111 protein-coding genes, 1 tRNA gene and 4 pseudogenes (1 of these 116 cut by a window edge) are annotated in these 112979 nt (G+C 69.3%); 63 read left to right on the top strand and 53 right to left on the bottom strand.

Annotated elements, in window-relative coordinates; genetic code table 11:
* From FOH10_RS13400 to FOH10_RS13385, 4 genes are all read left to right on the top strand, one after another.
* On the top strand, window positions 1-690 hold the 3' portion of the coding sequence (locus FOH10_RS13400; RefSeq protein WP_244961956.1) for a winged helix DNA-binding domain-containing protein. 432 nt of this gene lie to the left of the window's left edge; the window shows 690 of its 1122 coding nt (coding positions 433-1122); its start codon lies beyond the left edge, outside the window; its stop codon occupies window positions 688-690.
* A gap of 67 nt (window positions 691-757) precedes the next feature.
* Window positions 758-1903 carry a serine hydrolase domain-containing protein gene (locus FOH10_RS13395; protein WP_143980936.1) on the top strand — a complete coding sequence of 382 codons (1146 nt, stop codon included), beginning with the start codon at window positions 758-760 and terminating at the stop codon, window positions 1901-1903.
* 36 nt (window positions 1904-1939) lie between these two features.
* Window positions 1940-2284 (top strand): hypothetical protein, encoded by a 345-nt coding sequence (locus tag FOH10_RS13390; RefSeq protein ID WP_143980935.1) that lies wholly within the window; start codon window positions 1940-1942, stop codon window positions 2282-2284.
* Between the two features lie 124 nt (window positions 2285-2408).
* Window positions 2409-3629 carry an FAD-dependent oxidoreductase gene (locus FOH10_RS13385; protein WP_143980934.1) on the top strand — a complete coding sequence of 407 codons (1221 nt, stop codon included), beginning with the start codon at window positions 2409-2411 and terminating at the stop codon, window positions 3627-3629.
* 195 nt (window positions 3630-3824) lie between these two features.
* Here FOH10_RS13385 and FOH10_RS13380 read toward each other — a convergent pair whose 3' ends face one another.
* On the bottom strand, window positions 3825-4586 hold the full coding sequence (locus FOH10_RS13380) for a tyrosine-type recombinase/integrase (RefSeq protein ID WP_244961954.1): 762 nt from the start codon (window positions 4584-4586) through the stop codon (window positions 3825-3827).
* Between the two features lie 194 nt (window positions 4587-4780).
* On the opposite strand from FOH10_RS13380, the gene FOH10_RS13375 reads away from it, so the two are divergent.
* Window positions 4781-5425 (top strand): class I SAM-dependent methyltransferase, encoded by a 645-nt coding sequence (locus tag FOH10_RS13375; RefSeq protein WP_143980933.1) that lies wholly within the window; start codon window positions 4781-4783, stop codon window positions 5423-5425.
* A gap of 666 nt (window positions 5426-6091) precedes the next feature.
* A pseudogene (locus tag FOH10_RS13370) lies at window positions 6092-7178 on the top strand (S-(hydroxymethyl)mycothiol dehydrogenase).
* 127 nt (window positions 7179-7305) lie between these two features.
* Here FOH10_RS13370 and FOH10_RS35625 read toward each other — a convergent pair.
* Both FOH10_RS35625 and FOH10_RS13365 read right to left on the bottom strand, forming a co-directional pair.
* Window positions 7306-7476 carry a hypothetical protein gene (locus tag FOH10_RS35625; protein ID WP_244961953.1) on the bottom strand — a complete coding sequence of 57 codons (171 nt, stop codon included), beginning with the start codon at window positions 7474-7476 and terminating at the stop codon, window positions 7306-7308.
* A 10-nt stretch (window positions 7477-7486) separates the two neighbouring features.
* On the bottom strand, window positions 7487-8245 hold the full coding sequence (locus tag FOH10_RS13365) for a patatin-like phospholipase family protein (protein ID WP_244961952.1): 759 nt from the start codon (window positions 8243-8245) through the stop codon (window positions 7487-7489).
* Window positions 8246-8317: 72 nt separating this feature from the next.
* Here FOH10_RS13365 and FOH10_RS13360 point away from each other — a divergent pair, with 72 nt between their 5' ends.
* The 4 genes from FOH10_RS13360 (at window position 8318) to FOH10_RS13345 (ending at window position 11609) form a co-directional block, all read left to right on the top strand.
* On the top strand, window positions 8318-8728 hold the full coding sequence (locus tag FOH10_RS13360; protein WP_143980932.1) for an NUDIX hydrolase: 411 nt from the start codon (window positions 8318-8320) through the stop codon (window positions 8726-8728).
* A gap of 129 nt (window positions 8729-8857) precedes the next feature.
* Window positions 8858-9979 carry an NAD(P)H-dependent flavin oxidoreductase gene (locus tag FOH10_RS13355; protein ID WP_143980931.1) on the top strand — a complete coding sequence of 374 codons (1122 nt, stop codon included), beginning with the start codon at window positions 8858-8860 and terminating at the stop codon, window positions 9977-9979.
* 129 nt (window positions 9980-10108) lie between these two features.
* Window positions 10109-10600 carry a hypothetical protein gene (locus FOH10_RS13350; RefSeq protein ID WP_143980930.1) on the top strand — a complete coding sequence of 164 codons (492 nt, stop codon included), beginning with the start codon at window positions 10109-10111 and terminating at the stop codon, window positions 10598-10600.
* 151 nt (window positions 10601-10751) lie between these two features.
* On the top strand, window positions 10752-11609 hold the full coding sequence (locus tag FOH10_RS13345) for a GmrSD restriction endonuclease domain-containing protein (protein ID WP_143980929.1): 858 nt from the start codon (window positions 10752-10754) through the stop codon (window positions 11607-11609).
* 6 nt (window positions 11610-11615) lie between these two features.
* Here FOH10_RS13345 and FOH10_RS13340 read toward each other — a convergent pair whose 3' ends face one another.
* On the bottom strand, window positions 11616-12071 hold the full coding sequence (locus FOH10_RS13340; RefSeq protein ID WP_143980928.1) for an SRPBCC domain-containing protein: 456 nt from the start codon (window positions 12069-12071) through the stop codon (window positions 11616-11618).
* Window positions 12072-12163: 92 nt separating this feature from the next.
* Between FOH10_RS13340 and FOH10_RS13335 the strand changes: the two genes are divergently transcribed.
* The 3 genes from FOH10_RS13335 to FOH10_RS13325 all read left to right on the top strand — a co-directional run bounded on the left by FOH10_RS13335 (window position 12164) and on the right by FOH10_RS13325 (window position 14578).
* A complete protein-coding gene (locus FOH10_RS13335) occupies window positions 12164-13165 on the top strand; it encodes a GlxA family transcriptional regulator (RefSeq protein WP_221937965.1) in 1002 nt (333 codons plus the stop codon).
* The gene (locus FOH10_RS13330) at window positions 13162-13953 is read left to right on the top strand and encodes a DJ-1/PfpI family protein (RefSeq protein WP_221937964.1); all 792 of its coding nucleotides are present in this window, start codon (window positions 13162-13164) and stop codon (window positions 13951-13953) included. Before FOH10_RS13335 ends, FOH10_RS13330 begins: the two co-directional genes overlap by 4 nt.
* A gap of 70 nt (window positions 13954-14023) precedes the next feature.
* The gene (locus FOH10_RS13325; RefSeq protein WP_221937963.1) at window positions 14024-14578 is read left to right on the top strand and encodes an NUDIX hydrolase; all 555 of its coding nucleotides are present in this window, start codon (window positions 14024-14026) and stop codon (window positions 14576-14578) included.
* Between the two features lie 94 nt (window positions 14579-14672).
* Here the strand turns inward: FOH10_RS13325 and FOH10_RS13320 are convergent, their stop codons facing one another.
* Both FOH10_RS13320 and FOH10_RS13315 read right to left on the bottom strand, forming a co-directional pair.
* Window positions 14673-15155, bottom strand: a complete 483-nt coding sequence (locus FOH10_RS13320; protein ID WP_039814295.1) for a VOC family protein — start codon at window positions 15153-15155, stop codon at window positions 14673-14675.
* A gap of 50 nt (window positions 15156-15205) precedes the next feature.
* On the bottom strand, window positions 15206-15787 hold the full coding sequence (locus FOH10_RS13315; protein ID WP_143980927.1) for a TetR/AcrR family transcriptional regulator: 582 nt from the start codon (window positions 15785-15787) through the stop codon (window positions 15206-15208).
* A 39-nt stretch (window positions 15788-15826) separates the two neighbouring features.
* Here FOH10_RS13315 and FOH10_RS13310 point away from each other — a divergent pair, with 39 nt between their 5' ends.
* Complete coding sequence (locus FOH10_RS13310) at window positions 15827-17077, top strand: KasA/KasB family beta-ketoacyl-ACP synthase (RefSeq protein WP_143980926.1); 1251 nt, start codon at window positions 15827-15829, stop codon at window positions 17075-17077.
* A 1-nt stretch (window position 17078) separates the two neighbouring features.
* On the opposite strand, the gene FOH10_RS13305 is transcribed toward FOH10_RS13310, so the two are convergent.
* A complete protein-coding gene (locus tag FOH10_RS13305; RefSeq protein ID WP_051037282.1) occupies window positions 17079-17510 on the bottom strand; it encodes a hypothetical protein in 432 nt (143 codons plus the stop codon).
* Window positions 17507-17788 (bottom strand): hypothetical protein, encoded by a 282-nt coding sequence (locus tag FOH10_RS13300; protein WP_051037283.1) that lies wholly within the window; start codon window positions 17786-17788, stop codon window positions 17507-17509. Before FOH10_RS13300 ends, FOH10_RS13305 begins: the two co-directional genes overlap by 4 nt.
* Window positions 17789-17938: 150 nt before the next feature.
* On the opposite strand from FOH10_RS13300, the gene mtnA reads away from it, so the two are divergent.
* From mtnA to mtnC, 3 genes are read left to right on the top strand one after another with little or no spacing between them, the layout of a single operon-like run.
* Window positions 17939-19915: an S-methyl-5-thioribose-1-phosphate isomerase gene (gene mtnA / locus FOH10_RS35620; protein ID WP_244961951.1), complete on the top strand. Its 1977-nt coding sequence runs from the start codon at window positions 17939-17941 to the stop codon at window positions 19913-19915.
* The gene (locus tag FOH10_RS13285; protein ID WP_143980925.1) at window positions 19912-20484 is read left to right on the top strand and encodes a 1,2-dihydroxy-3-keto-5-methylthiopentene dioxygenase; all 573 of its coding nucleotides are present in this window, start codon (window positions 19912-19914) and stop codon (window positions 20482-20484) included. Before mtnA ends, FOH10_RS13285 begins: the two co-directional genes overlap by 4 nt.
* The gene (gene mtnC, locus FOH10_RS13280; RefSeq protein WP_143980924.1) at window positions 20481-21164 is read left to right on the top strand and encodes an acireductone synthase; all 684 of its coding nucleotides are present in this window, start codon (window positions 20481-20483) and stop codon (window positions 21162-21164) included. The genes FOH10_RS13285 and mtnC overlap by 4 nt, the downstream gene beginning before the upstream one ends.
* Window positions 21165-21235: 71 nt before the next feature.
* Here the strand turns inward: mtnC and FOH10_RS13275 are convergent, their stop codons facing one another.
* From FOH10_RS13275 to FOH10_RS13260, 4 genes are read right to left on the bottom strand one after another with little or no spacing between them, the layout of a single operon-like run.
* Window positions 21236-21835 carry a GTP-binding protein gene (locus FOH10_RS13275; RefSeq protein WP_029927695.1) on the bottom strand — a complete coding sequence of 200 codons (600 nt, stop codon included), beginning with the start codon at window positions 21833-21835 and terminating at the stop codon, window positions 21236-21238.
* The gene (locus FOH10_RS13270) at window positions 21816-22190 is read right to left on the bottom strand and encodes a DUF742 domain-containing protein (RefSeq protein ID WP_029927698.1); all 375 of its coding nucleotides are present in this window, start codon (window positions 22188-22190) and stop codon (window positions 21816-21818) included. The genes FOH10_RS13275 and FOH10_RS13270 overlap by 20 nt, the downstream gene beginning before the upstream one ends.
* On the bottom strand, window positions 22190-22618 hold the full coding sequence (locus FOH10_RS13265; protein ID WP_228807646.1) for a roadblock/LC7 domain-containing protein: 429 nt from the start codon (window positions 22616-22618) through the stop codon (window positions 22190-22192). Before FOH10_RS13265 ends, FOH10_RS13270 begins: the two co-directional genes overlap by 1 nt.
* Complete coding sequence (locus tag FOH10_RS13260; RefSeq protein WP_143980923.1) at window positions 22593-25115, bottom strand: sensor histidine kinase; 2523 nt, start codon at window positions 25113-25115, stop codon at window positions 22593-22595. The genes FOH10_RS13265 and FOH10_RS13260 overlap by 26 nt, the downstream gene beginning before the upstream one ends.
* Before the next feature lie 250 nt (window positions 25116-25365).
* Here FOH10_RS13260 and FOH10_RS13255 point away from each other — a divergent pair, with 250 nt between their 5' ends.
* Both FOH10_RS13255 and FOH10_RS13250 read left to right on the top strand, forming a co-directional pair.
* Entirely contained in the window at window positions 25366-26919 is a 1554-nt protein-coding gene (locus tag FOH10_RS13255) for a succinic semialdehyde dehydrogenase (RefSeq protein ID WP_143980922.1), read from the top strand.
* Window positions 26920-26966: 47 nt separating this feature from the next.
* Window positions 26967-27773 carry a class I SAM-dependent methyltransferase gene (locus FOH10_RS13250; RefSeq protein ID WP_143980921.1) on the top strand — a complete coding sequence of 269 codons (807 nt, stop codon included), beginning with the start codon at window positions 26967-26969 and terminating at the stop codon, window positions 27771-27773.
* Between the two features lie 42 nt (window positions 27774-27815).
* Here FOH10_RS13250 and FOH10_RS13245 read toward each other — a convergent pair whose 3' ends face one another.
* The gene (locus FOH10_RS13245) at window positions 27816-28223 is read right to left on the bottom strand and encodes a DUF779 domain-containing protein (RefSeq protein WP_043599955.1); all 408 of its coding nucleotides are present in this window, start codon (window positions 28221-28223) and stop codon (window positions 27816-27818) included.
* A 188-nt stretch (window positions 28224-28411) separates the two neighbouring features.
* A complete protein-coding gene (locus FOH10_RS13240; protein WP_143980920.1) occupies window positions 28412-29629 on the bottom strand; it encodes a helix-turn-helix domain-containing protein in 1218 nt (405 codons plus the stop codon).
* Window positions 29630-29795: 166 nt separating this feature from the next.
* Here FOH10_RS13240 and FOH10_RS13235 point away from each other — a divergent pair, with 166 nt between their 5' ends.
* Window positions 29796-30671: an LLM class F420-dependent oxidoreductase gene (locus FOH10_RS13235; RefSeq protein ID WP_143980919.1), complete on the top strand. Its 876-nt coding sequence runs from the start codon at window positions 29796-29798 to the stop codon at window positions 30669-30671.
* A gap of 32 nt (window positions 30672-30703) precedes the next feature.
* Entirely contained in the window at window positions 30704-31102 is a 399-nt protein-coding gene (locus FOH10_RS13230; protein ID WP_244961949.1) for a DUF4440 domain-containing protein, read from the top strand.
* Window positions 31103-31205: 103 nt separating this feature from the next.
* On the opposite strand, the gene FOH10_RS13225 is transcribed toward FOH10_RS13230, so the two are convergent.
* Together FOH10_RS13225 and FOH10_RS13220 are read right to left on the bottom strand one after the other, a co-directional pair.
* Window positions 31206-31874: a response regulator transcription factor gene (locus FOH10_RS13225; protein ID WP_143980918.1), complete on the bottom strand. Its 669-nt coding sequence runs from the start codon at window positions 31872-31874 to the stop codon at window positions 31206-31208.
* On the bottom strand, window positions 31871-33061 hold the full coding sequence (locus tag FOH10_RS13220; protein WP_143980917.1) for a sensor histidine kinase: 1191 nt from the start codon (window positions 33059-33061) through the stop codon (window positions 31871-31873). Before FOH10_RS13220 ends, FOH10_RS13225 begins: the two co-directional genes overlap by 4 nt.
* 126 nt (window positions 33062-33187) lie before the next feature.
* Between FOH10_RS13220 and FOH10_RS13215 the strand changes: the two genes are divergently transcribed.
* From FOH10_RS13215 to FOH10_RS13205, 3 genes are all read left to right on the top strand, one after another.
* The gene (locus FOH10_RS13215; RefSeq protein WP_143980916.1) at window positions 33188-34687 is read left to right on the top strand and encodes a multicopper oxidase family protein; all 1500 of its coding nucleotides are present in this window, start codon (window positions 33188-33190) and stop codon (window positions 34685-34687) included.
* Between the two features lie 129 nt (window positions 34688-34816).
* Entirely contained in the window at window positions 34817-35383 is a 567-nt protein-coding gene (locus tag FOH10_RS13210) for a hypothetical protein (protein WP_186000822.1), read from the top strand.
* 7 nt (window positions 35384-35390) lie between these two features.
* Window positions 35391-35993: a hypothetical protein gene (locus FOH10_RS13205; protein WP_143980915.1), complete on the top strand. Its 603-nt coding sequence runs from the start codon at window positions 35391-35393 to the stop codon at window positions 35991-35993.
* Here FOH10_RS13205 and FOH10_RS13200 read toward each other — a convergent pair.
* The gene (locus tag FOH10_RS13200) at window positions 35990-36424 is read right to left on the bottom strand and encodes a nuclear transport factor 2 family protein (protein ID WP_143980914.1); all 435 of its coding nucleotides are present in this window, start codon (window positions 36422-36424) and stop codon (window positions 35990-35992) included. The two genes, FOH10_RS13205 and FOH10_RS13200, sit on opposite strands and share 4 nt — an antisense overlap.
* Between FOH10_RS13200 and FOH10_RS13195 the strand changes: the two genes are divergently transcribed.
* A complete protein-coding gene (locus FOH10_RS13195) occupies window positions 36414-36614 on the top strand; it encodes a hypothetical protein (RefSeq protein WP_143980913.1) in 201 nt (66 codons plus the stop codon). The two genes, FOH10_RS13200 and FOH10_RS13195, sit on opposite strands and share 11 nt — an antisense overlap.
* 17 nt (window positions 36615-36631) lie before the next feature.
* Here FOH10_RS13195 and FOH10_RS13190 read toward each other — a convergent pair whose 3' ends face one another.
* Genes FOH10_RS13190 through FOH10_RS13180 form a run of 3 tightly spaced genes read right to left on the bottom strand, consistent with a single transcriptional unit; the run spans window position 36632 to window position 39542 of the window.
* Window positions 36632-36997, bottom strand: coding sequence for a hypothetical protein (locus FOH10_RS13190; RefSeq protein ID WP_143980912.1), 366 nt, complete (start codon window positions 36995-36997; stop codon window positions 36632-36634).
* The gene (locus FOH10_RS13185; RefSeq protein ID WP_143980911.1) at window positions 36994-37908 is read right to left on the bottom strand and encodes a GNAT family N-acetyltransferase; all 915 of its coding nucleotides are present in this window, start codon (window positions 37906-37908) and stop codon (window positions 36994-36996) included. The genes FOH10_RS13190 and FOH10_RS13185 overlap by 4 nt, the downstream gene beginning before the upstream one ends.
* A complete protein-coding gene (locus tag FOH10_RS13180) occupies window positions 37905-39542 on the bottom strand; it encodes an AMP-binding protein (protein WP_143980910.1) in 1638 nt (545 codons plus the stop codon). The genes FOH10_RS13185 and FOH10_RS13180 overlap by 4 nt, the downstream gene beginning before the upstream one ends.
* A gap of 117 nt (window positions 39543-39659) precedes the next feature.
* On the opposite strand from FOH10_RS13180, the gene FOH10_RS13175 reads away from it, so the two are divergent.
* The 4 genes from FOH10_RS13175 (at window position 39660) to FOH10_RS13160 (ending at window position 43253) form a co-directional block, all read left to right on the top strand.
* Window positions 39660-40811, top strand: a complete 1152-nt coding sequence (locus FOH10_RS13175) for a hypothetical protein (protein WP_143980909.1) — start codon at window positions 39660-39662, stop codon at window positions 40809-40811.
* 176 nt (window positions 40812-40987) lie between these two features.
* Window positions 40988-42655, top strand: a complete 1668-nt coding sequence (locus FOH10_RS13170) for a BCCT family transporter (protein WP_308212877.1) — start codon at window positions 40988-40990, stop codon at window positions 42653-42655.
* Between the two features lie 77 nt (window positions 42656-42732).
* Complete coding sequence (locus tag FOH10_RS13165) at window positions 42733-42942, top strand: hypothetical protein (RefSeq protein ID WP_029927731.1); 210 nt, start codon at window positions 42733-42735, stop codon at window positions 42940-42942.
* A complete protein-coding gene (locus tag FOH10_RS13160; protein ID WP_143980908.1) occupies window positions 42939-43253 on the top strand; it encodes a hypothetical protein in 315 nt (104 codons plus the stop codon). The genes FOH10_RS13165 and FOH10_RS13160 overlap by 4 nt, the downstream gene beginning before the upstream one ends.
* A gap of 202 nt (window positions 43254-43455) precedes the next feature.
* On the opposite strand, the gene FOH10_RS13155 is transcribed toward FOH10_RS13160, so the two are convergent.
* The 4 genes and pseudogenes from FOH10_RS13155 to mihF form a co-directional block, all read right to left on the bottom strand.
* Complete coding sequence (locus FOH10_RS13155; RefSeq protein WP_143980907.1) at window positions 43456-44667, bottom strand: SNIPE associated domain-containing protein; 1212 nt, start codon at window positions 44665-44667, stop codon at window positions 43456-43458.
* Entirely contained in the window at window positions 44664-45929 is a 1266-nt protein-coding gene (locus FOH10_RS35615; RefSeq protein ID WP_244961946.1) for a hypothetical protein, read from the bottom strand. The genes FOH10_RS13155 and FOH10_RS35615 overlap by 4 nt, the downstream gene beginning before the upstream one ends.
* A gap of 200 nt (window positions 45930-46129) precedes the next feature.
* Window positions 46130-46214: transfer RNA gene (locus tag FOH10_RS13145), tRNA-Leu, on the bottom strand.
* 194 nt (window positions 46215-46408) lie between these two features.
* Window positions 46409-46722: pseudogene (mihF, locus tag FOH10_RS13140) on the bottom strand (integration host factor, actinobacterial type).
* Between the two features lie 378 nt (window positions 46723-47100).
* Here mihF and FOH10_RS13135 point away from each other — a divergent pair.
* On the top strand, window positions 47101-47946 hold the full coding sequence (locus FOH10_RS13135) for a tetratricopeptide repeat protein (protein WP_143980905.1): 846 nt from the start codon (window positions 47101-47103) through the stop codon (window positions 47944-47946).
* A gap of 171 nt (window positions 47947-48117) precedes the next feature.
* Complete coding sequence (locus FOH10_RS13130) at window positions 48118-48432, top strand: hypothetical protein (protein WP_029927746.1); 315 nt, start codon at window positions 48118-48120, stop codon at window positions 48430-48432.
* Between the two features lie 44 nt (window positions 48433-48476).
* Here FOH10_RS13130 and FOH10_RS13125 read toward each other — a convergent pair whose 3' ends face one another.
* Complete coding sequence (locus FOH10_RS13125; RefSeq protein ID WP_221937962.1) at window positions 48477-48977, bottom strand: nitroreductase/quinone reductase family protein; 501 nt, start codon at window positions 48975-48977, stop codon at window positions 48477-48479.
* Between the two features lie 152 nt (window positions 48978-49129).
* Between FOH10_RS13125 and FOH10_RS13120 the strand changes: the two genes are divergently transcribed.
* Together FOH10_RS13120 and FOH10_RS13115 are read left to right on the top strand one after the other, a co-directional pair.
* Entirely contained in the window at window positions 49130-49351 is a 222-nt protein-coding gene (locus FOH10_RS13120) for a hypothetical protein (RefSeq protein WP_039814321.1), read from the top strand.
* On the top strand, window positions 49351-50574 hold the full coding sequence (locus tag FOH10_RS13115; RefSeq protein ID WP_143980904.1) for a hypothetical protein: 1224 nt from the start codon (window positions 49351-49353) through the stop codon (window positions 50572-50574). The genes FOH10_RS13120 and FOH10_RS13115 overlap by 1 nt, the downstream gene beginning before the upstream one ends.
* Before the next feature lie 185 nt (window positions 50575-50759).
* On the opposite strand, the gene FOH10_RS13110 is transcribed toward FOH10_RS13115, so the two are convergent.
* Window positions 50760-51629, bottom strand: a complete 870-nt coding sequence (locus FOH10_RS13110) for an NAD(P)-dependent oxidoreductase (protein WP_143980903.1) — start codon at window positions 51627-51629, stop codon at window positions 50760-50762.
* Window positions 51630-51768: 139 nt separating this feature from the next.
* On the opposite strand from FOH10_RS13110, the gene FOH10_RS13105 reads away from it, so the two are divergent.
* From FOH10_RS13105 to FOH10_RS13090, 4 genes are all read left to right on the top strand, one after another.
* Window positions 51769-52128 carry a winged helix-turn-helix transcriptional regulator gene (locus FOH10_RS13105; protein ID WP_143980902.1) on the top strand — a complete coding sequence of 120 codons (360 nt, stop codon included), beginning with the start codon at window positions 51769-51771 and terminating at the stop codon, window positions 52126-52128.
* A gap of 230 nt (window positions 52129-52358) precedes the next feature.
* On the top strand, window positions 52359-53573 hold the full coding sequence (locus tag FOH10_RS13100) for a hypothetical protein (protein WP_143980901.1): 1215 nt from the start codon (window positions 52359-52361) through the stop codon (window positions 53571-53573).
* Window positions 53574-53642: 69 nt separating this feature from the next.
* Window positions 53643-54992: a M20/M25/M40 family metallo-hydrolase gene (locus FOH10_RS13095; RefSeq protein ID WP_143980900.1), complete on the top strand. Its 1350-nt coding sequence runs from the start codon at window positions 53643-53645 to the stop codon at window positions 54990-54992.
* A gap of 19 nt (window positions 54993-55011) precedes the next feature.
* Complete coding sequence (locus FOH10_RS13090) at window positions 55012-55548, top strand: YbhB/YbcL family Raf kinase inhibitor-like protein (protein WP_039814323.1); 537 nt, start codon at window positions 55012-55014, stop codon at window positions 55546-55548.
* Window positions 55549-55617: 69 nt separating this feature from the next.
* On the opposite strand, the gene FOH10_RS13085 is transcribed toward FOH10_RS13090, so the two are convergent.
* The 4 genes from FOH10_RS13085 to ribA form a co-directional block, all read right to left on the bottom strand.
* Window positions 55618-57450 (bottom strand): AMP-dependent synthetase/ligase, encoded by a 1833-nt coding sequence (locus tag FOH10_RS13085; RefSeq protein WP_143980899.1) that lies wholly within the window; start codon window positions 57448-57450, stop codon window positions 55618-55620.
* A 141-nt stretch (window positions 57451-57591) separates the two neighbouring features.
* On the bottom strand, window positions 57592-58521 hold the full coding sequence (locus tag FOH10_RS13080; protein ID WP_244962075.1) for a GTP cyclohydrolase II: 930 nt from the start codon (window positions 58519-58521) through the stop codon (window positions 57592-57594).
* A gap of 143 nt (window positions 58522-58664) precedes the next feature.
* Window positions 58665-60188 (bottom strand): carbohydrate kinase family protein, encoded by a 1524-nt coding sequence (locus tag FOH10_RS13075; RefSeq protein WP_143980897.1) that lies wholly within the window; start codon window positions 60186-60188, stop codon window positions 58665-58667.
* A gap of 76 nt (window positions 60189-60264) precedes the next feature.
* Window positions 60265-60921, bottom strand: coding sequence for a GTP cyclohydrolase II RibA (ribA, locus tag FOH10_RS13070; protein ID WP_244961945.1), 657 nt, complete (start codon window positions 60919-60921; stop codon window positions 60265-60267).
* Window positions 60922-61362: 441 nt separating this feature from the next.
* Between ribA and FOH10_RS13065 the strand changes: the two genes are divergently transcribed.
* Window positions 61363-61656: a hypothetical protein gene (locus tag FOH10_RS13065; RefSeq protein ID WP_143980896.1), complete on the top strand. Its 294-nt coding sequence runs from the start codon at window positions 61363-61365 to the stop codon at window positions 61654-61656.
* 380 nt (window positions 61657-62036) lie between these two features.
* Window positions 62037-62444: a hypothetical protein gene (locus tag FOH10_RS13060; RefSeq protein ID WP_186000821.1), complete on the top strand. Its 408-nt coding sequence runs from the start codon at window positions 62037-62039 to the stop codon at window positions 62442-62444.
* Window positions 62445-62604: 160 nt separating this feature from the next.
* Here FOH10_RS13060 and FOH10_RS13055 read toward each other — a convergent pair whose 3' ends face one another.
* The 3 genes from FOH10_RS13055 to FOH10_RS13045 are packed head-to-tail and all read right to left on the bottom strand — an operon-like array spanning window position 62605 to window position 64978.
* Window positions 62605-63687 carry a quinone-dependent dihydroorotate dehydrogenase gene (locus FOH10_RS13055; protein ID WP_143984061.1) on the bottom strand — a complete coding sequence of 361 codons (1083 nt, stop codon included), beginning with the start codon at window positions 63685-63687 and terminating at the stop codon, window positions 62605-62607.
* Window positions 63688-63701: 14 nt separating this feature from the next.
* Window positions 63702-63962, bottom strand: a complete 261-nt coding sequence (locus tag FOH10_RS13050; protein ID WP_029927778.1) for a DUF5703 family protein — start codon at window positions 63960-63962, stop codon at window positions 63702-63704.
* Window positions 63962-64978, bottom strand: coding sequence for a YncE family protein (locus tag FOH10_RS13045; protein ID WP_143980895.1), 1017 nt, complete (start codon window positions 64976-64978; stop codon window positions 63962-63964). Before FOH10_RS13045 ends, FOH10_RS13050 begins: the two co-directional genes overlap by 1 nt.
* Before the next feature lie 160 nt (window positions 64979-65138).
* Between FOH10_RS13045 and FOH10_RS13040 the strand changes: the two genes are divergently transcribed.
* The 4 genes from FOH10_RS13040 to FOH10_RS13025 all read left to right on the top strand — a co-directional run bounded on the left by FOH10_RS13040 (window position 65139) and on the right by FOH10_RS13025 (window position 68556).
* Complete coding sequence (locus FOH10_RS13040) at window positions 65139-65492, top strand: hypothetical protein (protein WP_244961943.1); 354 nt, start codon at window positions 65139-65141, stop codon at window positions 65490-65492.
* Window positions 65493-65566: 74 nt separating this feature from the next.
* Window positions 65567-66103 carry a WKL family lipoprotein gene (locus FOH10_RS13035; protein ID WP_143980894.1) on the top strand — a complete coding sequence of 179 codons (537 nt, stop codon included), beginning with the start codon at window positions 65567-65569 and terminating at the stop codon, window positions 66101-66103.
* A 3-nt stretch (window positions 66104-66106) separates the two neighbouring features.
* Window positions 66107-68209: an MMPL family transporter gene (locus FOH10_RS13030; protein ID WP_143980893.1), complete on the top strand. Its 2103-nt coding sequence runs from the start codon at window positions 66107-66109 to the stop codon at window positions 68207-68209.
* 2 nt (window positions 68210-68211) lie between these two features.
* Entirely contained in the window at window positions 68212-68556 is a 345-nt protein-coding gene (locus tag FOH10_RS13025; RefSeq protein ID WP_143980892.1) for a DUF2568 domain-containing protein, read from the top strand.
* A gap of 37 nt (window positions 68557-68593) precedes the next feature.
* On the opposite strand, the gene FOH10_RS13020 is transcribed toward FOH10_RS13025, so the two are convergent.
* The 4 genes from FOH10_RS13020 to FOH10_RS13005 form a co-directional block, all read right to left on the bottom strand.
* Window positions 68594-69439 (bottom strand): heme ABC transporter ATP-binding protein, encoded by an 846-nt coding sequence (locus FOH10_RS13020; protein WP_143980891.1) that lies wholly within the window; start codon window positions 69437-69439, stop codon window positions 68594-68596.
* Between the two features lie 235 nt (window positions 69440-69674).
* Window positions 69675-70763 (bottom strand): FecCD family ABC transporter permease, encoded by a 1089-nt coding sequence (locus tag FOH10_RS13015; RefSeq protein WP_143984060.1) that lies wholly within the window; start codon window positions 70761-70763, stop codon window positions 69675-69677.
* A gap of 53 nt (window positions 70764-70816) precedes the next feature.
* Complete coding sequence (locus tag FOH10_RS13010; protein ID WP_143980890.1) at window positions 70817-71848, bottom strand: heme/hemin ABC transporter substrate-binding protein; 1032 nt, start codon at window positions 71846-71848, stop codon at window positions 70817-70819.
* Window positions 71849-71868: 20 nt separating this feature from the next.
* Complete coding sequence (locus tag FOH10_RS13005; protein ID WP_143980889.1) at window positions 71869-72828, bottom strand: aldo/keto reductase; 960 nt, start codon at window positions 72826-72828, stop codon at window positions 71869-71871.
* A 249-nt stretch (window positions 72829-73077) separates the two neighbouring features.
* On the opposite strand from FOH10_RS13005, the gene FOH10_RS13000 reads away from it, so the two are divergent.
* The 5 genes from FOH10_RS13000 to mshC all read left to right on the top strand — a co-directional run bounded on the left by FOH10_RS13000 (window position 73078) and on the right by mshC (window position 77586).
* Window positions 73078-74004, top strand: coding sequence for an undecaprenyl-diphosphate phosphatase (locus FOH10_RS13000; protein ID WP_029927801.1), 927 nt, complete (start codon window positions 73078-73080; stop codon window positions 74002-74004).
* Window positions 74005-74043: 39 nt separating this feature from the next.
* Window positions 74044-74787 (top strand): histidine phosphatase family protein, encoded by a 744-nt coding sequence (locus FOH10_RS12995; protein ID WP_143980888.1) that lies wholly within the window; start codon window positions 74044-74046, stop codon window positions 74785-74787.
* A 35-nt stretch (window positions 74788-74822) separates the two neighbouring features.
* On the top strand, window positions 74823-75407 hold the full coding sequence (locus tag FOH10_RS12990) for a DUF3090 domain-containing protein (protein ID WP_029927805.1): 585 nt from the start codon (window positions 74823-74825) through the stop codon (window positions 75405-75407).
* Between the two features lie 4 nt (window positions 75408-75411).
* On the top strand, window positions 75412-76185 hold the full coding sequence (locus FOH10_RS12985) for an SCO1664 family protein (protein ID WP_143980887.1): 774 nt from the start codon (window positions 75412-75414) through the stop codon (window positions 76183-76185).
* Window positions 76186-76347: 162 nt separating this feature from the next.
* Entirely contained in the window at window positions 76348-77586 is a 1239-nt protein-coding gene (mshC, locus tag FOH10_RS12980) for a cysteine--1-D-myo-inosityl 2-amino-2-deoxy-alpha-D-glucopyranoside ligase (RefSeq protein ID WP_143980886.1), read from the top strand.
* 18 nt (window positions 77587-77604) lie between these two features.
* Here the strand turns inward: mshC and FOH10_RS12975 are convergent, their stop codons facing one another.
* Window positions 77605-78183, bottom strand: coding sequence for an NADPH-dependent F420 reductase (locus FOH10_RS12975; protein WP_143980885.1), 579 nt, complete (start codon window positions 78181-78183; stop codon window positions 77605-77607).
* A 193-nt stretch (window positions 78184-78376) separates the two neighbouring features.
* Between FOH10_RS12975 and FOH10_RS12970 the strand changes: the two genes are divergently transcribed.
* Together FOH10_RS12970 and FOH10_RS12965 are read left to right on the top strand one after the other, a co-directional pair.
* Complete coding sequence (locus FOH10_RS12970; RefSeq protein WP_244961941.1) at window positions 78377-81340, top strand: crotonase/enoyl-CoA hydratase family protein; 2964 nt, start codon at window positions 78377-78379, stop codon at window positions 81338-81340.
* A 195-nt stretch (window positions 81341-81535) separates the two neighbouring features.
* Window positions 81536-82432, top strand: a complete 897-nt coding sequence (locus FOH10_RS12965; RefSeq protein ID WP_143980884.1) for an alpha/beta fold hydrolase — start codon at window positions 81536-81538, stop codon at window positions 82430-82432.
* Between the two features lie 95 nt (window positions 82433-82527).
* Here the strand turns inward: FOH10_RS12965 and fadD11 are convergent, their stop codons facing one another.
* From fadD11 to FOH10_RS35605, 3 genes and pseudogenes are all read right to left on the bottom strand, one after another.
* Window positions 82528-84345: a fatty acid--CoA ligase FadD11 gene (fadD11, locus tag FOH10_RS12960; RefSeq protein ID WP_143980883.1), complete on the bottom strand. Its 1818-nt coding sequence runs from the start codon at window positions 84343-84345 to the stop codon at window positions 82528-82530.
* 250 nt (window positions 84346-84595) lie between these two features.
* A pseudogene (locus FOH10_RS35610) lies at window positions 84596-85081 on the bottom strand (RNA-guided endonuclease InsQ/TnpB family protein); the annotation flags it as partial.
* Window positions 84996-85754 (bottom strand): RNA-guided endonuclease InsQ/TnpB family protein, encoded by a 759-nt coding sequence (locus FOH10_RS35605; RefSeq protein WP_244962074.1) that lies wholly within the window; start codon window positions 85752-85754, stop codon window positions 84996-84998. The gene FOH10_RS35605 and the pseudogene FOH10_RS35610, both read right to left, overlap by 86 nt.
* A gap of 247 nt (window positions 85755-86001) precedes the next feature.
* Between FOH10_RS35605 and FOH10_RS12950 the strand changes: the two are divergent.
* Window positions 86002-86130 (top strand): annotated as a pseudogene (locus FOH10_RS12950) (TAXI family TRAP transporter solute-binding subunit); the annotation flags it as partial.
* Window positions 86131-86396: 266 nt separating this feature from the next.
* Here FOH10_RS12950 and FOH10_RS12945 read toward each other — a convergent pair.
* Entirely contained in the window at window positions 86397-87926 is a 1530-nt protein-coding gene (locus FOH10_RS12945; RefSeq protein WP_143980882.1) for a catalase, read from the bottom strand.
* Between the two features lie 194 nt (window positions 87927-88120).
* Here FOH10_RS12945 and FOH10_RS12940 point away from each other — a divergent pair, with 194 nt between their 5' ends.
* The 3 genes from FOH10_RS12940 to FOH10_RS12930 all read left to right on the top strand — a co-directional run bounded on the left by FOH10_RS12940 (window position 88121) and on the right by FOH10_RS12930 (window position 89992).
* Window positions 88121-88960 carry a glucose 1-dehydrogenase gene (locus FOH10_RS12940; RefSeq protein ID WP_143980881.1) on the top strand — a complete coding sequence of 280 codons (840 nt, stop codon included), beginning with the start codon at window positions 88121-88123 and terminating at the stop codon, window positions 88958-88960.
* Between the two features lie 78 nt (window positions 88961-89038).
* Window positions 89039-89335, top strand: a complete 297-nt coding sequence (locus FOH10_RS12935) for a plasmid stabilization protein (RefSeq protein ID WP_143980880.1) — start codon at window positions 89039-89041, stop codon at window positions 89333-89335.
* Between the two features lie 45 nt (window positions 89336-89380).
* Entirely contained in the window at window positions 89381-89992 is a 612-nt protein-coding gene (locus FOH10_RS12930) for a flavodoxin family protein (RefSeq protein WP_143980879.1), read from the top strand.
* A 271-nt stretch (window positions 89993-90263) separates the two neighbouring features.
* On the opposite strand, the gene FOH10_RS12925 is transcribed toward FOH10_RS12930, so the two are convergent.
* From FOH10_RS12925 to FOH10_RS12915, 3 genes are all read right to left on the bottom strand, one after another.
* Window positions 90264-90923, bottom strand: a complete 660-nt coding sequence (locus tag FOH10_RS12925) for a GntR family transcriptional regulator (protein ID WP_143980878.1) — start codon at window positions 90921-90923, stop codon at window positions 90264-90266.
* Window positions 90910-91656 carry a maleate cis-trans isomerase family protein gene (locus FOH10_RS12920; RefSeq protein WP_306357577.1) on the bottom strand — a complete coding sequence of 249 codons (747 nt, stop codon included), beginning with the start codon at window positions 91654-91656 and terminating at the stop codon, window positions 90910-90912. Before FOH10_RS12920 ends, FOH10_RS12925 begins: the two co-directional genes overlap by 14 nt.
* A gap of 145 nt (window positions 91657-91801) precedes the next feature.
* On the bottom strand, window positions 91802-92542 hold the full coding sequence (locus tag FOH10_RS12915; RefSeq protein ID WP_029927837.1) for a maleate cis-trans isomerase family protein: 741 nt from the start codon (window positions 92540-92542) through the stop codon (window positions 91802-91804).
* A gap of 133 nt (window positions 92543-92675) precedes the next feature.
* Between FOH10_RS12915 and FOH10_RS12910 the strand changes: the two genes are divergently transcribed.
* Window positions 92676-93641, top strand: coding sequence for a D-2-hydroxyacid dehydrogenase (locus FOH10_RS12910; protein WP_039818489.1), 966 nt, complete (start codon window positions 92676-92678; stop codon window positions 93639-93641).
* Window positions 93642-93652: 11 nt separating this feature from the next.
* Entirely contained in the window at window positions 93653-95047 is a 1395-nt protein-coding gene (locus FOH10_RS12905; protein WP_143980877.1) for an amidase, read from the top strand.
* Between the two features lie 175 nt (window positions 95048-95222).
* Here FOH10_RS12905 and FOH10_RS12900 read toward each other — a convergent pair whose 3' ends face one another.
* Window positions 95223-96821 carry an MFS transporter gene (locus FOH10_RS12900; RefSeq protein WP_143980876.1) on the bottom strand — a complete coding sequence of 533 codons (1599 nt, stop codon included), beginning with the start codon at window positions 96819-96821 and terminating at the stop codon, window positions 95223-95225.
* Between the two features lie 106 nt (window positions 96822-96927).
* Window positions 96928-97932, bottom strand: a complete 1005-nt coding sequence (locus tag FOH10_RS12895; protein ID WP_143980875.1) for an NAD(P)/FAD-dependent oxidoreductase — start codon at window positions 97930-97932, stop codon at window positions 96928-96930.
* Window positions 97933-98022: 90 nt separating this feature from the next.
* Here FOH10_RS12895 and FOH10_RS12890 point away from each other — a divergent pair, with 90 nt between their 5' ends.
* Window positions 98023-98631, top strand: coding sequence for an XRE family transcriptional regulator (locus FOH10_RS12890; RefSeq protein WP_221937961.1), 609 nt, complete (start codon window positions 98023-98025; stop codon window positions 98629-98631).
* Window positions 98632-98793: 162 nt separating this feature from the next.
* Here FOH10_RS12890 and FOH10_RS12885 read toward each other — a convergent pair whose 3' ends face one another.
* Complete coding sequence (locus tag FOH10_RS12885) at window positions 98794-99291, bottom strand: DUF3830 family protein (protein ID WP_039818484.1); 498 nt, start codon at window positions 99289-99291, stop codon at window positions 98794-98796.
* A 42-nt stretch (window positions 99292-99333) separates the two neighbouring features.
* Window positions 99334-100575, bottom strand: a complete 1242-nt coding sequence (locus tag FOH10_RS12880) for an aspartate aminotransferase family protein (RefSeq protein WP_143980874.1) — start codon at window positions 100573-100575, stop codon at window positions 99334-99336.
* A 200-nt stretch (window positions 100576-100775) separates the two neighbouring features.
* Here FOH10_RS12880 and FOH10_RS12875 point away from each other — a divergent pair, with 200 nt between their 5' ends.
* Together FOH10_RS12875 and FOH10_RS12870 are read left to right on the top strand one after the other, a co-directional pair.
* Window positions 100776-102248 carry an NAD-dependent succinate-semialdehyde dehydrogenase gene (locus tag FOH10_RS12875; protein ID WP_143980873.1) on the top strand — a complete coding sequence of 491 codons (1473 nt, stop codon included), beginning with the start codon at window positions 100776-100778 and terminating at the stop codon, window positions 102246-102248.
* Window positions 102249-102319: 71 nt separating this feature from the next.
* A complete protein-coding gene (locus FOH10_RS12870) occupies window positions 102320-103378 on the top strand; it encodes a tartrate dehydrogenase (RefSeq protein ID WP_221938029.1) in 1059 nt (352 codons plus the stop codon).
* 772 nt (window positions 103379-104150) lie between these two features.
* On the opposite strand, the gene FOH10_RS12865 is transcribed toward FOH10_RS12870, so the two are convergent.
* A complete protein-coding gene (locus FOH10_RS12865) occupies window positions 104151-104504 on the bottom strand; it encodes a hypothetical protein (protein ID WP_143980871.1) in 354 nt (117 codons plus the stop codon).
* 301 nt (window positions 104505-104805) lie between these two features.
* Window positions 104806-104982: a hypothetical protein gene (locus tag FOH10_RS34795; RefSeq protein WP_186000820.1), complete on the bottom strand. Its 177-nt coding sequence runs from the start codon at window positions 104980-104982 to the stop codon at window positions 104806-104808.
* 225 nt (window positions 104983-105207) lie between these two features.
* Here FOH10_RS34795 and katG point away from each other — a divergent pair, with 225 nt between their 5' ends.
* Window positions 105208-107436: a catalase/peroxidase HPI gene (gene katG, locus FOH10_RS12860; protein ID WP_143980870.1), complete on the top strand. Its 2229-nt coding sequence runs from the start codon at window positions 105208-105210 to the stop codon at window positions 107434-107436.
* Between the two features lie 116 nt (window positions 107437-107552).
* Here katG and FOH10_RS12855 read toward each other — a convergent pair whose 3' ends face one another.
* Complete coding sequence (locus tag FOH10_RS12855; protein ID WP_143980869.1) at window positions 107553-108089, bottom strand: hypothetical protein; 537 nt, start codon at window positions 108087-108089, stop codon at window positions 107553-107555.
* Window positions 108090-108174: 85 nt separating this feature from the next.
* Between FOH10_RS12855 and FOH10_RS12850 the strand changes: the two genes are divergently transcribed.
* A complete protein-coding gene (locus tag FOH10_RS12850) occupies window positions 108175-108969 on the top strand; it encodes a HugZ family pyridoxamine 5'-phosphate oxidase (RefSeq protein ID WP_143980868.1) in 795 nt (264 codons plus the stop codon).
* A 16-nt stretch (window positions 108970-108985) separates the two neighbouring features.
* Here the strand turns inward: FOH10_RS12850 and FOH10_RS12845 are convergent, their stop codons facing one another.
* A complete protein-coding gene (locus FOH10_RS12845) occupies window positions 108986-110008 on the bottom strand; it encodes a sodium:calcium antiporter (protein ID WP_221937960.1) in 1023 nt (340 codons plus the stop codon).
* Window positions 110009-110169: 161 nt separating this feature from the next.
* On the opposite strand from FOH10_RS12845, the gene FOH10_RS12840 reads away from it, so the two are divergent.
* Together FOH10_RS12840 and FOH10_RS12835 are read left to right on the top strand one after the other, a co-directional pair.
* Window positions 110170-112059, top strand: coding sequence for a serine/threonine-protein kinase (locus tag FOH10_RS12840; protein WP_244961938.1), 1890 nt, complete (start codon window positions 110170-110172; stop codon window positions 112057-112059).
* 175 nt (window positions 112060-112234) lie between these two features.
* Entirely contained in the window at window positions 112235-112945 is a 711-nt protein-coding gene (locus FOH10_RS12835; RefSeq protein ID WP_029927866.1) for a metal-dependent hydrolase, read from the top strand.
* Window positions 112946-112979 lie beyond the last annotated feature (34 nt).

The raw sequence follows: 112979 nt of genomic DNA, 5'->3' as shown, positions 1-112979 counted from the left end.
GCGGCGCTCACCGCGCAGCGGCGGTTCCAGTCCATGGCGGCGGAACTGCGCTCGGGATGGGGTGCGCTGCTCAAACCGCTGGCCTGGCAGGGCGCGCTGTGCCACGGCCCCGCACAGGGCAATGCGGTCACCTTCACCCATCCGGCGAGCCTGATTCCGGATTGGCCCGGCATTCCCGAACCCGATGCCGCCGCCCCGGAGGTCGTCGCGGCGTATCTCGGCGCGTACGGCCCGAGCACGCCGGAGGCGTTCGATGCCTGGCTGTCCCGTGGCAGTATTCGCAAAGGCATTCTGCGGCAGTGGTTCTCCGACCTCGGCGACCGCCTCACCACGGTCGACGTACAGGGACGAGAAGCCTTCATCCTCACCGAGCACGCCGACGAACTGGCGGCGACCGCGCCTGCCGCATCCGTTCGCCTGCTCGGCGCGTTCGACCAGTACGTCCTCGGCCCCGGCACCAAGGACACCGAACTGCTGTCCGGGGATCATCGGGCGAAGGTGAGCCGCACCGCCGGTTGGATCGCCCCGCTCGTGCTCGTGAACGGCCGCATCGCCGGAACGTGGGAGATCGACGCGGACGACCTCGTGGTCGCCATGTTCGACGATGCGCCGCTGCCCGAACTGAAGGCCGAGTTGCCGCACATCGCTCGGGCCACCGGTCAGCCGCTGACCGGTATTCGTTCCGCGTGAAAGATCGGGGAATTCTCAGGTTTCATACCGGATGCGCTGCGGCGGTACGGCTTTCTACCGTCGGTGCATGAGAATCGTGCCGATCGCCGCTGTCGCGCTGGCGCTGCTGCCCGTGGCCGCCTGCTCCGCATTGGATTCCGCCGCGGGGCCCACCGTGGCCGGGCCGCCGACGACCGTGTCGCCCGCGCGGGTGGAACAGGTGCGCGCCGATATCGACGCGTTGGTGCGGTCGGGGATCGCCGGGGTGATCGCGACACTGACCGAGAACGGGCAGACGGTGACCCTGACCGCCGGTGTCGCCGACCGGGAGACGGGGGAGCCGATACCGCTCGCGCCGCCGCAGCAGGTGCGGGTGGGCAGTATCGCCAAGACCTTCGTGGCGGCGCTGGTCCTGCAATTGGCGGCCGAGGGGCAGGTGGGCCTCGACGAGCCGGTCGACACGTATCTGCCCGGACTCCTGGTGGGCGACGGTGTGGACGGCAAGGCCATCACGGTTCGCCAGCTGCTCCAACATCGCAGTGGGCTACCGGAATTCAGCTCCGAACCGGAGATCGACGAGTACCGGGCGGGCCTGGAGGGGCGCACGTTCACCCCCGCCGAGGAGGTGGCCATCGCGCTGCGGAATCCGGCGCAGTTCGCCCCCGGCGAGCGATACGAGTACACCAATACGAACTATCTCGTGGCCGGAATGCTCGTCGAGAAGCTCACTGGCCGGCCCTACGCCGAGGAACTGGAGCGGCGCATCACCATCCCCGCGCAGCTGCCCGACACCTATCTCCCCGCCACCGGCGAGCTGGACATCCGGGGCCCGCATCCACATGGATACGCCCCCGTCGGCGGCGTGCGCACCGATGTCACCCGCATCGAGCCGTCCGTGCCGTGGGCGGCCGGAGCCCTGGTCTCCACCGGCAACGACCTCAATCGCTTCTACACCGCCCTGCTGGCCGGAAAGATCGTCGCCGAGGCCCAACTCCGCGAGATGCTCGACGGCCTACCCCGCGCCGCCGACGATCCCTTCCACTACGGACTCGGCATCGGTGTCGCCGAACTACCCTGCGGCACACAGTACTTCGGACACACCGGCGGCATCTACGGTTTCATCACGGTCTCCGGCGCGACGCCGGAGGGCCGCGCCGTCACCATCACCATGACCGAGGTCGTCGAAGAGCGGGCCGACCACCTGAGCCTGCTGTCGCACGCCCTGTGCCCCTGACGCGAACGAGCGTCACACGACACACCGCGACCCACCATGACTGACCCGATCCACGAGATGAGCCCCGCCGAGGTGGCGGCGATCAAAGACCGACTCGAGCTCACCGGCGAGACCGTGACCGAGAAGGAGCTGGGGATCACCATCGGCCCCGACGCCGAACCGGTATTCGTTCCCCGTTCGATCAAAATGCCTTACGACCTGGACCGAGCGTGCAAGGCCCGCGCCACGGCACTGGGGATGTCGCAGTCGGCGTATATCCGCTCGCTGATCGAGAACGACATCGCCACCGCCGGAATCGGCAAACAGCGGCCCGCCTGGGTACGCGAACTGCTCGCAGTGATCGCCCACCACGAGAACGACGACAGCCGCAAGGCATCCTGACCGGTATCAGCAGTACGCCGGGAAGTCGTCCGGCGTCGTGGTGAAGGAGGCGCGGATCGCTTGAACCCCATCGGCGATTGCACTACTACTTATCGTAGTAGAAATCGTAGAGGGGTTGGCGGCTATGGGATACGCGCAATGTTGTGTAGTGGGCGGCGGGCCGGCGGGGATGATGGCGGGGCTGCTGTTGGCGCGGGCCGGGGTGCGGGTGACCGTCGTCGAGAAGCACGGTGACTTTCTGCGGGACTTCCGGGGTGACACCGTACATCCGTCGACGTTGCGTCTGCTCGACGAACTGGGGTTGGGAGAGAAGTTCGCCGCACTGCCGCAGCGCAAGCTGGAGCGGATGCGCATGCACATCGGCGACCGCACCGTGGTGGCCGCCGACTTCACCCGGATTCCGGGGCCGCATCGGCACATCGCCATGGTGCCGCAGTGGGACTTCCTCAATCTGCTTGCCGAATCTGCGTGTGCGGAGCCGTCTTTCACCATTCGCATGGCGACCGAGGTGATCGGAACACTGCACGAAGGCGACCGGATCACCGGCGTCCGGCTGCGCGAGCCCGACGGCTCCACAACGGAACTGCGCGCCGATCTCGTCCTCGCCTGCGACGGGCGCGATTCGGTGGTGCGGGACGCGGCGGGACTGCGGCAGGACACCTTCGAGGTGCCCATGGACGTCTGGTGGCTGCGCATTCCGGCGGGCGCGGGGGACCGGCACGACGGTCAGGTCTTCGCCCGCTTCGAGGCGGGGCGGGCAGCGGTGACCATGGATCGCGGCGATTACTACCAGACCTCCTATCTGATTCCGAAAGGCGCGGACGCGCGGCTGCGCGCCCGGGGCATCGAGTGGCTGCGCGGCGAACTGGTCGAACTGTTCGGCTGGGGCGACGCGACGGTGGCCGCCATCGAATCCTGGGACGACGTGAAACTGCTGCGCGTCACCATGGGTCGGCTGCCCCGGTGGTACACCGACGGCCTACTGTGTCTCGGCGATGCCGCGCACACCATGTCCCCGGTCGGCGGTGTCGGCGTGAACCTCGCGATCCAGGACGCGGTGGCCGCCGCTCGCATCCTCGCCGCCCCGCTGCGCTCCGGCACGCTCACCACCACGGATCTGGCCAAGGTGCAGAAGCGACGGTGGCTGCCGACCGCCGCCGTCCAGCGGCAACAGTTGGGTGAGCACGACATGCTGCTGCGCCCTTGCCTGGACGGGACGCTCGACGGCCTGCCCGCACCCCTGCGCCTGTTGGACCGACTGCCCGCACTGGCCGGGCTCACCGCGTATTTCGGCGGAATCGGCCTGCGGCCCGAACGCGCGCCGGAATTCGCGCGGCTGGGCTGAACCGCGCGACGAGGGCCGGATGCACTGATCACCGAAAGAGTGCATCGCGGCCGCCGGTGGCGTCGCGGCCGCGGGCCTGGACGGGGAACTGTGAACCGCGGCCGAAGGGCGTTCTCGTGGGAGCGGATCGCTGAGCCAAAGGAGGGGCTCCGGTAGTAATCGCCGAAAAATCAACGGATATGACGTAGCTGCTGGTCAGCGTCGGCGTTCGGCTCCCGGGCCCAAGATCGAGGTCAGCTCGCGCATCGCCTGTGGGGACGGTTTGAAGTATCGGCGCAGGTTCTCGGCTTTGCGGTGGCGGGACTTGGCCATCAGTTCCAGCAGGCTGGCCCCGGATTCCCCGAGGTGGGTCAGGCCGGAGTGGAGCAGTTCGTGCAGGTCCCAGCCGGTCCGGGGTCCATCGACGGCGGTGGCGGCGTCGAGCAGGTCGCGGGCCTGGTCGTAGGACAGCCGGGCCAGGCCGGTGTTGGGACAGACGTCGCGGTCGGCGACGTTCTTGCCGGGCCCCGGCCGGCGGTGGGTCACGAAAACAGGGCCGCGGGTGCGGTCGCGGATGAGCCGGGGCAGCAGGCGGGCGGTGCCCGCGTCCCAGTACACGTTCTCGAGGACGTGTTCGTGGTGGGCGGCGCCGCGGCGGCGGGTACGGGGTTTGGCGCCCTTGGACTTCACCGCCGCGCACCGCCCTGCGAGATCGAGGTCTTCGATGTTGAGCTGGAGCAGTTCCTCGGCACGGGCACAGGTTTCGTACAGCATCCGCCACAGCGTCTTCTCCCGCAGGTGGATCTCGCGGCGGGCGATGAGCCGGTCGATCGCGGTACGCGAGCGGACGGGGGTGTCGGAGTCCGGCGGTGTGGACCGCGCGGCCGAGGCCGGGACGCTCGGTGCGGTCCAGCCCTGCTCGGCGCACCAGGACAGCCATCTGGCGACTGCGGCGCGGCGCGCGTTCCAGGTGTTCACCGCGGCGGTGCGCCCCAGGCGGGGCGGTGCGCAGCCGGGTCACTCTCGCGGCCATCGGATTCCCCTCTTCAGTTGAGCGGTCACAGCCAGACGCGTACCGCCGTTCAAGGTGCCTCCACCCGGCCGGGTGGAGGCACCTTCGTCGTTCCCGGGTAGCGCCGAGTCCGCCGCGATCATGGAATATCGTGCCGGTCATGACCACGGATGATTGGTTGGCCGACACCCGAACCTCTTATGACACGGTTGCGGTCAGCTATGCCGACCAAGTGCGCGGCGCCCTCGCCGGACACCAGTACCTTCGCGCGGCTCTGGCATTGTTCGCCGACAGCGTGCGGACCGCTGGCGGCGGACCGGTCGCGGACGTCGGCTGCGGCCCCGGTGAAGTCACCGCCCACCTGCATGAGCTCGGTGTCGACGCCTTCGGTATCGACCTCTCCCCGGCGATGATCGACGTGGCCCGGCGCGACCACCCCGGCCTGCGGTTCGAGGTGGGCTCGATGACGGAACTGAACCTGCCCGACGCTTCGGTGGCCGGCCTGCTCGCCTGGCAGTCTTTGATCCACATCCCAGACGACGAGGTGCCGACTGTATTCGGGCGCTTCCACCAAGCATTGCGTCCCGGCGGACCGCTGCAACTCCTGTTTCACGTCGGCGACGAGTCGCTGTTGAAGACAGAGGGCTACGGCGGTTACCCGATGAAGGTCCATGTCCACCACCGTCAGCCGAACCAGGTGGCATCCTGGCTGCACGATGCCGGATTCGTGGTCGAGGCCCAGATGCTGCTCGACCCGGATGCGAAAGCTCAGCAAGCGATTCTCTTCGCACGCAGTAAGTCCTAGCTTCTGCATATGTCGGGCTGGCCATTCGGAACCGCGAGGTCCCCGACGTACACCGCCCGGCGGGAAGCGTGGACCTGGAGTACGCAGACACGTATTTCGGGCTCGCTGTGGGCGACGCCGGGATTCCATGCCGGCTCCTGGGTCGACTGCACTTCTGGACCGGCCGGGCACGGCGGACGCCAGTGGGCGGGCATCACCGCCGACACGCTGCGGATCGGAGTCGAGGGCGCCCGTACTCCTTCGGCTACGTCGCCGGACCGCACCACTCACGGGCCTGGGACCACGACTGGACCCAGGACGGATGAAGAACCGGAACAGCTGCTCCCGGCCGATCTCCGGGAACTCCCGCAGACGCGCCAACTCCTCATCCGCGAACACCCGCGTCGCCACGAAACCGACCTCCCAGCAACCAACCACGTTGGGAGCCAAGCCAACCAGTAGTCCGCCTCCACCGCAGGCCGAACCCGGCCCTCACCAGCAATCAGCCGCGGCTACGCCATATCCGTTGATTTTTCGGCGGTTACTACCGGAACCCCAAGGATGGCGCTTGTCGCGGCCGAGGGTTGTCAGTGGTCGTGTTTATGCTGGCAGGGCACATTCCGGCGGGTCCACCGCACCGCGAGATATTCGGTGCCGTGGCCTGGATGCGGGAAGGTAGGTACGTCCGTGGCGCAACTGGTGCAGGGTGTGATCGCGCGGTCGGCACAGGCGCCGGTCGAGGTGATCCGGATCGAGATCCCGGAACCGGGGCCGCACGAGGCCGTGGTGGCGGTGCAAGCGTGTGGGGTGTGTGAAACCGACCTGAACCATCGGGACGGCAGGGTCGGTGACGACTTCCCGTACCTGCTCGGTCACGAAGCAGCCGGTGTGGTGGAGCAGGTCGGCGACGGTGTGGAGGACCTGCGCCCGGGCGACTTCGTCATTCTGAATTGGCGAGCGGTGTGCGGCGAATGTCGCGCCTGCCGCAAGGCCAAGCCGTGGAACTGCCTGACCACGCACACCGCCGCACAGCCGATGACGCTCCCGGACGGCACCCCGCTCACCCCGGTCCTCGGCGTCGGGGGCCTCGCCGAGAAAACCCTCGTGCACGCCGGACAGTGCACGAAGATCGCCCCGGACGTCGACCCGGCGGCGGCCGCGCTGCTCGGCTGCGGCATCGCCACCGGCATCGGCGCTGCCTTGCACACCGGCGCGGCCGAACGCGGAGACGCCGTCGCGGTGTTCGGCTGCGACGGCATCGGTATCGCCGCCATCGCCGGAGCCCGGCTGGCCGGAGCCGACCCCCATCATCGCCGTCGACTCTGCCCCACGACATCTGGAGTGGGCGAAGAACTTCGGGGCGACACACACCATCGGTGCGGATGTCACCGACGCGGTCTCGCAGGTCCTCACACTGACCGGAGGTCTGGGCGCGGACGTCGTCATCGACACAACCGCACGACTCGAGACCTGGAAGCAGGCGTTCCGAACGCGCGGACCGGCCGGAACACTGGTCATGCTCGGCTTGCCTGAACCGGACGCACAGCTGGATATCCCACTGCGCGAACTACGCGTCCGCAGCGGCTCGATCAAGTCCGCCTGGTACGGCGATACCCTCCCGTCGCGGGACTTCCCGGCCCTGATCGCTTCCTACCGGCAGGGCCTGCTCGATCTGGACGCCTTTGTCACCGAAACCATTTCCTTGAGCGACGTCGAACAGGCACTGTCGAAGCTGCGCCGTCGCGACGTGCTGCGCTCGGTCGTCCGCCTTTAGCCGCCCCGGTAAACCGAGCCACCGGCGCGTGCCGCGCCCGAGTTCGCGCGCGCCCCATGGATCAACGGATCACGCGGCACCGGCGATGATCTCCATCAGAATGGTCTCGCCGGTGCCGTTCGTGCCATTACGCACCCGGTGCCAGCAAGGTGGGCAGATGCGGAGTCAGGGCTTCGATGGTCGCCGTGCGGCCTACTTCCAGTGCGCGGCGGATGATGGTGGCGTCGCGTCCGATGCGGCCGATGGACGGCGCTCCTGTCGGTGGGCGGATCTGGAGCACTGCCGGGTTGGTGGCCATCTCGACTTCTTCACGCCGCTGGAGTTCGCCGCGGGTCATCCAGGAGTCGACGGTGCCGGGGGCGTGGCGGGACAGGAAGCGGGCGACCAGGTGGGTTTCCAGGCGGGAGGGGATGGTGGGGGGGTTCGTCGGCGCGGCGGGTGCGCAGTACCAGTGCATGGGTCGCGCCCTGGGCGAAAGCCGTTCGCACCGGGACGGATTCGGAGAGTCCGGCGTCCACGTAGTGGCGCTCGCCGACCCGGACGGATCGGCCCGCCAGGATCGGCAGGCAGGTGGTGGCCCGCAGGGCGCGTTGCAGCGAGGGCGCGTCGGTGAGGTACGGGTGCAGGTCCACGGCCGTGCCGTCGGCGGTGTCGGTGGCGATCGGATGGAAGGTGATCGGGTTGGCCAGGATTGCCGGGAAATCCATGGGGACGATGCGCTCGTACACCGAGTGCACCAGGAAACGGGTGTCCACCACGCGCCCGCCGCGCAGGGCGCGGGCGGGCGAGATGACGCGGTTGATCACCGTGGGATGCCAGGCGCGCCAGGCGTCGGCCGCGCGCCCGCACAGCAGCCACGCGCCGTTGAGCGCACCGGCCGATGCGCCGTAGACCGCGTCGAAGCAGTCGGTCAGACCCAGTTCCTCGAGTGCGGTCACCATGCCGTGCGAATACGCGCCGCGCGTGGCACCGCCCTCGATCACCAGGGCCAGCCGAGCGTCGTCGGTGCGCGCTCCGGGGCGGCTGCCGTCGCGGTGCCGCTGGGCGATGAGAGCTGCGACGGTCACCGAGACACCCTCCAGATTTGAGACACTACCTAGCATGTGTACCACATCGTCGTGCGCAGTAGGCTGCGGCGAATGCGAACCGAACCCGCACGGAAACTCATCGACACGGTGGCCTGGGTGCGTATCGAGCGGGGCCGCATCCTCTGCGCTCGTCCGCGCGGGAAGGACGTCTTCTATATTCCCGGCGGTAAACGCGAGGGCGCGGAGACCGACCTTCAGACGCTGCTGCGTGAGATCCAGGAGGAGCTGACGGTCGCACTGCTGCCGGACACCGTCGACCATGTCGGCACCTATGAGGCGGTACTGCCGGAGGCGGTGGTCCGGATGGCCTGCTATACCGCCGAATACACCGGGACGGTCGCCGCGAGCAGTGAGATCGACGAGATCGCATGGTTCACCTACGCGCAGCGCGAGGAGGTGCCTCCGGTGGATCAATTGCTCTTCGACGACCTGGTGCGGTCCGGCCTGCTCGCCGCCCGCTGACCGCACAATAGAACAGGTTGCCCACGCCCGCCCGTCGGCCTTGGTGGCGACCCTGGTCAGAATCTAGAACATGTTCTACTGTGATGGGGACTACGTACCCGGACAGTGACCAGAGGAGTCCAGCACCCCATGCGTACCGAGATCTGCGACCGGTTGGGCATCGACGTCCCGATCTTCGCCTTCACCCACTGCCGCGACGTGGCCGCCGCGGTCAGCAATGCCGGCGGACTCGGCGTGCTCGGCGCGGTCGGATTCACCGCCGAACAGCTCGAGGTCGAACTCGCCTGGCTGGACGAGCACGTCACCGGCGTCTACGGCGTCGACCTGGTGATCCCGTCCAAGTACGAGGGCAAGGGCGTCGAGGGCCTGAGCCCCGAGGAGCTGGAAGCCAAACTCGCCGAACTGGTTCCGCAGGGCCACCGCGATTTCGCCGAGAAGATCCTCGACGACCACCAGGTGCCGCATCTGCCCGACGGCGAGAAGCACAACCAGCTGCTCGGCTGGACCGCCACCACGGTCGCCCCGCAGATCGAGGTGATCCTGAAGCACCCCAAGGCCAAACTGGTCGCCAACGCGCTGGGCACCCCGCCCGACGACGTGATCAAGCAGATCCAGGACTCCGGTCGCCTCATCGGCGCGCTGTGCGGTTCGGTCAAGCACGCGCTCAACCACAAGCGGGCCGGACTGGACTTCGTGGTCATGCAGGGCACCGAGGGCGGCGGCCACTGCGGCGAGGTGTCCTCGGTGGTGCTGTGGCCGCAGGTGATCGACGCCATCGGCGAGATGCCCGCACTGGCCGCCGGTGGTATCGCCGACGGCCGTCAGATCGCCGCGGCGCTGGCCATGGGCGCGGCGGGCGCGTGGACCGGTTCGCTGTGGCTGACGGTCGAGGAGGCGAATGTGCCGCCCGCCCAGATGCAGACCTACATCGACGCCAGCAGCCACGACACCGTGCGCTCGCGGGCGTGGACCGGGAAGCCGTGCCGCATGCTGCGCAACGACTGGACCGACGCGTGGGAGAACCCGGAGAATCCGGACCCGCTGCCCATGCCGCTGCAGATGATGGTGGCGCTCGACGGCGTCAAGCGCGGCCACCGCTACCCGGAGGCCGCCAAGGACGTCAACTTCAATCCGGTGGGCCAGGTGGTCGGCATGATGAACAAGGTCGAGCGCTCCGCCGATGTGGTGCAGCGGCTCATCGCCGAGTACCTCGAGGCGTGTGAACGGCTGAACAAGCTCAACAACGCCTGATACGTATCCCAGCGCGCCTCGGACACAGCGAGGTTCGCCGCACCGAGTAGTTCCGCCACGGGTGGCACCCGTGCGGAAGGTGTGGCCAGCCCCCTGCCGTCCGAGGCGTTCGCTCGTTACGTTCGATCCGTGTCCACCGTTCACCGCGCCCTGCGGGCCGCGAGCTACGCCGTCGCAGCGCTGCCGATCGCCTTCGCATCCGTCGACCGTCGGGTTCGTCTGGTGCGCTGGGCGTTCGGGTCGACGATCGAGATTCGACCGTCCGGTCCGCGGGCGCGGACGCATACCGTGCTGGCCGCGGTGATCGGACTGCTCGCCTGCTTCGTCGCGCTCCCGGCCACCGTCACGACGGTGCGCGGCTTCGCGTATCCGCTCGTGACGAGCGGTCCGTACGGGGATGCCTGGGGTGGGCCCACTCTCGCGGGCGCGTGGGCGGTTCACGCCGCGGTGGGTATCGCGCTGCTGCCCGTGTGGGTGGCGCTGCTCGCCGGAATCGGCACCGTGCAACGGCATCTGGCCGTGCGCCTGCTCGGCCGCGGTGGACCGTGGTGGCCGATTCCGGTGGCGGTGCTGGTGGGCGCGGTCGAGGCGGTCTATCTCCTCGCACTCGCGCAGGGGTGAAACGCCCGATTGCGGGTGTCGCCGGTTTGCTCTCGATCTCGTTGCGCCCCAAGATGTAGACAGCCCGTGTGTCGCCACAGTGTGAGAACCATCTCCGAACCGACCGTGCGGCTTGAAGTTTCGTCAGGTGGATTGCGACGGTGGTCGGAACATGTTGAAGAAGAAGTCGTCGCGCGCGCGGAAACTCATCCTGCCCCTGACCATTACCGGCCTGCTCGTCCTGCTGGCGTTCGTGCTCACCGTGGTGGGCGAAGAACACGCGCCCGCCCCGACCGACCCCGCCGGCCGGGTCGCCGCGGCACGCAGTCAGCTCGAAGCGCTGCCGGTGCGGGACTGGGCCGCCAAGAACGGTTACGACCGTGAGAAATTCGGACCGGCCTGGACCGATGACGTCAGCATCGAGGGCGGCGGCAACGGCTGCGACACCCGCAACGACATCCTGGCGCGCGATCTCACCGACGTGCAGCTCGACAGTGGCGGCTGCAAGGTGCTCAGCGGCACGCTCACCGACCCGTACACCGGGCGGACCATCAAGTTCAAGCAGGGCCGAGAGACCAGCTCCGCCGTTCAGATCGACCACATCGTGGCATTGAGCAATGCGTGGCTGACCGGCGCGCAGGCGCTCTCCGCCGAACAGCGGCGCAACCTCGCCAACGACCCGCGCAATCTGATCGCCGTGGACGGCCCCACCAACCAGGGCAAGGGCGATTCCGATGCCTCGCAGTGGCTTCCGCCCCGCAAGGACTACCGCTGCACGTATGTTGCGCAGCAGATCGAGGTGAAGGCCGCCTACCGCCTGTGGGTCACCCGCGACGAACGTGACGCCATGGCGCGGGTGCTGGCCACCTGCACGACGGCCGCCCCCACCGCCGCACCGAGCACGACATCCACCGTGCACTACGCCAACTGCGAAGCGGCCCGCAGCGCCGGAGCCGCACCGCTGCGCCGGGGCGAACCCGGTTACCGACCGCAGCTGGACGGTAACGGCGACGGCATCGCCTGCGAATAGCGGCGATCAGTCGCGCAGCGCGCCGTGCAGGGACTCGGCGCGCTGTTTGACCGCATCGGTCATTCCCGTGAACCCCTGCCGCAGCGCGCCGCCCAGCACGGCGGCGACCACCGGGCTGAGCCACCCGGCCAGCGCGAAATGGGAGTCGTAGCGGCAGCGGTCCGCGCCCAGCGCGGTGACGGTGTGCGAGCGCTCGCTGTGCAGGGTGCCCAGCGGCACCGGCTTCATGGTGTAGCTGAATTCCCTTCCCGGCGTGTGGGACCGGATGAATTCCCGCTGGGTGCGCGGACGCGGGCCGATGAGCCGCACGCGCATATCGATGGGCGATCCGGGCTCCAGCGTCGTCTCACAGCCGAGTACGAAGGGATTCCACTCGCCGTAGCGGTCCACGTCGGTGAGCACCTGCCAGACCAGGTCGGCGGGTGCGTCGATCTCGACGCTCTTGTCGATCACCAAGGGCATGCCGGAACACTAGCGCACAAACTGGAACATGTTCACCCCGTGGTCGCGGGTCCGGGCCGGGGCGCGGCAGGGCCGCCGTTACGGTTGGCCGAGTGGACGCGGTACGCCGGATGCTCGTCATCGCCTACGACGACGCGCAGATTCTCGACATCGCCTGCCCGTGTGGGGCTTGGGATCTGGCGAATCGGTTCGGGGCCGCCCCCGGGTACGCGATCGAACTGGTCTCGGTGGGTGGGGGAGCGGTACGGACCTCGGCGGGCATTCCCATGGGCAGCGGCCGACTCGAAACCGTCGGCGGTGCGATCGACACCCTGATGGTCGTCGGCGGCCCCGGCGCCGATGCGGCCGCCGCGGACGGTCGGCTCCTCGATCAGGTGCGGCGGGTGGCGCGCCGGTCGCGGCGCATCGCGGCGGTCTGCACGGGCGCATCGCTGTTGGCGGCCGCCGGACTGCTGGATGGGCGGCGGGTGACCACGCACTGGGCCTACGGCGCGGACCTCACCGCCCGCTACCCGCAGGTGGCCGTGGATACCGCACCGCTGTACGTGCGCGACGGCGACGTCTACACCTCCGCCGGAGTGACCAGCGCGCTCGATCTGACACTCTCGCTCATCGCCGACGATCACGGCTCCGCCCTGGCTCGCGCCGTCGCCCGGGAGTTGGTCACCTACGTGCACCGTCCGGCCGATCAGGCACAGCTCAGCATGTACCTCGCCGCGCCGCCGACCGAGGACCGACTGGTCGACGAGCTGATGCGGTACGTGGCGAGCAATCTGGCGCAGGACCTTTCACCGCGCGTGCTGGCGGCGCGCGGCGGAGTCAGCACCCGCCACCTGTCCCGGTTGTTCCTCGCGCATCTGGGCACCACCCCGGCGCGGGCGGTGCGCGCGGCACGCGCCGAGGCCGCCGCGCACCTGGTCCGGCACAGCGACCTGCCGTTGGCGGCCGTCGCCCGACGGTGCGGCTTCGCCTCGGCGCAGACGCTGCGGGCGGCGCTGTACGGGCACTACGGCATGAGCGGGGACACGATCCGCAAGATGGCGGACATGCCGGTGGTCCGCACCGACATCGGCGACGACACTCCGGTGTCGTGACCGACTACTCGACCTTGTCCACGACATCGCATCCGCCGCGGCGAACGCGCCGACAGGTGCTGCGCGGCAGCGCGACGCTGGCCGCGGCCGGACTCGCCACGACCTTCGCCGCCACGGCCCAGGCGAGGCCGGATGGTGCCGGGCCGGAGATCGGGATCGTGCTCTACGACGGCTTCAGCCTCCTCGACCCCACCGGTCCCGCCGAGGTGTTGTCCCGGATCCCGGGCGCGCGGGTGACGATGATCGCCGAGCGGCGCGGGCCGGTGCGCACCGACACCGGCGACGTGGCCGTGGTCGCCGAGCGGGCCCGCGCCGAGGTGGATCGGCTGGACGTCCTGCTGATACCCGGCGCCGGGAACCGCGGAACCACCGCCGCCATCCGCGATTCCGCGCTGCTGCAATGGATTCGGGACATCGACGCCACCACGACCTGGACGTCCGCCGTCTGCACCGGTTCGGTGGTCCTCGCCGCGACCGGACTGCTGGACGGACACCAGGCGACCACCTACTGGGCCTCCGCCCCCTATCTCGAATCCACCTACCCGGTCAGCTGTCTACCGCACCGCTACGTCCACTCCGGCAAATTCATCACGGCCGCAGGCGTTTCCGCGGGCCTGGACATGGCGCTCTACCTCGCGTCCCTGCTCACCGACGAGGACACCGCCCGCGCCATCCAACTCGCCATCGAATACAACCCGAAGCCCCCCTTCGACTCCGGCGACCCCACCCGGGCCACCACCGCCCTCCGCGACCGTGCACTGGCCGTCCTGGAACAATCCCAGACCTGATCGCCCGCGAACGACCCGCACCCGTCGATATCGATTCACCCGCGCACGCGACGAGCGCTAGCGTCGATTCGTGACCCTCGCCGACCGCTACCCCCTCCTGCACGCACCGGCCCGCTGGGAGTGGGGTGGACTGGATGTCCGGTTCTCCACCACGCTGCCACCGGATGAACTGGTGACCAATATCCACGTGGTCTGCTTCGTCGGGGACCGGATCGTGCTGTGCCGGGACGATCGGGACGTGTGGCTGGTGCCGGGCGGGACCCGCGAGGCGGGTGAGTCGGTACTCGACTGTGTCACAAGGGAATTGCGCGAGGAGGCGGGGGCTCGGCTCGCCGGGCCGCTGTGGCCGCTCGGTGCGCACTACGCGACCAGCGACCGGGCGCTGCCGTATCGGCCGTGGCAGCCGCATCCGCACAAGGCGTGGCTGTGGTGCGGAGCGGAGGTGGTCCTCGATACCGCGCCGACCAATCCCGATGACGCCGAACGGATCATCGAGGTTCGAGCCCTGCCGGTGGCCGAGGCCGTCACGCTGGCGGCTACCGACGGGGAACCCATGGCCGAACTGTTGCAGTTGGCCGTCGAACTGCGCCGGGCCGGTCGGTCGGGATCGTGGACAGTCAGGTGAGCACCGGTTCGACGGTGGGACTGTCGTCGACCCGCCCACAGCGTGGCCGCCCCGCCCGCCGCCGCATCGCACCCGCGGCGTCCTGAGCGACGGCTCAGTCCTCGGTCGGCGCGCGGTACTCCGCCTCGCGCACGGCGGCGGTCTCCCGGGGGTCGTGCACCGTCATCACCTCGTCACCGGTTTCGGTGTGGTGGTCCACGGTGTAGAACCGCACCTCGTGGCCGTCGGGATCGTGTAGCAGGGGCAGGATCCAGCCCTTGGTCGCGAAGTGCACCCCGGCGTGGCTCTCGCCGAGGGCGGTGAGGTGCTCGGCCAGCTCGTCGAGGCGGAACCGGTCCGGTACGCCGATGGCGAAGTAGTCGAATCCCGCCGCCGCGGCGGCCTTTTCCGGGTCCAGGCGCAGCGCCAGCGGCGGACCGCCGTCGGGGTGGCGCAGGCCCACGCCCGCCAGCACGCCGTTCTCGACGAATTCGACGTCGAGTTCGTAGCCCAGGCGGGTGCGGTACCAGTCGATGGATATCTCCAGGTCGGAGACTGGCAGTTTGAGGTGGTGCACACCGGCGAGTCGGGGGACCATCGCACACTCCTTCGCGTCTGCTCCCAGCGCACGCCCTCGAGGCCGTCTCGTCAAGAGGGCGACGGCGCGCCGGATGGAAGCGCGGTCGCGATCAGGCGGCGGGTGGCGCGGTGCACGCGGTCGGTGTCACCGGTGACCCACCAGTCCTGAATGAGCCCGCGAATGCCGGAAACCAGCAGGGTGGCAGCGGATTCCGGGTCGTCCAGGGTGGGATCGACGCGGCGCAGGGCGGCGGCGATGGCGTCGACCACGACGCGGACGGCCGATTCGGCGTAGCCGCGGAAGGGGCTGTCGGGTACACAGGCCGCGCCCAGCACCTGGAGCAGCACCCGCAGGCTGGTGCCCGCCGCCCCGCTGGTGTTGAGGGTGAACGCGTCGCCGAGACGGTCCCGCAGCGCGTCCACGTCGTCGACGCCGGTGAACAGTGCGCCGATATCGGGCCGCTGGGTTTCCAGGGCGGCCACCAGCATGGCCTCCTTGCTGCCGAAATAGTGGATGAGCATGCGCGAGCTGGTGCCGAGGTAGTCGGCCAGCGGGCGCAGCGACAGTTCGATGAGTCCGTACTCCGCGATATAGGCGATCACGCCGGACAGCAGTTCGGCGCGACGGGCGTGGTCGAGGGGGCGTGGCACGGTTTGACTGTATCGGACGCTACAGGTATCCATGACACCATGGGTGTAACAAGTGCTTCAGAAACTCGATCGGGTGGCCGCGACGTGGTGGTGGCCGCCATGGCCGCCACCACCTGCCTGGGCGCGGACCTGGACACCACCTGGGCGCGACTGCTGGCCGGGGACAGCGGAATCGGCGCGCTCACCGACGATTTCGTGACCGAGTACGACCTGCCGGTGCGCATCGGCGGACGGCTCACGGCGCGGCCGGGCGACCAGCTGACCCGCATCGAGCAGCGTCGCACCTCCTTCGTGCAGCAACTCGCCCTGGTGCTGGGACGACGGGTGTGGGCCGAGGCCGGTACGCCCGCGGTGGACGCCGACCGGCTGGGCGTGGCCATCGGCACCGGACTGGGCGGTGGGGACGCCCTGGTCGACGCCGTCGACCGGATGCGGGCGGGCGGCTACCGCAAGGTCCCGCCCATGACCGTCCCGATGGTCATGCCCAATGGCGCGGCCGCCACCGTCGGCCTGGAGGTGGGCGCGAAAGCCGGTGTGTACGCTCCCGTGTCGGCCTGCGCCTCGGGTGCGGAGGCCATCGCCCACGCCTGGCGGCTGATCACCACCGGCGAGGCCGATGTGATGGTGGCCGGTGGCGTCGAAGGCCATATCGACGCCGTGCCCATCGCCAGCTTCGCCATGATGCGCGCCATGAGCACCCGCAATGCCGAACCGGCCCGCGCCTCCCGGCCCTTCGACCGGGACCGGGACGGTTTCGTCTTCGGTGAGGCCGGAGCCGTGCTCGTCCTCGAGGCCGAAGAGCACGCCCGCGCCCGCGGCGCGCACGTATTCGGCCGCATCCTCGGCGCGGGCATCAGCTCGGACGGCTACCACATCACCGGCACCGCGCCCGACGGCGACGGCGCGGCCCGCGCCATGCGCAAGGCCCTGCGCTCGGCCGGACTTCGGCCCGACGACATCACCCACGTCAACGCTCACGCCACCGCTACCCCCATCGGCGACGCCTCGGAGGCCCACGCCATCACCGCGGTGACGCCGCACGCCTCGGTCTACGCCCCCAAATCGGCACTGGGCCACTCCATCGGCGCGGCGGGCGCGCTCGAGGTGATCCTGACCCTGCGCACGCTGCGCGACGGAATCATCCCGCCCACACTGAATTACGAGAATCCGGATCCGGCGTTCGACCTCGATGTGGTGGCCGACAAGCCGCGCGAGGAGCGACCGGAGTACGCGCTGAGCAATTCCTTCGGCTTCGGCGGACACAATGTCACCGTCGCCGTGGGCCGCTGAATCAGGGCAGGGTGTCGATCTGCACCCGCGGATCGAGTTTGCGCAGGGTGTCGGGGCGGTCGGTGAGGCACGGCCAATCCCGGCTCACCGCTTCGAGGGTGGCGTGTCCGGCCGGGATGAGCGCATCGGCGTCGGGGCGGTCCGCCAGCGCCGCGCCGAGGTGATCGCTGGCGGGCCGGTCCAGCGGCTGGATGACGGTGTTGGGAAGATCCAGCAGGACCGAGAGGATGTCGAGCCGCACCGGCGAGATGAGTGCGCGGGCGGCGGCCAAGGCGGTGGCCGGGACGATGATCGTATGTCCCGCGTCCGCGGTCGCCCACACCACGGACTGCACATAGGCCACGCGATGCGCCCACGCGGTGAGCGCTGCCGTATCGAACACGATGCCGCCGAGCGTGGAACCGGTCAGCGGCCCCTGGGCCGGGGCGGTCACGCGGCACCGGCGCGATCGCCGGGATCCTCCTCCTCGGATAAGGGCGGCAGTCCCTGTACCGCCCGTGCCTTGTTGATCAGATCGAGCGGGGGACGGCCACCGAATACCTCTTCGATCCGGGCCAGCGACTGTGCCCGGTCCACCCGGGCTTTCACGGATTCGGCGACGAACGCGGAGACCGATTCGATCCGGCCGCTGCGCCGCCAGTCGTCGAGGGTGGTGGCGATTTCCTCCGGCATCGTCACGGTGATCTTGCGGGTGCGACGCTCTCTCGCCATACCGAGATGCTACCGGGGTATGTGAGGTCGGGGGAGTACGCGGCGCCGCGCGAAACCTGCCGGTCGCCTGGGGATCGGGATTCGATACCGTTGCGATCGGCCCGTATCGCACGGGTCTGCCCGTTTCGAGACAGTTAGGTAAGGCCACGGATGGATGACAGCTCGATCGCGTGGATCGACGGTGCGCTCGTCACCGTCGATCAGCGCGCGCTGCCGCGGGAACTGCGGGAGCTGCGGATCACGACGGTCGACGACCTCATCGACGCCATCACCTCGCTCGCGATTCGCGGTGCCCCGGCGATCGGGGTGTCCGGTGCGTTCGGTGTGGTGATCGCGGTGCGCGCGCACACCCGCGATGGGGTGGTGGATGTCGAGCGGGTGCGGGCGGAGGCGCAGCGCATCGCCGACGCCCGGCCCACGGCGGTCAACCTCGCCTGGGGGGTGCGGCGCGCGCTGAGCAGGCTGGCCGACGGCGCGCAGGCCGTCCTGGACGAGGCGCTGGAGATGCTGGCCGAGGACGGCCGGGTGAATCAGGCCGCCGCCACCCACGCCGCGGACCTGGTGCTGCGACTGTCGCCGAACCGCCCGCTGCGCATCCTCACCCACTGCAATACCGGCCGGCTCGCCACCACCGCGGTGGGCACCGCCCTCGGGGCGCTGCGGGTGCTGCACGAGCGCGGCGCGCTGGCCGAGGTGATCGTGGACGAGACCCGGCCGCTGCTGCAGGGGGCGCGGCTCACCGCCTGGGAGCTGGCGCAGGCGGGCATTCCGCACCGGCTCACCATCGACTCGGCCGCCGCCTGGGCCATCGCCACCGAGGGCATCGACGCCGTCATCGTGGGCGCGGACCGGATCACCGCCGACGGCGCGGTAGCCAACAAGATCGGCACCTACATGCTGGCGCTGGCCGCGCGCCACCACGGGATCCCGTTCATCGTGGTCGCGCCCGAATCCACCCGCGATATCGCGACCGCGTCGGGCCGCGACATCGTGGTGGAGCAGCGCGCCGCCGCCGAGGTGACCGGCTTCGGCGGGGTGCCCACCGCGCCCGAGGGCACCCGTACCTTCAATCCGGCCTTCGACGTGACGCCGCCGGAACTGGTGACCGCGGTGGTCACCGAATACGGTGTGCTCGAACACCCCGGTGAGGTGCGCACCGCGGCCGACGCGCAGACCCAGAAGGTTTACCGGCAGGCCCCGGCCGACACCAATGGCGCTGGCGGGCACAGCGGTTCGACACTCACCGGGACGACCCCGCGCCCGGCGACCGAGCCCACCGAGGCGCACTCCGACCACCCGCCCGCCACCGAGACCACCGAAGGTGGGCTGCCCAAACGCATTCCCTCCGAGGCGAGCCTCGAATCGCGTGCCGAGACGGCCGAACCGCCCGCGGCCGGTCCGCAAGCGTCTCCCGGCGAGGCCGCCACCGACGAATACCTCGCCGCGCTCACCCGGTCGGTCACCGAACTCACCCGCACCACCCCCGCCGAACCGGGTGCCGGTCGCGAGATCGCGGCCGTGGCCCGCGGCCTCTACGCCAGCGGCTGGATGCCCGGTACGGCCGGCAATATCTCGGTACGCCAGGGTGTTTCGGCCGTCATCACGGCCAGCGGCCTGTCCAAGGGCGAACTCACCGACACCGATACGGTGACCGTCCGCGTGGCCGACTCCGAGCCCGCCCTGCCCTCCCGCCGCCGACCGTCGGCGGAGACCACCATCCATACGGCCGTCTACCGCACCACCCCCGCGGCGGCGGTGGTCCACGTCCACCCGCCGCACACCACGGCGCTGTCGGTCGGCGCGGCCGCGGGCAGCGTGCGGTTCTCCGGCTACGAGCTCATCAAGGGGCTGGGCGGAACGAGCCCGCACACCATCGACATTCCGGTCTTCCCGAACCACGCCGAGGTACCGCGGATCGGGCGCGATATCGAGCGCTATCTGCTCGATCATCCGGATGCCCCGCCGGTGCTGTTCATCGCCGGGCACGGCATCACCGCCTGGGGCGCGTCCCTGGCGCAGGCTCGCGACCGCGCCGAATGCCTGGAAGCGCTGTGCGAATTGGCCAGTCTGACCGGTCACCGGGAGATTCCGGTGGGCGACAATGGTTCCGAGGAGGATCCGACATGACACTGCTGCAGGTGATGCCCGATTCGGCCGCCGACGAGGTGACGCTGCGCACCGACGACGATGCCGTGATCGCGGCCGAACTCGGCAAGCGCGGCATCGTATTCCAGCGCTGGCCGCTCATGACCGGGCTGGACGCCACCACGCCGACCGAGGACATTCTGGCCGAATACGCCGGTCACATCGCCGAACTCAATGCCGACGGCCGCTACAAGCACATCGACGTGGCGCGCATCCACCCCGATGACGGCGATCCGGAGTGGCCCGCCAAGGCCGAGGCGGCCCGCACCAAATTCCTCGACGAGCATCGGCACGCCGAGGACGAGGTCCGGTTCTTCGTGGCCGGACAGGGCTGCTTCTATCTGCATCTGGGTGACGAGGTGCTGGCGACCGTCTGCACCGCGGGCGATCTGGTCTCGGTTCCGGCGGGCACCCTGCACTGGTTCGACATGGGCACCCGGCCGGAGTTCGTGGCCGTGCGGTTCTTCGAGGAGGAGGACGGCTGGATCGGCGATTTCACCGGTGACAAGATCTCGAGCGGCTTCCCGACCCTCGACGAACTCACCGCATGATCACCACCGTCGTCCTCGACATCGAGGGCACCACCAGCCCGACCGACTCCGTGCGGGAGGACCTGTACGGCTACACCCGCGAGCGGCTGCCCGACTGGCTCGCCGACAATGTGGGCGGCGCGGCCGATCCGATCATCGCGGCCACCCGGAAATCCGCGGATCGGCCCGATGCCGGACCGGCCGAGGTGGCCGAGATCCTGATCGGCTGGCTGAACTCCGATGTGAAGGCCGAGCCGCTCAAGGCCGCGCAGGGCAGCATCTGCGCCGAGGGGTTCCGGTCGGGTGCGCTGCACGGCGAGTTCTTTCCGGATGTGCCACCGGCGCTGCGGGAATGGCGGGCCAGGGGGCTGGAGCTGTACATCTACTCGTCGGGTTCGGTGCGCAATCAGAAGGATTGGTTCGAGTTCGCGCGCGGCGGTTCGCTCGCCCCGCTGATCGGCGGGCATTTCGACCTGTCCAGCGCCGGGCCCAAGCGGGAGGCGTCCTCGTACGAGAAGATCGCGGGCGCGATCGGGGTACCGGCCCACCGCATCCTGTTCCTGTCGGATCATCCGGAGGAGTTGGATGCCGCCGTGGCCGCCGGATGGTCGGTGCGGGGCGTGGCCCGGCCGGGCGAACCCCACGCGCCCCGGCCGCCGCACCGCTGGATCAGCGACTTCGGCGACGTCGACCTGGACTGAACCCAGCGCGCGGCACGCACCGCGACGGCCCCGCCCGGACTCCGGGCGGGGCCATTGTCGTATCGGTCGCCTCAGCCGCCGACGCGGGCGGTGCTGGCGCGCTCGATGAGGTACTGCACCAGGGTCATGAGCACGTTCTTGGCCGAGGTGCGATCGCGGGCGTCGCACAGCATGACCGGCAGCCGCGGATCCAGGTCGAGCGCATCGCGCACCTCCTCGGCGGTGTAGCGCGGGGCCCCGTCGAAGCAGTTGACCGCCACCGTGAACGCCACCCCGCGGCGTTCGAAGAAGTCGATGGCGGCGAAGGAGGAATCCAGGCGACGGGTGTCGGCCAGCACCACCGCGCCGAGCGCCCCGCGCGCCAATTCGTCCCACAGGAACCAGAATCGGTCCTGGCCGGGGGTGCCGAACAGATACAGCACCAGGCTGGGGTCGATGGTGATGCGGCCGAAGTCCAGAGCCACCGTGGTGGTGGTCTTGGCTTCCACGCCGCTCAGATCGTCCACGCCGGAACTGAGTTCGGTGATCAGCTCTTCGGTGCGCAGCGGAGTGATCTCACTGATCGCCGACACCATGGTCGTCTTGCCCACGCCGAAACCACCGGCGATGAGGATCTTGACCGAGGACGCCAGTTGACGCTCCCCGGACGGGTCAAAGCTTTCGGATGCCATCGAGTACAGCTCGCAATACGTTGAGGTCGCCGGGACCGGCGTCGGAGGTGGCCGGAGCCCGGAAGTTCAGCAGCCGGTCGGAGATGAGGTCACCGACCAGGATCTTCGTAACCGCCAGCGGTAGCCGCAGGGTTGCCGAGACCTCGGCGACCGACTGCGGAAGCTGGCACAGGCGAACGATTTCCGCGTATTCGGGTTCGACGCGCCGCAGTGGCGGAGCTCCGTAGGGTGCGTGCACCACGGTGAGCATGTCCAGGTCGTGCGCCGCGCCCATGGTCCGGCCTCCCGTCCGGGCATACGGGCGCACCAGCGGACCAGCCGCGTCGTCGAACCATTGTTCCCCCGGCCGCGGCATCATGACAGTCGGGGGTTGCCCTGTCCGGCCAAGCCCTGGCGCGGGGTGGTGGACAGGTAGCTGCCGACACGCTGCACGGTCAGGTTCATCTCGTAGGCGACCATGCCCAGGTTGGCCTGCTCGGTGGCCTGTAGCGCCAGGCAGGCGTGGCTGCCGGCGGCCGTCACGAACAGCACGGCCCGGTCGAGTTCGATGACCGCCTGGCGTACGCCGCCGCCGTCGAAGCGATTGCCCGCGCTGCGCGCCAGTCCGTAGAGCGTGGAGGACATGGCGCCGAAATGCTCCGCGTCCTCCCGGCTCATGGCCGAGGAGCGACCCAGCAGCAGCCCGTCGGTGGAGTGCACCACCGCGTGTCGAACGCCCGCGAGCCGATCGACCAGATCGTCGAGTAGCCAGTTGAGATCACCAGCGTTGGAGGTGGTCACCATCGCCTTCCTGTCGGTCCGGGGGAGTGGAGGTAGGCCCGAACGCATCGAAACCGGCCCGACGGCCCTGCCTGGTTCCGTTCTCGATGGCGGACATGAGGTCTCGGGCCTGCTCGGCGGTGGCGGCCGGACGCTCCGAGGGCACCGAGGAATCGGCTGCCTCCGGGGCATTCGCCAATTCCGGTGCGAGACTTGCCTGTCGACGCCGACGCGGGAGTGCCGGCCGAGTGTCGGAGCCAGTGTACTGGGAGCGGCCGTTCTCGCGGGCGGTATGGCCGATCTCCGGGAAACGCTCGGGTCGCGGCGGGAACACCGGCGGCCGAGTGGGGTTGGTCGGCGGCTCGAACACCGCGACCGGCTCGAAGGATCCGGTCTGGGTGGCGGATCCGGCGGGCGGGGCGGGCGTCGGTTCGGCTTGTTCCGGCGGCGCCAGCGGCGGCAGGAACTCCGGCGATTCGAGTTCCAGACGCGGCAGCTCGGATTCGGTGCGCACCGCGGCGACGCGCTGGGCCAGTGATTCCCGGGCCACCACGGGGATCTCGCCGCTGGCGACGGCGGCGACGGTCAGATTCGTGGGCACCAGCACGATGGCGCGCACGCCGCCGTAGTCGGATTCGGTCAGGCGCACCGAGATACCGTGCCGCATGGCCAGCCGCGCCACCACGAACAGGCCGAGGCGGGAGTCCTCCGACAGCGTGTTCACACCGAAATCCGGTGGATTGCGCAGCATCTCGTTGAGCCGGGCCTGCTCGGACTCGGGGATGCCCATACCCTGGTCGATCACCTCCAGCGCCAGCCCCTTGCCGACCACGCCACCGCGAATCTCCACCTGGGACTGCGGCGGGGAGAAGGAGGAGGCATTGTCGACGAGTTCGGCCAGCAGGTGCACGAGGTCGGCGACGACGGTGCCCGCCACCGCGATCTCCGGCATCCGGTTGATCTTCACCCGGGTGTAGTCCAGGGCCTCGCCGACGCCGGAGCGCACCACCTCGATCAGCGGCACCGGCTGCCGCCACTGGCGGCCGGGCTGGCCGCCCGCCAGGATGATCAGATTCTCGGCATTGCGGCGTTCGCGGGTAGCCAGGTGGTCGAGCCGGAAGAAGGTCTCCAGCAGGGCCGGATCCTCCTGGCGCGCTTCGGCTTCGTCCAGGATCTCCAGCTGGCGGTGCACCACCACCTGGCTGCGGTGGGCGATATTGAGGAAGACCGCCTTCACGCCCTCCCGAGTACGGGCCTCGGTCACGGCCGCCGAGACGGCCGCGCCGTGCGCATGGGTGAACGCCTTGGCCACCTGGCCGATCTCGTCGTGCCCGAAGTCCAGGACGGCCGCCTCGGCGGCGGGGTCCACCTCTTCGCCCTCGTTCAGCTTGCGCATGATCTCCGGCAGCCGCTCATCGGCCAGCGCGAAGGTCTGGTCACGAAGGCGCTTGAGCCGCCGGATGATCCGGTTCGCCAGCAGCAGCGCCACCACGAAGGCGGACGATGACAGCAGCAGCACGCCGAACCCGGCCAACAGGGAATCGCGTGCGTTGTCGTGGGCCTCCTGGCGGGCGATGCTGTTCGCCTCCAGGTTCTGGTCGTCCCACAGCTTCGCCAGGGTGTCGGAGACCTCGGCGACGGCCGCCTGCCACTCCTCGGTGGTCAGCGGCAGCGGAGTGAGGATGGAGTCCTCGACCTGCGCGCCGGTGCGGGAATCGGTGGTGTCGTGCTCGTGCGGGAAGGCACGCTGCATGAGCGCCTGTTCCATGGCCCCGAGTTGCTGCCAGGCGGGGCTGGCGAGCAGGTTCTGCGCCACCTGGGCCTGCGCGGGATCGCTGTCGCCGGTGAGGATTTGCACGGTGATGCGATAGAAGCCGATGAGGCGAACGTATTCGGCGGCGAGTTCATCGGGCAGACCGACGTCGTTGGCGAGTGCGGCCCCGAGCGCGTTGGCACGGGTCAGCGACTCCAGCGCCAACAGCACCTGCACCGATTCGGCGAGTTCGGCGGCGATTTCGGCGCTGGGGGAGTCCTCCTGCACGATGCGGGTGCCGATGAGCACCACGTCGGGCAGGCGGCTGTAGAAGGTGTACGCGTCGGTGATGGGCAGCAGGCCCGAATCCACGCCCGCGCGCACGGTCGTGAGGTTCTCCTTGAGTTTCAGGAAGTCACCGACATCGCCCTGGAGTGCCTCGGGCCCCATATTCCTGACCTGATCCTCGGTCGGGGTCATGGTGCGGAAGGCGTTGTCGAGGCGGGTTCTGGCCCCCGCCAGCGCGGTGCGGTCGGTTTCCTCGCCCGCGTAGATCCACAGGGTGGCCCGGCGTTCGTCCTGCACGGCCTCGAGCAACTCCGCCACCGGTTCGATGCCGTCGATCATCTGCGCCGCCCAGTCCTCGGCGCGGTTTCCGGCGGACACCAAATACCCGGCCGTTCCCACTCCCACCCCGAGCAGCGCCGCGCTCGGAACGAGCGCGATCGCCAGGATGCGGGTTCGGACGCCGAGCCTCGCTCTGAACATCTGCGCAACGTAACGGGACGTAGGTCACATATGCCGCCCATGTCCCGTTGACCGGGACTCGATTGGACAACTCGAGTTATTCGTGTCGGAGCATCGGCCCCACGACCCCGGTCGACGGCTGGCCGGTCCGACTCGCTGCCGGTCGACAATCCGGCCGATTCGGATCATCGCGGCGGAGTGGGCGTGATCGGGCCCTACCTGGGGGTAGATTGTGTGTATCCACGAGTTACTCGTAAGTAGGAGGCCGACCATGCCCGTGCCGGAAGCCGCAGTATTCGACCGTCTGCGGACGTTCGCGGCGGTGGACACCACCGGGGACCACCGGACCCGGACCATCACCGAGGTGTTCACCGGCACGACCCTCGGCTCGGTTCCCGTCGGCACCGCCGACGACGTGGCCGCCGCGTTCACCAAAGCCCGCGCCGCACAGGCGGACTGGGCCGCCCGCACGCCCAAGGACCGGGCCGAGGTCTTCGAGCGCTACCGGGCGCTGGTGGTGGAGAACCGCGAATACCTCATGGACGTGATCCAGGCCGAGACCGGCAAGGCGCGCTGGGCGGCCCAGGAAGAGGTCATGGGGCTGATCTTCGCGGCCCGGTACTACTCCCGGGTCGCACCGAAGCTGCTCAGCCCCTACAGCGTGCCGGGCGCGTTCCCCGTCCTCAATCGCGCCCAGGTCCGCACCCAGCCCAAGGGCGTGGTCGGGGTGATCGCGCCGTGGAACTACCCGATGCTGCTCTCGGTCGGCGACTCGATCCCGGCGCTGCTGGCGGGCAATGCCGTGGTGGTCAAGCCCGATTCGCAGACGCCGTACTCCTCGCTGGCCAACGCCGAGCTCATGTACCGGGCCGGACTGCCGCGCGACCTGTTCGCGGTGGTGACCGGACCGGGCACGGTGGTCGGCACCGCCATCGTCGACTCCTGCGACTACCTCATGTTCACCGGCTCCTCCGACACCGGCCGCACCCTCGCCGAGCAGTGCGGGCGGCGGCTGATCGGCTTCTCCGCGGAACTGGGCGGCAAGAACCCCATGATCGTCACGCGCGGCGCGCACCTGGACAAGGCCGCCAAAGCCGCTGTGCGCGCGTGTTTCTCGAATGCCGGACAGCTGTGCATCTCCATCGAGCGGCTGTACGTGGACCGCGCCGTCGCACCGGAGTTCACCGAGAAGTTCGTGGCCGCGGTGCGCAACGCCAAGCTGGGGACGAGCTACGACTACTCCAGCGACATCGGCAGCCTGATCTCGCCCGCGCAGCTCGAGACCGTGCAGAAGCATGTCGCCGACGCCACCTCCAAGGGCGCGAAGGTGCTGGCGGGCGGCAACGCCCGCCCCGATATCGGCCCCCTGTTCTTCGAGCCGACCATCCTCACCGAGGTCACCGACGCCATGGAGTGCGGCCGCGACGAGACCTTCGGCCCGCTGGTGTCCATCTACCCGTTCGACACCGTGGACGAGGCCATCGCCCTGGCCAACGACACCGAGTACGGCCTCAATGCCAGCGTCTGGGCCGACACCAAGGCCGCCGGTGAGCGGATCGCGGAACGCCTGCACGCCGGAACCGTCTGTGTCGACGAGGGGTACGCCCCCGCCTGGGGCACCACCGGCGCGCCCATGGGCGGTATGGGGATCTCCGGCGTCGGCCGCCGCCACGGCCCCGACGGTCTGCTGAAGTTCACCGAACCGCAGACCGTGGTGGTGACCCGCTTCCTGAATCTCGATCCGCCGCCGCTGGTCTCGCAGGACAGGTGGCAGCCCTTCCTCATGGGTGTGGCTCGCGCACTGCGCTTCCTGCCGGGACGCTGAGCCGGAATCCCTTGTGGCCCTAGGCTGGGGCGGTCGAAAGGAATTTCATGAGCAATCCGCTCGCCGCCCCGGACCCGTGGGATGTCGTGGCCGACGGCTACGACGAGGTGACCCCCGATATGATGCTGCCCTTCGCGGTGCTGGCGCTGGCGCAGGCCGATCCGGCCGCCGACGCGCGCGTACTGGATGTCGCGGCCGGGCCCGGGACGTTGACGCTGCCCGCCGCCGCCCTGGTCGACCGGGTGGACGCGATCGACTTCTCGCCCACCATGATCGACCGCTTACGCGCGCACACCGCGGCGGCCGGATTCGACAATGTGGCGGCGCAGGTGGGCGACGGTCAGCGACTGCCGTTCGCCGACAACGAGTTCGACGCCGCATTCTCCATGTTCGGGCTCATGTTCTTCCCGGATCGGCCCGCCGGATTCGCCGAACTGCACCGGGTGCTGAAGCCGGGCGGCACCGCCGTGGTGTCGAGCTGGGCACCGGCCTCGGAATCCTCACTCATGACGCTCATGTTCGACGTACTGCGCGCCGGGAATCCGGATATGCCACGGCCACAGCCGAACCCGGACAGCCTGGAGAATCCGGAGGTGTTCGACGCCGAACTGCGGGCGGCCGGATTCACCGACGTGACCGTGCAGCCGCACACCATCTCGCTGTCCTACGAGAGCGCGGCGGTCATGTGGGACAAGTTCTCCCGTGGCAGCGCGCCCTTGCAGATCATGCGTCAGAGCGTCGACGCCGACGAGTGGGCGCGGCGGGACCGGCTCATGCTCGACCACCTGGCGGCGAATTACACTCCGCACCAGGCGCTCACCACGACCGCCTGGCTGGGCTCCGGTCGCAAGTGATCGATGGCGCGGCCGGCCCGGAGAAACCGGCCGCGCCACCACTCATCCGGTCAGGTCCGCGCCGCGTCGCGGTGCCGGGGCCGCCTCCAGGACCGCCGCCTCGGCGTCGGTGAACACGCGTGACCGGATGATGAATCGGACCCCCTCGTGGGCCTCCAGCGAGAAGCCGCCCCGACGGCCCGGGACCACGTCCACGGTGAGATGGCTGTGCCGCCACCGCTCGAACTGGTCGGCGCTCATCCAGAACGGGGTGTCCGGGAAGACCCGCCCGAGCAGGACGTCGGCCGCGCCGACCCGGAACTCGCTCAGCGGGCAGCACAGCGGGGAACCGCTGTCGCGGGACATCCCCGACTGGTGGAACACCACCGGTCCGTGCCGGTCGATGAGGCCCTGCAGGACCTCGGCCGCGGCCTCGGTGATGCCCACCCGGGATACGGCACCGGTGCGCATCACAGGGACCCGACCCGCGGTACGGCGCGACCGGCGCTCGGCCGGTCGGGCTCGGGCGTGATCGGGTCGGTCCTCGGCCCGTCGGTGCCGGGTTGGGCGTTACTCATGACGCGCGACCTCCTCGCGATGTCTCCGGGTATTCGGGCTCACTATGAACCGGACGGGTTGGCGCCGGGTTGGCGTCACCGCTAACCCGTCAGCGCGGTATGCAAACGTGCGGTGACCAGGGCACGACGGCTGTCGCCGGGAGCCAGCAAACGAAGCGCGTGCTCGTGGACCTCGATATCGTCCGGGCGGTGCTCGCCGAAGAGCAGGGCGTGCTCGGGTCGGTTGCCCGACAGCACGGCGGTGCGCAGCACCACGTCGATGTATTCGCGCCACCGCACGATGCCCGGGGTCTCCGAATGCGGTAGCAGCGGACCCCGATACCGGCGCAGGGCGGTGGTGACGTCGCCCGACTCGATGGCGGCCAGCACCTCCGCGGCGTCACAGCAGATCGGTCGGGTGAGCAGGTAGCGGCGGTCGGCGATACCGCCGTCGATGGCGCGGCGCAGATGGGAGACGTCGGCCTTGAGCGTGGACGCGGCGACAGGCCGGTCGCCGTAGACGGCGTCGCGCAGGCGGTCCGGGGTGAATCCGTCCGGCTCCAGCGCCAGCAGGGTGAGGATTTCCAGCTGGCGCGGGCGCATCGGGATCGGTGTGCCCGCGCGCAGCAGGCGCGCCGTGCCCAGACATTCCAGGCGGATGGCCGGTCCGGTGCGCGGGGCGTCGAGGCGCAACCGGGATTCGATGGCGCACACCAGCGCGCGCACCGTGGACATGGCCAGCGGGTTGGCGCGATCCCAGTAGGAGGACAGATCCAGCAGCCCGACCATGCGGCCGTCCGGGGCGTGGATGGGCGCGCAGTAGCAGACCCAGGCGTGCAGCGCCTCCACCAGGTGTTCGGCCGAGAACACGGTGGTCGGCCGGTCGTTGTGCAACGCCAGCGACACCGCGTTGGTGCCCATGTGGAACTCGTCCCACACCCCGCCCGGGGCGAAGTTCACCTGCTCGGCGCGCAGCCGAACCCGGCGTGCGCCCGAGGACCACAGCAGCACGCCGTCCGCGTCGGTGACCGCGGTGACGAATCCGGCGTCCTCGGCGATGCCGCGCAACTCTGCCGCCATCGCGAGGACGGGTTCGCGCAGCGGGGAGCGGGACCAGCGCAGGCCCAGATCGTCGCGGTCGGTGGCCGGGGCGACGGCCCGGGACAGGTCCACCGCCCCGCGCACTCGCTGCCAGGATTGCGCGACCTCGGTGCGTAGCAGTGCGTTTCGATCGATGGGCGCGCCGGATGTGGTGGCCCACCGTGTCCAGACCCGCTCCAACGCGGCTCGCCGCTGCGTGAGAGTGTGCACCTCTGCCATGCGCCAACTCCTCGTTGATCCGCTGTGCGCACCCTCATCATGGTCCCCGGTCGCCGGACGTGAGCCGGATCGATGCGGCCGCGGCACGGATTGTCAGAGCCCGGGGCGCCGGCGGTCCGTCCACGGCGTGGGCGGTCGAACGAAAATGACTGGTAGACAGGAGCGTATGGAGAAGCCATTCCGTTTCGGCGTCAATCTGACCACACCGGGCTCCCGGTCCGAATGGGTCACCAAGTGTCAGCGGGCCGAGGCGCTGGGCTACGACGTCATCAGCGTGCCCGACCATCTGGGGCTGCCCGCGCCCTTCCCGGCGCTGGCGGTGGCCGCGGAGGTGACCGAGCGGGTGCGGCTGAACACCTTCGTGCTCAATACGCCCTTCTACAATCCCGTGCTGCTGGCCCGGGATGTGGCCGGGCTGGACGCGCTCAGCCGCGGCCGCTTCGAACTGGGTCTCGGCGCGGGTTACGTGCAGGCCGAGTTCGACGCCGCCGCACTGCCGTTCCCGACGGCCGGGCAGCGGGTGGACCAGCTGGAGCGGACGGTGACGACGCTGCGCGACCTGCTCGCCGACCCCGAGTACCAGCCGCGCCCCGCCCAGGCCGGGGGTCCGCCGCTGCTCATCGCCGGATGGGGTGACCGCGTCCTCGCCCTGGCCGCCCGGCATGCCCGGATCATCGGCTTCGCGGGGGCTTCGCCGTCCACCAGCGGGCATCACCTCACCCTCGCCGACCCCGCCGCGTTCACCCGCAAACTCGAGCACGTCCGCGGGCTGCTGGGCCCGCGCCTGCCCGAGGTCGAGCTCAATCTGCTGGTCCAACAGGTCGCGACGCCGGCCGACCGCGACGCCCTCGCCGCGGGCGTCCAACCCCATATGCCGCCGGGCGACACCACCGTCGAGGAGCTGCCCACCCTGCTCATCGGCACCCCCGAGCAGATCGCCGACACCCTGCGCGAACGTCGCGAGCGGTACGGCTTCTCCTATATCACCGTGTTGGAACCGAGTATGGAGAAGCTCGCACCGGTCATCGAACTGCTGCGGTGAGTGCCAGGTCGCCGGTGCTAGGGTCGGGCATCGTGAGTGACGACGCCCTGGTCCGGGAGATCCGGACGCTGCACGACGACCTCGGCGACTGGCTCGGCACCGCCGACGAGGCGGCGCGGGAGCGTTTCCTCACCCAGCAGCATCCCGACTTCTCGATGGTCACCCTGGACGGAGACGTCCTCGCCCGCGCGACCCTGACCGATCAGCTGCGCGGCGCGGGCGGCGCGGTGCCGGGACTGCGGATCGAGATCGACGATGTCGAGATCCTGGTGCGCACGGCGGAGACCGCGGTGGTGCGGTTCCGGGAACGGCACCGGCACGGCGAGACCGTCGCATCGCGGCTGACGACGGCGGTGCTGCTGACCGATCCGGCCGCCCGGAACGGGCTGCGCTGGCGCATAGTGCACGAAACCGCCTGCGCCGAGCAGTAATTCGGCCTCGGCGTAGTAGTTCGGCCTCGGCCTATCGGCGAAGTACTCAGCTTCGGCGCACCGGCGACATCACTCAGCCTCGGCGTACCGGCCGGACCGGTCGTCACCGGCCGCGCGTGATCTCCCAGGGGGCGCGGGCGTCCGGATCGGCGCGGTGCGCGAAGACCGCGAGACGCACCCGGTTGTCACAGCCGGTCTTCGACATCAGGTTCGCCACATGGGTTTTGACGGTGGTCGCGCCGAGGTGCAGCCGTTCGGCGATCTCCTGATTGCTCCAGCCCTCGCCCACCAGGCGCAGCACCTCCCGTTCCCGGGGCGTCAGGTCGACGGTCGGGAGGTCGGGGGAGTCCGCGGACAGGGCACGGTCGACCAGGCGCCGGATCAGGGTGGGGGAGAAGAGCATATCGCCGTCGACGGTGCGGCGGACGGCGGCCAGCAGGTCGGCGGGGGCGGTGTCCTTCACCAGGTAGCCCGCGGCGCCGGCGGCCAGCGCCGGATAGAGGTGATCGTCGTCGTCGAAGGTGGTCAGCACCAGGACGCGGACGCCCGGGTGGGCGCGGGTGATCTGCGCGGTCGCCCGCACCCCGTCCACACCCGGCATGCGCAGATCCATGAGAACCAGATCCGGGGTCAGCCCCGCGCAGAGCCGCACCGCCTCCGCACCGTCGGCCGCCTCGCCCACCACCGTCAGGTCGGAGGTGGATTCCAGCAGCATGCGCAGTCCGGCGCGGACCAGCCGCTGATCATCGGCCAGCAGTACCCGAATGCTCATCGCGGTACCGCCGCGGCGGCGATGGGCAGCAGCGCGGAAACCGTCCAGCCGGAACCGTCCGGACCGGCGGACAGCGTGCCGCCGGTGAGGGCCACCCGCTCCCGCATGCCGACAATGCCCTGACCGTCGCCGGAATCGCCGGTGGCGGCGCCCGTTCCCGCACTCCGTACGGTGACCGCCACCGCATCGCCGGAGCGCAGCACCGCGACCGATACCGGGGATGCGGCCGGGGCGTGCTTCATGACATTGGTCAGCGATTCCTGCACCAGTCGCAGCAGGGTCAGGCGGCCGATGGCGTCCAGGCCGGGCGGCACCGCGATCTCGGCGGTCACCGCGAAACCGGCCGCCCGCACCCGCTCCACCGCGGCGTCGAGTTCCGCGGCCACGGCCTCCGGCTCCACCAGCGCCACCTGCCCGAGCGCCGGATCGCGCAGAGCGACCAGCAGCCGCCGACTGTCGGCCAGTGCCGCCGCGGCCGTGTCGTGCACATCGTCGAGCACCGCGCCGAGCCGGTCGTCGGCGCGCACCACATGCCGCGCCACTCCGATGCGCAGCACGATCGACGCCATGTGGTGGGCGATCACATCGTGCAGTTCCCGCGCCATGGCGCTGCGTTCGGCGGTGCGCGCGTGGTGTTCGGCCGCGGCGCGCCGAGACTCCGCCTCGGCCGCCCGAGCCCGCAGCGATGCGGCGAGTTGACGCTGCCCGCGCAGGTACAGACCCGACAGCAGCGGCAGGCCGATGTACGCCCCGGCGGCCACCGCGCTGGCCATGCGCCAGAACGGGGCATGGTCGACCGCCAGCCCGACGATCACGGCCACCGACCAGCCGCCGACCGCGACGGCCGTCTCCAGCGCCCGGTCGGTGCGCCGCACCACATCGACCACGGCCAGCGCACCCAGGTAGGGCACCCAGCTGGACAGACCCCACGCCGTGTTGACGAACATGGGAATCGCCAAGGCGGACAGGACGATCGAGGCCGTCAGCGGCCATCGCTCACCCGCCGCGAACACCGCCGCCGCGGTCATGGCCAGCAGCCAGTAGCGCGGCGGCACCCGAAATTCGCCGGGGAAGGTGCTCGCCAGCAACAGCAGCGGCACCACCGCAAGCGGCAGCAGTCGCACGGCCGCGGACAGCCCGGGCCACTCGCGCACATCGATCACCCGTTCACGGTAGGCCAGACGCATACCGCCTCCGCAACCGGTCAGCACCGCCGATAGCAAAGAAACAACGTCGACACAAGGCCCAGTCGGAGGAATTTCGCGACCACATCGCGGACCGGATGGCGGATTCACGCGAACTCTCGGCAATCGATGCTGGGACGGTCGAAAGGGATTGCATTGCTCACCAGACGAGGACTCCTCGCCGCACTGGCCGCGACACCGCTGGTACTGGGCGCCTGCGGTGGCTCCGGGCCGACGCGGCCGAGCCGGGCCCTGCCCGTACCACCGCTGGCCGCCTCCGAAACCGTGGACGGCGTGCGCCGGTTCCGATTGGAAGCGCAGGCGGGACGGTCCGAGATTCTGTCCGGGACATTCACGCCCACCTGGGGCTTCAACGGGCCGGTCCTGGGGCCGACCATTCGAGTGCGGCGCGGTGAGACGGTGGCGTTCACCGTCCGCAACGGGCTGCCCGAGCCGACCACCGTGCACTGGCACGGCGCGCACGTGCCCGCCCGCTGCGACGGCGGGCCGCATCAGACGATCGCGCCCGGCGACATCTGGGAACCGTCGTGGACAGTCGATCAGCCCGCCGCCACGCTCTGGTACCACCCGCATCCGCACGGCGTCACCGAGAAGCACGTGCACCGCGGTCTGGCGGGCATGTTCCTGGTGGACGACGACACCCCGGCGGCGCGCGCCCTGCCGCACGACTACGGCGTGGACGACATCCCGCTCATCATCCAGGACCGCAGATTCGCCGCCGACGGGACGTTCGACGAGCGCGACCCCGGTGATATCGGGCTGCTCGGCGACACCATCGTCACCAATGGCATCGCCGACGCGGAATTCACGGTGCGCACCCGGCGGGTGCGGCTGCGGGTGCTCAACGGCTCCTCGGGCCGGATCTACCATCTGGCCTTCGCCGACGATCGCGAATTCCACCTGGTCGGCACCGACGGCGGGCTGCTGCCCGCACCGGTGGCGCTGCGCCGCCTGCACCTGAGCCCGGGGGAGCGCGCCGAGATCGTGGTCGATTTCGCCGACGGCCGCGCCGCCCTGCTGCGGTCGGTGCCGGTGACCGAGCGCGGCGACCTCACCGACGTGGCGCGCTTCGGATTCGAAGACTCCTTCGACATCCTGTGGCTGCGGCCCGTCGCCCGCCTGCTGCCCGCGCCGCCGCTGCCCGCCGCACTGGTCCCCATGACCGCGCTGGTGCCGCCCGGCACACCCGCGGACCGGCAGTTCGACCTGCGATGGTTCATGATCAACCGACAGCGCATGGACATGAACCGCATCGATCTCACCGTACCGCTGGACAGCACCCAGGTGTGGACGGTGCGCAATGTCGACGACTGGCCGCACAACTTCCACATCCACGACACCCGATTCCAGGTGCTCGACATCGACGGCCGGACGCCGCCACCGGAACTGGCCGGCTGGAAGGACACCGTGTACACCCGGCCCGGCTCGACCTACACCCTCGCCATGCGCTTCACCGACTACGCCGATCCGACGTATCCGTACATGTACCACTGCCACCTGCTCATGCACGAGGACCAGGGCATGATGGGCCAATTCCTGGTGCTGGCACCGGGACAGCGGCCCACACCGCCGCCCACCCCGGCGGGGTCCGGCGCGCACGGGCACTAGACGGGACGAAATGCCTTGCGGCACAGTCATCGCCGCGGCCGTCTGCCGCACGGCCCGCCCGCGCGCGTTTGACCCGCCGCCAACGAGGCATTACCTCACCAGAACAACCGGCTCGACGAGGAGGTTCTGGTGTCGGGTGAAGTCCTTACCGTGGTGATCGTGGCCGTCGTGCTCGTGGTCCTGGCGCTGGCGGTGCTGGCGCTGCGGCCGATGTGGCGCAGACGGCGGCTACGCGGCAAATTCGGTCCGGAATACGACCGGACGGTTCAGGAGGCCGAGGACCGCAAGGCCGCCGAACGTGAACTGGCGCAGCGGGAACAACGGCACGCCGAACTGGAATTGCGGGACCTGAGCGATCAGGAGCAGCGCCGCTACGAGATGGAATGGGCGCGGGTGCAGGAGCGGTTCATCGACGATCCACCGCAGGCCCTGGGCGCGGCCGACCGGCTCGTCGTCGCGCTCATGGCCGATCGCGGCTATCCGACCGAGGACTACCGGCAGCGGGTCGCCGACCTGTCGGTGGAACACGCACGGCCCCTGGACAACTACCGCACGGCACACGACATCGCCGACCGCGCCGCCGACGGACGCGCGTCCACCGAGGATATGCGCACCGCCATCGTGCACTACCGCGAACTGTTCCAAGACCTGCTCGTCGGGGCCGGACACGGCACCGACACCGCGCACAACCAGTGAGGCAGCCATGAGAATCGGATCCGATCGCAACAAGAAGAATGAAGCGACCGCGCAGGAAACGCCCCCCGACGACGAGCGGCTCGTCGCGCACACCGGCACCGCCGAACCCGCCCCCGACCGGCAGCCCGTGGGCCACGCCGGGATGCCGGTGGACGATCGCGCCGCCTACGCCGCGGGGGAGGACCAGCGTGACACGGCGGGCGACCCCCGCGAACCGCAGCACGCCGCCGACTCCGGCGCGCGGGCGGAAACCCAGGCCCCCGGGGACGATTCGAACTCCCGGGCCACCGTGGACGATTCGGCGCAGCGCGCCCCGCTCCGGACCGAGAGCGCCGGGGAACCGTTGATCGCCGACGGTGAACTGGAGCGGCTGCGCATCCGCTGGCGTGAGGTGCAGGGCATGTTCGTCGACGATCCGCGTGATGCCGTGCATCAGGCCGACGAACTGGTGGGCGGCACCATCCAGCGCCTGGCCGACGCCTACGCCGACCGCCGCAAGAACCTCGAAACCCGCTGGTCCCGAAACGATTCCGGGGATACCGAGGAGCTGCGTCAGGCGCTGCGCGGGTACCGCTCCTTCTTCGACCAGCTGCTCTCCAGCGGGCGCTAGGCGGGCGCGGCCACGAACATGTAGCCCTTCTCCTCGACGCGCCGCTGAATCCGCCAGCGGCCGTCGACCCGGACGAAGGTATCCAGATACCACAGTCCGCACAACATCAACTGCTCGCGACCGTCCGCACCGGCCACCGTCATCGGGTTGTGGCACATGGTGCGGGCCGTCGCCACATCGCCGTCCACGATGATGGACGAATTGCTGATGAGATGTTGGAAGGCGAGAAAGTTCGGCATCACGTCGGCGAGGAACTTCTTCGTCGCCACCAGATCACCGGCCGGCCCGCCCATGGCCGTGTAGTCGATGAAGGCGTCGGCGGTGAAGATCTCGTCGAGCCGATCCCAGTCGCGGGTGTCCACGGCATGCGAGTAATGGACCATGAGGTCCTGGATTTCCAGTCGGTCCGAAATCTCCTGAATGGACAGCATGGCGGCCATGGTGCCACCGCCACCACCACACCGTACCGCGATTCGGCCGGGAGAATTGCCCGAGGGTGCGACCCACGCGTACCACCGCGACCATCCGGATGCCGAACTGCATAGCCGCTGGCTGCTGAAAACCCGTCTGGTCGAGGTGGTTGCGCTGGTGCGGGAGTTTCCGGCCCGGGTCATGCCCTGACACCTGCGGTCAGGCACTCACCCGCACTTGTACGTGCCGTGGTAGGCGTCCTGCCTGCCCCAGGTGACGCGGTCGCGGCCACCGGCTGGGGTGTGCCGACAGTCGAAGTTGGGGCCGTCCTTGTCGACGAACCAGTTGACGCCGTAGCTGCACCTGTTCGTGACGTCCACTTTGTGTTGGCGCCAATCGGTCGAGTGGCGCACATCGACGCACGCCGGCAACGGAGTGCGAGCCTGGGCGGCCTCGGCCCCCTGGGCGGAGAACGACTCGGGCATGGAGGGCGCGGCGTCCTGGGCGGACGCACCGGCCGGTGCGAGCGCCGCGGCGGCAACGCCCAGACTCGATGCGCCGACCAGCATCCTGCGGCGAACGGTTGACTTCATGACGGTTTCCTCTCCTTGCGATCCGAGGTCGGTTCCCCGGACGACTGATCCGCGTAGACCGCGCAGACGTACTGGTCCCAGTGGCGACCCGCGTAATAGACGTGGTCGCGCAATCGACCCTCGATCCGGAAGTACCGGCCCTCGCCACTGCTCAGCCGCGGCCAGTTGTATCCGGGAACCTCCAGGTAGAGCTTGCGAAAGGGGAAGGTGTGGAACAGATACCGGACGAAGAGGGCCGTCACCTCGGCAGCCAGTCCGGTTCCGGCGTACCTCGGCTCGAACACGGCGCCGACGTACGCGTGACCGAAACTCCGATCGGCGCTGTAGGCGACCACGTGTCCGGCCGGTTGCTTGTCGTCCACACGCCGCACGAGGAACTGGGTGAGCACCTGCGCCCACAGTTCCTCGACGAAGCGTTCGGGTGCGGGCGGCACCCCGCGATATCGCCAGCGGAAGCAGTTCTCCGGGCGCACGGCCAGCGCGTAGAGGTATTCGGTGTCGGCCGGTTGGAGGGCGTCGAGCCGGAATACCGAGGTCTCCAGGACCGGAGCGAGCGGATCGGCCGGTGGGGGCGGCGGACTCGGCACCCGATGCGGGCCCGACGACGATCCGTCGGGTGCTCGGATGGTGAGTTCGACACGTTGGCCCGCAACGCTTTCCGCGAGCGACAGCAGATCGCCGACGGTGCCGCGCCGCCCCTGGTCGGTCCGCACGCGCACACCGTGCGAGACCAGCCATGCCGACAGGGTCATCATGCCGAGGCTGTCCACACCGAGGTCTTCGACCAGGCGCGCCGTATCCGGCAGCGACGCGGGCTCGTGGCGCAATACGTCCGCGAGTTCAGCGCGCAGCGCTTCCCGGTTCGCCGCCGACGCAGGCGTATCGGGTCCGATGCGGTCGGTCCTGGTCACTGGACTGTCCTCTCCCTCGAGTGCGGCGCTTCGGCCGCGAAGCGTCGGCGGGCTTCGGCGCGACGCACCTTCCCCGACGAGGTCCTGGGCAGGCCACCGCGCGGCACGACGATGACGGCGTACGGGCGCGAGCCCACTGCGTCGAACACCGCCGCGGCAACGGCGCGGCGCAGCTCGTCGGTGTCGTCACCGTTCGCCTCCACAGCGACCACGAGGTCGTCGCCGAACGCGCCGGGTATCCCGAAGGCGGCGACCCGGCCGGGACGCATGCCCGGGATCTGAGCCGCCACCGCCTCGATGTCCTGGGGAAAGATGTTGCGGCCGCAGAGGATCAGCATGTCCTTCGCCCGACCGCACACGACCAGCTGTCGATCGTCGGTCAGATACCCGATGTCGCCCGTGCGCAGCCAGCCGGCGCGGACGACGGAGGGACCGCGAATCTCGATGTGGCCGACGACCCGTGCGGCGACCGGCGTACCCGACAACGCGCCCACAATGCGTATCGAGGTGTCGCGCACCGCGGGGCCGAGCTTCACCAGTCGCCGGACCGGGACACCGGGCGCGGCCGGTATCGCGCGCCCGGCCGATTCCAAGACGTATGCATCGACCTCGTCCACGCCGATCCCGGTACCGGGAGGCGAGATGGTCACCGCGACGGTGGCCTCGGCGAGTCCGTAGGCCGGCACGACCACCGACGGACGCAGACCGCACCGCGTCGCCGCCGCGGTGAAGCGCGCCATGGTGTCGGGGTTCACCGGTTCACCGCCGCTGATGAGCAGTCGAAGCGAGCTCAGATCGAGCCGCGAGTCTCCGGCCAGAACGCGGGCCGTCAACTCGTACGCGAAGTTCGGGGCGCCCGATGCCGTGATCCGGTACCGCGCGATGGCCTCCGCCCAGGACTCCGGCCGTCGGGCGAAGGCGAGCGGGGATTGCAGCACGAGCTCGCCGCCGTACGACATCGGCACTGCCAGGAAGCAGATCAATCCCAGGTCGTGGTAGAGCGGCAGCCAACTCAGGACGCGCTCGGGGTAGCCGCCGTCGTAACCCACGGCCGCCGCGATCGCCGCGATATTGGCGGACAGGTGCGCGTGCGAGACGGCGACGCCGCGGGGGGCTCGCGTGGAGCCGCTGGTGTACTGCAGCAGCGCGAGGCTTTCCGGAGCGGGGCGGGGCGGGGTGATGGGCTCGGCGGTCGCGGCCGCGGTGACGAGATCGGCGAGCGGCAGTACACGTGCCGGCACGAGTCGGGTGACGGACGCGATCCGGGTGTCCACGATCACGAGGTCGAGCCGAGCGTCGCCGACCATGGCGGCCACGGTCCGCGCGTGCACACCCGGTGAGCCGGGCAGGACGGCGGGCAGCATCGTTGCCGCCGCGCCGCCCAGCCAGACCGCCTGCAAGGCTGCGACGAGCTCGACGCTCGTGTCACCCAGCAGACCCACCCGCCGGTTCGGGCCGATTCCATGGGCCCGCAACACGGTTGCCAGCCGGAGTGCCCGCCGGTGCACGGCAGCCCAGGAGACGGCCGCTCCGGGGTTGTCCCCATCGAGCACGGTCAGAGTCGCGTCGCCCGCGTTGCGCACGATCGCGTCGACGACGGTGGCGGGCCGCGAGCCTGCGTGGCTGGTCGTCATGGTCGAATCCCGTCCTCGGTGGTGGTACCGCTCCAGAATCAGGCGGTCGGCCGCGGCGACCGGACATTCTGGACAACTTTGGACAGGGTTGGCCACAATACGACCAGGGAGGTCCGCATGGCCGATCCTCTGGACGAATTGCGTGTTCTCAAAACACAATTGCGGGCACTGCGTTGGATGACACAGGTCGACTCCCTCATGACGCTCGCGCGAGCGTCCGCCCGGGGACCGGGCGCTCGCGGCGGTATCAGCAAAGCCACCATCGGCAATATCATCAATCCGGACAACCCGACGATGCCGCGGTGGGAGACCTACGAGATCTTCGTCGACACCTGCCTGCGGCTCATCGATCAGGCCGGGGTCGAGCCGCCCGCCGACGGCGCTGATCGGCGGATCTGGCGGCAGCGCTACATCCGCGTCCGAGATGCACTGGGCGACAACGACGCGACGAACGGGGCTGGGGACGGCCCAGCGGGCGCGGGGGTGCCGACACCGGTGGAGCCCGGTGCGGCCCTACCGGATTCCGACCACGGGCCCGAGGTCACTTCGCATCGGCCCCGACGCGGACCGCTACGGCTCGCGGCCGCGGCCGTACTGGCGGTCGTTGCCGCCGTCGTCGGGTGGCAGCAGGTTACCCGTGAGCCCGGATCCCGCGGCGCCCAACCGGTTTCAGCTCCGTCCTTCTGCTCGGAGCTGAGTGGTCGGATGATCTTGGAAGAAGGTTTCGACGACTCCGATGCCGACTGGCCGCACCATCCCGGCCGAACCGAGTACGCCGCCGGCTCCTATCGCTTGACGGCCCTGTCCGGAACCCAAACGGTCTATGCCGACGTACCCGTGCCGAGTTCGACGGATGCGTGTGCCGAAGCCGTGGTGCGTCGGGAATCGGGATCCGGAGGGTTCGGGCTGACCTGCCGTGGAGAGCCGGAGCCCGCCGGTCGCCGCTATCTGTTCTCGGTGAGCAGCACCGGACACTGGGGCATCTCGATGGTTCTGCCCGCCGAGTCGAGAGTCGCCGTCCTGGCCTCCCGGGACCACCTGCCCGGACTGGACCTGAACCTGGACACTCGAATCGGCGCCTCCTGCCGTACCACCGACTACGGCACGGAACTGATGGTCAGCGTGAACGGTGATCGAATCAGATACCTCGATCCACAATCGCAGCTGACCGGAGGCCGGTTGGGTGTGGCCGGATGGACGTGGCTGATGGAACCGGGCAGCAGCTCGAGTTTCCTGATCGAGGAGATCCGGATCTGGGAGTTGTCCTGACCGTGGTGGAGCCCACCACCACCCGCGTGGGGGAGTGCGCCCGATTCCGTGGAGGAAACGCGGCAGTCCCGGCCGGGTCACGGGATCACAACGAGGTCGGTCGGCTCGGCGTGGGGTCAAGCATCCTTGTCACATACTCGGCTGAACCCCTGCTTCCGGCTGGAAGGTCGATCGCCGTGCGTGACAACGAGACCCCACCGCACCAGCGTCGCATGTACACCCGGTTCGGGCTGTGGACCGACCCCGCGATCTTCTTCGTCTCGGCGGGGGTCGTCATCGGGTTCGTGATCTTCGCCATCCTGTTCACCGATCAGCTGGACCGGGGCGCGACCGCCGCCAAGGACTGGGTCGTCACCAATCTGAGCTGGTTCTTCATTTTCAGCGTCACGGCCATGCTGGTGTTCCTGATCTGGATCGCGCTGAGCAAGTACGGCAATGTCCGCCTCGGAGCGCAGGATTCGAAACCCGAATACAGCAACCTGTCCTGGTTCGCCATGCTGTTCGCCGCCGGTATCGGCACCGTACTCATGTTCTGGGGTGTGGCCGAACCGATTTCGCACTTCGGCGATCCACCGCGGGAAGGGGTGGAACCGAAATCGGTCGAGGCCGCCGACGATGCCATGGCATTCGCGCTGTACCACCTGGGACTGCACACCTGGGCCATCTTCTGCCTGCCGGCGCTCGCGTTCGCCTATTTCATCTATCGGCGCGGGCTGCCGATGCGCATGAGTTCGGCCTTCCATCCGCTCATCGGGGACCGCATCTACGGGCCGATCGGCAAGGCCATCGATATCGTCGCGGTGATCGGCACGCTGTTCGGCGTGGCCACCTCGATCGGACTGGGCACCCTGCAGATCAACAGCGGGCTGAACTACCTCAGCGATTCCATCCCCATCGGCAAGACGCAGCAGGTCATCATTATCGCGGTCGTGACGCTCATCGCCACCGGCTCGATCGTCGCGGGTATGGACAAGGGCGTGAAGCGGCTGTCCAATCTGAATATCGGCATGGCCGTCGGCCTGATGATCTTCGTCTTCCTGGCCGGTTCGACGCTGTTCCTCGCCCGCGGCATCTTCCAGACCTTCGGCACCTACCTCACCGAGATCATCCCGCTCGCCTTCTGGAACGACACCTACGCCGACCTGCTGGAGAATCGGAGCTGGGGCTGGCAGGGCGATTGGACGGTGTTCTACTGGGCGTGGACGATCACCTGGGCGCCCTTCGTGGGCATCTTCGTCGCGCGGATCTCCCGCGGGCGCACGATCCGTGAGTTCGTGCTCGGTGTGTTGGTCGCGCCGACCGCCTTCACCGTCGTGTGGTTCTCCATTTTCGGGCTGTCCGCCTTCGATATCGAGATCAACGGTTCCGGCGGGCTGGTCGCGGAGATGGATACCGAGTCCGGTGGCCGCGGTGCGCCGTACGCCCTGTTCACCTTCCTGCAGGAGTTCCCGCTACCCACCCTGATGGTGGCGCTGGCGGTACTGATCGTGGTCATCTTCTTCACCACCTCCTCGGACTCGGCCTCCCTGGTCGTCGACATGCTGTGCACGGGTGAGCAGGAGAAGAAGAGCCCGGTGCGGCAGCGCGTGTTCTGGGCGATTCTGGAGGGCGTGGTCGGGGCCACGCTGCTGGTCGCCACGGTGGGAGCCAGCGGGTTGGCCGCGCTACAGCAGACCATCACCATCGCCGGGCTGCCATTCCATGTACTGACCTTCTTCATGATGTGGGCACTGGTGCGCGCCCTGCGACGGGATGTCGAAGTGCTCGAGGTACGCCCCCGCGCAACCACTGCCGGTCCCTCGGACGCGAAGCCATCGGCTGACGAACCACACGACAGCAGGTGATCCGCTCTGGGACAGGCTCCGGATCCGCGGGCACGTCGGGGTTGCTACGGTAAAGCGTCACGCTTTACCGTGGTGATATGGCGAAACTGAACATCAGTCTCCCGGACGCGACGGCCGAGGCGCTGCGCGCCAGCGCGCAGGGCAACGTCAGTGCTGAAATCAATCGGGCCGTTCTGCAGCGACTCGCGGACAAGGAGATGCGGCGTATTGCCGCTCATGAGAAGGCGAACCCGCCCAAACACAGCGATTCCGACCTGCTGCGCATCGGTATGGGCCTGCCCTTGTGAGGGAGCTGCGTCAAGGCGACATATACACCATCGCCACCGGTGATGGCTACCTGACGGTTGTGATCGTTGATGGTCCGGCACTGCTGCGCCATCGCGATGTCGCTGTGGCGGTGCCGGTCGTCGACGCTCGGGAAATGCCACAGGATCTGCGGATCTTTACGGTCGGCTGGGATCAGGGCCGCGTACTGGCGGTGCATCGGTTCATCCCGTGCGTGCGCGCCGTGCTGGAATCAGGGACCTACGACGGGACGGTGACTCAGGAGATGCTCGACTTCATCAAGATGGTGCTGGCCGTGAGGTTCGACCTGTGACGACGACAGCCGTGACGCCGACGGCAAACAATTGCCCGCCGGTATAGGCCCGGCGCTGGATCTGAACGATGGCCCTGTGACCGATCCGCAGCGCCTGATGCCGTACTTGCTCAGCACCGTCGCGGACCCGGCTCCGCGCCGCCGGTCGATCGATCTCATGAACGGGAAGCCCTGTCGTCGGTGGTGAGGACGCGCAACCACATCACCGAGGCCGAGCAGGGTCGCGGCCGGCTTCGGACTTGACGGTCGGCCAGTACCGCCTGGATTGAAAGTACTGTGTGGCCTCGGGTGAGTCGTTGTAGTCGAGGAGGTTTCCCACCTTCTTCGCGAGCACTCGACGTACTTCCTCGGGGCTGGCGAAGAAGAACTCCCGGCGAACATTCGCGTGGTTCAGCCGCACCGCGGCGAACTCCTTGTGCAGCTCGTTCTCGAGAGTGACCGCGTCGTCGGAGAAATAGACGGCGTGGACGTCGAACGGGAACGGAACGGACGCGCCGCCGAGTTCGCGGACGCGGTCGAGTGGTTCGAGCCGGCGCGTCAACCCGATCTTGACGACGTTGGGACCGAAGGCACCGATATTGGAGATGACGTAGACATAGCCTGCTCGGATGTTTGCCGCACGGTAATCGTTCTGGGCGATCGCGTCGGCGATTCGAGTGAGTTGGTCTTCGATGTCGCGGGTGTCCTGCCCTGTGGTCTCGAGCCGTTGTAGCACGGCTTGGTAGTGGGCTTGCTCTTTCTCGAGTCGCTCACGTTCGGCGGCTAGTTCTTGTTCCACCTTGCGTTGCTCGCGCAAGCGCTCACGCTCCTCGCGAGCGGCTTCTCGCTCCTCCTGCACCTTCATCATGTAGTCGGCGGTGAGTTCCAGCTCTTTGATCCGCAACGTGTGGTAGGCGGCCGAAATGTGCATCTGCATTGCGGCACCGAGTTTTTCGATATCCTTGGCAGCCTTGTCGAGCCGTCGTGCGGCGGTTTCCAGGTTGCCGGCTCGGATCGTTCGAACGCAGTTCTCCGCCTCGGCGTTGTATGCCCGCAGCATGAGCTTGGAAAGATCGGCGGTCAACCGCCGCCCCTCGGCGAGGGAATTGTTGAAGCTGAACTTCTTGGCCACCACGATAGCGTCGCCAGCCTTCACGGCTTCTCGCACATCGGCGCGCAACTCGGCCAGGGCTTGTTTGTAACTGTCGGCATTCTCCAGGGGATGGTGGTACTCGTAGATTCCCACCTCTTGCAGCACCAGTGCGTCGTCCACGGTGACGAGCAGCGCGTCCGTCGGCGGCGCGACGGGTGAGGTCCGTAGGGCTTGCAGTTGTGCGGTGAGTTCATCGACGCGGTCGTGGAGCTCGGCGGATTCACGTTCCTTGACGATGAGCATTTTCCGCAGCGCGACGATCGCGGCTTGGGGGTCGTTCATCCGCGCACTCCGTGGTCGGCCAGGGGCGTCAGCCCGTGGGGATTCTTCGATACCGCGGCCGAGAGGTGAGCCAACGTGGCCGCGGGATCCACCCGTGCGAGATCGATCGACAGGAAGTCGGCGCGGTCGGTGGCCAGTCGGACGAGGTCGATGCGGGTGTCGTGCCCGGTAGCGGCATCGACCGCGTCGACAGCGACGGTGAGTGCGATGCTGTCGATGACCTGCTCGCGATCCGCTTCGAATACTTCGTGTGCTGTCCGCAACGCGGTCTGCGCGATCGCCGCGGCGTAGCGGCGCTTGACCTCGGCGGTCGGCAACGGCGTTTCGGTGATCTCGTCGGTAGTTTTGTTGTAGCGGAACGTTTTCGTGGTCGGGAAGGCGTCGGGATGCGGAGCCAGCACCGTGACGCTCAGTTCACGGTCGCTCGCAGCGAAGGAGTGCTCGTAGGACACCTCGAAAGATTCGGGATAGACCGAATTGGCCAGAACGATGCCGACGTATTCCTCCATCGCGTCGGGTCGACGCTCGCGTAACCCAGCGATGAGCCGATCCAGGCGCGCGTTCGATTCGTCGACCTGTCGACGACGTTCAGCGCCTGCGTGCTCCAGTCGGCGCCGAGCTTGCTCCAACTCCGCGACACGCTCGGCTTCCTGCTGCCGCCACCGGGCGCGCAGGTCCGCGTTCACGGCGCAGGTTCGCACGAGCATCAACTCCCACTGCCGCACAGCGTCGAGGTACTCGCGGTGCGCCGACTCCATCTGGGCGGCATGCCTGCGATTTCCGCCGAGAGCGCCGCTGATGCCTGTCGGCGGGGCCGGCGGTATGAAGATCGGGCGATCCGGCGGCGCCTGGTAGCGCGGGGCGGGTACCGGAGAGAGCAGATCGGGACGATCGAATGGTGGATCTGTGGCCGATTCGCGCAGTGACTCCAGATCGACCCAGTCATCGACTTCCAGCGTGGCATCGAGCAGATGTGCGATCGCGTCGTAGGTGGCGGCGAGCTGTGCGTTCTTCTCCTCGGTCACCGCCTCTCTGGCAGCGATGTGGGCGAGTTTCGCGGCTTTCTCCGCTGCCGCACGTTCAGCGGCCGAGGCCCGCATGGCCGCCGCTGCGGCTCGCTCCTGCTCCCGCGCGTGGCGTTGCGCTTCCCTGACAGCCATGGTGTGGGCACGCATCGCGGCCCGTTGCTGCTGCGCCTGCCGTTGCTGTGCCAGCCTCTGCTGGTGCTGCAGTTCCGCGAAGAACCCCCTGCGCCGCGCCACCCCGCACACCCCATTCCACGACTTGGACCTGAGCCGGCCGGACAACCACAGCTCACAGTCACTGTCGTGGCGGAGTCAACGGCGTTACAAGCGCCGCCTTCCGGCCACTCGTTTACCGGTGCTCGCCATGGCGGAAACGCAAAAGTCCCCGACCGCGGTCGGGGACTTTTTATATGTAACCGCCGGTTACATATACTCTGTGTCCGGAGGGGGACTTGAACCCCCACGCCCTAATACGGGCACTAGCACCTCAAGCTAGCGCGTCTGCCATTCCGCCACCCGGACCGGTGGTGCTCAGCAAGGTTATCGGATCGGACCGTATGGACCAAATCGGCCCCGAGCGGGGCGTGTGGCGCCGGTGGAGCGGTGGTCGGGAGTGGTTGCCGCCGGGTCGGATTGCGTGGCGACCGGGCGGCCCCCCGAGGCTGACGGTATTGGTGGCGAGGGGTCGCCACCATCCGTCCGGTTGACGCCGGGCGTCAGTTGTTGAGCGCCTCCAGCAGCGCGGCGCGCTGGCGCGAGCCCAGACCACCGATGCGGCGGTCGGCCGGGATCTCGGCCTCGTCCATCAGCTTGGCCGCCTTGACCGGGCCGATGCCCGGCAGCGCCTTGATGACGGCGGCGACCTTGGTCTTCTTGACCAGGTCTTCCTTATCGGCGCGCTTGAGCACCTCGGCCAGGCTGACCGAGCCCTTCTTGACCTGCGCGATGAGCTCCGAACGAGCCTTGCGAACAGCGGCGGCCTTGGCCAGCGCCTCGGAGCGTTGTTCGGGGTCATGGTAGGCAGAGCCATATGTAGTTCCCTTTCACTCGTCGCTGGTACGTCGGCGTCGATTCAACATCACGACTGGCCGGGCGCAAGTTCGACACACCGCGCGGACCTGGGAGTCTCGTATGGGCGTGTCGATGCGGGTGCGGCGGCCGGGACGGGTGGGGACGGCATTTCAGGTGGGGTTGACGGGAATTCGGCGGGTCCACATGATCATCGAAAAGTGCAGGGGTAACTGATCTTTCGCTGATCACCGCCCCGACCGCGACCGGCCGTTCGGACTGTTCGGACAGGCGACCAGCCGTTTGCCGGCGACCTCTCCTGGCAAATGCGGGACATACCGGCGGGCGGTGGTACTACGGTGTGCCGGTATCGCGACGAGCACCGGTGGAAGGCGGGCGCATGAGCAGGTCGTATCCGTACGCCGAGTGGAGAAGCACGGCGCCACCCCTGGCGGACCGATACGACAGCGCCGAACCCCTGGACTGGAACGGCCGCACCGTGTACCCGGTGCACAGTGAACCGCTCGACACCGATCCGTGCATCGTCACGCTCACCCTGCGCTCGTCCGCACCGCCGGAGGGCGTGCGCAGCCTCGGCGTCGGACTGTCCGTGACCGGTGGGCACGTCGTACTGGACGGGCGGCAGCTGCCCGGCGTGGATGTGTGGAGCGACGCCATGACCGGGGGAGTCGCCCTGCGGCTGTGCCGCACCGACGGCACGGGATCGTTCTCGCTCACCCCCGTCTGGGTCGACGACACCGACACCACCGTGTCCTGGACCGGCAACTACGGCATGCTCGTCGAACGCACGCCCGCCGCCACGGTGCTGCGGTGCAGCACCGGCGTCGGCGCGCCCAACTTCACCGAACTCGTCGTGGAGCTGTGCACCGGCACCGCCGCCGCCCTCCCCGAACCCCGCCCGGCCGCCGACGCCAGCCGCTACCGCGACGCCCTCTACGACCTGGGCGTGGCCATGCACGGGCGCGGCGAGGAAGACCAGGCGTGCCAACTGTGGACCCAGGCCGCCGGATTCGGCCATATCGGAGCCGCCTGGGATCTCGGCGTCGTCCGCTACCGCCGCGGCGAATACGCCGACGCCGCGCACTGGTGGCGCATGGCCGCCGACCACGGCGACGCCCGCGCCATGAGCGGACTCGCCGAAGTGCTGGAACGGATGGGCAACACCAGCGAAGCCCGCGTCTGGCGCGCCGCCTGCACCGCCGAAGCCCAGAGCCCCCGCCCCTGAACCGGCGCACGAGGGGGAATCGGTGGCGGGCGGCTTCCGCACATCGCCGCCACCGATTCCCCCTCGCGGCGCCCGGCGCGGCGTGCGCGCACGGGTGGGCGAGGTGCGTTTACGCTGGCTGGCGATCGTGGCGGGACCCCTACCGCCGCGCGGTGAACCAGAGGAACGAACATGAAGACCACGACGACGGCCGCCGCGGCGGCCCTCGTTCTCGGCGTCACCCTGCTGAGTGGCTGCTCCGACGTCGAACGGGCCCTCAACAAGGGCGGCGACACCAAATGCAGCGACTATCTCGCCCAGGACGCCGACACGCAGCGCGTGACCGTCACCAAATTCATCAAGCAGCAGACCAATACCGAGAACGAGCCCACCGGCACCTCGGTCGACTTCACCATGGCCGCCGTACAGGCGCTCTGCTCGGTGCAGGCCAACGCCGACACCCCGATCAAGAACGCCGATATCGCGGGCATCTTCTTCAACAAGTGATCCGGCGACAGTGATCCGGCGCGGGCACGGGCGACCGTGCCCGGCTACGCCAGCGGCGTGAGGCGGATGACGACGCCGCCCTGTTGCCAGGACTGGTAGATATCGGCTTTGCAGGGGGAGCCGTCGGGGTTGTAGCCGATGCCGTTGAAGGCGGCGTTCTGCTTGTTGTCGCGCGCGACGATCTCATACAGCTCCATGACCGACCGCTCGTCCTCGGCGACGTCGGCGAGCATCGGGGTGGGGGAGCCACCCATGGACACCTCCACGGGGACATTGCCGCGCAGGTTCTTGACCCAGGGCCGCAGATTGGTGCCGACCAGGAGTTGGCCGTCGTGGCGGGTGTAGGCGATGGGGATGTCGTAGACCTTGCCGGACTTTCGGCCCTTCACATGCAGCGTGGCCAACCGCTTGCCGACGAGCTTGGACAGCAGGGGGACCCGCAGCAGGCCGCGCACGATGCTGTTGAACCGGGCCTGGTGTTTGCCGAGCGGCCGCGGGCCGTCGGTGGTCGGCGTTCCGTAGGGGTTCTCGGACGATGAGCTCATCGCGGCGCTCCTGTGCGAAATCGGTTCGGACGCAACCCAGTATCACGCGGATCACTGGATCGCGCCGGTGCGCGCAGCGATTGTCGGCGCGATCGTTTTGTGATCAAGTAGGGGCACGGAGTGATCCGGTTCATCGGGGAACGGGGAATGATATGAGTGCCAGAGCCGAACTCGAGCGGGAATTGGGTGGGCCGCTGGCCGCGCTCGACGCCCTGTCGGAGGCGGAGATCGCCGATCTGCTGGAGCTGTTCAAGCAGGCGCAGCGGACCGAGCAGGCCGCCATGGTGGAGGCCGTCGACAAGACCGTCAGCGCGCTGCCGTGGCCGTTGAAGACCGCGGCCAAGAAGATCATGTTCGGGAATCGGTTGGGCTGATGAGTGATCTGGTCACCCGGGCGCAGACCATCCTGCTGGCCCGGACCCTGCACGTACCCGCGGAACGGTTGACCCACCTGGAGAAGCTGGGCGCACAGGGGTTGCACGAACTGCAGGAACGCATGGCGCGCGTCATCTTCGAACGGCACAATGCCACCTTCTCGCGGCTGAGCATGCTGGTACCGGTTGTCCCGCTGAGCATTTCGCTGCCCCTGGTGCAGCGGCTGGTGCCGCCGGTGATGGCCGGGCGCGCGGCGGGCGCGATCGGCGTGGACCATCCGCGCAAGGCGGTCGAGGCGCTGGACATCCTCGATCCGGCCTACGCCGCCGACGGCGCGCCCTATATGGACCCGCACACGGTGGGACGGCTCGCCGATGTCGCGCCGCCGCAGCCGGTGGTGCGCATCGTCAACGAGATCCTGCGGCGGCGCGACTATGTCACCGCCGGGCCGTTCCTCGCCTACGCCACGCCGCAGTTGATCGAGGCGGTCGAACACGGCGTGCACGATGACGAGGGGCTCATCCGGTCGGCGGCCTACTCGTATTCGGGCGAGAGCATCAGCGTCATCGTGCGGCATCTGCTGGACGGCCCGACACAGCGCATACCCCGCCTGATCCGGACGATCGTGAGCGGACCCGACGAACTGCGGCTGGCCGCGCTGTCGGTGTTCGCGCGCACCGATCCCGACGTGATCGCCGCCATCGGCGATGTGCTCTTCGATCTCGGCACGCCCGAGGAGATCGCGGACCTCGTCACCACCTTCCTGGAGGCCGAGGCGGTACCGGAGACGTTGCGCTTCATCGCCCAGCTGAGCCCGACGGCCCTGGCGGTGCTGGCGGCCAATCCGATCATGCGGGACACCGCCACCGTCGCGACCGTCGTCGATGTGCTGGACGGGTGCGCCGAGCACGATCAGTGGCGTGGCCTGCTGGTCCTGTCCGAGCATGTCGAGCCGGATACCGCCCGTCGCATCGGCACCCGGTTCGGCGACTTCGACACCGCGACGCTCGCGCGGCTCCCGGCCGTCACCGCCGCGACCGAACTGTGGCCGCCGCTGCTGCGGGTGCTGGCCGCCGCCGAGGCCAGCGCGCAGTCCCGCATCGGCGAAACCTGGTCGACGCTACCGGAATCGGAACGCCGCGGACTGGAGCAGCGTATTCGTGAGCACGGACTGGACGAGGCGCTCGCGGCATTGACCGCCACCTTGCATCTGGTGCACTGACAGCGGCAGCCGCTGCCCCCGCCCGCGTCGAGCACCGTCCGCAGTCGGGTCGGCTGCCGCCCGCACCCATTCGGATGCGGGCCGCTCTCGGATGACGGCCGCTCGGCCGCCGCGGCGCGCGAGCACGTCGGCGGGGCGCGCGCATCGCCGTCAGGCGCTTCGGTGTCGGCGTCTCGACGCCGGGTTCAGCGCAGTTGGGTGATGGTGTGCTCGAAGGCGAGCGCACCGTTGCCGTCGGCGACCTGGCGGTCGATGAGATTGCGCAGCGGGGCGATGACGTCCAGGGCCACACCGGCGTCGCGGCTGGCGCGGGCGATGGCGTCGACGGCGGCCTTCTGGAAGGCCAGCTGTTGGACCTCGGCGCGGAAGTCGCCGGAGTCGATGGTCCGCCCGTACTCCGGCAGCCCGTGCGCCATGGCGGTCAGCCACGCCTGGGCACGGTGGCCGAACTCCTCGGCGGAGACGCCCGCCGAGCCGACCATGGCCGCGGCGTGGAAGAACCCGCCGAACATCGCGTACATATTCGCCAGCAGGGCGAAGTCGAACAGCGCCGCCATACCGGCGTCGGTGCCGAAGTACTCGGCGGAGCCGAACAGTTCCAGGGTCTCGCGATGGCGGTCGAACACCGCCTTCGACCCGCTGTAGAGCAGCGCCGACCCGGGCTGGCCGATCATGGGCGGAATCGCCATGATGCCGCCGTCGAGGAAGTCGATGCCGTGCGCGGCCGCCCACCGCGCCAGTTCCCGCGATTCCGCGGGCGCGGTGCTGGTCAGATTGATCAGTTGTTTGCCGCGCAGTTCGGCCGCCACCGGATCGAGCTGTTCGTGGACCGAGGCGTGGTCGAGCAGGACCGCGATGATCACCTCACCGGCCCGCACCGCCTCCGCGACCGAAGCCGCCTCGGTCGCGCCCCGGGCCACGAGGTCGGTGGCCTTGCCCGCGCTGCGGTTCCATACGGTGGTGGCGCGCCCACCCTTCAGCAGGGCCCCGGCCAGGGCCGAGCCCATGGCTCCGAGGCCCAGAACGGTGACCGGGGTGTACTGTTTGTCCGCCATCGCGGCTCTCCTCACTGGATTCGACTGTGGTTGTCGGCGCGCCGGAATCAAGACTGCTCCCGCCCGCGTTGGCCCACAAGAACGCACTATTCGGTCAGGCACCTACCCGTAGGTAGGTGAAGAGGTAGCGAGGCCAGGCATGGGTGAAAAGAGATTCGGACCATATTTCTGCGGTATCGACGCCGCCATGGACGTGGTCGGCGGCAAGTGGAAATCGCTCATTCTGTGGGAGCTCGCCGAGCACGGCACCCGTCGCTTCGGCGAGCTCCGCCGTGGCCTGCCCGGCGTCTCGGAGAAGATGCTCGGTCAGCAGTTGCGTGAGATGGAGGAGGACGGGCTGATCCACCGCGAGGTGTATCCGGAGATCCCGCCCCGGGTCGAATACACCCTCACCGCCGAAGGCACCGCGCTCAACATCGCACTGGCGCCGCTCGCGGACTGGGGGCGGCGCCGTATCGACCGCATCGGCGCGGAGCGCGTACCGCACCTGGCCTCCTGAGCGTGGTCGGCGGGCGGGATCGGCGGCGGTTCGCCAGCGGCATATCGCCCAGGGACCGAGCGGGCGGTTAGTGATGAATGCCAAGTCTGGGCGGTTTGGGCATTTTCGGCGACGGGCGGATCTATGATCGGGGCCGTTGCCGACGGGAACCGACCCAGACGGTCGGAGGACGGGGAAACGATGTCCGCCACAGTCGAATTCGACCGACGACGCGCGACCCGGCTCGGCCTATGACGGATTTCGTGGTCCGCGCCCAACTCATCCTGCTCGCCCGCACCCTGCACGTCCCCGTGGAACGGCTGGTCCATCTCGAGAAGCTGGGCGCGCAACGCCTGCACGAACTGCAAGATCGCATCTCGCGCACACTGTTCGAACAGCACAACCCGGTCTTCGACCGCATGAGCAAGCTGGTACCCATCATTCCGCTGCGCATCTCCATTCCGATCGTGCAGCATGTGGTGCCACCGGTCATGACCGGACGGGCGGCGGGCGCGGTGGGAGTGCGCTATCCGCGCAAGGCCGCCGAAGCGGTGCGGCTGCTCGAGGTGTCCTACGCCGCCGACTGCGCACCGTATCTGGACCCGCGCACCGTCGGACAACTGGCCGACGTCGCACCGCCGGAACCGGTGGTGCGCATCGTGAACGAGATGCTGGTGCGCCGCGACTACGTCACCGCGGGACCGTTCCTCGCCTACGCCACACCGGAACTGGTGCGTGCGGTGGAGGAGGGGGTGCCCGACGACGAGGGCCTCATCCGCTCGGCCGCCTACGCGTACTCGGGTGCGGCGGTCAGCGCCGTCGTGCGGCAACTGCTGGACGGGGGCACCCGGCTGCCCGCCATGCTGGGCACGGTCGTGGACGGGTCCAAGGAACTGCGGCTGGCGGCGCTGTCGGTCTTCGCGCGCTGCGACGACGACGTGATCGCGGCCGTGGGCGACATCCTGCTCGCCTCGACGCCGCCCTCGGCCATCGCGGACCTGATCACCACCGTCGTCGCCGCCGGCGGCACGCCCGACGTGCTGCGATTCACCGGACAGCTGCATACGCCCGCGCTGCTGCGCTTGGCGCTCAACCCCGGAATCGGGGACGTGGCCGAACAGCTCGTCACCGCCTGCGAGGGCTGCACCGAGGTGGCGCTCTGGCGGGGCATGCTGGAACTGCTGGCCCGCACCCCCGGGGAGGTGCGCCGCCACGCGGGCGCCCGACTCTCCCAACTCGATCCGGCGACCCTGCACATGCTGCCGACCATCGCGCAGGCCGCGCGGCTGTGGCCGCCGCTGCTGTGGGTGCTGGCCGGGGCCGACGTCGACGCCCAGGCCCTGATGGCGCAACGCTGGGCCCGCGCGCCCCGACTGAATCTCGAGGTGCTGGAACGACGCATCCAGGACCAGCGCTTGGAACCACTGCTGGCCACGCTCACCGCCACGCTGCGGCTCTATCACTGACGCGGCGGCTCACCGTGGACGCGGCCACCGCGCAGCATCCACCCCTACCGGAGTGGTAGGAAAGGGGACGTGTCCGAAACCGTCGAACCCAGCACCTCACGCGCCGTCTCCGAAGTGGTCGATCTGGTCAGCACGCTGATCCGCTTCGACACCTCCAACACCGGCGAACTGGAAACCACCAAGGGCGAGCGTGAATGCGCGCAATGGGTGGCCGATCAGCTGCAACAGGCCGGATACGTCACCGAATACGTGGAATCGGGTGCGCCGGGCCGCGGCAATGTGTTCGCGCGGCTGAAAGGCGCGGACTCCTCGCGCGGCGCGCTCATGATGCACGGGCACCTCGACGTGGTGCCCGCGGAGGCCGCCGACTGGAGTGTGCACCCGTTCTCCGGCGCGGTGCGCGACGGCTACGTGTGGGGGCGCGGCGCGGTCGATATGAAGGATATGGTCGGCATGATGCTGGCCATCGCCCGCCAGTTCAAGATGGCGGGCACCGTACCGCCGCGCGATATCGTGTGGGCCTTCCTCGCCGACGAGGAGAACGGCGGCAAGTGGGGGTCGCAGTGGCTGGTGCGCAACCGGCCCGACCTGTTCGACGGCGTCACCGAGGCGGTCGGCGAGGTCGGCGGCTTCTCGCTCACCGTGCCCAGGGCCGACGGCACCGACCGGCGGCTGTATCTGGTCGAAACCGCCGAAAAGGGTTTGGGCTGGATGCGTTTGCGCGCCAAGGCCCGCGCCGGACACGGCTCGTTCCTGCACGAGGACAATGCCGTCACCATCCTGGCCCAGGCGGTGGCGCGGCTCGGCACGCACACCTTCCCGCTGGTGGTATCGGATTCGGTGGCGGAATTCCTGGCCGCCGTCGCCGAGGAGTCCGGGCTCGAATTCGATCCGGCCAGCCCGGATATCGAAGGGCAGCTGGCGAAGCTGGGCACCATCTCCCGCATCATCGGCGCGACGCTGCGCGATACCGCCAATCCGACCATGCTGCGGGCGGGCTACAAGGCCAATGTGATCCCGCAGACCGCCGAGGCGGTGGTGGACTGCCGGGTGGTGCCGGGTCGCCAGGCCGAATTCGAGCGCGAGGTCGACGCGCTCATCGGCCCGGATGTGGAGCGCGAATGGATCACCAAACTCGACTCCTACGAAACGACATTCGACGGACACCTGGTGGACGCCATGAACGCCGCCATCCTCGCCCACGACCCGAACGGGCGTACCGTACCCTATATGCTCTCCGGTGGTACCGACGCGAAAGCGTTCGCCACCTTGGGAATTCGGTGCTTCGGCTTCGCACCGCTGCAGTTGCCGCCGGAGCTGGACTTCACCGCACTGTTCCACGGTGTCGATGAACGGGTTCCGGTGGAATCCCTCGAATTCGGCACCCGCGTGCTGGAACACTTCCTGCTGCACAGCTGACTCGCGAAAGGATTCACCCGTGCCCGATTACGACTACAACCCCTACGCGCCGCTGCCCGACCTGCCGGGCTTCACCCTCACCTCCTCCGATGTGACCGACGGCCAGCCGTTCGGCAACGATCAGGTGAGCGGGGTGTTCGGCGCGGGCGGCAAGGATGTGTCGCCGCAGCTGTCGTGGAGCGGATTCCCGGCCGAGACCAAGAGTTTCGCGGTCACCGTCTTCGATCCGGACGCGCCGACCGCCTCCGGTTTCTGGCACTGGGCGGTCGCCGACATCCCGGCCGCGGTCACCTCGCTCGACAGCGGGGCGGGCAGTGAGGGCGGCACCCTGCCCGCGGGTGCGGTGCAGCTGCGCAACGACGGCGGCTTCGCCGGATTCGTGGGCGCCGCCCCGCCGCCGGGACACGGCTACCACCGCTACTTCATCGTGGTGCACGCGGTGGATGTGGAATCGCTGGGCATCGACGGCAGTGCCAGCCCGGCCTACCTGGGGTTCAACCTGTTCTCGCACGCCATCGCGCGCGCGACCATCGTGGCGACCTACGAGCAGAAGTGAGCGGACGCGCACCGCACTGACCGGGGCCCGGAACCGAAAGGTTCCGGGCCCCATGTCTCTTCGCGCCGCTTACGACGGCACGTTGACCACGTTCTCCGGCGGCGGAGTGGTGTAGAGCTCGGCGATCTCGGTCGCGTACTTGGTCGCGATCGGGTTGCGCTTGAGCTTCAGGGTCGGGGTGAGCTCGTCGCCACCCGGATCCCACGCCTGCGGCACGATGACGAACCGCTTGATCTGCTCCACGCGCGACAGCTTGGAGTTGGCGACCTGCACCGCGGCCAGGATCTCGTCGATGATCTCCTGCTTGGTGGTCAGGGACGCGACATCGGCGTCGGGCGTGCCGAGGTTCTTGGCGCGCACGGCGGCGGTGTCCGGATCGAGAACGACCAGCGCGGCGATGTAGGGCTTGGCGTCACCGATGGCGACGACCTGGCCGACCAGCGAGGACGCGGCCTTGACCGTGTTCTCGATATTGGTCGGGGACAGGTTCTTGCCCGCCTCGTTGATGATCAGTTCCTTCTTGCGGTCCACGATGTGGACGTAGCCGTCCCCGTCGATGGTGGCCACGTCGCCGGTGTGCAGCCAGCCGTCGGCGTCGATGGCCTCGGCGGTCTTCTCCGGCATCTTGCGGTAGCCGCGAGTGACGATGGGGCCGCGAATCAGCAGCTCACCGTCCTCGCCCAGCTTGATCTCGGCGCCGTCGAGCACGCGACCCACCGAACCGGGGCGGGGCTTGTCGAGTTCGGTGAAGGTACCGACGCCGGAGGTCTCCGACATGCCCCACACCTCGGTGACCGTGAAGCCCAGACCCAGCATGTACTCCAGGGTCTCCGGCGGAATGGCGGCCGCACCGGAGGCGGCGACCTTCAGCTCGTCCAGGCCCAGCGCATGGCGCAGCTTGGACAGCACCAGCGCGTCGGCCAGCTTGTGCTGCACCGACAGCACCGGACCGCGGCCCTTACCGGCCAGGTCGGCGCGGGCGGCCTGGACACCGGTGGCGATGGCCCAGTTGGCGAGCGACTGCTTGGCGCCGCTGAATTCGGTGGCGATCTTGGCCTCGATACCGGCCTTGATCTTCTGCCAGACGCGCGGCACGCCGAAGAAGGCGGTCGGGCGGGCGTCCGGCAGCGCCGCGGCGATCTCGCGCGGGTCCGGGACGGTGGTCATCTGCACGCCGGTGAACAGGTTGGCGCAGTGACCGGAGATGCGGTCGGCGACGTGCGCGGCCGGGAGGTACGAGACCGAGCGGTCGTCGAAGCCGACGATCAGGGGACCGGTGAGCAGACCCTTGATCTGCGCGACCACATTGCTGTGGGTGAGCTCCACGCCCTTGGACGGGCCGGTGGTGCCGGAGGTGTAGATCAGGGTCGCCACATCGTCGGGCTTGACCGCACGCCAGGCGGCGTCGAAGTCGAAGCCCTCCAGCGGGGCGGCCTCCACCTCGGCCAGCGAGACGGTGCCCGCCGCCGAACCCTCGACCAGCACGATGTGCTCGAGCTCCACACCCGCGCCGCGCACCGCGTCCAGGAACACCGGCTCGGTGATGACCACCTTGTTCTCGGCATTGGTGAACAGGTGGTTGATCTGCTCCGGCGAGGAGGTGTTGTAGATCGAGAACGGCGTCGCGCCCAGATGTAGCGCCGCGGTGTCCACGAGATTGAATTCCGGCCGGTTGGTCAGCATGATCCCGACAGTGTCACCGTGCCCCACCCCGAGCCCCGCCAGTCCGGCGGCGATGCTGCGCACCCGCTCCCCGTACTGCTTCCAGGTGATCTGCTGAGTCCCACCCACGGTCCGCAACGCGACCTGGTCCGGCCGCACCGTCAGCGTCTCCTGAAACGCCTCCGGAATCGTGTAGACCGTTTTGCCCGATTTGTGCGTATAGCCGATGTCTGTCGTCATATCCCTGCTTCCGATTCTCCTGACCACCGCGCCCGACGCGCCCCCACGCGGGCCCTCGCCCCCGGAGCTGATCCGCTACCGGTCGACTCCGACCCACGCCTGGTGACACGCCCCACATGTGGCACGGCTCACTCATCGTAATCACATCGGGGGTGCCGTGTCGCGTGCTACCCCGTCCGCAGGTGTATTCACGCCCGGCGCGCGATGGCGCGCCAGCCGGAAACCGGCGCGATAGGCATCCCAGCGTGCCGCCACCGCCGGTGATATCGGCCGAGACGAGCGCCAACTCCAGCGCACCCTCGTGGAGGCTATGGCCAAGACGAAAGCCATCACCGCGGCCGCCGCGTCCGAATTCATCGTCAGGCGGGTGGCCGCGTGCCACGCGGTCCATGCGACCGCGCAGCCGATGGCCAGACGTGCACCCCATTTCGCGACGGTCAGCCACATCCATACCCGGGACGCCGGCAAGCCGTGCGCGAAACCCGTGCGGCGGCGTTTGGCGTCCAAGTATGCCGCGGCGACCGGGCCACGGGGCTTGGAGTAGAGTCGAATTCTCTCGACCCGGAATCCCGCATCTCGCAAGCGTTGCACCTTGCACGGGTTGTTGGTCAGGAGCTTGATCGAATGCAAGAACCCGAGTGCGTGCAGGCTGTCGATGGCGGCGTCGTAGTTGCGTGAATCGTGTGGATAGCCGAGGCGTTCGTAACTCTCGAAGGTGTCGGTGCGGTGAGCCTGGCTGTACGCGTAGCCGGCCGCCTTCACCATCAAGCCCGCGCCCCGGCCCTCCTGTTCCAGATAGACGAGGACACCGGCCCGCTCCCAATAGATCAGATCCAAGGCCAGGTCCAGTTCCGGCCCGCAGTCGCAGCTGTCGGACCCCATCGCTTCGCCGTAGAGGCATTGGGAGTGGATGCGGACCAGACATCCGTCGCCGGGATCACCGAAGACGAAGAGATAGCCGCTGTCACCGGAACCCGAAACCCGAAACACTCGCACCCCGAGGGTGCGGCCTCGCCGGGTGAAACGGTGGCGAACTTCGTGAGGCGCGAAGTTATCACCTGTGTTGGGCACAGCGGTCAACCTTTCGAGAAGAACGTCGGTGGTGTGTCAACGTATGCACAAGGAAAGGTGCTGCTCGATACGTCTCACCCCGGTGGGTAAGCACGGACCGCAACGATAGCCAAGTGTGTGCCAGCGACGACGGCGACGCCGGACTAGTCACGATTGCGAGGCATATCCACGTTCATCAGAGCGTCGATCTCCGCAGCCGATGGCAGCGCGTCGGATACGGTTCCCACCGATTGCGTGGCGACCATCGCTCGAGCCGCCCACCGGAAGTCCGGATCACGAGCCGGCTGCCCACGGGTCACCAGACGGAAGGTCAGCGCCGCCGAAAACGCCGCGTACGCACCAGACGTCCCAGCCATGGCCGTCGCGACCGAGCCGACCACCGTCTCACCGCTCCGTGAGCTGACGGTCACCTGAAAACCGTCGATGGCACAGACCGTATCGACCCCGAGGCCGAGCAGCCGCTCCGCCGCGGTGCCGATGGCGGAGCTGTGTGCGGAGGCCAGCTGTTCCAGTTCAGCGGAGGTGCCGATCATGTAGTCCACCGAACGCAGGTGGCGGTACAGCTTTCGAGGCGATATCGAATCGCGCAGGGGCGGCGAAGCGTTGACCACCACCCAGCAGGGCGATGCGCGGGCATCGATGATCTCCAGTGCCCGGACGATCACTTCCACCGGTTGTTCGAAGGTCAGCAGGACCGCGTCCGCCGTCGACAAGGCAACATGACGTGACCGCTCGTCGAGGTCGTTCGCGTGTAGTCGGAGGCGATCGTCCCGGTAGGCCATATTCATCGGAAGCTCGCCGTGCGGCAGGATCACGGCCGTGACCGGTGTCCGCGCCGCCGCGACGGTGGTGACCAGGCTCGTGTCGACGCCACGCAACCGCAGGTGGGATAGCAATTCCCGGCCCTCGGCATCGTCGCCGACGGCTGCGATCAGTTGCGCCCGCAAGCCCAACTTCGCCACCGCGACGGCACGGTTGAGCCCCTTGCCACCGGGTGAGCGTTCGAGATCGCACCATGTCGAGGAACCGGGCACCGGCACGCGATCCACCACATAGTTGTGATCCACCACCGCGTCGCCGAGCACGGTCACCCTGCCTCGGACCCCTCGCTCGGCATGAGCACGACGGACGACCGGTCCCGCACCGAAAGCGGTTGCCGTGGTAAGGAGATGAGCAAGTGCGGAGAACGCACGCCGTTCGGGTTCGCCACGCAGCGTTCGCACGGAAGACGGCGCGGGAGGTATGGCGTCGGCCCCGAACGCCTCGTGCAACTGCCGCCAATTCCTGGTCAGGTAGGCGCGCCGGTCACCCAACTCGGCCGCGTAGAGAAGCGCGGGATCGATGCCTGCCTCGGTGTTTCCCCGCAGCAAACCCAGCGAGAGCTCCGCGTCGACGATCAGGCGATCGGTGGGCTGGAGCAGGCGCGCGGCGTTCTCGATCACGTCCTGCACGACTTCCTCGGGCGAGCGCATGGTTCGCAAGACGTTCTCGCGCACGATCGGCAGATCGAGCAGCGCACCGACGTCGATCTCGGTGCCGCGTAGACGATCTGAGCTCAAGCCGGATCGTTTGCTGAGGCGAGTGAGAATGCCGCGCACCGCGACCACGCCGGGGTCCTGCGAGGCCGGGGCAGGGTCGGCGGCATTGGGGCTGCGCTGCGTTGCCATTCGTTCGTACGATACCGATGGGGGCACTTTCCCTCCAGGCGAATCGGCAATTGCATTGTTGCGAAGGCAATTGCCGTCAGTAGTTGTGCCCGCGCAGCAGATGACCGGCATGTAGGCGCTTGGCCTCCATGTAACGCTTGGCGCGCTCACTGCTCGGTCGCGTGTTCAGCGGCACGATCTCCACCGCGAGTCCCACGCGACGCAGCGCGGTGACCTTGTCGGGATTGTTGGTCATGAGCCGTACGGCGCTGAGATCCAGTCCGGTGCGCAAGCTTTCGGCAGCGTGCTCATAGGTTCGGGAATCCACGTCGACGCCGAGCATGCGGTAGCTCGTGAACGTGTCGACCCCGGACTCCTCGCTCAACCGCAACCCCTGCGCCTTGACCAGCAGCCCCGCGCCTCGCCCCTCCTGTTCGAGGTACACCAGCACCCCGCCGCCCTCGGCCTGAATTCGGTCCAGTGACAGTTCCAGTTCAGCGCGGCAGTCACAGTCCTGAGAGCCGAGCACGTCACCATACAGGCAGCGAGAGTGCAAGCGCACGAGCGGATTCGGCCCGAGTTCACCGAAGACCAGGATGTGGCCGAACTCGTGGTCACTTCCGGTCATCTCCAGCACGCGCACCCGTATCTCACGTCCCTTCCGAGTGATCGGATGCTCGGCCGCCACGGTCATCGATCCGGCCGCGTTGGAATCCGACTCGTCCGCGACACAGCGATGTCCGTCTCCACCCACAAGTGGAATGATGACAGTTGCGCGTGGTCTATCGGCTGCGGCGGTGCAACGGGTACTCGTAGCGTTACGGTGCCGAGGTTTAACACACAGGGGAACGGTCAATTCACTTGTGGCAACGGCAATTGCCGGAACTGCCGACAAATGCCATCCTGAATTAGGCGACACAACGCCCCCACCAAGACGGTCGGGAGGTCCTGGTGCTGAGAGTGCAGCTCCTCGCGCGACGTGTCCGACGGTGCCGCAGGTCGGCACACAGAGAATCCGAGACCGAGCAAGGCGCGAATACCTTCGGCGTCCTCGCGCGGTAGGAACTCGTCCGGACCCGCTTCTCCCGCTCGTCATTGCCGGTGGATCACCGATTCGGGATCGACCGGTCTCGCGCGTACCCGTATTCGGTCGCGGCGACGACTTGCCCGATCTCAACCGGCCAGGAAATGCACCATGATCTACGAGAGCAGCCGATCCATCACCAGCAGCCGCACCCAGGAGTGGGCGCGGCGGAGTGCCGATGCGGTGGAACCGGCGTGGGTGCTCAGTTGGTGGCCGGAGCGGCGGTTCACGAGGGAGCAGGCGCGGGCGGGGATGGAGCTCACCGAATTGCTCAGTGAGCCTGAGGATCAGCGGGATTCCGGGGCGGGGCGGCGGGGTGCGGAGATCGCGCGCGAACTCGGGATCACCGTGGCGGAGGCGGTGTCCGTTCTTTACCGGCGCAGACTGGAGCGGGGGGAAGCATGACGATCTATGTGGCGGACTGGCAGATGACCAGTGATCTCACCGGCGAGGTCGCGCACAGGCTGGCGGATCGGTGGGAGTTGGCATGGCGATTGAGTTGGCTGCCGGAGCGATTGGTGTCGCGGGCGCAGGCTGTGGCGGGGATGGAGCTTGCGGAGATCTTCTCGGGGGATCACTACCGACGAGATGTGATCGTGGCCGCGCGGGCGATCGTCAGTGCCGACGAACTCGGTATAGCTGTACGTGCTCATGCGGCGGCGCGGGGCGTGAGTCCCGAGCCGCCGTGGGCGCGACAGCCCCGGCACGGGCGACCGCTCGTGCCGGATATACACGGCGGGGTGGGCGGGGAACCTGCCCTCCCGCGGTGTCGATGGGAGGACCCAGTGGCAATCGACAACACAGAATGGGCCATGACCAGCGATATCACCCCGGAGTACGCGTTCCGTGTACCCGAGGGTGATGCGCGGGCGTGGCGCCTGAGCTGGTTGCCCGAACACCGGCTCACCCGGGAGCAGGCCCGGGCGGGGATGGAATTGGACGAACTGCTGTCGGATCCGGAGGTGGTGTACGACGGGGGAGCGCACGGTCGCGCCGCCGACCTGGCCGACACGGTGGGCGTCCTGGTCGAACAGGCGGTGCTCACGCTCGCGTGCCGGATGGCCGAACGCCTGACCGCGGCCCCGGGTGATCCGCCCGCACCGTCGCCCGCAGGGCCGGAACCGGTGCTGTCCGGATGGGCCCGGCGCCACCCGGCGGTGACGGGAGCGCGCTCACGCCACCGCTGGATGTGATTGCACGCGGTGCGTATTCGCATCGCAGGCAGGAGACGTCGCCACGAGGACGACCGGGCCGATCGTGCCGCGGCCGGAACTCACGTCGGTACCGAGCGACCCGACGCTGGGCGAAGTCCCACCGCGCCGGAGCGATTCGCCCCCGCAGCCGGGCGGCGGTTCAGGCGTTGCGCGCACGGTGTCCCGCGCCGACCGCCTGGCTCAGGTTCGCATACCCGTTGGCGCGCAGCCTGCCCGCGAGGCCGCGGTGGATGCGGCGGGCCCAGAACGGACCGCCGTAGATGAAGCCGGTGTAGCCCTGCAGCAGGCTCGCTCCGGCGAGGATGCGCTCCCACGCCTGGTCGGCGGTTTCGATACCGCCGACCGAGATGAGCACCAGCTTGTCGCCGACGCGGGCGTAGAGGCGGCGCAGCACCTCGAGGGAGCGGTCGGCGACCGGGGGACCGGAGAGACCGCCCGCGCCCAGGGGCTCCACCTCGGCGGCGGGGGTGCGCAGGCCGTCGCGGCGGATGGTGGTGTTGGTGGCCACGATTCCGGCCAGGCCGAGTTCCACGGCGAGGTCGGCGACGGCGTCGATATCGTCGTCGGACAGGTCGGGGGCGATCTTGACCAGCACCGGCACCTCGACACTGTCGAGGACCGCGCGCAGCAGCGGACGCAGCGATTCCACCGCTTGCAGATCGCGCAGGCCGGGGGTGTTGGGGGAACTGACGTTCACGACCACGAAGTCGGCGAGCGGACCGAGCAGTTTGGCGCTGACCGCGTAGTCGGAGGCGGCGTCGGCGGCCTCCACCACCTTGGTCTTGCCGATGTTCGCACCGATGGGCACGCCGCCGGTGCGCCGGTGCGCCAGATTGTCGGCGGCCGCGACGGCACCGTGGTTGTTGAAACCCATGCGGTTGATGAGAGCCCGGTCGGCGGGCAACCGGAACAGGCGCGGGGCGGGATTGCCCGGCTGCGCCTGCGCGGTCACCGTGCCGATCTCGGCGTACCCGAAGCCGATCGGTCCCCAGGTGTCGACACCGTCGGCGTTCTTGTCGAAGCCCGCGGCCAGGCCCAGCGGCGACGGGAAGTCGACGCCGAAGGCGGTGGTGCGCAGGATCGGATCGTCGACGACGAGCAGTTTCGACACCGCCCAGCGGGTGGGCGCGAATCGGGTGGCCCAGCGCATGGCCCCGAACGCGAGGTGGTGGATGCGTTCCGGCGGGAGCAGGAACATCATCTTGAGCAGCAGCGAGTACAGAAAGGCCCCCATGGTCACATCGCCGCCTCGGGGGCGGCCGTGGATAGAGCGGTCTTGCGGCGGCGCAGCAGGACGCGGCGGCTGCCGTCGGTGTAGGCGCGCACGCGCGACAGTTCCCACCCCCCGAATTCGGCCTGGATGGCCAACCGCATGGAGGCGGTGACCCGGGTGACGTCGGGAGGTAGCCGCAACGGTATGTATTCGTACTCGTCGCTGGTGTCCTCCCAGCCCGCCGGTAGTGAGCGCTGTCGCGCCGATCGTGAGGCCCCGGCCATCACTGCCCCTTTCGCTGATCCGCGGCGATCCGCTGGAGACCGTCACCGGTCCCGGATCCCACGAACATGTCGCCGCTCCGGCTGTCGATGGTCACCGTGTCGGGCTGGCGCACCGTCGGGTAGCGTCCCACCTCTTCCGGTATACCCGTCGACAGGTCGTAGCCGACGACCTCGTTTGTGCCTGTCAGCGTCACCCACACGGTCTCGGACCGCTGATCGTAGGCGAGTGCGTAGGGCGACGAGCCTACCGGGAACCGCTGGTGCAGCACGAGCGGATCGACAGTGTAGACCAGCAGCTCACCACCCGCGGTGTCGGTGACGAGGAGGCGACCGAAGTGGTCGCCGATCATGGCGCCGGCACCGTCGCCGGTGCGCAGCATCAACCCGGGACGGTTGTCGTCCAGGTCGAGTTCGGTGACGAGGGTCTGACGGCGGTCCAATGCCGCGACCTGCTCGTTCACGGCCACCACCGTGTCGGCGGAGACCAGGCCCCGCACGGTGTGGCTGAGCGTGCCCGCGGCGTCGAGGATCAGGACGCGTCCGTCGGCGAGGCCGACCGCGTACCCGCTGTCGGGGCGCGGTGCGGCGGTGCGGGCGTCGCCGTCGACCGCGAGTTCGGTGACCGCTCCGGTGGCGGCGTTCACGCGCAGCAGCCGATCCGGCGCGGGGGCGAGGATCTCACCGGGTGCGCCGGCGGCGAGCGACGCCGCCGCGACGGGCAGCGTGATGGTGCGTTCCGCGGCGGGGGAGCGGCCATGATCGATGAGCCGCAACGCTTTTCGGTCGTCGGTGAGCACGGCGAGCATACCGGTCTCCGGCTCGGCCAGCAGCGCCGTGACGGGCGCGCTCGGGCTCACCTCACCGGTGGGGGTGGCGGTGGCGGCGGGTGCGCTCGCGGGGGCGGCCGGTTCCCGCGTCGGTTTGTCGGAGGTGTCGCCTCCCGACGAACAACCCGCGAGCAGGGTTACCGCCGCCGCGCCCGCGAGGGCGCAACGGATCCAGCCGCGACGGCGCATGCACCGAACTCCTTTGTCCTCCGACGAACCCATGCGTTCCTCTTCATCTGACCATGATGCGCTGCCGTGCCCGCCGGGCGGGGGTGTTCGCGGCGGCGCGCCGTCGGCGGCAAAGGTTACGGTGGAAGTGAACACCGAGCAGCATCAGGGAGAGCGGTTGGTGACAGACCACACATCCGGATTCGCCGTGGACGATGTGACCGTGGGTCGCTACGCGCACGGGTTCGGCGTCACCGGGGACGGCCGGACCTTCGCCTTCCGCACGGTCCGTTCCATGCTCGTGCTGGAGATCTACCGCGAGGATCTCGACACCGATGTCCCCGACGCGGCCGATGTGGTCGCGGTCGCGCAGGCCACCGTCGCCGATATCGATCTGGACGACGAGCGCAGCGTGGTGGCGCTGGTGCGCGATCTGATCCCGCAGGCCACGCCGGTGGCGGCCGCGCAGCCGCGCGAAACCACCACGGTACGAGCGTTTTTGGGCCGTCTGAGCGCCGTCATCGACGGAATATGACCTGCCGACCGGTCGGTCCCGCTCGCGCATGATTGACTAGGGGCAAGCAACATCAGTTCGACGCGAGGAAGTTGATGGCACTTCGACGTTCGGCAGCCACCGCGCTCACCGTCTCCGTGCTCGCCGCCGCGCTCGCGGCCTGCGGCGGGGGCGGTGACGAGGAGTCGGTGTCGGCGGCCCGCTCCTCGGCCTACGCGGCGCAATCGTCGAGTTCGGCGGCCGCGGCCAGCAGCAGCGCCGCCGTGCGGGCGGCCATTCCGACCGCGGCCGAACTGGACGCGCAGATCAAATCCGCGCTGGACCCGAACCTGCCGGATTCCGAGCGCACCGCCCTCATCGAGGACGGCGAAGCCTTCCGGGACGCCATTCCGGATATGTACCAGGCGCTGCAGGACAACCCGCGAGCGATCTACGGCGTGCGGGACCCGGTATTCGACAATCGCGACGGCACCCTCACCGCCACCCTGAGCCTGGACAAGGACGGCACCGGCACGAACGTGCGCACCACCGTGGTGCATTTCGTGTACACCGACGGTCGCTGGAAGATCTCGCGCACCGATCTGTGCGGCATTCTGCGGTCGGCCGACTACACGACCGCGGCCTGCGGCTGACCCATGATCGAGACCGGTTCCCTGCGGTGGGGGCGCATGATCCACCGCAACCGGTACCTGGTGTTCGCCGTATTCGCGCTGGCGGTGCTGGCGTCGGGATTCTACGGGCGGGATCTGGGTGACCGGCTGTCGCAGGAGGGCTGGTTCGACGAATCCAGTGAATCGGTGGCGGCGTCGAAACTGGCCGACAGCACCTTCGGGCGCGACACCGATTCGGATCTGATCGTGCTCTACACCGCGCCCGCGGGGCGGACGGTGGACGATCCGGAGGTCCGCACGGCCGTGGCGGCGGAGCTGGAGCGGCTACGCGAGCAGCACCCGGACCGGATTCTCAAGATCGACTCGTATTGGGACGGCTCACTCATGGGGCAGTTCGCCGACGAGTCGCGCACGCACGCGTTCGCCTCCATCGGGTTGCACGGCGACGGCGGCACCGAGACGGTCGACAACTATCTGGCCATCAAGGACGAGTTCGGGGCGGGCGCACCCGGCGCCGGGCCGGGCGGCACCACCGTGCAGTTGGCGGGGCTGCAACCGGTGGTCGAGGGCATCAACACCGGGATGCAGCGGGATATCCACCGGGCCGAGCTCATCGCCCTGCCGATCGTGGCCATCCTGCTGTACTTCGTGTTCGGCGGCGTCATCGGCGCACTGCTGCCGGTGCTCATCGGCGGGATGACGATTCTGGGCAGCCAGGGCATCATGCGAATGCTCACCGACCACATCGAGGTCAACGTCTTCGCCAGTGCCGTGGTGACCCTGGTGAGTCTGGGCCTGGCCATCGACTACGGACTGTTCGCGGTGACCCGATTCCGGGAGGAACTGGCGAACGGCCGCGGCGTGGAGGAGGCCACGGCGCGCACGGTGGCCACGGCCGGGCGCACGGTGCTGTTCTCGGCGGCCATCATCGCGGTGAGCCTGGGCGCGCTGTTCATCTACCCGAACGGGGTGCTGCGCTCGGTGCCGCTGGGCGGTATCAGTTCGGTGTTGCTGGCGGCGGTGCTGTCGGTGACGGCGCTGCCCGCGGTGCTCGGCATCGTCGGCGAGCGCATCGACCTGTGGGGCTGGCATCGGTTCGCGAGCATCCGCACCGCCGAACAGATCGACGCCGGATTCTTCTCGCGGCTGGCGGTCTTCGCCATGCGGCGGCCGTGGCTGGTGATCGTGCCGGTGGTGCTGATGCTGCTGGCGTTGATCCTGCCGTTCCGCCATATCGAGTTCGGCGGGCTGAGCGAACGCTATCTGGCGGCGGACAATCCGGCCCGGACGGCGCAGCAGGAGTTCGACGAACGGTTTCCCAGCTTCCGCACCGAACCGCTGAAACTGGTTGTGGTGGACGCGGATCCGCGGCAGCTCTCGGATATCCGGTACGAGGCCAACCAGCGCACGGCGGGGCTGATGACCGGACCGTTCGATCCGTTCGCGCCGACCGAGGACGGGGTCACCGTGCTGGGGTCCGGGCTGATCGACAAGGCCGACGCCGATACCGCCATCGCGGCCCTGCGCGACATTCCCGATCCGCCCGGGGTGCGGGTGCTGGTCGCCGGGGTGCCCGCGCTGGAGCGCGACAGCATCCACGGCCTCATCGAGGGGCTGCCGCTGCTGGCGCTGATTCTGGTCGGCGCGGCCGTCGCGCTCATGTACGCGGCCTTCCGCTCGCTGGTGCTGGCGGTGAAGGCGGTGCTCATGAGCGCGCTCAGCCTCGGTTCCACCCTGGGCATCCTGACCTGGATCTTCGTGGAGGGCCACGGCGCGGAGCTGTTCGACTTCACCCCCGGCCCGCTCATGTTCGCGGTGCTGGTGCTGATCGTGACCGTGCTGTTCGGCCTGTCCACCGACTACGAGGTGTTCCTGCAATCGCGGATGGCCGAGGCGCGCGCGGACGGTGCGCCGCCCGCGGAGGCCATCCGCTACGGCATCGCCCACACCGGCGGCGTGATCACCTCGGCCGCGGCGATTCTCATCGTGGTGACGGGGGCCTTCGGCTTCTCCGATCTGGTCCTGATGAAGTACATCGCCTACGGCATGATCGCGGCACTGTTGTTGGACGCCACCGTGATTCGCATGCTGTTGACTCCGGCGGTGTTGAAACTGGTGTGGCGGTGAGCATGTCGATGGTCAAAGGCGCGAATATGCTGCTCATGTTCCTGCTGGAACTGGGCGTGCTGGGCGCGGCGGTCGCCTGGGGGCTCACCCGCGACGCACCGCTGGTCGTGCGGGTGGTCGCCGCCGCCGGGGCCCTGACCGCGTTCATCGTGATCTGGGCGCTGTTCGGGGCGGCGAAGGACGCGCGCTACCGGCTCACCGGATGGGCCCGGGCCGCACTGGAACTGGGGTGGTTCGGCGGCGGGGCGCTGCTGCTGGCCGCGGCGTGGTCGCTCCCGGCCGGGGTGGTGTTCTTCGCGGTGTGGGCCCTCAACTACGCGCTGCGACGGATGTGGCGACAGGTCTGACCGTTACGGTCGGGCCGGCGCGGCGGGTGCCTTGTCGCTATCCGCGCACCGGCAGCACCAGTTGCGCACCGGTGACCGGGTGGTCGAGCACCTCGACCGGGTGCCGGTAGACGCGGGTGAGCAGCTCGGTGGTGAGCACCGCGCGGGGTGGGCCGTCGGCGGCGATACGGCCGGCGTCCAGGACGGCCACCCGGTCGGCGTAGGCGGCGGCCACGCCCAGATCGTGCACCACGACCACCACGGCCGCGCCGGTGGCGGCGCGGTCGCGGGCCAGGGCCAGTACCTGTTCCTGGTGGCCGAGGTCCAGGGCGGCGGTGGGTTCGTCGAGCAGCAGGGTCGGGGTGTCCTGGGCGAGTACGCGGGCCAGCGCCACGCGGGCCCGTTCACCGCCGGACAGGGCCGGGAACGTCCGGGCTGCCAGGTGGGTGACGTCGGTGGCGCGCATGGCGGCGGCGATGAACTCGTCGTCGCGGTGCTGGCGTTCGGTGCGCACCCAGGGCGCGCGGCCCATGGCGACCACCTCGCGGGCGGTGAAGGGGAAGCCGACCGTGTGCGATTGCGGCAGGACGGCGCGACGGCGGGCCATCTCGACGGGCGCCCAGTCGCTCAGCGGACGGCCGTCGAGTTCGACGGTGCCGCCGAGCAGGTCGAGCTCTCCGGTGAGGGCGGCGAGCAGGGTGGACTTGCCCGCACCGTTCGGGCCGACCAGGGCGACGATCTCCCCGGCCCGCACCTCGAAGTCGATCCCGTCCAGCACCCGGCGGCCCTTACCGCGCTCGACCACCACCCCGCGCGCACTCAGGGTGACCGTGCCGGGCCGGGGTGCCTCCGGCAGCGCGGGTGCACGGCCGAAAACCGTTGCGAAACCGAGCTTTCCGCTCATGCCGTATCCTTCCGCGCGCATGCGGCACGCCGCACGGCCCGCCCGGCTCCCATCGCCCGCAGCCGACATCCGATCGGATCGCTCGCGCCGCGCCGTCGCCGCCGCGTCCACGCCTGGCCGCTCGCGCTGTGTTCTTCCGGACCACGGCGTTCTTCCGGACCTCGGCGTTCTTCCGGACCTCGGCCGGGCGCTGCTGCGTGGTGACGGCTCGCTGCCGCCCCGCGCGCCTGGCCGCTCATGCCCAGCCTCCCGCACGGGCGCGGGTGCGGCGCAGCAGCCAGAAGAAGAACGGGCCGCCCACCAGGGAGGTGAGCATGCCGAGGGGCAGGTCGGCGTTCTGCACCAGCGAGCGCGCCCCGATATCGGCGGCCAGCAGCACCACCGCGCCCAGCACCGCCGACAGTGGGATGAGCACCCGGTGGGCGGGTCCGACCAGCATGCGCACCAGATGCGGCACGATCAGGCCGACGAACAGGATGATGCCGGTGAACGCCACTCCGGCGGTGGCCAGCACGGCCACGACCACGATCACGTTGCGCCGCAGCCGTTCCACGTCCACGCCCAGATGCCGGGCCGCCGACTCGCCCAGGGCGAGCAGGTCCAGTTTCGGGGCCATGAGCACGGCGGCGAGCACACCCAGCGCGGTCAGCGACGCGACCACCGCCACCGCCTGCCAGGTGGCGCCGTTCAGACTGCCCAACTGCCAGAACACGATCTGATCGCGCGCCGCCGGGGAGGCGGTGAACAGCAGGAACGACAGCACGCCTCCGGCGAAGGCATTGATGGCCACACCCGTGAGCACCAGCGTCACGACCTCGGTGCGGCCGTTGGAGCGGGCCAGCACGTACACCAGCACCGTGGTCGCCAACCCGGCGGCGAACGCGCCACCCGCCACCGACCAGGCGGCCGCGAACGCGCCGCCCACCACGATGACCACGCCCGCGCCGACCGCGGCCCCGGCGGATACGCCGATCACGCCGGGTTCGGCCAGCGGATTGGCGAACACGCCCTGCAGGAGCGCACCGGCGGTGGCCAGCGCGGCACCGACCAGCGCGGCCAGCAGGACACGCGGGAACCGTACCTCCCACAGCGTCACGTCCCCGGCCGGGTGCGCGGGCATCGGCCCCCAGTCGAGCCCGAGGCGGTGGAACACGCTGCCCGCCACCTCGGCCGGGCTGGTCGGCACCTGCCCGACGGCCGCCGACACGACCGCCAGCACCACCATGAGCGCCAGCGCCCCCGCGAAGATGAGCGCGGTCCGCGACCGGCGCGGGCGGCCGACCGGCGCAGGATCGACGGTGCTCACCGAAACCTCGTGCGGCATGGCCGGATTCGAAGCCGCGTCCGCACGTCGGTCGGGTTCCTCCGATCGCTCGCTCATGCCGCGTGGTCGCCGTAGACGGCCTCCGCGAGGGCGGTCAGGACGCGGCCGGTGTTGGGGCCGAAGGACAGCAGGACCGCATCGGCCATATCGACCACGCGGCGATCGCGGCCCGCCGGGGTCTGTGCGATGCCGGGGATCTTCTCCACGCCGTCGACGCCGCCGACGGAGTCGAGGCCGTCGCTCATGACGAGCAGCACGTCGGGGGCGGCGGCGATCATGGCCTCGCTGGTGATGGGCAGGAACTCCGCGGTGATGCCGGAGGCGGTGCCCGCGTCCTCGCCGCCGATGGCGGTGATGAGCGAATCCGCGCCCGATCCGGGTCCGGCGATCATGGTGATGGCGGTGGAGCGCAGGTACAGGAAGGCGATGCGCGGCGGATCGTCCTGCGGCGGAACGGCGGTGCGGGCCGCCTCGATCTCGGCGCGGGTGCGCTCGCCGAGTGCCGCGCCCGCATCCGGCACGCCGAGCGCGGCGGCCACGGCCTCGATCTGCGGAACCACCCCGTCGAGGGTGCGTTGCGGATCGAAGTAGACCACGGTGATGCCGAGGGCCCGCAGCTGATCGCGGATGACCGGGGTGGCCGCGGTGGTGTCGGTGAGGAAGACGGTGGGCCGCAGGGCCGCGACGGCTTCCACACTCAGCGTGCCCGCGCCGCCGCTCACGGTCGGCAGGTCCGCGACCGCCGGGAAGGACGCGGAGTTGGAGCGGCCCACCAGGTTCGCGCCGAGTCCCAGCGCCACCACGGTCTGCGCGAGCGTCCCGTACCGGTCGGCCGCCACGATGCGGCTGGTGTCGGTGACCGTGACCTCGCTGCCGTCGAAGGAGCGCACCGTGGCGGGCAGCACCGGCGTGGGCTCCGGACCGATCGGCACCGGGTCGAGGTCGCCGACCTCGGCGGTGGTGGGTCCGGCGCCTGCGGTCTCGGGTCCGGCGCACGCGGTGCCGCCCGCGACCAGGCTCACGCCCAGCAGCACGAGCAGGATGCGCCGGGCCGTCACCGTTCGAGCACGCACGAGACTCCTCATGCAGGCAAGGCTAGCCTGGCTCATTCTGTGCGGGCGCTCACGTCACCGAGTGCGGCCGCGATGGCCCGTGGCAGTTCCAGGGTTTCGGCGGCCAGTACACCGGTGAGCTGCCCGATATCGCGCGCGCCGACGATCATGCTCGCCACCGCGGGCTGATCCCGGATCCAGGCCAGCGCCACCGCCAGCGGTGACACCCCGAGCCCGTCGGCGGCGGTGACCAGCGCGTCCACCACGCGCACCGCCCGGTCGTCGAGCCGCGCCCGGATCTCGGCGGCGGTGGCCTCGTCCGCGCCGCGCGAATCGGCGGGCACCCCGTCGCGGTACTTGCCGGTCAGGATGCCGCCCGCCAGCGGCGCGGTGGCGATCACCCCGATGCCGTGATGCTGTGCGGCGGGCACGAACTCGTGCTCGGCCCCGCGCGCCAGCAGCGAGTACGGCGAATAGGCGGCGGTGATCGGCGCGGCGGCGGCCAGCGTCGCCAGCTGCCAGGCGTCGTAGCCGCGCGCCCCGGCGTAGCGCACCCGCCCGGTGCGCACCGCGTACTCGAGCGTGGCCGCGATCTCCTCCAGGGGTGTGTGCGGATCCCAGGCGTCCACGGTCCAGATGTCGAGATGGTCGGTGCCCAGCGTCGCGAGCGTGGCGTCGAGCTGGCGCATCATGGTGCGCCGCGACGCGTCCACCGTCCAGCGGGTGGGTGCGGGCGCGGGCGCGGCCGGATCGGCCAGCACCGGCGTGCGTCCCGCGCTGCCCGACAGCACCAGCTCGTCTCTGCCGATCTCGCGCAGCAGTTCGCCGAGAATGCGCTGCGCGGTCCCGTCGGCGTAGGCGGGGGAGGTGTCGACGAGCGTGCCGCCCGCCTCCACGAACGCCATGAGCTGGGCGGCCGCGTCGTCGGCGTCGGTCTCCCGGCCCCAGGTATGCGTGGCCAGCCCCATCCGGGACACCCGTAGTCCACTGCGGCCCACCGTCCGCTGTTCCATCACCGTGCAAACCCTCGTGTCACACGCGTCAGCCTAGGCGCACAGGTGGTTTCCCAGGGTGCAAGCCTCGCCGTCGACCTCACCACATCACGGTTGCGGCGGACCCCTACCAGCCCGCGCGGGCGGGCGGGTAGGGTCGCCAACGATATCGCGGCGGGGCCGGGTGCGGGGCAGACCGTCGACGGTGGGCGAATTGTCCACCGGCAGCAGAGGATTCGGTGTGGACAGGAGTGGTGTGTGGGCGAGTCGATGACGTGGCTGCAGGCGGTGGTGCTGGGGCTGGTGCAGGGCTTGACGGAGTTTCTGCCGATTTCGTCGTCGGCGCATCTGCGAATCGTGTCGTCGGTGTTCTTCGACGCCGACGCGGGCGCGTCGTTCACCGCCGTCACCCAGTTGGGTACCGAGGCGGCCGTTCTGGTGTTCTTCGCCAAGGACATCTGGCGGATCCTGGTCGCCTGGTTCACCACCGTGGGCATGAAACTGAAGGCCCGCCAGCGCGAGACCGTGCCGCTGCACGATCAGCCCACCACCCAGCTGCCGGTCTACCGCGACACCGGGTACGGCCTGGACGCGGACGCGCAGCGCGAGCTCGACTACCGCATCGGCTGGTACGTGATCATCGCCACCATCCCGATCGGCCTGATCGGCTTCCTGTTCAAGGACGAGATCCGTACGGGCGCGCGGAATCTGTGGCTGGTGTCGTTCATGCTCATCGCCTTCGCGCTGGTGATCGCCGCGGGCGAGTACTACGGCAAGAAGCAGCGGCCGATCGAGCAGCTCACCACCCGCGACGGCCTCATCATGGGTTTCGCGCAGTGCCTGGCGCTCATCCCGGGCGTGTCGCGTTCCGGCGCGACCTCGACGGCCGGTCTGTTCTGCGGGCTGACCCGCGAGGCGGCGGTGCGGTTCTCATTCCTGCTGGCCATTCCGGCGGTCACCGCGTCGGGGCTGTTCTCGCTGCCGGACGCCTTCGAACCGGCCGGGGCCGGGCTCAACGCCTCGGGGCCGCAGTTGCTGGTGGCGACGCTCATCGCGTTCGCGGCGGGGTACGCGTCGGTGGCGTGGTTGCTGCGATTCGTGGCCGATCACTCGCTGAACTGGTTCGTGGGCTATCGCATCGTGCTGGGGTTGGCGGTCATGGGCCTGCTGGCCGGCGGCGTCATCTCGGCGACGTGATCACATGTCGGCATTCCGCGTAGCCAGTAGGCTGGCCCGGTGACGGTGATCCTGTTGCGGCACGGCGTGTCCACGTCGAATGCCGCCCACACGCTGGCCGGTCGCAGTGCGGGGGTCGATCTGACCGACCGTGGCCGCGAACAGGCGCAGGCGCTGGTGCAGCGGTTGGGTTCGCTGCCCGTCGAGCACATCGTGTGCTCGCCGCTGCTGCGCTGTCAGCGCACGGTCGCCCCGCTGGCCGACAAGCTCGGTATCGAGCCCGAGCCCGACGAGCGGCTGCTGGAGGTCGACTACGGCGACTGGACCGGCAGACCCCTGGGCGAGCTGCTGTCCGAGCCGCTGTGGAAGGTGGTGCAGCGGCACGCGTCGGCGGCGGCGTTCCCGAGTGGAGAAGGCTTGGCGCAGGTGCAGTTCCGTGCGGTGTCCGCTCTGCGCGAACACGATGCGGCGCTGGCACGAAAACACGGGGGTGACGCGTTGTGGGTGGCGTGCACCCACGGCGACGTCATCAAATCCGTGCTCGCGGACGCGTACGGCATGCATCTGGACCTGTTCCAGCGCATTGTCGTGGAACCCGCGTCGATCAGCGTGGTCCGGTACACACCGACCGCCCCGTACGTGTGGCGGGTGAACGACACGGGTACGGATTTGTCCACGTTGGCGGCGGTTTCCCCGCGCCGCGGCGACGCCGCGGCCACCGGTCCGGTTCCCGGTGGAGAGACAGGCAATACCGCGAGTACGGATAATGGGGATGCGGAACGCCCCGATTCTCATGCCGAGTAGTTCTCATCCCGTGTAGGGCAGTCAGGAGGTGCAGATTGACACGAGCAATCCACATTTTCCGCACCCCCGATCGATTCATCGCCGGCACCGTCGGCGAGCCGGGCGACCGCGCTTTCTACCTGCAGGCCGTGCAGGAACCGCGGGTGATCAGCGTGCTGTTGGAGAAACAGCAGGTGAAGGTGCTGGCCGATCGGATGGGCTTGCTGTTGGACGAGGTGGCCCGCCGCTTCGGCACCCCGGTGCCGCCGCAGCCCGCCGATGTCGCCGACACCGACCCGCTCGTCACCCCGATCGACGCCGAATTCCGGGTCGGCACCATGGGTTTGGGCTGGGACGCCGACGCGGGCGCGGTGGTGGTGGAGCTGCTGGCCATCACCGACACCGAGGTGGACGAGTCGGTGGTGCTCGACGACACCGAGGAGGGGCCCGACGCGGTCCGGGTGTTCCTCACCCCGATCCAGGCGCGCGAGTTCGCGCTACGGTCGGCGCGGGTGATCGCCGCCGGACGGCCGCCGTGCCCGCTGTGCGGGGAGCCGCTCTCACCCCAGGGGCACATGTGCGTGCGCACCAACGGCTACAAGCGCGGCGACATCTTCGGCGCGACCGAGGCCGAGGACTGAACCCATGACCGGCGACCCGTTCCGGACCGCGGATCTGACGGTGGTCGGACAGGTGACCACGGCCAGCAATGTGACGCTGGTGTGCGAGGCCGACGGGGTGCGGGTGGTGTACAAGCCGGTGCGCGGGGAGCGGCCGCTGTGGGACTTCCCGGACGGCACCCTGGCCGGGCGCGAGGTGGCGTCCTATCGGGTGTCGGAGGCACTGGGGTGGGGGCTGATACCCGAGACCATCCTGCGCGACGGGCCGGTGGGTCCGGGCATGGTGCAGCGGTGGGTCGATCAGATCGAGCCGGTCGACGGGCGGCCGGAGCTGGTGGATCTGTGCCCGGCCGGGCAGGTGCCCGACGGGTTCCGGGAGGTGCTGCGCGCGCTGGACGGCTCGGGGCGTCCGGTCTCGCTGGTGCACGCCGACGATCCCCGGCTGCGGCGGCTCGCCGTCCTGGACGTGCTGCTCAACAATGCCGACCGCAAGGGTGGGCATGCGCTCGACGGCGTCGACGGACGGGTGTACGGGGTGGACCACGGCATCTGCCTGCACACCGACCCCAAGTTGCGGACCGTGCTGTGGGGGTGGGCCGGGGAGCCGATCGGGGACGAATTGCTCTCCGACATCACGGTTTTCGTGAAGGCGCTGCCCGGTGAGCTGGGCGACGGGCTGGCGGAGTTGATCACCGACACCGAGATCGACGCGCTGGAGACGCGGGCGCGCGGACTGCTCGACGATCCGATGCTGCCGCTGCCCAGCAGTACCCGGCCCATTCCCTGGCCCGCGTTCTGACTCCCGTGCGGCCGACATCGTTGCATGCATCATGATTCCAATGCTTGACGACCGCGCCGGGGCGGCTTTCATGCAGGTCCGCGCATATCGCCGTGGGTGGTGCGGGTCTCCTCGCGCGGGGGCGGCGCGGAGCTGCCTCGATCGTCCCTTTACCCTCGAATCATGCAGTCCTGGTCCGATACCGCTGTCCCGACCGTTCCCGGATCCGGACCGGCGTTGCGCTTGTACGACACCGCCGATCGGCAGGTGCGCCCGGTGACGCCGGGGCGGACCGCCACCATGTACGTCTGCGGCATCACCCCCTACGACGCCACCCACCTCGGCCACGCCGCCACCTACCTGACCTTCGACCTGGTCAACCGGATCTGGCGCGACGGCGGGCACGAGGTGCACTACGTGCAGAACGTGACCGATGTGGACGATCCGCTGTTCGAGCGGGCCGAGCGCGACGGTATCGACTGGCGGGAGCTGGGCAGCCGCGAGATCGACCTGTTCCGCGAGGACATGCGCGAACTGCGGGTGATCCCGCCGCGGCACTACGTGGGCGCGATCGAATCGGTGCAGGAGGTCGTGGAACTGGTCGACAAGCTGCTGGCCTGCGGCGCGGCCTACGTGGTGGACGATCCGGACCACCCCGACATCTACTTCCGCCACGACGCCACCGAGCAGTTCGGCTACGAGTCCGGATACGACCGCGCGACCATGGAGCGGTTCTTCGCCGAGCGCGGCGGCGATCCGCAGCGGCCCGGCAAGCGGGATCCGATCGACCCGCTGCTGTGGCGGGCGGTGCGACCGGGCGAACCGTCCTGGCCCGCGCCGTTCGGCGAGGGGCGGCCGGGCTGGCATATCGAGTGCGCGGCCATCGCGCTCAACCGCATCGGCACCGAGTTCGATGTCCAGGGCGGCGGCAGCGACCTCATCTACCCGCATCACGAGTACTCCAGCGCGCACGCGGAGGCGCTGGTGAAGGGCCGCCGGTTCGCCCGCCACTATGTGCACGCCGGGCTGATCGGCCTGGACGGTGAGAAGATGTCCAAGTCGCGCGGCAATCTGGTGTTCGTCTCGAAGCTGCGCCGCTCGGGCACCGATCCGGCCGCCATTCGGCTGGGGCTGTTCGCCGGGCACTACCGCCAGGATCGGGAATGGTCGGATACCGTGCTCGCCGAAGCGCTTTCCCGCCTGGACCGCTGGCGGACGGCGACGGCGCTGGCCTCCGGCCCGGCCGCCGAGGACACCGTGGCCCGGCTGCGCCAGCATCTGGCCGACGATCTGGACACCCCGAAAGCGCTTGCCGCCGTGGACAGCTGGGCACAGCAGGCGGTGAACTACGGTGGCTCCGACACCGCCGCGCCGGGGCTGGTGCGCGACGCCGTGGACGCACTGCTGGGAATTCGACTGTAGCGCGGACGAATCCGCGGACTACTCGCCCGCGTTCTTGGACTGGGCCAGTCCGCCGCCGTCGACGGGGTGGAATCCGGCGTCGCGGATGAGTGGCACCACCGTGGCGGCGGCCTCCCGGTCATCGCTCCAGTACCACATCTCGGAGGTCTCGCCGGTGCGCTGACCGCGCAGTCCGTCGGCGAGCAGGTCGGTGGCGAGGCGGTCGCCGAAGGTGCGCACCAGTCGCACGTTCCCGAGCCGCTTCAGCTGGTACTCCGGACTGGTGAGCCCGTCGGGGATGGGTACCGGCATCACCTGTCCGTCGCGTTCGGTGAGCGGATTGCTGGTGTCGATGACGATCTTGCCCCGCAGCGCGTCGCCGTAGTCGCGGGCCAGCGTCTCGAACGCCTCCCACCAGACGGCGATGACCACCACATTGGTGGCGGCGAGCATATCCTCGGGCGAGGCGACGGCGGTGGCGTGCGGGCCGAGTTCGGCCGCCAGGGCGGCAGGGCCGTCGGGGTGGGCGGCGCTGAGGATGACGTGGTCGCCGCCGGAGACCAGCAGTCGCGCCAGCGTGCCGCCGATGCGGCCGGTGCCGATGAATCCCACTCGCATGGTGCGCTCGCTTCCTGCCGATCGGACGGACGACGAGACGACGACACAACACCACCGAGGGTAACCGAAAGATTGCCCGATTGGTCGTGTTTGCGACCGCGCGGCGGTGCGGCCGGATCGACCCTCCCGCTGGAACGTAGATGGCGATACGGTGAGTCTCCAAGGCTCTCACCCTCGATGAGGAGGTAGGACGGTGACGGCGGTGCCCGGATTCGATCGGTTCCGTATGGTGCGCAAGCAGATTCGCGCCGGCGGTGAACTGCTGGGGGCGGTGCGCAGGGATCCGCGCATCGTGCGCGACCTGATCGCCGGATTCACCGGCACGGGGGAGCGACCGGAGCCGCCGGTCGACGACGGCACGCACACGCCGCCGGAGGGGCTGGCCGAATTCGCGCGCACCGCCCAAGCCCGGCAGTCCGTCGAAGTGCCCGCACCGCAGGCGCTGGCCTACCTGGTGCGGCTCGACCGGATTCCGGAGTGGATGTCGTTCCACGCGGGCTGGCGCGGCGACCCGCCCGGACCGGCCGCACCGGGCCTGGAATTCACCCAGCAGGCCCGGTTCATGGGCATACCCGCCGATCTGGACTGGACCGTCGCCGCGGTGACCGACACCGGGGTGGAACTGCGCGGCACCGGGCCGCAGGGGCTGCGGCTGGCGTTCTGGCTGACCGTCGTGCCCGCCGGGAGCGGGGCGCTGGTGGCCGTGGACGCCGGACTGGCGGGCCCGCCCATCGACGGGCCGTTGGGCGGGTCGGTGGCGCGCAGTCTCGGTGACGCGCTGCGGGATTCACTGGGCGCACTGCCCGCGATCCTGGCCGGCGCGGCCCCCGCCGCACCGCGCGTGCCGCGGAAGGCGGTGCGGCACCAGGCATCCGACACCGTGCTCGCACCGACCACCCCGGTGCTGGTGGGCGTCGGGCAGATCGTGCAGCGCACCCCCGACCCGGCCTACCGCGATCCCGCGCAGCTGGCCGTGGCGGCACTGCGACGGGCCGCCGCGGACGCCGGTCCGGGCGAGGCGCTGCTGCGGCAGGCCGACGCGGTGTTCGCGGTGGCGTCCACCTCCTGGCAGTACCGGGATCTGGGTGCGCTGGTGGCCGCGGCGATCGGCGCGGGCCCGGTGGACACCGTGCAGTCCAGCCCGTTCGGGGGCGACGGCGGGCAGCTGGTGCTCAACGAGGCGGCCGCGGCGGTGGCCGCCGGCGAGTACGACGTGGTGCTGGTGACCGGCGCGGAGGCCGGTGCCACCCAGGCCGCCGCCCAGCGCGCCGGGGTCGAGCTGGACTGGCCGGTGCAGGGCGAGCAGGTGCGCCCGACCCGCACGGTCGGGGTGGACAAACCCGCCAACAACGCGCCCGAGACCACGGCCGGGCTGCTCGCGCCGATCAACATGTACGCGCTGCTGGAATCCGCGAACCGGCATCGGCTGGGCCGCGGCCCCGCCGAGCACGCCCGCGCGGTGGCCGAGCTGTGGTCGCGACTGTCGGCGGTGGCGGCACGCAATCCGCACGCCTGGCAGCCGCGCGAGCACACTGCCGAGGAGATCGCGACCGTCACCGCCGACAACCGGATGATCTCCGCGCCCTACACCAAACTCGAATGCGCCAACCTGACCGTCGATATGGCCTCCGGCATCGTGGTGTGCAGTGCCGCCGCGGCCGAAGCCGCCGGCATCCCGCAGGACCAGTGGGTGTTCCTGCACGCGGGCGCGTCCGGGCACGACGAATGGTTCGTCAGCGAGCGCGCGGAACTGGCCGCCTCCCCGGCCATCCGGACCTTGGGCGCGGCGGTCCTCGACCATGCCGGGATCACCGCCGACGACCTCGCGCACGTGGACCTGTACGCCTGCTTCCCGGTGGCCGTGCAGATCGCGGCCCGCGAACTCGGCCTGCCCGTCGACGACCCGAAGCGGCCGCTGTCGGTGACCGGCGGTCTCACCTTCGGCGGCGGGCCGGGCAACAACTACGGCGGGCACGCGGTGGCGACACTGGTGGAACGGTTGCGCGCCGAACCCGGCAGTTTCGGGCTGGCGACGTCGCTGGGCTGGTACCTCACCAAACACGCGGTCGGCGTGTACTCGACCACCCCGCCGCGCGCCGGATACCGGCATCTGACACCCGTCATCGACCATCCGCCGGCGCGCCCCGCCCGCACCGGCTACGACGGGGAAGCCGTGGTGGAGGCGTACACGCTGCCCTACGACCGAGACGGGCGGCCGGAGGCGGCGATCCTGTCGCTGCTCACCCCCAAGGGCGCGCGAGTGCTGGTGCGCAGCACCGACTCCCGGCTGCTCACCGAACTCACCGACGGGGATCTGCTGGGGCTGCCGGTCACCGTCTCCGGGGATTCGGTACAGGTCACCGACACCACCCGGGTGCCGCTGCCCGCACCGCCGCCCGCGCCGGTGCTGGTGGAGCGGCGCGGCCACATCACCGTCATCACCATCAACCGGCCGCACGCCCGCAACGCCATCGACCTGGCCACCGCGCTCGGTATCGAACGCGCCCTCGACGCCTACGAGGCCGATCCGGACGCGCGCATCGCCGTGCTCACCGGGGCGGGCGGATTCTTCAGCGCCGGAATGGATCTCAAGGCCGCCGCGCGCGGTGAGGTGCCGGTGACCGAGCAGCGCGGCATCCTCGGCATCGTCGGCCGACCGCCCGCCAAACCGCTCATCGCCGCCGTGGAGGGTCCGGCACTGGCGGGCGGCTGCGAACTCGCCCTGTGCGCGGATCTCATCGTGGCAGCGCAGGATTCGACCTTCGGCATTCCGGAGGTCAAGCGCGGTCTGGTCGCCGTCGGCGGCGGCGTGCTGCGCCTGCCGCAGCGCATTCCCCGCGCCGTCGCCATGGAGATGGCGCTCACCGGCGACCCCATCACCGCCGCCCGCGCCGCCGACCTCGGTCTGATCAACGAGATCGCCGCACCCGGCCACGCAATCGACACCGCGCTGGCCCTGGCGGAACGGATCGCGGTGAACGCCCCGCTGAGCGTGGCCGCCTCCAAACGGATCATCGACGAAAGCCCGGACTGGCCCAGCGGCGAAGCGTTCGACCGACAGGGGCGGATCGCGGCCACGGCACTGTCCAGCGAGGACGCGGGCGAGGGGGTGCGCGCCTTCGCCGAGAAGCGGCCGCCGGTGTGGCGGGGCCGCTGACCGGAGGCGTACGTCGTCGGTGCTCGCGGCGCCCCCGCATCCGCTGCCGGGGCCGAGCGGGACGCGGCACACTCGTATCGTTCCTGGCTCGGTTGGGGGCCACGAACTTCTCCGCCGTCGGCGGGCCGGTGGTCCGTCGGCGGCGTTCCCGGCCGCGCTGTCGGCGGCCGGAGCGTTTCGATGAGAGGTTGGTTCATGGCATCGTCCATCCCCGAGAGCACCCTGACCCTGCGCCGTGACGGCCTGGAGCTGTCGGCCCGGCACGCCGGGCCCGACAGCGCACCGCTGGTCCTGCTGCTGCACGGGTTCCCCGATACACCGCACACCTGGGACGGTGTGATTCCGGCCCTGGTGGACAACGGATTTCAGGTGCTCGCGCCGTGGCTGCGCGGATACACGCCGGGCTCGGCGGCACGGTCGGCGCGCTACGACCTGATGGCGGTGAGTGCGGACATCGCCGCCTGGTATCACGCGCTGGGCGCGCCGCGCACCCATCTGGTCGGGCACGACTGGGGCGCGTTCGTCGCGCTGGTGCTGGCGAAACAGTATCCCCGCCAGTGGCTTTCCCTGTCGGTACTGGCGATACCGCCGTTCGGCGGCGGATTCGCCGGCCGGTCACTGCCGCTGCTGCCGCGCCAGCTGCTCATGTCCTCCTATATTCCGCTCATGCAGTCGGGTGCGTCGCCGCGGCTGCTGGTGCGCGACGACGCGGCGTTCGTGCGGCGGCTGTGGCGGCGCTGGTCACCGGGCTGGGATTTCAGCGAGACCCAGTTCGCGCCCACCGCAAGGGTTTTCACCGACCCTCTGCTGGCGTGGGCGGCGACCCGCTACTACCGGTCGCTGGTCACCGTGCACCGGTCCGCCACCCGCGACTTCCACCGTCTGCTGCTCGCCCCACTGCCCACGCTGCCGACCCTGGCACTGGCCGGTGCGCGCGACGGCGCGTTGTCGGCGGACCTGCAGCGTGTGCTGGCCGAACGCGCCGGGGTCACCCACGCCGAACTGCCGGACTGCGGGCATTTCCTGCACGCCGAACGGCCGGACGCGGTGGCCGCGCAACTGCTGCCGCACCTGCGCGCCGCCACCCCGTGACCGCACGCCCGGCGGTCCGTGTGCGTGACACACCACCCGCCGCCTGGGCACGGGCGGCGGGTGGTGGCGGCCACGGCACCGGTCCGGCCGCGCGACTACGGCATGGTGGCCGCGTGGGGGTCGGACGGTTCGTGGACGTGTTCGGCGAGTTCGTCGGCGTAGAGCCGTTCGATCTCGCTCGCGTACTTCTGCGCGATGGGGGTGCGGCGCAGTTTCATGGTGAGGGTGATCTCCTCGCCGCCGGGCTCCCAGAAGGTGGGCAGGATGGTGAACCGCTTGACCTGTTCGACGCGGGAGAGTTTGGCATTGCCCGCCGCCACCCCGCGGGCGATGTCCTCGATGACGCCCTTGTCGACGGCCAGGGCCGCGGCGGAGGCGTCGGCCAGACCGCGCCCGGCCGTGTAGGGCCCGGCGGATTCGGCGTCCAGCACGATGAGGGCGGTGTTGTAGGGCCGGTTGTCGCCGATCACCGCCATGGCTCCGATGAGCGGGGTGGCGGCCTTGACGGTGTTCTCGATATTGGCCGGGGACATGTTCTTTCCGGCCGAATTGATGATGATTTCCTTCTTGCGGTCCACCACCCGCAGATATCCCTCGTCGTCGACGGTGACGATATCGCCGGTGTGCAGCCAGCCGTCGGCGTCGAGCGCCTCGGCCGTCTTCTCCGGTTCGTCGCGGTAGCGTTTCATCACCAGCGGTCCGCGCACCAGGTATTCACCGTCCTCGGCGATGCGTCCCTCCAGACCCGGCAGCAGTTTTCCGACCGTGCCCAGCCGCGCCTGTTCGGGCGGACTCACCGACGCCACACAGGTCAGTTCGGACATGCCCCAGACTTCGGAGATGGGAATGCCGAGGCCGTAGAAGAATCCGAGGGTTTCCGGTGGAATCGGCGCGGCCCCCGACAGCGCCCACTTCAATTGGTCCAGGCCGAGTTTCGCGCGCAGTGTCGACAGCACCAGCTCATCGGCCTTCGCCCATTCCGCGGCCTGCACCTCATCGAGGGAGGTGCCCGCCAACTGGGCGGCGGCCTTACGCCCGGCAACCTCCAATGCCCAGGTCAAGGCCGCCCTGCGGGTGTCGTCGGTTTCGCTGGCCACCGAGAATTCCACGGCCGCCTTGAGTTTCTCCCACACCCGCGGCACCGCGCCCCAGATGGTCGGATGCACGTCGGCCAGGGCCGCGGGCAACTGGGTGCGATCCGGCACCACCGTGATCTGGGTGCCGCGGAATTCCTGAAGGTACAGTGCCGTCACCCGGTCGGCCATATGCGCGGTCGGCAGATACGAGGTGATCCGGTCGCCGAATTCGATGGGCATGACCGATGCGTAGGTTTCGCATTCGAACGCCAGGTTCGCGTGCGTGATCTCCACGCCCTTCGGATTGCCGGTGGTCCCCGACGTGTAGCAGAGCGTGACGATATCGTCCGCGCCGACCGCCCGCCAGGTGGCGTCGAAATCGAAATCGGCGCGCCCCGACGCCATCAACTCCGCGACCCCGATGGTGCCCTCCGGGGTCCCGTCCACGCACACGATGGTCTCGATATCCACCCCCGACGCCCGCACCCGCCGCACGTACTGTTCCTCGCAGATCACCACCCGGTTGCGCGCATTGGCGAATACGTACGCCAACTGCTCCGCCGAGAGCGTGTTGTACACCGAGAACGAGGTGGCCCCCGTGTGCTGCGCGCCCACCTCGAGCGGATAGAACTCCACCCGGTTGGCCATCATGAGCGCGACGGTGTCGCCGCGCCCGATTCCCAGCGCGGACAACCCCGCCGCCACCGCCCGAACCTGGTCGGCGTACTCCCGCCACGTCAACGTCTGCGTCCCGCCCACCGAACGCACCGCCACCGCCTCCGGATCGATGGCGGCCACCCGCTGGAACGCGGCACAGGAGGTCTTCGCTTCGGCCATCACACATCTCGCTTCGCTCGGCCCGACTTTCCCTGACCGTAAAGCGAGCCCGGCCCCCGCGTGACCGATTTGCGTACATCGGCGATCGTCCTGAGGGACGGTTAGGAAACGGCCGCACCCCTCCCGCCGCGGGTGTGGCTGCCGACTGGTTCACGGTCGGGATGTGATGAGGCATCCCCCCTCGCGTGAATGGTACGACTGTTGACTTCCGTCCTGCCGTCGCGACGGCAGGATCCCTACGCAGCACCCTTCATGGGGTGTCTGTTCGGTGGGTTCCCGCTTCACTGGCGATCGCTCCGGCGAGCCGAAGTCTGACATCTCCTCCACAGGCGTTTAGCGACTCCGCCAGCCCGGCGGCGTCGAGAATGTTCAGTGCGGCATTGAAATCACGATCCAGGTAGGTGCCACACCTGGGACACGTCCACGCTCGAACGCCCAGTGGCTTCGCACCGTCGTTGTGGCGGCACATCGAGCACTGTCGCGTGGTGGGCGTCCATCGATCCACACGGACCACGCTACGTCCGTAGCGAGCCGCCTTCTCACGCAGCAAACGCAGCAGTAATGCCCACCCTGCATCATGGATCGACGTGGCCAACCGAGTGCGGACCAGAGCGACGATAGGAAGATCCTCGACGGCGATTGCTTGGTTCTCACGAATCAGCCGTAGCGCGAGTTTGTGATGGTGATCGAGCCGGGTGTCTCGTACCTTCCGATGGAGGCGCGCCACCCGAACCCGTGCCTTCTCGCGGTTCCCTACTTCCTTTCTGTTTGCGACACAGCGCCTTCTGAGCTTTCGCTATTCGACGCTGGGCCGTCCGCAGGTGCCTCGGGCTCGCGATCTTCTGCCGCTCCCCATCCGACCGCACGACGGTTACCAGGTTCGTGAGCCCCAAATCGATTCCGGCGACAGTCGCACACTCTGGCAGTGGTGTCTCGTCGATTTCGACGACGAAGGAGACGTAGTAGCTGCCGTCGGCTTCACGAATGAGGGTCACGCTCGACGGCGTCGACGGCAATGCGCGGGACCACTCCAGTCGAACCTCACCGACCTTGATCAGCCGAACGCCGCGTGTGGTCACGCGAAAACCGCACCGCGTGAAGCGAATCGACTGCCGCCGCGATCTTCGCGTCTTGAATCGTGGCTTTCCGACACGCCCGCGCTTCCCTCGCTTCGCCATGGAGTCGAACCAACTCCGATATGCCCGATCAGCATCATTGACGGCTTGGACGAGAACTACAGCTGGGACGTCCGTCAACCACGCCCGTTCCGGCGTCCGCTTCGCATCCGTGGTGACGATCTTCTGAATGTCGGCGTCACTGAGTCGAATACCAGCGTGATATGCGTCATCGCGACAGCGCAGGGCATCGTTGTACACGGTGCGTGCGCATCCGAATGTTCTCGCCAGCATCCGAACCTGCCCGTCGTTCGGGTAAGCGCGGTACCGGTAGCGGGCCAGCACACCGGGGAGCCTATTCGAGTTCGTCCGCCTCACTCGGAAATTCGTAGGACATGCCGGATCTGCCCGAACCCTGCGGCGTGTTCCCCCGGTCTACCTGACGCCGCGAATCGTCCTGCGGCGGTGTGCGAAATCCCTCGCAGCCCTCATGGTCAGCTGTGGCGCTCGAACCCGCACCAGGGCCGCGACCACTCGCGGGCACGCCGACGCACTGGTGCCCGCCGAGGCGGCGGGCACGCAGTTCCTGGACGTGCGCTCCCTGATCGACACCGCCGGCATCGCCCTGCACCCGGGCGCGGCGCGGGTGTACCGCGACCGACACGGGTGAGCGCGGACCGTAGACAGGGGGCATCCGCGCAGGGCGCACATCACCGGTCGAGGCCCGAATACGACCCACACGCCGCCCACACGCCGCCCACGCGACGGCCGTGTGCTCGACGGCGACCCGTGCGGCGATCTCCGCCGAATCGGCGGCGGGCACACTGGAAGCGCCGACCCGGACGGCGCATGCCGACGCCGCGTGCGGAGCGGCGAGCACGACGGCCCGCGCGGCGGGTTACCGGCCGTGCGGCGCGCCGCCGTGTCGGGTTGCGCTCAGGCTTTGCGCTGGGCGGACGAGCGCGCCGGGTTCGCCTGCTGTTCGGCCTTGGGATCCTTCTCGCCCTGTTTGGCGCGCACCCCGGATTCCACGCGGTCGCCGAGGTCCTTGTCGACATTGCGCCAGTAGTCGAAGGCGCGCACCAGCACCGGTTCGGTGACGCCGTTGAGCAGGTGGCCGACGATATTGTTCACCAGCCGGTCGCGGGCCGCGTCGTCGAGGACCTCGCGGACCATGGTCCCGGCCTGTCCCCAATCGTCGTCGTCGCGGCGGCGCGTGTACGCCTGCCGCACCATCTCGCCGTCGGTGTGCCAGACCGCCTGCGGTCCGGCCAGGGCCGGATCGGCGTGCGGGCCGCCCTTCGAATTCGGCACGTACACCGGATCTCCCGCATTGTGGTACCGCATGTGCCCGTCCTTGGTGTAGGAGTGGCGCGGTGAGTGCGGGGCGTTGACCGGTAGCTCCTTGTAGTTCGCGCCGATCCGGTACCGGTGCGCGTCCGGGTAGGAGAACCAGCGGCCCAACAGCATCTTGTCCGGGCTCGGCCCGGTGCCGGGCACCGCGTTGCTGGGTTCGAACGCGGCCTGCTCGATCTCGGTGTGGTAGTCGGCGGGATTGCGGTTCAACGTCATCCGGCCCACCGGGTGCAGCGGATAGTCGCCGTGCGGCCACACCTTGGTGAGATCGAACGGGTTGAACCGGTAGGTTTTGGCCTCCTCGAACGGCATGATCTGCATGGACAGCGTCCAGGACGGGAACTCCCCGGCGTCGATGTGCTCCCACAGGTCCCGGGTGTGATAGTCGGTGTCCATGGACGCCATCTGGTCGCCCTCGTCCTGGGTGAAGAACTCGATGCCCTGATCGGTCTTGAAATGGTATTTCACCCAGAATTTCGCGCCGTCGGCATTGACCCACAGATAGGTGTGGCTGGAGTAGCCGTTCATATGCCGCCAACTGCGCGGAATACCGCGATCACCCATCAGCCAGGTCACCTGGTGCGCCGATTCCGGTGACAGCGTCCAGAAATCCCACTGCATATCGTGATCGCGCAGATTGTTGTCGGCGCGGCGTTTCTGTGACCGGATGAAATCCTGGAACTTCATCGGATCACGCACGAAGAAGATCGGCGTGTTGTTGCCGACCAGGTCGAAATTGCCGTGCCGGGTGTAGAACTTGAGGGCGAAACCGCGCGGATCACGCCAGGTGTCCGGGCTGCCGCGCTCCCCGGCCACGGTGGAGAATCGGGCCAGCATCTCGGTCCTGCGGCCCGGCTGGAAGACGTCGGCGCAGGTGTAGGCGCTCACATCCTCGGTGACCTCGAAAACCCCGAAAGCGCCGCCGCCCTTGGCATGCGGCTGGCGTTCGGGCACCCGCTCCCGATTGAACGCGGCCATCTTCTCGATCAGGTACGCGTCGTTGAGCAGGATCGGCCCGTCGGGTCCCACCGTCAGCGAATGCTCATCGCTGGGGACCGGGATACCGGCGTCGTCGGTGGTGTAGATCCGTGCGGTGTCGTTCTCGGACATGTCACTCCTCTCCACGGAACCGTTCGTCGGAGGAACTACCCGGCACTGCTGTCCACACTCCTCGCGACCCTGCGGCTTGTAAAGCACGGCCGGTCGTCTCGTTTACCGGCGACCGCGCCGGGTACCGCCGCAGCGGAGGCTCTTCCCCCCGCAACCGGTGAGCTTCCCGCACCCGGACAGCAGAGGAGACCGTCGTGGGATTTCCCGAACAGCAGCAAGAGATACCCGGCACCCAGCAGCGCATGCGGCCGGTCCCCGACTGCGGGGAGGACAGCTATCGCGGCAGCGGCAAGCTCACCGGGAAGGTCGCCGTCGTCACCGGCGCCGACAGCGGCATCGGCCGCGCGGTCGCCATCGCCTACGCCCGCGAGGGCGCGGATCTGGTGCTGTCGTATCTGAACGAGCACGACGACGCGGCCGAGGTGGAGAAGTACGTGCGCGACGCGGGCCGCCGCGCCGTGCTGGTGCCCGGCGACCTCGCCGACCCCGACCGCTGCCAGGCCGTCATCGACGCCGCCGTGGACGATTTCGGGCGCATCGACATCCTGGTGAGCAACGCCGCCTACCAGATGACCCACGAGTCGCTGGAGGAGATCACCGTCGCCGAATTCGACTACACCTTCAAGGTGAATGTGAGCGCCTATTTCACGCTGGTGCGGGCGGCGCTGCCGCATATGCCCGCGGGCGGCTCCATCATCGGCAGTTCCTCGGTGAACTCGGATATGCCCTCCCCGACGCTGGCGCCCTACGCCGCCACCAAGGCCGCCATCACCAACCTGTCGGCGAGCCTGGCACAAATGCTGGGCCCCAAGGGAATTCGCGTGAACAGTGTCGCACCCGGCCCGATCTGGACACCCCTGATCCCGTCCACCATGCCGGTGCAGAAGGTGGCGAACTTCGGTGACGACACCCCGCTGGGCCGCGCCGGACAGCCCGCCGAACTCGCCCCCGTGTACGTACTGCTCGCCAGCGACGAGGGCAGCTACGTGTCCGGGGCCCGCGTCGCGGTGACCGGCGGCCGACCGATTCTGTGAACCCGCCGCTTCCGTGAACCGGCCGCCCCCGCGTTTGCCACCGGGTCGCCCGGCTATATCCCGTGCAGGAGGTGCGTCATGCCGAAGGAATGGACCGACAAGCAGGAACGCCAGTACGAACACATCCGGAAATCCGAACGCGACCAGGGTGCCAGCGCGAAACGCGCCAAGGAGATCGCCGCCCGCACCGTGAACAAGGACCGTGCCCGCTCCGGGCAGACGAAATCATCGGGCGGCTCCCGGTCCCGCTCGGGCGGTCGCGGATCCAGCGGACCGACCCGCGACCAGCTCTACGAGGAAGCCAAGAACCGCGATATCCACGGCCGCTCCCGCATGACCAAGGCCCAACTGGCCAGGGCGCTCGGCCGCAACTGACCCGCCCGAGCCGCCACCGACCCCGATCGAAGGACAGCGATCCGCATGACCGCACTCACCGCCACCGCTCTCGTCTGCACGCTGAAGAAGTCACCCGCCGACTCCTCCAGCGATCTCATCGCCCGCCAGATCCTCGACGCCCTCACCACCCACGAGGTGAAGGGGCAGGTGCTGCGCGTCGCCGACTACGACGTGCTGCCCGGGGTGAGCGCCGACGAGGGCGACGGCGACGAGTGGCCGCGACTGCGCGCCGAGATCGCGGCCTCCGACATCCTGGTCGTCGCCACCCCGACCTGGGTCGGGCACATGTCCTCCATCGCCCAGCGGGTACTGGAACGCCTGGACGCCGCACTGTCCGAAACCGACGAGGCGGGCCGCCCCGCCATGACCGGCAAGGTGGCCGTGGCCGCGGTGGTCGGCAACGAGGACGGCGCGCACAAGATCGTCGCCGACCTGTTCCAGGGGCTGAACGACATCGGGTTCACCATCCCGTCACAGGGCTGCACCTACTGGAACGACCAGGCCATGGGCGGCACCGACTACAAGGACCTGGACCAGGTGCCCGAGGCCGTGGCCGCCACCACCGCGACCGTGGCCCGCAATGCCGCGCATCTGGCGCGGGTGCTGACGGAACGGAACTACCCCGCGCCGCGTTAGGGCGCGGACAGCGTGCGCACCCCAGAAGCACCGCGGCGTGTCCCGTGTCCTCGCCGCGTCGGGACGGGCCGACAGTGTCTCCCGCACACGTGCGCTTCGCGCCCGAGGCACAGGCGCTGCGCACCGATGCGCACCGACGCGTCCGGCGGGAGACCCGCGGCCCCGCGGCATCATGTCCGGGGCCGGTCCGGCGTCGGTACGCGCACGCACAGCCGACCAGCACACTCCGCGCCGGTAGGCACACGGCCGACCGGCGCACTCCGGCACCAGGTCAAAAGCGGGTGCGCAGCCGGGTGACCGCGTCCTCCATATGCTCGAGCAGCAGTCGTCGGGCGCGTTCGGGCGGACCGTCGCCGATGGCCGCACGCAACTCCTCGTGCTCGGCCACCTGCACGGCCAGATCGGCGTAGGTGCTCTGCAACGCGCCGATGCACATGCGGGTCTCGATGAGCAGGGTGTCCGCGGCGCGCACCAGGCGGGCACTGCCGCAGCAGGCGACCAGCGACTTGTGGAACGCGTGGTCGGCGTCGGAGACCCCGGCCGCGTCCCCACGCGCGGCGGCCGCGCGCATGGCGGCCACCCCGGGTGCGAGCGCGGCCGCGGCCTGCTCGCGGCGGCCCTCCAGGATCAGGTCCAGCGCACCGCCCTCGATGGCGGTCCGGGCCCGGTAGATGTCGACCACATCGTCGAGGGTGAGGTCGATGACGAAGATGCCGCGGTGGCGGATGCTGTAGGCCAGCCCCTCCGACACCAGGCGCTGCATGGCCTCCCGCACCGGTCCGCGGGAGACGTCGAACTGGGCGGCCAGATCGGCCTCCACCAGTTGGGTGCCGGGTTCGAGGGTGCCGTCGACGATCGCCGAGCGCAGCCGGTCGGCGATCATCTCCGCCGTCGAGCGACGGTCCACCGGCTGGAATTCAACGGTCTGCATAGGTCTTTCTCTCCGTGAACAGCGATCCCAGCAATGGGTGGGGTGGTAGTCGGTCCAGCAGCCCGGCCAGGCGCAGGCCCTCCCAGATGGTGACCTGATTGGCGGTCAGCACCGGTTTGCCCAGCGCCGCTTCCAGTTCCGGCAGCACCGCCAGGGTGTGCATGGCGGTATCGGGCACCAGCAGCGCCTGCGCGTCGGGGTGGTCGTTGGCCGACACCAGCGCGGTCACCTGCGCGGGGGAGAGGGTGCCGACCTCGGCGGCGGTGTCGATCCCGGCGCTGGACATGGACACCACGGTGATTCCGGCGGCGGCGAGGAAGTCGACGAACAGCCGCGCCACCTCGTCGGGATAGCTCGCCACCACCGCCACCCGGGTCACGCCCAGTGCGTGCGCCGCGTGCGTGAACGCGAAACTGGTGCTCGACGCCGGGACACCCGCGGCCCGCGCCAACCCCTCGGCCTGGCCGCGCGCACCGTCGGGCCCGTACACGAAACTGCCCGAGGTGCACGCCCATACGACGGCGGCGGGACGATGCGGGGCGAGCAGGTCGGCACCGTGTGCCAGTTTCTCCGGGCTGCCCAGGTCGAGCAGTTCGGGCACGGCGTGCAGATCGGTGCCGTAGATGTGCGCGACCGGCAATTCCACTCCCAGCAGGGCGGCGGCGCGCGGATAGTCGTCCTCGGCGGCGTGGTCGGGGTAGACGAATCCGACCGTCGCGGGCACGGCCCGCACCGCCGCGTCCGTCGTGCCCTCGGGACGGGGCGCGTGGCCGGTCGCGGGGTCGCCGCCATCCGTCCCGGTGATGCCGTGTCGGGCGGTGTCGTGTCGGGTGTCGTGTTCGGTCACGGGATACCTCGCATCATCGGAGCTCGCATCATCAGAAAACGTCCTGGAGCCATTTGCCGGGGCCCATCATGGGCAGCTTCATCCGCCCCAGACAGGCCCACATGGTGAGTTGGTTGGCGGTGAGCACGGGTTTGCCGAGCGCCTTTTCGAGCGGTTCGACGAGGTCGTAGGTGGGCAGGTTGGTGCAGCTGACGAAGATGGCCTCGGCGTCGGGATCGTCGGCGAACATGATGCGTTCGGCGATGGTCCGATAGCTGACCTTCCAGATGCCGCCGCCGAGCCCGAGGTGGTCGGAGCGCACCACCGCACAGCCGAGCTCGCCGAGGAAGTCGTGCAGTTTGTGGGTGAGCACCTCGTCGTAGGGGGTGATGACCGACAGCCGGGTCAACCCCAGTTTCGCGATGGCCTCGGCGAGTGCGCCGGAGGTGGTCACCGCGTCGCGGGCACCCGCCCGGCAAATGGTGCGCCGCAGCGATTTCTCATACGCCAGTCCCTTGATGAAGCTGCCCGAGGTGCACAGGTAGGCGACCACCTCGGGCTCCACGTGCAGCACGTTGCGGGTCGCGGACGTCAGATGGACGGCGTCCGAGACCAGTTCGGCCATCTCCAAGGAGACCGGCACCGGTTCATAGGGCGTCCGGGCGAGGTGCAGGCTCACCTCGAGTGGTACCCAGCGCCACAATTCGCGTTCCAACGCGAGGTCGAAGGGGGCGATGACTCCGATGCCACGTTGCGCCACCGGCCCCTCGAACTCGGGGAGAAACAGTTCCACGACGGCCCCTCTCGCCCGCGGTGCAGAACCCTTTCTGCCGGGAGCGACGCGCCCGGCAACCCCCGAGCGAGACTCCAGGGGTGTACACACTCGGATTGTTGACAATCGTACGATGACTTTCTAGCCTGTCAACGTGGAAAAGGGGCCAATTGTGACTGTTCTCCACGACGGCAACCTACCGGACCCACATCTCATGGCCCCGGTGGCGCAGCGCGCGACGATTCGCTACACCGAAGCCGACGGCCTCGAGACCGCGTTGCGCGGTGCCGACGTGCTGTTCGTGTACGACTTTCTCTCCCAAGCGATCCCGGGAGCCTGGCAGGGCGCCGACCGGCTGCGGTGGCTGCACATCGCCGCCACCGGCGTCGATCCGGTCATGTTCGACGACCTGATCGCCAGCGACGTCGTGGTCACCAACACCCGCGGCGTCTTCGACCGGCCGATCGCCGAATACGTACTCGCCCAGATCCTCAACTTCGCCAAGGGGCTGCCCGAATCGCAGCGCCTACAGGCCGAACACCGGTGGCGGCACCGCAACGGCGAACGGATCGCCGGAGCCACCGCACTGGTGGTCGGCACCGGGGCGATCGGCCGCGAGATCGCCCGGCTGCTGCGCGCGGTCGGCATGCGGGTGCGGGCGGTGGGCCGGCGCGCCCGCCGCGACGACCCCGACTTCGGTGTCGTCGGCGACGACCTGCTCGCCGCGCTGCCGCACGCCGACTACGTCGTCGCCATCGCACCGCTGACGCCGTCGACGCGCCACATGTTCGACGCGCGTGCTTTCGCCGCCATGTCCCCGCGTACACGTTTCATCAACGTCGGTCGTGGGGAATTAGTGGTGACAGACGATCTGGTTGCCGCGATGCGGTCCGGGACGATCGCGGGTGCCGCACTCGATGTGGTCGACCCCGAACCGTTGCCCGCCGGACACCCGCTGTGGGACCTGCCCGACGTTCACCTCACGCCACACAACTCCGGCGATACCGCCGGGTGGCGGGAGGAACTGGTGGCGGCGTTCGCGAGCAATTTCGCCAACTGGATCGCGGGTCGGCCGCTGGACAACGTGGTCGACAAGGAGCTCGGGTACGTGCCCGCCTAAGGAGGCCAGCAATGTCGCACCCCGACATCCCCACCGATCCGTCCGCCATGACCGCGGTCGAGCTCGTCTCCGCCTATGCCGCGGGCGCGCTCTCCCCGGTCGAGGCGACCCACGCGATCCTCGACACGATCGCCGAACGCGACCGTGACGTCAACGCCTACTGCCTGGTGGATCCCGATCGCGCGCTCATCCAGGCCAAGGATTCCGAACAGCGCTGGCACAGCGGCCATGTCAAGGGCCTGCTGGACGGTGTGCCGATCTCCATCAAGGACATCTTCCTCACCGAGGGCTGGCCCACCCGGCGCGGCTCCAAGGCCATCGCCGCCGATGTGCCGTGGCCGGTGGACAGTCCGGTGACCGCGCGGCTGCGCGAGGACGGCATGGTGTTCCTCGGCAAGACCACCACGCCGGAGCTGGCATGGAAGGCCACCACCGACAGCCCGCTCACCGGCATCACCCGCAATCCGGTCGATCCCACCCGCACCGCGGGCGGCTCCTCCGGCGGCAGCGCGGCCGCGGTGGCGGGCGGGATGGGACCGGTGTCGGTCGGCACCGACGGCGGCGGCAGTGTGCGCATTCCCGCCGCGTTCTGCGGCATCGTCGGCTTCAAACCCACGCACGGCCGGATTCCGCTGTACCCGGCCAGCCCGTTCGGTCCGCTCGCCCACGCCGGACCCATGACCCGCACGGTCGAGGACGCGGCGCTGCTCATGGACATCCTGTCGCTGCCCGATCCCCGCGATCCGACCGCGCAGCCGCCCATGCTCACCACCTTCCGCGCCGAAATGCAGCGTGATGTGCGCGGTCTGACCGTCGCGTACTCGCCGACCCTCGGCTACGTGGACGTCGATCCGGAGGTGGCCGCGGTGGTCGGCGCCGCCGTGGAGCGGCTGGCCGAGGCCGGACTGCGGGTGGTCACCGCCGACCCCGGCTTCACCGATCCGCGCGAAGCGTTCGAGAACCTGTGGGCGGCCGGCGCGGCCACCATGCTGTCGAAATTCCCCGACGGCAGCCGCGAGATCGTCGACCCCGGCCTGGCACGGGTGTGGGAGCACGGCGAGCACCTCACCGCCATCGACTATCTCGACGCCCGCGCCACCGCCGCCGACGTCGGCATCGTGATGGGCGCCTTCCACACCGCCCACGACGTGCTCATCACCCCCACGGTCCCGATCCCCGCCTTCGACGCCGGACACGACGTGCCGCCCGGCAGCGACCTGCACAGCTGGCCGCAGTGGACCCCGTTCACCTACCCGTTCAACCTCACCCAGCAGCCCGCCATCAGCATCCCCGCCGGCACCACCGCCGCCGGACTGCCGGTGGGCATGCAGATCGTCGGCCCGCGCCACTCCGACGACCTGGTGCTGGCGCTGGCCCGCTACGCCGAGGCCGTCCTCGCGGCCTGACACCTGCCCACGCCCCCGCTCGACACACCTCTACGGAACACCCTGAGCTGGGTGGCGGATTCGCGGACCTGGCCAGTTCAGTCGCGAGTGCCGTCGCAGGCAGGCAGGGCAGTACCGGGCTGGCGTTGCCCGGGCCCACACCTCAACCCAGGGACGGCTGCAGGCTGTTGCGTGGTCAGCGCGATGTGATCGGCTCGGGCGCTTCGGCCTCCGGCGCCGGATAGGCGCGGGTGTTCTCGGGGCCGGCCGTGAGGATGTAGAGGCACAGGGCACCCATGACGCCGACACCCACCCACATGGCCTGCTGCCAACCGTCGACGAAGGACTGCTGGGCAGCCTGGATCAGCTGCTGTGCGTGAGACCCTGCACCGTCGGCGGCGTCGACGGCATTGGCGATGCCTTCGCGTGCGGTGTTCGCGGTGTCGTGCGGGATGCCGTCGAGCTTGCCGTCGATGGTGTTGCGGTAGCCGGTGGCCACGAGGGCGCCGAGCAGGGCGACACCGAGTGCGGTGCCGAATTCGCGGGTGACGTCGTTGAGAGCGGAGGCGACGCCCTGCTTGTCTCGTGGCAGAGAGCTGGTGATGGCCTGAGTGGAGGGAGTCATCGCCAGGCCCATGCCGATTCCCATGGCGAGGATGCCGGGCAGGATGGACAGGTAGCCGCCGTCGACGGAGGCGCACCCGGCCATGTGCGCCAGGCCGACGCCGCCCACTGCGATGCCGATCGCCATGGTCGGGCGGGAGCCGATGCGCTCGGCCACCTTGGGGGCCAAACCGGAGGTCATCATCATCGCCACGGCCATGGGCATCAGCGCCAGCGTGGCCAGCAGGCCCGACCAGCCGAGCACCGCCTGGAAGAACGGGAACAGCACGACGGCGATGCCGGCTTGGACACCGAAGACGACCAGTAGCGTGATCGAGCCGCCGGCCAGGCCGCGCTCACCGAAGAGGCTGACATCCAGTAGCGCCGTGTCGCGGCGGCGCAGTTCCCATGCCACGAACCCGACGGTGGCGAGGAGGCCCACGCCGAGGCTGATCAGTGTCGCGGGTGCCGTCCAGCCTCGTTCGGGGCCTTCTTGCAGGACGAAGATGAGGCCGACCACGGCGACGACGGAGATCAGCGCCCCGACGGTATCGAAGGCGTGCGAGGAGTGCTCGCGCGAGTTCGGCACCGCGGTGAGCGCCGTGGCCAAGGCTGCGATGACCAGAGCCACGGGCAGGACGAACAGCCAGCGCCAGGCGGCGACGTCGACGAGCAGTGCGGACAGGAACATACCCAGGATGCCGCCGCCGCCGGCGACGCCCGTCCACACACCGATCGCTTTGCCGCGCTGTTCTTCGGGGAAGGTGGAGGTGATCACCGCAAGGGTGATGGGCATGATCATGGCCGCCCCGATGCCGGCAACCATGCGCGCACCGAGCATCCCCTCGGTGTTCGGAGCGAGGCCCGCCACGACGTTCGCGACGCCGAAAACGGCCAGGCCCACGATGAGCACGGGTTTGCGGCCCAGCCGGTCACCGATGGCACCGAGCGGCAGCAGCAAAGCGGCCAGGGTGAGGGTGTAGATATTGATGATCCACAGAATGGTGTTCTGCGAGGCGCCGAACTCGACAGCCATCTGGGTCTGGGCGACACCGAGCCCGGAGACCGAGGAGATGACGGCCATCAGCGCGATCGAGACCGCGATCAGGATGGCGCGCAGCTGACCTGCATCCGGTGTGCCGCCGTCCGGGGTCGAGTCGGGGGCGACGTGTGCGGGTTGGTTGGTATTCATGGCTTCCTCCCGAAAAGGGCATGACGAAGTCGGCGCCGGGGCAGCGCCCGGGCGCCGGGACCGGCGAATCGACTCGGGGCTCGCGGGACGAACGCGGACCGTTCGGTCAGGTGGTGGCCCGCATCGCGGCCAGAGCCGCGTCGGTGTCCGCGGTGGCGAGCATGGCGTTGATGTGGGCTCCGGCCAGTGCGCCGGCCGCCGCGGACGCACCGACCTGGGCGGCAAGGTCGGTCGCGTTACCGGCCACCCACACGCCGGGCACGTCGGTGGCGCCGGCCATGCCGGAGGAGAACCGGCGGCCCATGTTGTCGGGCAGATCCTCCATCGGCAGCTCGAGTTGTTCCAGGCCCGCGGTGCGGGCCCGCATGTGGGTGGCGACCGCGAGGACACGGCGGGCGACCACCCGACCGTCGGTCAACCGGACACCGGTGAGGGTGCCGTCGGCGGCGGTGACGACCTCCGCCACCGGAGTGTCGACGACGGTGATGTCGCGGGCGGCGAAGCGCGCGCGAGTGTCGCGGTCGAGGTCGGTGTCGCCGGTGAAAAAGACCAGGTCGCCGGTCAGCTGGCGGAACAGCAGCGCGTGATGGATCGAGACCGGTCCGGTGGCGATGATGCCGATGGGCTCGTCGCGCACCTCCCAGCCATGGCAGTACGGGCAGTGCACCACGCCGTGGCCCCAGTGCTGTGCCAGGCCCGGTACGTCGGGCAGCACATCGCGCAGCCCGGTCGCCACCAGCACACGGCGGGCGGTCAGGGTGCGGCCGTCGGTCAGGGTGGCGGTGAATCTCGGGTCACCGTCTGGGGACGGGGCTGCGGGCGCAGTGGAAGCCACTGTCGCGTACACCACCCGGCCGCCGTAGTGGCGCACCTGTTGCCGTCCTCGTTCGAGCAGCTGCGCGGGCGGGGTGCCGTCGAGCACCAGGAAGCCGTGCATGGCCTCGGCGGGCGCGTTGCGGGGTTCTCCGCTGTCGATCACGACGACCGAACGACGGGAGCGGGCGAGCATCAGCGCACCGTTGAGTCCCGCGGCGCCCCCGCCGATCACCACGACGTCGATGGTCTCGTCGGGCACTGTGTCGGACGCGTAGGTGAAAGCGGTCTCCGCCATATCCTTGTCCCTTCATGCCTGGTCCAGCTGTTCTGGACAGCTACGAGCGACCATAACCGCAGTTTGCAGTACAGGCATACACTGTTGCCCATGACGCAAGAAGATGGTGAACTGGACAGCCTCGTACGCAAACGCATCCGCGCGTTACGCGTGGCACAGGGCTGGTCCCTGGAAGAACTCGCCACCCGCGCGCACCTGAGCCAGTCCACCCTCTCCCGTATCGAGAACGGCCAGCGACGGCTCGCTCTCGATCAGCTGGTCACCCTCGCCCGCGCGCTGGACACCACGCTGGACCAACTGGTGGAGACCGCGGCCGACGATGTCGTCATCAGTCCGATGATCGACGCCGCGCACGGGCTCATGCGCTGGTCGATCAAGGGCGTACCGGGCATGAGCGTCGTGCGTCAACGCATGACCGAACCTCCACCGGACAACCCCGCCCGGATGCGCGCGCACCCCGGCCGCGAGTGGCTGGTCGTCCTGTCCGGCACCGCGATCCTCATGCTCGGCCACCGGCGCTTCCGCGTCGAGACCAACCAGGCCGCCGAGTTCCCCACCATGCTGCCGCATGCCATCGGCACCGAAGGCGGCCCGTGCGAAATTCTCGGCATCTTCGACCGCGACGCCCGCCGAGGCCACCAACGCGACGGTGCGGGAGAGCCGAGCGCGGACTGCACAGCGGACGGCTCCTGCACCTGATCACCGCGGCCGCGCCTGTGCGGCCACTGCGCCAACAAGATTGGAAACCGGCACTCGGAAAACACCGACGAATCGAGGGTGTCTGCACCGACGTGTCGACGCCGCACCGGGACCGGTCTGCGCGGACCCGTCCCGGTGCGGATGTCACCCGGCGTGCGGATGTCAGTCGGCGCGGGCGAAGGCGAGCGTTTCGCCCTCCACGCCGCGCAGCCACAGGGTATTGCAGGCGGCGGCGATCTCGGCGAGGCCGTCTTCGATGGTGGCGAAGACATTGCCGGGGACCCAGCCCAGGTCGCCGTTGATGAGCAAGTTGTTGCGACCGTAGAACAGGGCCAGATCGGTGGCGCCCTGGGCGTGGTGGGCGGCCGAGCCCGGTTCGTAGCCGTAGGCGGGGTTGCCGATCTCCCACGGCTCGAAGTCGAACAGGCACACGTCGCCGGGAATCGGTGTGACCGTGGGGTTTTCCCGATGCGGGGCGGCGGTGATGCGGGGGAGCAGGGTGTAGACCTCGTTGCGGGCGTACTTGGCGTGGAAGGCGTCACCTTCCTGCGGTAGCGCGTTCCACACCGCCTCGCAGGTGTGCGGGGCCTGCTCGTCGAGCAGGCGGGCGCGGCAGCTCACCCCGGCCTTGGTGAGAGTGATGGTCAGATAGCGGGTCATGGGTTCAGCCTTCCGTATCGGTGGGGCGGAGTTCGGCCGCGCTCACAGCTCGGCGAGCACCGCCTCCCAGATGTCGAGGCCCTCGCGGATCTGTTCGGCGGTCGCGACCAGCGCCGGGATCATGCGCACCACGTTCATGTGCGCGCCGCACGCCAGCAGCAGCATGCCCTTCTCCACCGCCAGCCGCCGCGCCTCGGTGGCCGTGGCCGTATCGGGTTCCCCTGCGGCCGTAGTGAATTCGGCACCCACCATGAGGCCGAGACCGCGCACGTCGCCGATGCCGGAGGTGGCGCGGGCCCGCACCCCGTCGAGCAGTTCACGACCACGCAGCGCCGCGTTCTCGACCAGACCCTCCTTCTCGATCACCTCGAGGGTGGCCAGGGCGGCCGCGCACGCCACCGCGTTCCCGCCGTAGGTGCCGCCCTGCGAACCGGGCCAGGCCCGCGCCATGAGCTCGGCCGGAGCCGCGATACCCGAGAGCGGGAAGCCGCTGGCCAACCCCTTGGCGATGGTGATGATGTCGGGCCGGATACCGAAGTGCTGATGCCCGAAGAACTTTCCGGTGCGCCCGAACCCGGTCTGGATCTCGTCGAGCACCAGCAGAATCCCGTGCCGGTCGGCGCGCTCACGCAAACCCTGCAGGAATCCGGCGGTGGCGGGCACGTAGCCGCCCTCACCGAGCACCGGTTCCACGACGAAGGCCGCGGTCTCGGCCGGGGAGGTGAGGGTGGCCAGGATGTAGTCCAGTTCCCGCAGCGCGAAATCGGTGGCCTGTTCCTCGCTCCAGCCGTAGCGGAACGCGGTGGGGAAGGGGGCCACGTGCACCCCGCCTATGAGCGGGCTGAAACCGGCCGAGAAACGGGTGCCGGAGGTGGTCATGGTGGCGGCGGCGACGGTACGGCCGTGGAAACCGCCGTGGAAGACGATGATGTTCGGCCGCCCGGTGGATTGCCGCGCCAACCGTAAAGCCGCCTCGACGGCCTCACTGCCGGAATTGGCGAAGAACAGCGAATCCAACCCCTCCGGCAGCACTTCACCGAGCTTCTCGGTGAGATCGAGCAGCGGCCGGTGCATGACGGTCGTGTACTGGCCGTGCACCAGCTTCGCCACCTGCGCCTGCGCGGCCTCCACCACGCGCGGATGACAGTGGCCGGTGCTGGTGACGCCGATCCCGGCGGTGAAGTCCAGGTAGCGGCGGCCGTCGGTGTCGTACAGGTAGCAGCCCGCACCGTGGTCGACGGTGACGGGGGTGGCCTGGAGGAGGACGGGGGACAGGGCAGTCATGGGTGATCGCCTCCGGAACGGTCCGGCGCGGGCGGGGAGTTCGGACATCGATCCGGCGGGCCGGACGGTGGGAACTCGAGGACAGCGTCGGCGCGATTGTCTATTGTCGGATTGTCGACAATATGCATAACATGTGCGGCAGTACGGCGGCAATGGACTCGGCCGCATCACCTGCGGCCACGGCGGGAGGAACGGGAGCCATGCTCACCGAGACACACCTGACCCAGACGGAACGCGACGCCATCGACAGCATCCCCCACGGACTGTTCATCGACGGCGACTGGCGGCCCGGCACCGACACCATGCCGGTCACCGACCCGGCCACCGGCGAACGGTTGCGCACCGTCGCCGACGCGAGCCCCGACGACGGCCTGCGCGCCCTCACCGCGGCCGCCGCCGCCCAGGCCGACTGGGCGCGCACCCCACCCCGGCAGCGCAGCGACATCCTCCTGCGCGCCCACCGCCTGCTGCTCGACGACGTCGAACGCCTCGCCCTGGTCATGACCCTGGAAATGGGCAAACCCCTCGCCGAGGCACGCGGCGAGGTCGCCTACGCGGCCGAATTCCTGCGCTGGTTCGCCGAAGAGGCGGTACGCCTCGACGGCGGCTACATGCCCGCACCCACCGGCGGGTCCCGCTTCCTGGTCACCCGGCAGCCGGTCGGACCCAGCCTGCTCATCACCCCGTGGAACTTCCCGATGGCCATGGGCGCCCGCAAGATCGGGCCCGCGCTCGCCGCCGGCTGCACCTGCGTGGTCAAACCCGCCGAGCAGACACCACTGTCGATGCTGGCGCTGGCCGAGGTCCTGCACCGCGCCGGAGCGCCCGCCGGTGTGGTCAATGTGGTCACCACCTCCGATCCGGCGGCGCTCATCGGGCCCGTCATCGCCGACGGCCGCGCCCGCAAACTCTCCTTCACCGGCTCCACCGCCGTCGGCAAACTGCTGCTGGAGCAGTGCGCGCGCACCGTCATGCGCACCTCCATGGAACTCGGCGGCAACGCACCCTTCCTGGTGTTCGACGACGCCGACCTCGACGCCGCCGTGGACGGCGCCATGCTCGCCAAGATGCGCAATATCGGGCAGGCGTGCACCGCCGCCAACCGCATCCTGGTGCAGCGCGGCATCGCCGACGCCTTCGCCACCCGGCTCGCCGACCGTATGGCCGCGCTGCCCATGGGCCGCGGCACCGAACCCGGGGTGGTGGTCGGGCCGCTCATCGACGCCGACGCCGTCGCCAAGGTCACCGAACTGGTCGCCGACGCCCGCCGACGCGGCGCCACCGCCGTCACCGGCGGCGAACCCCATCCCGGGCCCGGAAACTTCTATCCCGCCACGGTGCTCACCGATGTGCCCGCCGACGCCCCGATCGGGCACACCGAGATCTTCGGTCCGGTCGCCGCGCTGTCGGTGTTCGACACCGAAGCCGAGGCGGTCACTCGCGCCAACGACACCCCGTACGGGCTCGTCTCCTACGTCTACACCGAGAACCTGCGCCGCGGGCTGCGCGTCAGCGAGGCCCTCGACACCGGCATGGTGGGGTTGAACCAGGGTGTGGTGTCGGATCCGGCCGCGCCGTTCGGTGGGGTCAAGGAGTCCGGGCTCGGTCGCGAAGGCGGACTGGTGGGCATCGACGAATTCCTGGAAACCAAATACATCCGGGTCGCGCTGTGACCCGGCCGCCCGTGACCCGTCGGCCGTGACTCGACGCCCGTGACTCGACCCCCGTGACTCGACAAGGAGACATCGTGACCTATCGCATCGCCACCATTCCCGGTGACGGGATCGGCGTGGACGTGACGGCCGAGGCCGTCGCCGTGGTCGACGCCGTACTGCCCGGGGTCGAATGGACCGCATTCGACTGGTCGTGCGAGAACTATCTGCGCACCGGCGCCATGATGCCCTCCGACGGACCCGAACGGTTGGCCGGATTCGACGCCATCCTGCTCGGCGCGGTCGGATTTCCCGGTGTGCCCGACCATATTTCGCTGTGGGGGCTGCTGATCCCGCTGCGCCGCGCGTTCGGCCAGTACGTGAACCTGCGCCCGGTGCGGCTGCTGCCCGGCACCGAATCCGCACTGCGCGACCGCACCGCCGCCGATCTCGACATCCTCATCGTGCGCGAGAACTCCGAGGGGGAGTACTCCGAGATCGGTGGCCGCCACAATCCCGGCCGTCCCGACGAATTCGTGCTCCAGGAGTCGGTGTTCACCCGGGTGGGCTGTGAACGCATCATCCGCTACGCCTTCGATCGCGCCCGCGACCGCGGCCGCCGCCTGTGCTCGGCCACCAAATCCAACGGCCTCATCCACTCCATGCCGTACTGGGACAGCATCGTCGACGAGGTCGCCGCCGACTACCCCGACGTCACCGTCCGCTCCATGCACGTCGACGCCCTCGCCGCCGAAATCGTCCTGCACCCCGACCGTCTCGACGTCATCGTCGGCTCCAACCTCTTCGGCGACATCCTCTCCGACCTCGCCGCCGCCGTCACCGGCGGCCTCGGCCTGGCTCCCTCCGGCAATATCAACCCCGCCCGCGACACCCCGTCGATGTTCGAAGCCGTCCACGGCAGCGCCCCCGATATCGCGGGCCAGGGCATCGCCAACCCGGTCGCCCAGATCCTCGCCGCCGCCATGATGCTCGACCATCTCGGCGAATCCGCGGCGGCCACCGCCATCGACGCCGCCGTCTGCGCGGTCCTCGAAGAAGGCCGGGTGCTCACCCCGGATCTGGGCGGCACCGCCACCACCTCCGAACTGGGCAAGGCCATCGCGTCGCGAGCGGCGGAGTCGATGGGCTGAGGGCTGCGGCGAACAACTCCACAGCACATATCGTCACAGTGACGAATTACCGCCACGGAGCAACGTGACCAGCACGGGGGAGTAGGGAGATCGGGTCACGTCGAGAGATGTTTCGACGGCGGGTGCCCACAAGCGCGCACGGGAGTCGGTGTCGCGATCAGATCAAGGGTGATCTTGGCTCCCCATCGCCCGTATACCGATTACACGGACAGAGGAAGGCCGCTTTCTCCACGAGGTCCTGCCGCTCGGTCGAGACCTTTTCGGGCGATGAGTTATCGGACACTTCCACTCCTTCGAGGTCGAGGAAGCGATCACGCGTCGAACGAGGAACCTCCTCGTACTGCGAAGCGCCCGAGCTCAATAGCCCCCCCCCGACTCCTCCAGTAATACGTCACAGTGACATATTGAGGGCTCGCCGCGTGCCCACGGGGGAGCGCAGCCGGGGGCCAGGTTCCCGTCGATGCCACCTCGATTGATCACCCAACCACACCCTGGAAATTTTCCGGCACATCGGGATATGCGCAGAATATTCCACACATCGACACAGTGCTGCGGCGCCGACAAACGACCCGACCCGCGCACCTCATCTGCCGGGGCCGCCGCACCATACGACCCTCAGGGATACGAAACAACCTGCCGCACAGGCAAGTTCGCACACCTCAGCCCAGGTCGTATAAACGCCGATAATCTACATTATGTCAAGTTGGATAGTGAGGGGTGCCCCCCACAACCCGCCGCCGGTTGATTTTCCGACCTGCTCGGTGATCGAACTTCAGCGTTGCGGAGTCAGCGTGATGGAGCCGACCTCCACGCCGCCCAGGAACGCCGGGCCCGCGTATCCGCCCTGTCCGTCGCTGATCAGCACGACGCGGTGACCGGGAAACAGGTCCACGTAGCCGCCGTCGGGCGTCGGATGTATGGGGTAACGCCCTATCAGGACCAGTTCCCCGCCTTCGACTCGCGCGTCGCGTTGTAGGAGCACGATGCCGGACGACCAGGTGGTGGATGTGTAGGTGCCGGGTTCGACGTCGGCGGATGCTTGGCCGGTCATGCCGAGCGTGGCCGCGCCCGCGATCACGGCGACCGCGGCAGTCCGCACCATTGCCGGTCCGGCGCGTCTGGACATCGTCAACTCCTGTCAACTGCGGGTTACCAACTGTACTCCGACCGAGCGGGCCGGATACGTACGAATCGGGCACGAAGTTGTCAGGCGCCGAGTGGGCGCAGGGTCAGCGATCCTCCACTGTCCACACCGATGTCCACGGCCGCGACATGGTCGTGATGATCGCCGAACGGCGGTGCGTCCAAGCGGAACTCCCCCGACCCGACAGCCCACAGACTCCGGTCCAATGGCCCGTACACGCGAGCCACCCGCATCACCATGGCGCAGCGCCCCCATTCACCCAGGTCGACGGCGGTGACCGGGGTCAGTTTCCCCGCGGTGGCGGCGCGTAGTCGCGGTGGCACCAGCGGGCCGGGAAAGTGCCGACCAGCGCGACTCCCCCAGCGCGGGTCCAGGTGATGGAGTTCCAGAGGCGGAGGAAGCGGCGTTCGGCGATGGATGGGATGTCCGTGGTCAGCAATGCTTCCGAAACCGTGTCCATGTGCGGCTCCCCTCGCCGTCAGCCGCGTGGTTGCACGGCACTCACCCTGATGTACAGCCTGTCAGCAATCGACTAGCTATCAATGTAGTCGGGTGTTGCCGGGTGCGATGACCGGTCTGTGAATTATTTTCGCGAATCTCTCGCGGACAAGACTTGAATAGGTCATAATCTTGATCGAATCCATATCAGTGGATGCTTCATGCACGACCCCGAAAGGAACCGCCCGTGGCTCAGGAACACCCGCCCGTCGGAGAGGCCCATACCGAACCCGCAGCAGGCGGGTGCCCCATGGCGGCCGGTCGCCTCAAGTACCCCACCGAGGGCGGAAGCAACCGGGACTGGTGGCCGAATCAGCTGAATCTGAAGATCCTGCAGAAGAATCCGGCCGTCGCCAACCCCATGGACGACGGCTACGACTACGCGGCCGAGTTCCAGACCCTCGACCTGGCGGCGGTCAAGCGCGACATCGTCGAGGTCATGACGACCTCACAGGACTGGTGGCCCGCCGACTTCGGGCACTACGGTCCGTTCTTCGTGCGCATGGCCTGGCATGCGGCGGGCACCTACCGGATCAGCGACGGCCGCGGCGGCGCGGGTGCGGGCATGCAGCGGTTCGCTCCCCTGAACTCCTGGCCCGACAACGCCAGCCTGGACAAGGCACGACGACTGCTGTGGCCGGTGAAGAAGAAGTACGGCAAGAAACTGTCGTGGGCCGACCTCATCGTGTACGCCGGCAATGTGGCACTCGAGGACATGGGCTTCCGTACCTTCGGGTTCGGCGGCGGCCGTGTCGACCAGTGGGAACCCGAGGAGGACGTGTACTGGGGTCCCGAACAGACCTGGCTGGGCGGCGACGCCCGCTACAGCGGTGAACGCGACCTGGAGAACCCCCTGGCCGCCGTGCAGATGGGCCTCATCTACGTCAATCCCGAAGGCCCCAACGGCAATCCGGATCCGCTGCTGGCCGCCCACGACATTCGCGAAACCTTCCGCCGCATGGCCATGAACGATGTGGAGACCGCGGCGCTGATCGTCGGCGGGCACACCTTCGGCAAGGCGCACGGCGCCGGCCCCGCCGACCATGTCGGCCCCGAGCCCGAGGCCGCTCCCCTCGAGGAACAGGGCCTGGGCTGGAAGTCCAGCTTCGGCACCGGCGTCGGCAAGGACGCCATCACCTCCGGGCTCGAGGTCACCTGGACCCCGACCCCCACCCGGTGGGACAACTCCTTCCTGGAGACGCTGTACGGCTACGAGTGGGAGCTGACCAAATCCCCCGCCGGCGCGCACCAGTGGGTCGCCACGAACGCCGAGGCCATCGTGCCCGACGCCTTCGACGCGTCGAAGAAGCAGCTGCCCACCATGCTCACCACCGACCTGTCCATGCGGATGGATCCGATCTACGAGCGGATCACCCGCCGCTGGCTCGAACATCCGCAGGAGCTGGCCGACGAGTTCGCCAAAGCCTGGTACAAGCTCACCCACCGCGATATGGGTCCCAAGGCGCTGTACCTGGGCCCGGAGGTGCCGACCGAGACCCTGCTGTGGCAGGACCCGATCCCCGCGGTCGACCACGAGACCATCGGCGCGGCGGAGATCGCGGATCTGAAGCAGCGCATCCTCGCCTCGGATCTGACCATCGCGCAGCTGGTGTCCACCGCGTGGGCGGCGGCCTCGTCGTTCCGCGGCAGCGACAAGCGCGGCGGCGCGAACGGCGGCCGGATTCGTCTCCAGCCCCAGATCGGGTGGGAGGTCAACGAACCCGATGCGCTGGCGGTGGTGATCCGCGCCCTGGAGAACATCCAGGAGGCGTTCAATGCCGCCCAGACCGGCGGCACGCGGGTGTCGTTCGCCGATCTGGTGGTGCTGGCCGGTGCGGTCGCGGTGGAGCAGGCCGCCAAGCACGCCGGGGTGGAGATCGAGGTGCCGTTCCGTCCGGGGCGCGCCGACACCACCCAGGAGCTCACCGATGTGGAGTCCTTCGCGGCGCTCGAACCCACCGCCGACGGTTTCCGCAACTATGTGGGCAAGGGCAGCCGCCTCCCGGCCGAATACCTGCTGCTGGACAAGGCGAACCTGCTGACCCTGTCCGCCCCGGAGATGACGGTGCTGGTCGGCGGCCTGCGCGTGCTGGGCGCGAACTATCAGCAGTCCCCGCTGGGCGTGTTCACCGCCAACCCGGGTGCGTTGAGCACCGACTTCTTCGTCAACCTGCTCGATATGGGCACGAAGTGGGAGCCGTCGCCGACCGATGACGGCACCTATGTGGGTATCGACCGGGTCACCGGTGCGCAGAAGTGGACCGGCAGCCGCGTCGATCTGGTGTTCGGCTCGAACTCGCAGCTGCGGGCGCTGGCCGAGGTGTACGCCGAGGACGACTCGAAGGAGAAGTTCGTGCGCGACTTCGTCGCCGCCTGGACCAAGGTGATGGAACTGGACCGGTTCGACCCGGCCTGATCCGTCGGTCCCGATTCGGCAACCAGGGTGCCCCCCGAACCACGACGGTTCGCGGGGCACCGTGCGTGACGGAGGTACTGCGGCGCGGGAAATATACCGCGGCGCGGGCTTGCCGGTCAGAACACCAGGGTCGTTCCCCCCGCGCGCACCTTGCCGAAGAAGCGTTTGTCGATATCGGAGCCGTCGTGGTTGTAGGCGTTCATGATGTCGGTGAGTTCGTCGGCGAGTGCGCGCAGGGCGGGGCTGACGGTTTCGATGCCGTCCTCCCGCTCCCAACCCCACTCGTAGGGGATGCCGTTGATGGTGATGACGATGGTGCCGAAGTACGGTGTCTCGACGATGTAGTCGATCTCGGCGGGCGCGTCGGCGATGGGGCTGCTCACCGCCACCTCACCGGGCGCGCCGGTGCTCGAGAACACCACCCGGGCCAGCGCGATATCGGCGCGGATCAGTTCGGCGACACTGTCCAGGCTGGCGTGCCGCCCGACCCGCCAGTACCGCGACCCGTAGGAGCGGTCCCCCGCCGTGTCCGGCGTGTGTTTCTCCAGCAGCCGGTCGAGCATGCGCTGCGCCGCCGCCCGTTCGCTGTCCCCCGTGCGCGGATGCTCGATGAGACTCCGCAAACGAGATATTCGCAGACTCGCGTTGCTCACCTTCGCAGCGTAACCCGACCGCCGGTGCGCTCGTCCGACCGACGACACCCCCACCTGTGGGGGCTCGCCGCGTACCTTCTCTCATATGACTCTCGATCACGGTGACCCCGGCGACGCGCCCTCCATCCCACCTCCGTTGACACCGGTGGCCGACGACACCCGGCCGTCGGCGGCCGAGGAGGCCAGAACCGTTGCCGCCGCGACCAATACCGCGACCCTGGCGAGCCTGAGCGAGGACGGCGGTCCGTGGGCGTCGCTGGTCACCTACGGACTGCTGGACGGGCAGCCCGTGCTGTGCGTGTCACGGATGGCCGAGCACGGCCGCAACCTGCTCGCCGACCCGCGCGCGAGCCTGGCGGTGGTGTCGCCCGACGCACCGGCCGACCCGCTCGCCGGTGCACGCGTCACCCTCGCCGGCGTGGTGGAGCGCCCCGAGGGCACCGAAGCGGCCGCCGCCCGCGAGGCGCATCTCGCGGCGGTTCCGGCCGCGAAGTACTACATCGACTACAGCGATTTCACGGTGTGGATCCTGCGGGTGCGGCGGGTGCGCTGGGTCGGCGGCTACGGCCGCATGGATTCCGCCACCGCCGAACAGTACGCGGCCGCCGCCCCCGACCCGGTGATCCCGCACGCCCAGCGCGCCATCACCCATCTCAACGACGACCACGCCGACGCCCTGCTCGCCATGGCGCGCGCCTTCGGCGGCTACCCGGATGCCGACACCGCCAGCTGCGAACGCGCCGACCGCTACGGCCTCGACCTGCGTGTCACCACACCGCGCGGGATGGCGGTCACCCGCGTCGGCTACTTCTCCCCCATCGATTCGATCGGCGAACTGCGTGCCGCCACCGTCGAATTGACGCGCCGAGCCCGCGACTGAGCCGAGCCGGAGATATTCAGTCCATCGCCACCAGCGACGCCACACCGAGGCCGTAGAAGACCAGTATCGCCACCCCTTCGAAGCCGATGTGGCGTCGTTCCCGGCCCAGCAGACCCGCCGCCAGGGTGGCGGTCAACAGCACCGCCAACGCCGTCACGAAGATCGCCGACCGGTCGGCGGCGTGATAGATCGACCCGCCCCGATAGGCGAGGTCGGCGGCGGCGACGAACAGCACGTCGAAGGTGTTGCCGCCGATGATGTCGGCGACCGCGAGCGTCACCGCGCCGATCCGCACCGCCGCCAGCACCGTCACCAGTTCCGGCAGCGAGGTGATGACGCTGGTGAACAGCCCACCCACCAGCGAACCCGACAGCCCGGTGCGGTCGGCCAGCGCCAGACCGCCGTGCGCGATCACCCAGCCGGTCCCGGCGACCGCCGCGGCCAGCACCGCGAATTCGATCCACAGCCGCCGATTCGATTCCGGCCGCGCGGTATCGCCGGGCTCGTCGGCGACGGTGTCCTCCGTGGTCAGCGGCCGCCACATGGGCCGCTCACTCGACCGGCGCACCAGCAGCAGCCCGTAGCCGTACACGGCCAGCAGCAGTGGTGTCGCCGGATGCACCGCCCACCCGGTGACATCCGGGCCGGCAGCCGCCGCCAACACCACACCGATGAGGGCGATCAACGTCATCGACTGCACCATATTGGGCACCGACGCCGCCGCATGCTCCAGATTGACCCGCCGATACGCGAGATCGGCGACCGCCAGGAACGTGGTCTGCGCGGCGATCCCGCCCAACGCGTTCGACATGGCGAACCCGGCATCCCCGGCCGCCGCCCCCGCGATCGAGGTCACCAACCCCGGCAGCGACGTGGTGGCCCCCAACAGCACCGCCCCGGCCAGCGCCTCACCGATCCCGGTGCGGTCGGCGATCTCGTCCACGATCCGCGTGAAGCGCACCCCCGCGGTCAGCAGCACCAGCCCGCAGCCGCCGAGCATCAGCAACAGCCCGGCCACCGGCCAGCCCGCGAAACTCACCGCCACCCCCTTGCGTCGATACCCATCACATACCGCGTACCCACTCGCGGTCGGATCGCGCGCCCGAGATCGCCCCCATGACCCGGGGCACCACGCAAGACACGAGAAATAGGGGCTGGGCCGGCCGTAACCCGACCCCGGGGTTTCGTGATGTGCCTTACATGCTCGCCGACAATGCGCTCACCGACGACCGCGCCGGCTACGAGGACGCCACCTTGGCGTTCACGCGACCGGGAGGCGGTGATCCGCTCGACGAGATCGACGCCGGGACCACCGTCGACGAATTCGATCTGGTGCGGCCGCTCGGACAGGGAGCGTTCGGGAAGGTGTTCCTGGCACGCCAGCACGCCATGCAACGGTATGTGGCGGTGAAGATCTCGCGGGACAACAGCCGCGAATCGCAGACCCTCGCACAGCTCGATCACGACCACATCGTGCGCGTCTTCGACCAGCGGCAGCTGGGCGACACCGGACTGCGGCTGATGTACATGCAGTACGTGTCGGGCGGGACACTCGAGCACGTGCTCGCGCGCATGCTGCGGGTGCCCGCCGAGAAGCGTTCCGGCGCACTACTGCTCGATGCCGTCGACGCCGTCGCGAACACCGAGGCCGATAGGAACGCCGAACCCGCCGCCCCGGCCACCCACGCCGAACTGCGGCGGCTCAGCTGGCCCGAAACCGTCGCCTGGCTCGGTGCCCGACTCGCCCGCGCCCTCGACCACGCCGACCGGTGCGGCGTCCTGCACCGCGACATCAAACCCGCCAACATCCTGCTCACCGCCGACGGACAACCAAAACTCGCCGACTTCGGCATCAGCTTCAACCGACTACTACCCGGACACAGCCCCGTCGCCTACTTCGGCGGCTCCCTGCGCTACATGTCCCCCGAACAACTCGAAGCCTGCCACCCCGACCTGCACGCCGACCCCGGCCGCCTCGACACCCGCAGCGACCTCTACGCCCTCGCCGTCGTGCTGTGGGAGCTGCTCACCGGACGCCTCCCCTTCGACGACGAACCCCGCTACGGCGAAACCGGCACCAGCCTCGACCGCATGATCACCCGCCGCCGCGCACCCATCGACCCGCGCTTCGAAGCCGACCTGCCCGCCGACTGCCCACCCGTACTGCGGCACGCACTGCTCACCTGCCTGTCCCCCGACCCCGACAGCCGCTTCCACAGCGGCGCGGAATTCGCCCACCAACTCGACCTGGCCCTCGACCGCACCGCCCGCGACCTCGTGGACCCGCCCGACAGCAGCATCCGCGCCCGCTTCCGCATGCGGCCGCTGCCCGTGGTCACCGTGTCCAGCGCGCTCGGCCAACTGCTCGCCGGGTACTACCTGTACACCCACAACACCGCCGTCCTCGCCCACGACCTCGACGATCGACAGCGAGAACAGCTGGTGGACCTGGCGTTCCTGCTCGGACTCGTCGTCTACCCCGCCAGCATCGCCGTGCTGGTGTACTGGTGCCGCCGCGTCATCCAGATCCCCTACGGACTGCGCCGCGGCCGCCACTACGACGACGACACTCTCGCCCGCGCCCGCGCCGACACCCTCGCCTGCGGCGACCGCATCGCCGTGGTCAACTTCGCCGGATGGGCCATCGCCCTGCTCATCCTGCTGGTCCGGCTGCTCGGCACCGCCGAACTGTCCACCGGGACACTGCTCAACGTGGCCTGCTCCAGCATCGTCACCGCCGCCGTCGCCGTGTCCTACACCTACTTCCCCGTCACCTTCTACGTGCTGCGCTGGTACTACCCGGGGCTGCTCGAACGCGGCCACACCGCACCCGACGACCGCGCCCGGCTGCGCGTGCTCGCCCGCCGCAACCGCGTCTACCTCGCCGCGGCCGCCACCGTACCGCTGCTCGGCACGGCCGCCGGGCTGGCGTTCCTCGAACCGGCACAGCAGCAGGCCGCCGTCGGCTCGGTCATCACGCTGTGCGTGGGCGGCTGTTTCGGAGTCGCGGTCTCGCTGAGCGTCTTCCACGCCCTGTCCAGCGATCTGCACACCTTCGACCGCCTGCTGACCCCCACGGCAGACCGATAGCGGGGACCCGTCCCGCCCGGTGCGCATAACGCTGTCCGCAGCGAAAGATTCGCTGCGACAGCCGCTTTCACCGCGATATGCTGGAGTCGCGGCCGGAATGACCTGCCGCGCAACGTGCCTGCTCTCACACAGCAGCATTGACGCAACAGCAATTAGATCGGCTAACCTTCTCGCGGTGCTAGGACATTCACACGCCACCAGCGGCGCGCTGGCGTGGGCCGCCGCCGCAGCGGCGCTACCACTCACCGTCATCACCTATCCCGCAATGCAATCCGGGACCATCGGCTCCGTCGACCTGGTGATGGGCACCTTCCTCACGGCCGGTGCCGCGCTGCTCCCCGACGCCGACCACCCCAAGGGCACCATCTCCCACGTGCTCGGCCCCATCACCCACTACGCGTGCAAACTCATCTCCGCCATCTCCGGCGGACACCGCGGCGCCACCCACTCCTTCGCCTTCGTCGCCCTCGTCACCTACGGCACCTGGGCCGGCGAACACTGGATCGGCCGCTACTTCACCCTCGCCCTGGTGTTCTTCCTGCTCGCCCTCGCCGTACGCGCCCTCAACCTCGCACCCACCGGCGACAGCGTCAAAGCCTGGGGCACCGTCGTCGTGCTCGCCACCTGCGGCACCTTCGCCATCGACCACTGGATCAGCGACAAACCCGCCTGGCTGCCCTTCTCCGTCGGACTCGGCGCCCTCGCCCACGTCCTCGGCGACTGCCTCACCGACCGCGGCTGCCGCCTGCTGTGGCCCTTCGACATCCGCATCCGATTCCCCATCATCGACCGCACCGGCAACAAGATGGAAACCCTCATCCTCGTACCACTTTTCGCCGCCGGCACCCTCGCGCTGCTCTGGTACACCATCACCCACCAGCCGTAGCAATCGGGCCATGTGAGCCCCATGACCGCACCCC

It is taken from the genome of Nocardia otitidiscaviarum (genome assembly GCF_007362295.1).
GTDB lineage: Bacteria > Actinomycetota > Actinomycetes > Mycobacteriales > Mycobacteriaceae > Nocardia > Nocardia otitidiscaviarum.
Note: the sequence above shows the minus strand (reverse complement) of the source record. Positions and strands in the feature narration are given on the sequence as shown.

Bases quoted from the DNA above. Each gene is read 5' to 3' on its own strand.
- FOH10_RS13395 (WP_143980936.1), top strand. From the start codon at position 758: ATGAGAATCGTGCCGATCGCCGCTGTCGCGCTGGCGCTGCTGCCCGTG.
- FOH10_RS13390 (WP_143980935.1), top strand. From the start codon at position 1,940: ATGACTGACCCGATCCACGAGATGAGCCCCGCCGAGGTGGCGGCGATC.
- FOH10_RS13385 (WP_143980934.1), top strand. From the start codon at position 2,409: ATGGGATACGCGCAATGTTGTGTAGTGGGCGGCGGGCCGGCGGGGATG.
- FOH10_RS13375 (WP_143980933.1), top strand. From the start codon at position 4,781: ATGACCACGGATGATTGGTTGGCCGACACCCGAACCTCTTATGACACG.
- FOH10_RS35625 (WP_244961953.1), bottom strand. From the start codon at position 7,476: ATGGCCACCAACCCGGCAGTGCTCCAGATCCGCCCACCGACAGGAGCG.
- FOH10_RS13360 (WP_143980932.1), top strand. From the start codon at position 8,318: ATGCGAACCGAACCCGCACGGAAACTCATCGACACGGTGGCCTGGGTG.
- FOH10_RS13355 (WP_143980931.1), top strand. From the start codon at position 8,858: ATGCGTACCGAGATCTGCGACCGGTTGGGCATCGACGTCCCGATCTTC.
- FOH10_RS13345 (WP_143980929.1), top strand. From the start codon at position 10,752: ATGTTGAAGAAGAAGTCGTCGCGCGCGCGGAAACTCATCCTGCCCCTG.
- FOH10_RS13340 (WP_143980928.1), bottom strand. From the start codon at position 12,071: ATGCCCTTGGTGATCGACAAGAGCGTCGAGATCGACGCACCCGCCGAC.
- FOH10_RS13320 (WP_039814295.1), bottom strand. From the start codon at position 15,155: ATGGTCCCCCGACTCGCCGGTGTGCACCACCTCAAACTGCCAGTCTCC.
- FOH10_RS13310 (WP_143980926.1), top strand. From the start codon at position 15,827: ATGGGTGTAACAAGTGCTTCAGAAACTCGATCGGGTGGCCGCGACGTG.
- FOH10_RS13300 (WP_051037283.1), bottom strand. From the start codon at position 17,788: ATGGCGAGAGAGCGTCGCACCCGCAAGATCACCGTGACGATGCCGGAG.
- mtnA (WP_244961951.1), top strand. From the start codon at position 17,939: ATGGATGACAGCTCGATCGCGTGGATCGACGGTGCGCTCGTCACCGTC.
- FOH10_RS13285 (WP_143980925.1), top strand. From the start codon at position 19,912: ATGACACTGCTGCAGGTGATGCCCGATTCGGCCGCCGACGAGGTGACG.
- mtnC (WP_143980924.1), top strand. From the start codon at position 20,481: ATGATCACCACCGTCGTCCTCGACATCGAGGGCACCACCAGCCCGACC.
- FOH10_RS13275 (WP_029927695.1), bottom strand. From the start codon at position 21,835: ATGGCATCCGAAAGCTTTGACCCGTCCGGGGAGCGTCAACTGGCGTCC.
- FOH10_RS13270 (WP_029927698.1), bottom strand. From the start codon at position 22,190: ATGCCGCGGCCGGGGGAACAATGGTTCGACGACGCGGCTGGTCCGCTG.
- FOH10_RS13265 (WP_228807646.1), bottom strand. From the start codon at position 22,618: ATGGTGACCACCTCCAACGCTGGTGATCTCAACTGGCTACTCGACGAT.
- FOH10_RS13260 (WP_143980923.1), bottom strand. From the start codon at position 25,115: ATGTTCAGAGCGAGGCTCGGCGTCCGAACCCGCATCCTGGCGATCGCG.
- FOH10_RS13255 (WP_143980922.1), top strand. From the start codon at position 25,366: ATGCCCGTGCCGGAAGCCGCAGTATTCGACCGTCTGCGGACGTTCGCG.
- FOH10_RS13250 (WP_143980921.1), top strand. From the start codon at position 26,967: ATGAGCAATCCGCTCGCCGCCCCGGACCCGTGGGATGTCGTGGCCGAC.
- FOH10_RS13245 (WP_043599955.1), bottom strand. From the start codon at position 28,223: ATGCGCACCGGTGCCGTATCCCGGGTGGGCATCACCGAGGCCGCGGCC.
- FOH10_RS13240 (WP_143980920.1), bottom strand. From the start codon at position 29,629: ATGGCAGAGGTGCACACTCTCACGCAGCGGCGAGCCGCGTTGGAGCGG.
- FOH10_RS13235 (WP_143980919.1), top strand. From the start codon at position 29,796: ATGGAGAAGCCATTCCGTTTCGGCGTCAATCTGACCACACCGGGCTCC.
- FOH10_RS13225 (WP_143980918.1), bottom strand. From the start codon at position 31,874: ATGAGCATTCGGGTACTGCTGGCCGATGATCAGCGGCTGGTCCGCGCC.
- FOH10_RS13220 (WP_143980917.1), bottom strand. From the start codon at position 33,061: ATGCGTCTGGCCTACCGTGAACGGGTGATCGATGTGCGCGAGTGGCCC.
- FOH10_RS13215 (WP_143980916.1), top strand. From the start codon at position 33,188: ATGCTGGGACGGTCGAAAGGGATTGCATTGCTCACCAGACGAGGACTC.
- FOH10_RS13205 (WP_143980915.1), top strand. From the start codon at position 35,391: ATGAGAATCGGATCCGATCGCAACAAGAAGAATGAAGCGACCGCGCAG.
- FOH10_RS13195 (WP_143980913.1), top strand. From the start codon at position 36,414: ATGGACAGCATGGCGGCCATGGTGCCACCGCCACCACCACACCGTACC.
- FOH10_RS13200 (WP_143980914.1), bottom strand. From the start codon at position 36,424: ATGCTGTCCATTCAGGAGATTTCGGACCGACTGGAAATCCAGGACCTC.
- FOH10_RS13190 (WP_143980912.1), bottom strand. From the start codon at position 36,997: ATGAAGTCAACCGTTCGCCGCAGGATGCTGGTCGGCGCATCGAGTCTG.
- FOH10_RS13180 (WP_143980910.1), bottom strand. From the start codon at position 39,542: ATGACGACCAGCCACGCAGGCTCGCGGCCCGCCACCGTCGTCGACGCG.
- FOH10_RS13175 (WP_143980909.1), top strand. From the start codon at position 39,660: ATGGCCGATCCTCTGGACGAATTGCGTGTTCTCAAAACACAATTGCGG.
- FOH10_RS13165 (WP_029927731.1), top strand. From the start codon at position 42,733: ATGGCGAAACTGAACATCAGTCTCCCGGACGCGACGGCCGAGGCGCTG.
- FOH10_RS13155 (WP_143980907.1), bottom strand. From the start codon at position 44,667: ATGAACGACCCCCAAGCCGCGATCGTCGCGCTGCGGAAAATGCTCATC.
- FOH10_RS13135 (WP_143980905.1), top strand. From the start codon at position 47,101: ATGAGCAGGTCGTATCCGTACGCCGAGTGGAGAAGCACGGCGCCACCC.
- FOH10_RS13130 (WP_029927746.1), top strand. From the start codon at position 48,118: ATGAAGACCACGACGACGGCCGCCGCGGCGGCCCTCGTTCTCGGCGTC.
- FOH10_RS13125 (WP_221937962.1), bottom strand. From the start codon at position 48,977: ATGAGCTCATCGTCCGAGAACCCCTACGGAACGCCGACCACCGACGGC.
- FOH10_RS13120 (WP_039814321.1), top strand. From the start codon at position 49,130: ATGAGTGCCAGAGCCGAACTCGAGCGGGAATTGGGTGGGCCGCTGGCC.
- FOH10_RS13115 (WP_143980904.1), top strand. From the start codon at position 49,351: ATGAGTGATCTGGTCACCCGGGCGCAGACCATCCTGCTGGCCCGGACC.
- FOH10_RS13110 (WP_143980903.1), bottom strand. From the start codon at position 51,629: ATGGCGGACAAACAGTACACCCCGGTCACCGTTCTGGGCCTCGGAGCC.
- FOH10_RS13105 (WP_143980902.1), top strand. From the start codon at position 51,769: ATGGGTGAAAAGAGATTCGGACCATATTTCTGCGGTATCGACGCCGCC.
- FOH10_RS13100 (WP_143980901.1), top strand. From the start codon at position 52,359: ATGACGGATTTCGTGGTCCGCGCCCAACTCATCCTGCTCGCCCGCACC.
- FOH10_RS13085 (WP_143980899.1), bottom strand. From the start codon at position 57,450: ATGACGACAGACATCGGCTATACGCACAAATCGGGCAAAACGGTCTAC.
- FOH10_RS13075 (WP_143980897.1), bottom strand. From the start codon at position 60,188: ATGGCAACGCAGCGCAGCCCCAATGCCGCCGACCCTGCCCCGGCCTCG.
- FOH10_RS13065 (WP_143980896.1), top strand. From the start codon at position 61,363: ATGATCTACGAGAGCAGCCGATCCATCACCAGCAGCCGCACCCAGGAG.
- FOH10_RS13050 (WP_029927778.1), bottom strand. From the start codon at position 63,962: ATGGCCGGGGCCTCACGATCGGCGCGACAGCGCTCACTACCGGCGGGC.
- FOH10_RS13045 (WP_143980895.1), bottom strand. From the start codon at position 64,978: ATGCGCCGTCGCGGCTGGATCCGTTGCGCCCTCGCGGGCGCGGCGGCG.
- FOH10_RS13035 (WP_143980894.1), top strand. From the start codon at position 65,567: ATGGCACTTCGACGTTCGGCAGCCACCGCGCTCACCGTCTCCGTGCTC.
- FOH10_RS13030 (WP_143980893.1), top strand. From the start codon at position 66,107: ATGATCGAGACCGGTTCCCTGCGGTGGGGGCGCATGATCCACCGCAAC.
- FOH10_RS13025 (WP_143980892.1), top strand. From the start codon at position 68,212: ATGTCGATGGTCAAAGGCGCGAATATGCTGCTCATGTTCCTGCTGGAA.
- FOH10_RS13020 (WP_143980891.1), bottom strand. From the start codon at position 69,439: ATGAGCGGAAAGCTCGGTTTCGCAACGGTTTTCGGCCGTGCACCCGCG.
- FOH10_RS13015 (WP_143984060.1), bottom strand. From the start codon at position 70,763: ATGCCGCACGAGGTTTCGGTGAGCACCGTCGATCCTGCGCCGGTCGGC.
- FOH10_RS13010 (WP_143980890.1), bottom strand. From the start codon at position 71,848: ATGAGGAGTCTCGTGCGTGCTCGAACGGTGACGGCCCGGCGCATCCTG.
- FOH10_RS13005 (WP_143980889.1), bottom strand. From the start codon at position 72,828: ATGGAACAGCGGACGGTGGGCCGCAGTGGACTACGGGTGTCCCGGATG.
- FOH10_RS13000 (WP_029927801.1), top strand. From the start codon at position 73,078: ATGACGTGGCTGCAGGCGGTGGTGCTGGGGCTGGTGCAGGGCTTGACG.
- FOH10_RS12985 (WP_143980887.1), top strand. From the start codon at position 75,412: ATGACCGGCGACCCGTTCCGGACCGCGGATCTGACGGTGGTCGGACAG.
- mshC (WP_143980886.1), top strand. From the start codon at position 76,348: ATGCAGTCCTGGTCCGATACCGCTGTCCCGACCGTTCCCGGATCCGGA.
- FOH10_RS12975 (WP_143980885.1), bottom strand. From the start codon at position 78,183: ATGCGAGTGGGATTCATCGGCACCGGCCGCATCGGCGGCACGCTGGCG.
- FOH10_RS12965 (WP_143980884.1), top strand. From the start codon at position 81,536: ATGGCATCGTCCATCCCCGAGAGCACCCTGACCCTGCGCCGTGACGGC.
- fadD11 (WP_143980883.1), bottom strand. From the start codon at position 84,345: ATGGCCGAAGCGAAGACCTCCTGTGCCGCGTTCCAGCGGGTGGCCGCC.
- FOH10_RS35605 (WP_244962074.1), bottom strand. From the start codon at position 85,754: ATGCTGGCGAGAACATTCGGATGCGCACGCACCGTGTACAACGATGCC.
- FOH10_RS12945 (WP_143980882.1), bottom strand. From the start codon at position 87,926: ATGTCCGAGAACGACACCGCACGGATCTACACCACCGACGACGCCGGT.
- FOH10_RS12935 (WP_143980880.1), top strand. From the start codon at position 89,039: ATGCCGAAGGAATGGACCGACAAGCAGGAACGCCAGTACGAACACATC.
- FOH10_RS12930 (WP_143980879.1), top strand. From the start codon at position 89,381: ATGACCGCACTCACCGCCACCGCTCTCGTCTGCACGCTGAAGAAGTCA.
- FOH10_RS12925 (WP_143980878.1), bottom strand. From the start codon at position 90,923: ATGCAGACCGTTGAATTCCAGCCGGTGGACCGTCGCTCGACGGCGGAG.
- FOH10_RS12905 (WP_143980877.1), top strand. From the start codon at position 93,653: ATGTCGCACCCCGACATCCCCACCGATCCGTCCGCCATGACCGCGGTC.
- FOH10_RS12900 (WP_143980876.1), bottom strand. From the start codon at position 96,821: ATGAATACCAACCAACCCGCACACGTCGCCCCCGACTCGACCCCGGAC.
- FOH10_RS12895 (WP_143980875.1), bottom strand. From the start codon at position 97,932: ATGGCGGAGACCGCTTTCACCTACGCGTCCGACACAGTGCCCGACGAG.
- FOH10_RS12890 (WP_221937961.1), top strand. From the start codon at position 98,023: ATGACGCAAGAAGATGGTGAACTGGACAGCCTCGTACGCAAACGCATC.
- FOH10_RS12885 (WP_039818484.1), bottom strand. From the start codon at position 99,291: ATGACCCGCTATCTGACCATCACTCTCACCAAGGCCGGGGTGAGCTGC.
- FOH10_RS12880 (WP_143980874.1), bottom strand. From the start codon at position 100,575: ATGACTGCCCTGTCCCCCGTCCTCCTCCAGGCCACCCCCGTCACCGTC.
- FOH10_RS12875 (WP_143980873.1), top strand. From the start codon at position 100,776: ATGCTCACCGAGACACACCTGACCCAGACGGAACGCGACGCCATCGAC.
- FOH10_RS12865 (WP_143980871.1), bottom strand. From the start codon at position 104,504: ATGTCCAGACGCGCCGGACCGGCAATGGTGCGGACTGCCGCGGTCGCC.
- FOH10_RS34795 (WP_186000820.1), bottom strand. From the start codon at position 104,982: ATGGACACGGTTTCGGAAGCATTGCTGACCACGGACATCCCATCCATC.
- FOH10_RS12850 (WP_143980868.1), top strand. From the start codon at position 108,175: ATGACTCTCGATCACGGTGACCCCGGCGACGCGCCCTCCATCCCACCT.
- FOH10_RS12840 (WP_244961938.1), top strand. From the start codon at position 110,170: ATGCTCGCCGACAATGCGCTCACCGACGACCGCGCCGGCTACGAGGAC.